Source organism: Chromobacterium vaccinii (assembly GCF_000971335.1).
Lineage (GTDB): Bacteria > Pseudomonadota > Gammaproteobacteria > Burkholderiales > Chromobacteriaceae > Chromobacterium > Chromobacterium vaccinii.
Map to the genome: position 1 here is coordinate 1 of NZ_JZJL01000017.1, position 92,601 is coordinate 92,601.

Here is a 92,601-nt window from a genome sequence, read left to right on the forward strand (position 1 = left end):
GTTGGCGTTGCCGCGGCCCAGATGGATGTCGGCGCCGGAGTGGCCGCCCTTCAATCCCTTGATGGTCAGGCTGGCCACTTGGTAGCCGGCCGGAACCGGCTCGACCGCGTATTCGCGGGTGACGTTGACGTCGACGCCGCCGGCGCAGCCCATGTAGAACTCGCCCCACTCTTCGGTATCGATATTGATCAGGTATTGGCCATTCAGCAGGCCGGTTTCCAGACCCAGCGCGCCGCCCATGCCGGCCTCTTCGTCCAGCGTCAGCAGCACTTCCACCGGGCCGTGGGCGACGTCGTCGCCGGACAGCACCGCCATGCCCAGCGCCACGCCGATGCCGTTGTCGGCGCCCAGCGTGGTGTTTTCGGCGATCAGCCAGCCGTCCTTCAGCACCGGGCGGATCGGGTCCTTGAAAAAGTCGTGCTCGGTGCCGCTATTGGCCTGGCAAACCATGTCCAGGTGGCCCTGCAGCACCACGCCGGCCCGGTCCTCATAGCCCGGCGTGGCCGGCTTGCGGATGATCAGATTGCCCACCTGGTCGACCACGGTTTCCAGGCCGCGCAGCTCCGCCCAGCCTTTCATGTAGTCGCGCACCTGCTCCTCATGCTTGGACGGGCGCGGAATGTCGCACAGGGTTTGGAAATGTTCCCAGACGGCGGTCGGTTCGAGCTTGGCGATATCAGTCACAACGCATTCCTTGATTCGGTGTCGCGGCGCGGCTCACGTTTGGCCGCGCCGCCGGATACAACATCCGCCATCCGGCGAAGGCTGGAAATATAGATGCCACATCGACATGCCGCGCCCGGCGCTCAGCGTTTTGCCGGCCATGTCTGGTGGTTCGCGATGGGATCATTCTACACCATGCGCGATGAAGAGAAAGCATGCCATCCGCGCATGCTCTCTTGCGGTTTTTCTTGGCGAAACATAGCGGACATTGAGCATATTGCATGACCGCGCCGCCATGCCAAACGCATCAACCATGTAAAAACCGCATACGTTACGCCCGCGCGAGCAGCCGGAGCAAGGCAAGTCAGCCTTGCCCCGGCAACTGCGGCTACAAACTGAAGCGCAATGACTTGACCAGCGCGCCAGGCAACAGCTTGCTCTGGGTCGCGCGGCCGCCATAGCTGCCGGCGTCCACCAGCAGCTCGCGCTCCGCGGTCAAGGCTTCCAGCTGCTCGCCCAGCAGGCTGTACAGGCTATCGTCGAAACGCATCACGCCCAAGGGGGCGGCTATTTTTCCATTCTCCACCCAGAAGCAGGCGAAGCGCGTCATGCCGGTGATGCGGCAGGCGGCGCGGTCGGAGAAATTCAAGTACCACAGATTGGACAGATAGACGCCGGTGCCCAACGCCTTCAAGGCTTCGTCGCGCGGCAACTCGCCCGGGGCCAGCTGCATGGACTCCGCGTACTCGTCGGCTCCGGCATTCGGCTCCAGGCCGAACTCCCGCGCGCTGCGCGGGCCGATCAGGCTGTTTTGGTGCGCGCCGCCGGCAATCAGCTCCACCCGCTCCGGCCGGATGAACCCCTCCGCCTGAAACAGCGGCGACAGCCCTTCCCCGGCCGCCTCAGCCAGGCTGACCCGCGGCGACAGCTTCGCCTCGCCGTCGACCAGCCTCAGCAAAGGGCTGCGCTTGGCCCGCGCCTCTTTTTCCGACAAGCCGCCCCAGTTCAGCATGGACAGCAGGCCGCCCAAAGCGGTGGGGGTGAAATAGGCGCGGTACTCGCCCGGCTCCAGCGTTTTGGCCGGCAGCTTCAGCAAGGCCAGTTGCTCGGCGGCCTCGGCGATGCCGCTCCGGATCGCGCCGGCATCCCAGACGCTACCGGCCTGGCTGCGCTTCACCGCCTTGTCGCCATGCGAATACAGGCTCCAGTCGAAGTTCCAGCTCTCGCCCTGCTGCCAGTTGAACTGGCCCAGATGGTTGGCGAAGCCGAAGCTCATCTCGCCGCTGGCCAGGATGCCCACCAGATCCAGCCCTTCCGCTGCGGCGAGAATGTCGGCCACCATTGCTTCCGCCGGCGGCAACGCGCCGGGAGCGATCCTTTCGGTGCAGCTGGGCTGCTCGCTCAACAGCAGGAAGGGATCGTCCTCCACCTGCTCCAGCGCCTCGCGCAGCGCCGGCAGCGAGGCCTCCAGCAAGGCCAGGTCGTCATCGCCACCGCACAGCGACAGCTGTTGCGTGGCCTGGCGCTTGCCGCGGATCAGCCTCAGATCCAGGTAGGCCTGCTCCACCCCGCCGGCCTGGCGCACCTTGCCATGGTTGAAACGGACGAAATCGGTGCGCTCCGCCTCCAGCCACAACGTGAATCCCTCTTCCTCGCGCAGCAGCCCGCTCAGCGCCGCCGCCAGTCTTTGCAAATGCGCGCGCATCATGCCGCTCCTCCGAATACGTCCACCTCGCCGAATACGCAGGCCGGCGAGGCATGCCCCACCCGCACCACCTGATTGGGTTCGCCCTTGCCGCAATACGGCGTGCCCATCACCGTGAAGGTGCCGGCATCGCCCACCGCCTTCAGCGAGCGCCAGAAACCGGCGGAAACGCCGCGGTAGTTGGGATTGCGCACCACGCCCTTCAGCTCGCCGTTTTCGATCAACTGCCCCCATTCGCAGCCGAACTGGAATTTGTTGCGCGAATCGTCGATGGACCAGCTGACGTTGGTCTGCATCAACACGCCGCGCTCGATGCCGGCCACCAGTTGCGCAAATGTTTTGTCGCCGGGCTCGACATTGAGATTGGCCATGCGGTCTATCGGCGCACGGTTCCAGTTGCACGCGCGGCTGTTGGCCACGCAGTCCAGCGCAAACCCGTTCAATCTGGCGCGGGCGGACGAGATGTCGCCGCCCAGCGGGCGCTCCAGGACGCCGTTACGGATCAGCCACGCCTTCTCCGCCGGCTTGCCGTCGTCGTCCCAGCCGTAGCTGGCCAGCTCATTGCGTTGCAGCGGGTCGAAAGTGACATTGAGCAGCTCGGAGCCGTAGCGATAGCTGCCGAACATGTCCGGCGTGACGAAGCTGGTGCCGGCGTAGTTGCGCTCGTCGCCCAGGATGCGGTCCAGCTCCAGCGGGTGGCCTATGCTTTCGTGGATCTGCAGCATCATCTGCTCGGGCATCAGCAGCAAGTCCATCTTGCCGCTCGGACAGTTGGGCGCGGCCAGCAGCTGCAGGGCTTCGTCGGCGACGCGGCGGCCCGCGCCGCGCAAGCCGGCCTCGGCGATCAGCTCCAGCCCGCCCTGGCGGCCCAGGCCGCCGTACTGACCGCCCAGGCTGCGGGTTTGCACCCGCCCCTTGTCGAATGCCGTCACCGCCAGCGAAGGCGTCAACGCGCGCATGCGCTGCTCGGCTTCGCCGCCTCCGGACGTCAGATACAGCTGGCGGATATCCTGCCGCCACAAACTGGCCGACCAATCCACCACCCGGTCGTCGCAGCCTTTGGCCGCCGCCGACTCGCTGAGCAGCAGATCCAGCAGCGCGGCGCGCGGCCACTCCGTCTCGCCGTCGCATTCCGGACCCTGGTAACGGCCCTGCGGGCTGGGCAGCTGGATCTGCCGATAATCGAACACGCCCCGCTCCGCAGTGGCGCGCGCCCAGTTCCGGGCGCGCTCGAAAGCCGCGCGCAGCCCGGCTTCGCTCAAATCGGCGGTGGCCGCATAGCCGTTGCCGCCGCCATCGAGCACCGTGATCATCGCGCCGCGGTCGTGTCGGCGCACGAGCGGCTGCTGCCGCCCCTGGCGCACGCTCAGGCGCTCGTTGTCTTCCTCCACGTAGCGCAGCGAACAGAAGTCCGCCTGCGGCTGCAGCGCCAGAAAACGCTGTCGGATGGTTTCAAGCATGGTCAAGTCTCCGGAAGAGGCCGCAATGTCAACAGCATCGATACTAAGCAGCCAGGCCGCATCCTGTCCATGCCGCGCGCGAAAGTCGCAACGCGCAAGATGCTGCGCCCGGCCGTCCGGCTTGCATGCCGCTCTTACAAACCCAGCTCGCCAAGACCGGGATGATCGTCCGGCCGCCGGCCCAGCGTCCAGAAGAACTTGCGTTCCGCCTCCCGGATCGGCATGTCGTTGATGCTGGCGTGCCTGTCGGTCATCAGGCCGTCGGCGCCGAATTCCCAGTTCTCGTTGCCGTAGCTGCGATACCACTGGCCTGCGTCGTCACGCCACTCATAAGCGAAGCGCACGGCGATGCGATTGCCGTCAAACGCCCAAAGTTCCTTGATCAGCCGGTAATCCAGCTCTCGCTTCCACTTGCGCTCCAGCATCGCCTGCGCCTCGGCCCGGCCGCGCGGGAAATCGACGCGGTTGCGCCAACGGGTGTCCAGGCTGTAGGCCAGCGCCACGCGCGCCGGATCGCGGCTGTTCCAGCCGTCTTCGGCCAAGCGGATTTTTTCGATCGCGGTTTCACGGGTGAACGGCGGCAGCGGAGGACGGGTTTCCATATCGGTTTCCTTTTCAAATTAAGTAGACAGATCTGTCTACATGCAAACCAGTCTAGACCAAAGTAGACAAGTCTGTCTACAATCACTTCATGAAATCGATTCCGCCCACCGACATCGCCGCGCGGCCCGCCCGCGACCGCATCCTCGCCACCGCCCACCGGCTGTTCTATCAGGAAGGCCTGCGCGCCACCGGCATAGACCGGCTCATCGCCGAGTCCGGCGTCACCAAGGTCACCTTCTACCGCCACTTCCCCAGCAAGAACGACCTGATCCTGGCCTATCTGGCGCAACGCCACAGTCTCTGGATGGGTTGGTTTCGCGCCGCGCTAGCGCGCCGAGACGGCCCCGCCGCGCTAGCGGACGCCATGCGCGAGTGGTTCGCCTCGGACGACTTCCGCGGCTGCGCCTTCATCAACGGGGCGGGAGAAATGCCGGCCGAGCCGGCGGTGATGGACGCCGCGCGGCGGCACAAGGCAGAGATGCGGCAAGCGATAACCGAGCGGCTGCCGGAAGGCCCAGGCAAGGCCGAGATGGCGGAAATGCTGTCCCTGGCCGCAGACGGCGCCATCGTGCGCGCTCAGCTGGACGGCCAGGCGGATGCCGCGCTGGCGGCGCTGGAAAACTTGATCGGAAAACTGGCGGGGTGACGCGCCGACATCGGCCGTGATAGTTTCGAAGGGAACGAAAACGCCGGAGACGCCCGCATGGAACACGCCCTGTACCGCTTGCTGGACGAGCAGCGGATCCCCTACCAACGCTTCGAGCACCCGCCGGTCTACACCTGCGAGGAGGCCGCCCGGCTGATCCCGGACCTGCCGGGCGCGGAGTGCAAGAACCTGTTTTTGTGCGACGCCAAGGGCCGCCGCCACTTCCTGGTGGCGGTGCCGGCCAATGCCGGCGTGGATATCAAGGCCTTGGGCGAAACGCTGGAGGTCAAGGGCCTGCGCTTCGCGTCGCCGGAGCGGCTGAAGAAATATCTGGGGCTGGAGCCGGGATCGGTGACGCTGCTGGCCGCTGTCAACGACCGCGATCATCAGGTGGAAGTGGTGGTGGACAATGCCTTGTGGGCGCGGGAGGCGATACTCTGCCACCCGCTGGTCAACACCGCCACCCTGAGCGTGCCGGTGGAAGGGTTGGCGCGGCTGCTGGCGCACACCGGCCACGCGCCGCGCGTGATCGCGGTGCCCCGCCGCGGCTAGCGCGGCCTGACGGCCGCCGAGTCAGCGGCCAGCCATTGCCGCTCAAGCGGGCGAAGCGCCTCCGCCCAAAGTCTTGTACAGATACGCCAGGTTCTTCAGCCGCTCCAGATTCAAATCCAACAGCTTCTCCCGCGCCTGGCGCTCACCGCGCGCGGCCTCCAGCCAGGATTGGATATCGGTTTCTCCGGCAAGGTAGCGGCTCTGGGCCAGCTGGGCGTTTCGCCCCGCCAAGCGCAGCGCCTCGCTTTGCAGAGCGGCACTGGCGGCCAGGCGGCGTCGTCCATCCAGGCCCTCTTCCACCTCGCGATAGGCGCCGTACAGCGTCTTGCGGAACTCCACCTCCGCCAGTTGGTAGTCGGCCTCGCTCGATTTCAGCTTCAAATCCAGCCGCCGCCAGTCGAGAAAAGGCAGGGACAGCGTCGCGCCCAGGCCTAGCTGCGCGCCGGGGACGGCGCTGCCTCGGCCAAGGTCTCCGTTCAGGCTGAAACGCGGAAAGAAATCCGCCCGGCGCTGGTCCGCATCGGCCAGCTTGCCTCGCAGCCGCGCTTCGGCCGCCTGCAAATCCGGCCGGCGGCGCAATAAGTCTCCCGGCAGGCCCGCGGCGATGCCGGGCAGCGACGGCTGCTCTGCCAGCGGCGGGATCTCCGGCAACGACAAACCCGGCGGCTCGTCCAGCAGCAGCGCCAGCGCGTTTTCCTTCTTGCGCAGCTCTTCCCGCTGGCTCAGCAGGCTTGCGCGCTGCGCCAGCGCCTCGCTGTCCGCCTGGGTCGCATCCTGTTCGGCCAGCGCGCCCGCCTTCCGCCGGGAATGCGCCAGCGCCTGCATGCGGACCGCGTCGGCCAGCGCCGCCTCGGCCAGGGCGAGCCTGGCCTTCTGCGCGGCGATGTCCCAATACAAGCTGGCGGCGGCGCTGTCGGACAGCAAGTCGGCGCTGATCTGGTCGTAGCGGCTGGCGACGAAGGCCTCTCCCGCAGAACGCTGCGCGGCGTCCAGCCGCCCCCACAGGTCGACCTCGTAATCCACTTTCAGGCCGGCGCTGCGGCTATTCGACCAATCGCCGCCATCCAATGGACGGCTGCGGCTGCCCGACAGCGAGCCGCTCAGCGTCGGCCGCGCTTCGCTGTCGGCCAGGCCGGCCTCCAGTTGCGCCTTGCGCAATTTCAGCAGCGCGATCTCCAAATCGGGATTGCGGCTGCGCGCATGGCTCAGTACCCGCAGCAGCGCCGGATCGGCGAAACCGCCCCACCACGCCTCGCGGCCCATGTCCTGCTCCGCCGTGTTCGGCTGCGCCCACTGCGCCGGCGTCCGCAAGGGCTGCCGCTGATACGGCGTGGCCTGGCAGCCGGCCAGCAAGGCGGCCAGCGCCAGCCATGTCCATTTCTTGCGCTTGTCCATTTTCACTCCCGCGCCAGCGCGTCTATCGGGTTCAGCCTGGCGGCGCTGCGCGCCGGCAAAAAGCCGAACAGCACGCCGATCAGCGACGAGCACGCCACCGCCAGCAGGATGGCCGTCGGCGACAGCGACATCTTCCACGAGCTGACGAATAGCGCGAACACGAAGCTGATGCCATAGGACAGCATCACGCCGATGGCGCCGCCGACCAGGCAAACCAGCACCGCCTCGGTCAGGAACTGCTGCAGCACATCCCCCTGGCGGGCGCCCACCGCCATGCGGATGCCGATCTCGCGGGTGCGCTCGGTCACCGAGACCAGCATGATGTTCATCACGCCGATGCCGCCCACCACCAGCGAGATCACCGCGATCAGCGTCAACAGCAAGGCCAGCGTGCGGCTGGTGCTCTCCACCGTTTTCAGCACGTCTTCCATATTGTGGGTAAAGAAATCCTTGCCGCCATGGCGCTGAGTCAACAGCGTGGTGATGGCTTTTTCCGCCAGCTTGGTCGGCTGGCCGTCTTTCACCCGGATCACGAAACGGTCGAAATGCTGCTGGCCGAACAAGCGGCTGGCGGTGGTGGAATACGGCATCCACAGCTGCAGCGAATTGCCGCCGAAGCCGCGGTCGCGCTGCGCCACCACGCCGATCACCGTCGCCGGCACCGTGCCCACCAGAATCACCCGCCCCACCGCCTCGCCGTCGCCGAACAACTTGCGGCGGGCGTTCTTGTCCAACAGCGCCACCTGCCGCTGCTGGCGGATGTCGTCGCGGCTGAAGCCCTGGCCCTCGGCCAGCTTCATGCCCTGCACGCGGAAAAAATCCCGCCCCACGCCGCTGACCGAGCCGTTGACGTCGACATTGCGGTAGCGGATGCGCTGCGGCTGCGTGGTTTCCGGCGTCACGCTGTCCACGTAGCCCTCCTCCGCCAGCGCGGCGATGTCGCCCGGCAGGAAGGTGCGGATGCCTTCGGCCTTGTCGTCGCCCCAGTCCTTGCCGCGGAACACGGTGATGGTCTGGGTGCCCATCGCGCGGATGTCGTTGAGCACGTAGTCGCGCGCGCCCTCGCCGATGGCGATGATGGACACCACCGAGGTGATGCCGATGACGATGCCCAGCATGGTCAGCGCGGTGCGCAGGCGGTTGGACAACATAGCCAGCATCGCCATCTTGAACGCCTCGGCCATTCGCTCTCGCGGGGACGGGCCGCCATCGGCCCGAGCTTCCTCGCCTCCGGCTTCGGCAACAGGCTTCACCGCGCCGCTGTCGCGCAGGATTTCGCCGTCGCGGATTTCGATCACGCGGTCGGTCTGCGCGGCGATGGCCGGATCGTGGGTGACAATGATCACGGTATGGCCGGAAGTGTTCAGCTCCTTCAGGATCCGCATCACCTCTTCGCCGCTGCGGCTGTCCAGCGCGCCGGTCGGCTCGTCGGCCAGAATGATGCGGCCGCCGTTCATCAGCGCGCGGGCGATGGATACCCGCTGTTGCTGGCCGCCGGACAGCTGCCCGGGCCTATGATGCTCCTTGCCCGCCAAACCCAGCCGCGCCAGCAGCGCCTGCGCCCGCTCGCGCCGCTCATGCAGCGCCATGCCGGCGTAGACGGCGGGCATGGCGACATTGTCCAAGGCCGACAGATGCGGCAGCAGGTGGTAGCGCTGGAAGATGAAGCCGAAATGCTCGCGCCTGAGCGCGGCCAGCTGGTCGCCGTCCAGGCTGCCGGCATCGCGCCCGGCCACCCGGTAGCGCCCGGCCGACGGCTGGTCCAGGCAACCCAGAATGTTCATCAGCGTGGACTTGCCGGAGCCGGACGCGCCGACGATGGCCACCATCTCTCCCGGCGCGATGCTCAGCGACACATCCTTCAGCACCGCCACCTCGTCCTCGCCGGACGGAAAGCGCCGCCAGACGCCATCCAGCTGAAGGCCGGCCCCGCTCATGCGCTCACCATCACGGCGCCGCCCTCTTCGGGCTTGTCGGGCTGCTCCCCGGTCACCACCAGCTCTCCCGCCTTCAGCCCGTCCAGTACCTGGGCGCGGGTGGAGGTTTTCATGCCGATGCGCACCTGGCGCTCCTCCAGCCTGCCGTCCTTGCCCTTGACCTTCACCGCGTGGCGGCCGTCCCTGCCCGCAGCGCCCAATGCGGACAAGGGAATGCTCAAGGCCGTGTCGACGCGGGACAACACGATGCTGACCTGGGTGGTCATGTCCACCCGCAGCTTGCCATCGGGATTGGGCACGTCGAACAGCGCCTTGTAGAACATGGCGTTGTTGATTTTCTCCGGCATCGGCAGGATGGCGCGCAGCTTGCCCCAGTGACGCTGGTCCGGCGCGCCCAGCACGGTGAAGTACACCGGCAGGCCGGCCTTCACCCGGATCACATCGGCCTCGGCCACATAGGCCCGCACTGTCACCTTGCTCAGATCGGCCAGCTTGAGGATTACCGGCACCGTCTGGGTGGCGATCACGGTCTGGCCCTGCTGGGTGACGATCTCCAGCACCTCGCCGTCCATCGGCGCCTGGATGCGGGTGTAGCCCAGCTTGGTGCGCTTGCTGTCCAGTTGCGACTGGTCCTGGCGGATCTGCGCCTGCAGCTCCGCCAATCCAGCCTTCAAAGTCTGGTAATTGGTATCGGCGGCCAGCAGGTCCTTATCCGAGGTAGAGCCCTCGGCATGCATGCGGCGCTGGCGCGCCAGCTCCTGCTCGGCCTGCCGAAGCGCGGCCTGCTTGGCCTGGCGCTGCGCGACGCGCGCGTCCAGCGAGGCTTCGGCGGCGCGCAAATCGTTGAGGCTGTCTTCCGGATCGATTTCGGCCAGCAGCTCGCCCTGCTTCACCTTGTCGCCCGCCTCCACCTTCAGCGATTTCAGCTGGCCGTTGGCCTGGGCGCCGACATCCACCTGCCGCAACGCCTGGATCACGCCGCTGGCCAGCACCAGATCCTCCAGCTCGCCGCGTTCCACTTTGGCGGTCAGCACCGGCGGCGGCGGGTCCTCCGCCAGCCAGCGGTGCGCGCCCCAGCCGGCCAGAGCCAGAACCGCCAACAAGGCCGCGGCGTTGCGCCACGGCCGCTTGCCTAAGCCCCAACCCCGGAAGCGCCGCCACAAGGCGGCCAACCCGCGCGCGGGGAGCAACAAAATGCCAAACCATTGCCTGAACCGCATCATCACCAACAATTCGTTAACAAAAGCAAACTTTGTCAGGCAATTTAGTTACAAAGTAGTTCCATTCCCATCTATTTAAGCACATTCACATAAAGCCGCTATTCCAACCGCAAACGCTCGCGCAGCAGCGCGGATGCCCACTCGACAAACACCTGCACCCGCCGCGACAGATGCCTGCGGTGCGGATACAGCACCGATACCGGCATCGCCGGCGGCGGCCAATCGGCCAGCACTTCCACCAGTCGTCCGGCGGCGACATGCGGCTCGGCGTCGTAGCGCGGCAACTGGATCATGCCTAGCCCGGCTAGCGCGCAGGCGATATAGCTTTCCACCTGGTTGACGCTGACCTGGGACTTCAACGCCAGCTCGCGCCGTTCGCCTTCTTGCAGATACTCCCAGGCAAACACCTTGCCGGTGGACGGCGACGCGTAGTTGACCGCGCGATGGCCAACCAGCTCGTCTGGCGAGGCCGGCGCGCCGAAAGCGGCCAGATAATCCGGGCTGGCGTAATTGCCCTGCGGCAACAGGCCGATCCGGCGCGCCACCAGGCGCGACTCGGCCAGCGCGCCGACGCGGATCACGCAGTCGACGCCCTCCTGGATCAAGTCCACCGGCCTGTCGGTCACCCCCAGCTCCAGCTCGATATCGGGATACTGCGCAAAGAACGCCGGCAACGCCGGCGCCAGCACCTGCCGCCCTATCGGCCCCGGCACATCTATCCGCAACTTGCCGCGCGGGCTGGCGCCCTGCTGGCTGAACAAGGACTCCAGCTCGTCGAAATCCGCCAATAGCTGCTGGCAACGCTCGTAGAAAGTGCCGCCGTCCAGCGTCAGCTGCACCCGCCGCGTGGTCCGGTGCAGCAGCCGCGCGCCCAATTGCGCCTCCAGTTGCTGCACCGCGCTGGACACCGTGGCCCGCGGCAGCTGCAACTGCTGCGCCGCCCGGGTGAAGCCGCCGCAATCGACGACGGCGGCGAAAACCCGCATCGCCATGACCCTATCCATAGCCGCTCCAATTGGTACGATTTTCTGGATAGTTTAAACAATAAAGCGCCGTTTATCCGGATCAAACCCGGCAATACACTGCAAAGCGTCAACAGCAAGCCGCGCCAGCGGCGAACCCAACGGAGAACTGACATGAGCCAAGCCAACTTTGCAGGACAAGTCGCACTGATCATCGGCGCATCGCGCAATATGGGCCGCGCCTTCGCCGAAGCGCTGGCCGCCGACGGCGCCGCCGTCGCCATCCACTACCACAGCGCAGGCTCCCGCGCCGGGGCGGAAGAAGCCGCCGCCGCGATTCAAGCCGCCGGCGGCCAGGCCTTCGCGGTACAGGCCGACGTCACCAAGGTGGCGGAAGTCCGCCGCCTGTTCGACGCGGTGGAAGACCGCTTCGGCCACGTCGACATCCTGATCAACACCGCCGGCATGATGGTGAAGAAAGCGATCACCGAGGTCAGCGAGGAAGAGTTCGACGCCATCTTCGCGCTGAACGCCAAGGCCGCGTTCTTCGCGCTGCAGGAAGCCGGCCGCCGCCTCCGCGACAACGGCCGCATCGTCAGCGTCGGCACCTCGCTGCTGGCCGCCACCACCGGCCACTACGGCGCTTACGCCGGCAGCAAGGCGCCGCTGGAGGACTTCACCCGCGCGCTGGCCAAGGAAATCGGCCACCGCGGCGTCACCGTCAACGTGGTCGCCCCCGGCCCGATGGACACCGAGTTCTTCTACGCCGCGGAAACGCCGGAAGCGGTCGCTTACCTGAAGCGCGCCAGCATCAACGGCCAGTTGGGCCAAGTGGCCGACCTGGTGCCGCTGGTCAAGCACCTGGTTTCGCCGGAAAACCGCTGGACCACCGCCCAGACCCTGTTCATCAACGGCGGCTTCGTCTCCCGCTAAGCTCCCTCTGCTCAGAAAAGCCGCCGCCAGGCGGCTTTCTCACTCATGCGGCCTGGGCAAGGGGCCCGCTCCCGCATCGCGCCTTCCTGCGCCAGGCGCCTGAAAAAACCTGTCGGCTGTCAAATATCGCGCTTTGCTAATAATTCGCGGGATGAGTTAGCATCCACCATCGCCACACCGCTTCCGAAAGCCCCGCCATGTCCCAGATCGACATCATCCAGCACCTGCGCCACCAACCCTTGTTCCAGCGCTTGTCGGACAGGCAACTGGCCACGCTGGAGCCTCACGTTCACGCCAAGCGCGGCGATCGGGGACTGCTGCTGTTTCAGCGCGGCGACGAATGCGACGGCATGTATGTGGTGGTGTACGGCAAGGTAAAGCTGGCGATCCCCTCGCCGCAAGGCGTGGAGAAGGTGGTGGAGATCATCCACCCCGGCCAGAGCTTCGCCGAGGCGGTGATGTTCCTGGGCAAGCCCTATCCGGTGCTGGCCCAACTGCTGGAAGACAGCCTGCTGCTGCACATCGGCGCGGCCGGCGTGTTCCAGGCGTTGGCCGAGGACCCGGGCTTCGCGCGCAATATGCTGGCCGGCATGTCGCTGCGCCTGCACGGCATGGTGCGGGACGTGGAGCGCTACTCGGTGGAAACCGCGCTGCAGCGCGTGATCGGCTACCTGCTGCAGCAAATGGACGACGCGCCCGCCGGCGAGAAAGTCGTGCTGACGCTGGAAGCCAACAAGAACCTGATCGCTTCCCGCCTGAACCTGACACCGGAAACCTTCTCCCGCGTGCTGCAGCAATTGAGCAAGGCCGGCCTGGTGGAGGTCGATGGCAAGGACGTCGCCCTGCTCGACCCCGCCGCGCTGGCCGACTACGGCATGACGCCGGCCTCCTGAGCCTCTCTCCAGTTTCGCGCGCAGGCGCGGTGGCGCCATACCGCCCTGCCCGCGTCCCAAGCCACTAGCGCGGCCAGCGCGCATGTTCCGACGCCTGCCGCCGCTCCAGGCAGCACCCCCAAGGCCAGTGCGCAACCCATCGCCAGGCAGGCTGAAAACACAAATAGGCATCGACGCTGCGCCGATTCCGGCAACAGCGCCAGCGTGGCCGGCGGCCTCGCTCCGGGCGGCGCCTTGCGCTGCAGGTCCAGCCACAGCAGGAAGGGCAATATCTTGTAGAACATGCCCAGCACCGCGCCTGCGCCCAGTCCGAACAGCAGCAGCCAGCCGCTCAACGCCGCCCAGCCGGCGGCCAGCAGCCCAAGCGCCAATGCCGCCATCGCCATCTGCCAGAAGCGCCGCCCGCAGTCTCCGGGACGCCGGCTTCGCCGCTGCAAGCTCCAGGTCATGGCGGCAAAGGCCAGCGCCGCCATCCATGCCGGCAGCCAGGCCAGCCAACTCGCCGTCAACTGCCATCCCAAACCGGACGCCAGCAACGACGCCGGCCAAATCATCGCGGCATGCCGCATCCAGCGCCCCGGATACGCCGGCGTGATCTGGAACATCGGCACCACCGTGGCCGCCACCGCCATGACCAGGCCCAGCAGCCATCCGCCCAGCGCCCACAGCGCATGCCAATCCAGCAAGGTTTTCCAAGGCAGCGGCCAGGCCGCGCCCAGGGTGCCCGCCAGGGCGATGCCCAAACCGGCGGCGACCAACAGCGCGGCCAGCGCCGACGCCATGCCGCGGGTGGTCGCGTCGCGCGCCGGACTCTTGGCGATGCCATGAAGGCCGAAGCCGGCGAAAACCAGCAAGGCCCAGCCCAACAGCGCGGCGGCCGGCAGCAACAGCGCCGGCAGGAAGCCATTCAGAAAAGCCGCCGCCAGCAGGCCGCAGCCAAGCTGCAACGGCCAGAACAGCGCATGCAGCAGCAAACGGGGGCGGGAAAACGATACTCCGGCCACCACCGCCAGGATCTGCAGCGCCGCGCCGAACATCGCGTTGCCCAGCGCGCCCAGCGCCAACAGGTGCGCGGCGGCCAGCGCCGCCGGGTCGAAGCGGTCCAGCGGACCGGGCCCCGCCAACATCAGGCACAATCCGGCAATGAACAACCAGCACGGCGACGCCAGCAGAAAAGGCAGGGGAAGGCTCAGCGGCGGCGCCCGGTCATAGGACGGCCACCCCTGCATCAACTGCGCTCCATGATCAGCAGCACGCCGCCGTCGCCCGATAATTCGAAGCGGTAAGCCAGGCCGGCCATCCTGTCCAGCAAAGGCAGCAAGGGGGTCGGAAAATGCGGCAGCACGAAGCTGGCGGACTGGCCAGGCGACAACCGCTCCGCCTCGCCCAGCACGATGTCCATCGGCTCCGGCGGCGGCAGATCGCGAAGGTCAAGCGGCATGGCCGGCCTCCTCCAGCAAGCGCCCCAGATCCGGCAGGCATTGCTCGCACATCGGATACAGGATGTTCTCCTCCTTCATATTGTGCTGCTGGGTCAGGATCAACAGCGTGTCGGCCTCGGCCAGGAAGCCGCCGCCATCGCGCGCGGCCAGCGCCTGGGCCATGCCGTCCAGCAATTGCCGCATCTGCGCATGCTCGGCGCGCATCACCACGGTGGGGCCGGCTCGCATGCCGCTGGCCTGTTCGAAGGCGGGGAACAACCTCTCTTCTTCCAGCCGGAAGTGGCCCTCCATCTCGCCGCGCATCGCGGCGAAAGCGGATTCGGCAGCGGGCCAGTCCTGAGCGCGCGCGGCTTGCTCGGCGTCGGCAAAACGGGCGTCGCAATCCCGGTGCTGGCCGGTCAACAGTTCGGATGGGGTCATGATGGTCTCCAGTTTGAAATTTGTAAGCCGATCAACCCTCTTTGCCGTCGGCGCGCGGACGCAGGTAAACCGGCAGGAAGCGGCTGCCCCACAGCAGCAGGGTCAGCAGCCATCCCGCCGCGGCCAGGCCGTACATGCCGGCGCGCCAGCCGGCCGGCAGCAGATCCGCAACCACGCGGGCCAGCGCCAGCCACTGAGCGGCCAGATACAGCCCCCACAAGGCCTTGCCGGCCTCCAGCGGCTGCCCGGAATGGCCCAGCGATACCCGCGACACGAACGCGATCATCATGGTCAGGAAGAAGCCGACCGAGATCGCGTGCAGCGGCGCCCAGGCCAGGCCGCCCAGCGCGCCCTGCCAGGCGTACAACGCGAAGCCGGCAGCCAGCCAGGCGAAAGACAGATGCAGCATGGCCAGCAGCTTCACCCGCAGCGAGGCCAGCAGCCCCCAGCGCCAGCTGGTATAGCCAAACAAGACGGCCAACGCCAGATCCAGGCTCCAGGACGGCCAGCCGGCGATGGACAACAGACCGTGCCCCAGAGAGCCTCCCAGCATCGCCGCCAACAGCCACCACGGCCGCCAGGGCTGATACGGCGCCAGCACGCTGGAGGAGAAAAACGGCAGCATGCGGTGGCACACGGTCAGGAATACCGGCAGCAAAAAGCCCCACAAGGCCAGGTCCCGCATCCACAGCCAACCGCGGACATCGCCGCTCAACAGCCAATAGCCGGCCGCGCCAAGCGCCAGGACGCCGATGCCGAAAGCCGACAGCACCGCCCAGGCATGGCGCCGATCCGGCGCCGGGCTGGCCAGCAACAAGCGCGCGAAGCCTCCGGCCAGGCCGAGAAAACCCAGGCTGTACACCAGATGGCCGGCCAGCAGCCAAACGCCTCCGACTGCCGCGCCGGCCAGCCACAGCAGCAGGCCGGCGGCCAGCAACGCCGGCGTCAGCAGATAGGCCCCGCGTCCGGGCGGCGGCACATTCAGCCAGCGCGGTCCGGCGGTGAACAGAAAGCCGGTCATGAACAAGGGAAAGAAACCGAACAGCATCAGGAAACCGTGGGCCAGCATCGCCGGCAGCGCCAAGGGCAGGCCAAGGCCAAACAGGCGCGCGGCCAGTTCGGCGCTCCAGCCCGCCAGCAGCAGGATGGCCAGCAGCATGCCGGGCAGGAACGCCGCCCGGTGCGGGGCGGAAAAGAAAGGATGAGCGCGCGCCATGGCGAAACTCCGACGGGTGGGGGTGCCCGCAGTATCCGGCCCGGCCAAGAGAACGAGAATGATTTGAATCAAGCATCCGAAACGATGTCCGTCCCGCCGGGCTTGCCATCCCGCCTGATGTTCTGCATGATTGCCCATTCGTTGTTGTCAACATAGAAGCCAGCATGTCCGACATTCTCAACACCATCATCGCCACCAAACATCAGGAAATCGCCGCCGCGCAGGCCAGCCGGCCGCTGTCCTCGGTACGGGCCGACGCCGAAGCGCGCGGCGACCGCCGCGATTTCGTCGCCGCCCTGCGCGCCAAACACGCGCTGGGCAAGGCGGCCGTCATCGCCGAGATCAAGAAAGCCAGCCCCAGCAAAGGCGTGATCCGCGAGGACTTCCAGCCTGCCGCCATCGCCGAGGGCTATGCCGCCCACGGAGCGGCCTGCCTGTCGGTGCTGACCGACCGCCAGTATTTCCAGGGCGACGCGAGCTACCTGGAGGCGGCGCGCGCCGCCTGCCACCTGCCCGTGCTGCGCAAGGATTTCATCGTCGACGACTACCAGGTGTACGAAGCCCGCGCGATGGGCGCCGACTGCATCCTGTTGATCGCCGCCGCTCTCGAACTGCCCAAGATGAAGGCGCTGGAGGCATTGGCGAACGAGCTGGGCATGGCGGTGCTGGTGGAGGTCCACAACGAAGAAGAGCTGGATGCCGCGCTGCAGCTGAAAACCGAGCTGGTCGGCGTCAACAACCGCAACCTGCGCACTTTCGAGGTGAGCCTGGCCACCACGCTGAAGCTGCTGCCGCGCATCACCGACGGCCGCATCGCCATCACCGAGAGCGGCATCGCCACTATCGAAGACGTGCGGCTGATGCAGGCCAGCGGCGTGCACACCTTTCTGGTCGGCGAGGCCTTCATGCGCGAGGCCGAGCCGGGCGAGGCGCTGCGCCGTCTGTTCTTCACCCACGCCTGAGCGAAGCCGCTCCACGAAAAACAGGCACCCTTGGGCGCCTGTTTCGTCTCCCGCATCGGTCAGTTGGGCAAATACGCCGGCAGGCGCAGCGCCTCCTGCGGCGAAAACCGCTGAGACTGCAGTTGGGCGACCGCTTGCTGCCGCTGCCGCGCGCTCAGTCCGCCGTTGGAGAGAATGGCCGTCCGCTCGCTCTTGAAGTCGTCCAGCCGCTTCTGCCAGCCGGCCTGCTCCCGATCCAGCTCCCCCAGCCTGTCCGCCGCCGCCTGTCCCACCATCCCGGCGCGCAATTGGTAAAGCTGCTGTTCGCCGCCTCCGCCCTGCTTCAACCGGGCTTCCGCGTCGGCTAGCGCCAAGTGCTTGACCGGCTCCTCGCGCGCGGCGCGCAGCGCGGACGGCAGCCGGCTCTCCAACTGCGCGACCATCCGCTGCTTGTCGGCCGCGCTCAGCGCCGGATTGGCCTCGATCGCCAACCGCCTGGCGGTAAAGTCGTCATAGCGGTCTTCGTCGCCGAACAAGCCGTCCAGTTCAAGCTGGCTGAAATACTGCCGCCTGGCCGCCTGCACCAACTCCAGCCGGCGCGGCAGATTCGCGGCCGCCGCCTCCTTGCCGGCGAGCGAACGCTTGTAGGCGACATAACGGTCGAACAACCCCATCGCCTGCGTCAGCGTCCCGCCTCCCAGCGCTCGCTTGAGCTGGCTCCGCAACTCGGTACGGATGGCGGCCAGATCGCGCTCGCCCAGCGTGGCCAGGTAGTAGTCGAACAGCTGGCGCAACTGCTGATCGACCACCAGCTTCCCTCCGGTTTCGGCGGCGGCGCCGTCCGGCCGAGTGCCGACCAGCGACGCCGCGAAGCCGCCGCGCGCCGCCTGGCGGGCCGCGGCCGCTTCCGGCTGCGCGCCATCCGGCCAGACCCACCAGGCCAGCAAGGCGGCGCAGGCCGCCGCCAGCGTCAAGCCGAGGCGGCGCATCTCACAGCCCCGCGTTTTTCAGCCGGTTGGCCTGCTGGCGGTACAGCGAGACCGGGCTCACCTCGAACAGGCTGACCAGGCCGAAGCTCTGATTGATCTCGTTGACGTGGTTCATCTTGTAATCGTCGCGGATCACCTGGCCCAGGTGGGCCGAGCATACGCTGACCAAGCCATCCGACGGCGTGGAGCCGAAAGCCAGGCCCAGCGCGCCCATCGGCACGGTCAGCGGGTCCAGGACATTGGTGGTGGTGGCGGCGCCGGTCCACGAGTAGTAACGCACTCCCTTGGCCTCGTAATCGCCCTCGCCGCAAGCCGAAGTCGGCACGCCGCCCGGGAACTTGGCGCTGAACGCCAGCGAACCGGCCGTGGTCAGGGAATTCAGCGCATCGATAGGCTGCTGCGGCAGATCGCTGGTGCCCGAGAAGAAGGCCAGCACCTTGACGAACGCCCCGGTCACCGCGGCGGCCACGGCTTCGCTGACCGATCCCGGAGGCGCCACGCCGCGAACGATATCGGCCACGACCGAACCCTTGTTGACGCCGCCGACGGTGGTGACCGAGGCCACCAGGTCCGGCCGCACGCCCGCCACGTAGCGCGCGGTGGGCGCGCCCTGGCTATGGCCGATCAGGTTGACCTTCTGCGCGCCGGTGATGGCCAGGATGCGCTGCACCTGCTGCAACAGCTGCTCGCCGCGCGCCTCATTGCTGCCGGTGGCCGACACTTCGGCTACGAACACCTGCGCGCCATCCTCCTTCAGGGCGGCCGGCACGCGGTAGAAGTAATCGACGCCCAGCACCTGGCCGAAGCCGAACAGGCCGTGCACCAACACGATGGGGTAGCGGGTCTGGGTATAGCCGGAGGATGCGTGGGCCGAAGCGAACGGCAGCAGCAACAAGGCAAGCAAGAAGGCAGTGCGTGACAACAGCTGTTTCATTATCTCTCCCGTTATATCGTGATTGCGGGCCACCGGGATGGCGGCCCTTAACCGGGATAGATCATGACATTGGCAAAATCCAGGATTAATTCAAACGTTTGTCTCAGACGTCGGGCGATCCCATACCTAAGGACAGGCCATCCGCGCGACATCAGCCGCGCGGATGGTCCGGATCAATAGTCTACGCCGAGATAAATGTAGCCGGTCAGCCTGCCCCCCTGCGCGCTGCCCATGCCGACGAAGAACGGCCCGAGAATAGTATCCGCGCCCAGAAAAACCGAACCGGCCGGAATCCAGCGGTGCGCAAGCTTGCTAGTAGCGAAGTCATTGCCCCAAAGCTTGCCAGCCTCAAGCGACACGCCCGCATATACTCCAGACCCCAGCACAGCTGGCAACGATGCCGCGCGCCAGTACACCATCAGCCTGGCCAGCGCCACCTGGCTGGCCAGGAGTTCGCCATTCTGATAGCCCGTCAGGTTCAGGAAGCCGCCCAGGGTTTCCGGGATGAATTCGTCGTCCGATTTGGTATCGACATAGCCTTTGGCCTTGGCAGTGAAGCGCGCGGTGAAATCTCCGTAGGTATGCGCCACTTCGCCGGTGAAATCATAAAGCTTCTGGTTGACCTCGCTACCCAGCCCCGGCAAGCCGGCCGCCAGCTTGCCGCTGAAGTAATAGCCGGAACGCGGCCAGCGCGGGTTATCGAACTGGTCCACCACCAGGCGAGTCTGCACGCCGACATCGCGGAAACGGAAATTGTTAGCGTAGTCAGGAATGCCTTGCGACAAGGTGAAATCGTTATCCTGCCGATAAAGGCCTAATCGCCACTCGCCATACTTGCCCAGCGCCACGCCCGCATTCACCTGCGTTTCGACTATGCTGTTGTTGAATGTGGCAAACACCGTGTGGTCATCATTGAACAGCTTGAACGGACTCTGCTGATACCCTAGCGAAGCGGCGACGAACATCGGGCTGCCGCGCCACAACGGCTGGTACAGTTCGGTCTTGAAGGCCTTGTCGTCGCCAATGGCCACATCGTTGCGCCAGGAGCCTCCCGCAGCGTTCAGCGATGTCCACTCATGCGCGGCGCGCAGCGTGAAGCGGCTGTCGCCCGGCGTGTCGCTGCTAAGATTTAGACCGAAATGCAGGGTGTTCTGGCCTATGCTGCGCTCCACCGGCATCACCATCATCACGTTGCGCCCGGAAACGCTGTCCACGCGATAACCCAGCTTGTCGTACTCGCCCCCGGTGAAGATCTCCGCCAAGCGATTGCGCGCTTCGCCCACCGGTATCCTGTTCGATGAAAAATCCAGCGACTCCTGCAACGACGACATCTTGGTGAAGTCGCCGTCCTTGCCGTCCACCTTGACGTCATCCAGCACCGGGTAGCGGGGCCGGCTCAGCTTGCTCTTCCAGGCCTGGTACTCCGCCTCCGAAACCGAATAGGTAGACAATTGCCGCGCCATTTTGCGGGCCGCCTCGGCGCCGCGCTCGACAATGGCCTTGTGGTCGCCGAAAGACGCCACGGTATAGCCGCTCAGATCCGGCCGGATCACGATGTCGCGCTTGTCCAACCGCTTCATTTGCTCCTGCTGATTGCGCATCACCGCCAAGTTGGAGCTTTGATCGACTACGTCGAACAGCGTGTGTATCTCGTCCGCCTTCAACAGCGGCGTGCTCACATCCACCACGATCACGTGCTCGGCGCAGCGGCCCTTCACCTCCTGCACCGGGATATTGCGGGCGATGGCGCCATCCACCAGCAGCTTGCCGTCGTCCTCCACCAGGTCGAACACGCCGGGAACCGCCATGCTGGCGCGCAAGGCGCGCGACAGAGAGCCCCGGTCGAACACCACCGCGTCGCCGGTCAGCAAATCCGCCGCCACCGCGCGGAATGGAATGGGCAGCTTGTCGAAGCTGTCGATGTCCCGGTCCCGCGTCATTTTATGGATGTAGAGTTCGATGCCCTGGGAGTTGATCGCGCTGCGCGGAACCCGCAGCGCGCCGCCCTTGAGCCCGAAGCTGACATCCAGATAGTTCTGGTAGTCGTTGCGCTTTCGATCGTATGGGATGTCGGTGCGCGCCGGCTTGCCGGACAGCATCTGGTCCCAGTCGGCGGCATTGAACTCGCGCTCCATCTCATCCAGCGGCAGGCCGTTGGCGTAAATGCCACCGATCAGCGCCCCTGCGCTAGTCCCGGAGATGCAGGCCACGGGTATCCGCAGGCGCTCCAGCTCCTTCAAAACGCCCAGGTGGGCGAAGCCGCGCGCGCCGCCGCCGCCGAGCACAACGCCAACACCCTCAGGCACTTGCGTCGCATCCGCGGCGTCCACAGCTGTCGAAATGAACAGTCCGGCCGCGCACAAGGCGAGAATCAGACGACGATAGGGGAAAAACTTGCTTTTTGGCATGCCCGATAAATTTGCGATTATGGTTTCACCAGCATCAATGCGTGACGTAAGATAGAGTGACATATAAGTGAGAACATAAATCCCATATCCAGAAGCCCGGTTCAATGTTTGACTTCAAATCTCTAGTCAGCTCACTTCTCAGCAAGAACACGCCCGCCTCAGGCGTGGCGCAATCTGCCACCCTGCTGGTGCGCGATCTGCCGCAGGCTGAATACTTTACCGCCCTGGTGGAAATCATCAAGGCCGTATCCAAAATCAACGCAGATAGCGAGATGTCGTTGAAGGAACGCATCAAGACGCTGCTCTACGTCGACGACAAGGCTGCCGGCATACACCACCAGCTATGCCAGGATTATCTTCATTCCAGAGGCGGCAGCAAAGGCTATCTGCCCACCATTCTCGCCTATTGGCACGAATTGGCCAGCGCCTACCAGATCTGCCTGCGCCTGCACCGCGGCTCCTCCAGCCAGGCTGGCGACGCGGAGCTGCAGCTGGTCACCACCCGCGGCCTGCATCACCAGATGCGGCTGCTGGCCTGGAACGCGCTGCGTTATCTGAAACCAGAAGGCAACGCCTGGCAGCAAGGCTTCCGTTTCTACACCTACGCGGAGGAAGCGGGCTTCGCCCGTTCGCCCATCCTGCTGTATCCGGACGCCAAGCAGGAAATCAGCTGCGAGCACCTGCTGGTTCAGGCCGGCATGCTGCACCTGGCTCAGACCGAGAACATGCTGCACAAGGAAATCGTCGCGGTGGACCAGCTGTTGATGCTGATTTGCCAGAACATCCCGCTGGACAAGCAGCCGCCGACCGAAATGCCGGTCTTCGTCTACAACCTGTCCCTGCCGGAACCTCCGCAGCCGATGCTGCGCGGCATGGCCGGCAAGTGGCACCGTTACTGGTCCTCCTACGAGATCACCACCCGCCTGGCCGATCTGATGTTCGACCTCGATGTCCGCATCCCCTCGCAAATCGCCGCGCTGGATTGCGAGCTGGAGCGCGAGGAGTGGTCGGTGTTGTGCGAAAAGCTGGCGGTCCGCTGGTCCAGCGATGGCGGCAAGTCGCTGCGCAAATCGGAACGCTCGCTGCACTCCTCCAGCGCTCAGGTATCGATAGGTTTCGACCGCGTGGCCTTCCACATCAAGGTTCAGGATGTAGGCGGGCTGGAAGCCGACCGCATCGATGAATGGCGCATCAACGACATCAGCAGCACCGGCATGGGACTCACCTTCATCGGCAAGACCATAGACCAGTTGGCGATAGGCCGGCTGATCCTGGTCAAAACCGAGACCCACCCGCTGCTGCTGGGCGTAATCCGGCGCATTCTACGCCAGAATAACGGCACCAAGGTGGGCATCGAAATATTGGGACAAACGCCGGTCGGGGTCTCGCTGCAAGATCCGTCGCAACCTGACAGCGCGCCTTTCTCGGCCATTTACATCACGCAACCGAACTCGCGCAAGGGCCAGCGCTGGTTCCTGATGCCCAAGACCCTGCTGGACGATGACAAGCAGCTGGTGCTCAGCGCTCAAGGCAAATCCTATCAGATCAAGCTGAAAGACCCGCAACAGGAATTCGAAGACTGCAGCCACAGCAACTTCGACACGCTGTCCAAAATGGATTGACCCCGCGCCGCCGGCCCGACATGGGCCGGCGCTTCTTGCTTTTCTTCTTGCCGCTTTCCCCAGCTCTCCCTTCTTTGCCCATTCGCGCGAGAACCGCAAATTCTTGCCGCCGAACTTAATATGACAAAAAGATATTTGTGCAATAAAAATTAACAAATATGATCTTCTGGCGACCACAATCGCAAAACAACAAAGGCAAATAGAGGATCTCAATCATGCACGTTCGCATCACCAGCAGCGCAGTCATGCTGGCGCTGGCCTCCCTGGCTAGTCATGCCGCCCCTTCCGCGCCGGATCGCAGCGTTCCATTGCTGCCGGGCGACCCTCTGGTCAACCAGCAATGGCATCTGAAAAACACCGGTCAGAACGCCTTCTCCAAGCGCGGCGGCGTCAAGGGCGTCGACCTCAATCTCGCCTTCACCCACTTGCGCGGCATCCGCGGCATCGGCACCACCATCGCCGTCATCGACGACGGTCTGGAAATCAAACACCCCGACCTGGCCGCCAACATCGTGCCCGGCTCCAAGAACCTGGTGAACGGCAGCAACGACCCAACGCCCGAATCAGGCGGCAACGGCCACGGCACCGCAGTGGCCGGCATCGCCGCGGCGGTAGCCTTCAACGGCATAGGCGGCCGCGGCATCGCGCCTTCGGCCGGCCTCAAGGGCTTCAACTGGCTACTGGCTCAAACCCTGGACGGCTGGCTGCTGGCGCACGGCAAAAAACCGAATGGCGGTCCGCTGGAAGCCTTCACCGACGCCCGCGTATTCAACCAGAGCTACGGCTCCTCCACCCTCACCTCCGTCCCCGGCAACCCGGATCAGGACATCGAGCTGAAAACCGAGGAAGAAACCTACGAAGACGTCAGCCGCAACAGCCACTGGGGCCGCGGCGCGGTATTCGTCAAGTCGGCCGGCAACGCCTACAACTCCTTCCGCCTGAGCAGCACCGAGGTGATATTGGGTTACCAAGGGAACAACGGCTTGCCGGTGCAGGACGCCAACCTGTCCACCGACAACAACAACTACTGGAACGTGGTGGTGTCGGCGCTGAACGCCGACGGCGTGCGCTCCTCCTACTCGTCGGTCGGCGCCAATGTGCTGCTCACCGCTCCCGGCGGCGAGTACGGCACCGATTCGCCGGCGATGGTCACCACCGACCTGTCGGGCTGCGCCCGCGGCTACAACGTCACCGGCAACACCGCCAACGGCCTGCACGGCGGCACCGCGCTGGATCCCAACTGCGACTACAACGGCATCATGAACGGCACTTCGTCCGCCGCGCCGTCCACCTCCGGCTCATTCGCGCTGGTGATGTCCGCCAATCCGGCGCTCAGCGCCCGCGACGTGCGCCACATCCTGATCACCACCGCCCGCCAGGTGGACGCCGCCCAACCGGGCGTGACGCTGGCGTTCAAGGACAAGAACGGCGGCCCGCACAGCTACCAGGCCATTTCCGGCTGGCAGAAGAACGCCGCCGGCCTGCCCTTCCACCAGTTCTACGGTTTCGGCCTGATCAACATCGACAAGGCGGTGGAAAAGGCGCTGTTCTACAGCAAGCCGCTGCCGCCGCTGCAGAAAACCCGCTGGCAGACTGTCTCGGCCCAGGCCGCCATCCCGGATGCCGACGAACGCGGCGTGGAAAGCGCGTACAACCAACCCGACGACCTGACTGTCGAGGCGGTGCAGGTCCTGGTGGACGCCGAGCACGGCCGCGCCAACGATCTGGCGGTGGAACTGATCTCGCCGTCCGGCACCCGCTCGGTGCTGCTGTCTCCGCGCACCGCTCTGGTGGCTGAAACCTACGGCCTCAACCAGCAACGCCTGCTGTCCAATCAATTCTACGGCGAACAAGCCAAGGGCCAGTGGCGGCTGCGCGTGATCGACACCAATGGCGCCGAATACCAGTACGTCTATCGCGCCAATGGCCAAAACAACGTCTACTCGCTTCCCAACGCGGAAGGCAAACTGAAATCGTGGTCGATCCGCTTCTTCGGCCACCGGAGCGCAGCATGAAACAGATCATCCGACTCATTCCCCTCGCCCTGCTGACCCTGGCCGCCAACAGCCAGGCCGCCGAGCCGCCCTTCCTGGCCCAACCCGCCGGCCAGGCGGTCGTGATCAACGGCAAGACCTACTATAAGCAGGCTCCGCAATCCAAGATCCCCAATGGCGTTTCCGCCCGCAGCACCGGCACCCCGGCGCCGTCGCTGAAGCGCGGCGATGTGGTGCAGGCCGCCAAGCAACGCGTGCCGGCCACCGTCAGCGGCACCGTGCTGGTGCAACTGGCATCGCCCAACGACGAAGCCGCCGTCGCCCGCGATCACGGCCTGACCGTGCGCTACCGCACCGCCAGCATCGTCATCTTCAACACGCCGGCCCAGGCCGATCTGCTGGCGCTGCAGCAAAAGCTGTCCGCCGACAAGCGTGTGAAAAAGGCCCAGCTGGAGTTGGCCAGCAACGACAAACAGGCTGAATAAGCCCCGGCTCGCCGCTCGGCACACGGCCCCGGTCATCGATCGGGGCTTTTCTCCGCCTTGCGCACACGACCGCCGAGAGCCCTCGCCCTCACGTCGCGCAAACTGAAATAAAAAACGCCACAGCGCAAGGCTGTGGCGTTTCCATAAACCATCAGTTCAATGAGCTTGGCTTACAGCACCTCAATGATGCCGGCGGCGCCCATGCCGGTGCCGATGCACATCGTCACCATGCCATGGCCCTTCAGGCCTGCGTCGCGCATGCCGTGCACCAGCGTGGCGGTGCGGATCGCGCCGGTCGCGCCCAACGGGTGGCCCAGGGCGATCGCGCCGCCGTGCGGGTTCACTTTGGACATGTCGAGCTCCAGATCGCGCGCGACGGCCAGCGCCTGGGCGGCGAAGGCTTCGTTCAGTTCGATCCACTTCAGGTCGTCCTGCTTCAGGCCGGCCTGGGCCAGCGCGGCCGGAATGGCTTCCTTCGGACCGATGCCCATGATTTCCGGCGGCACGCCCTTGACCGAGAAGGTCACGTAACGAGCCAGCGGCACCAGGTTGAATTCCTTCAGCACGCGCTCGGACACCAGGATCACCGCGCCGGCGCCGTCGGACATCTGCGAAGAGTTGCCGGCGGTGACAGAACCCTTGGCGTCGAAGACGGTTTTCAGCTTGGCCAGGCCTTCCAGCGTAGTCTCGCGGCGCGGGCCTTCGTCGGTGTCCAGCACGCGGGTCTTGGCGATGACTTCGCCGGTTTCCAGGTTAGGCGTGCGGTAGGTCACTTCCAGCGGAGTGATCTCGCTCTTGAACTTGCCGCCGTCGATCGCGGCCAGCGCGCGGCGGTGGGATTCCACCGCGAACGCGTCCTGGTCTTCGCGCGACACGCCCCATTGCTGGGCCACTTTTTCAGCGGTCAGACCCATGCCGTAGGCGATGCCGTAATTCTCGTCCTTGGCGAAGATTTGCGGGTTCAGCGACACCTTGTTGCCCATCATCGGCACAAGGGACATCGATTCGGAACCGGCAGCGATCACCACGTCGGCTTCGCCGAGGCGGATGCGGTCGGCCGCCATCTGCACGGCGTTGATGCCGGACGAGCAATAGCGGTTGATGGTGATGCCGCCCACTGTGTTGGGCAGACCTGCCAGCAACACGCCGATGCGCGCCATGTTCAGGCCCTGCTCCGCTTCCGGGAAGGCGCAGCCGACCACGCAGTCGGAAATCAGCTTCGGATCCAGGTTCGGCACTTGCGCCAGCGCGCCGGTGATCACATGCGCCAGCATGTCGTCCGGACGCACATTGCGCATCATGCCGCGCGGCGCCTTGCCCACCGGAGTGCGGGTGGCGGCGACAATGTAAGCTTCTTGTACTTGTTTGCTCATTTTCGATTCTCCTGTCGGTCGCCCGATCTGCTCTGCGGCGATCAAGCGACCTTTCATCTGGCTATTGGCCGTGTCTGCGGGAGGATTCATCGCGAGCGGGCCGAGATCGAAGCGAGAAGCGCAGCCGTACATGTGGTACGGCGAGCATCGCAGCATTCGATATCGGTCCGCGCAGCAGAATCATCCCCAAACACTTAGTTGCGCAGCGGCTTGCCGGTCGTCAGCATATTGGCGATGCGGTCCTGGGTCTTGGAGTTCTTCAGCAAGGTCATGAAGGCCTTGCGCTCCAGTTCCAGAATCCATTGCTCGTTGACCAGGGTGCCGGCCTCCAAGTCGCCGCCGGTCATCACGTCGGCGATCTGCGAGGCGATGAAGAAGTCGTGCTGGCTGATGAAATTGCCTTCCAGCATGTTCACCAGCTGGCCCTTGATCGACGCCGCGCCGGAACGGCCGGCAACCGGGAAGCCCTTCACCTTCAGCGGCGGACGGTAGCCGGATTCGGCCAGCGCCAGCGCCTGCTTCTTGGCGACGTACAGCAGCTCGTAAGCGTTGAACACCACCGGATCGCCCTTGCGGAAGAAGCCCAGCTCCTGCGCTTCCACGCCGCTGGTGGCGACCTTGGCGGTGGCGATGTTCATGAAGTAATCCTTCAGCGCGGCCAGCAGATCGCCCTTGGACTCCTGCGAAGCGCGCAGCGCGAACTCCTTGCAGCCGCCGCCGCCCGGCAGCAGGCCGACGCCCACTTCCACCAGGCCGACATAGGATTCCAGCGCGGCCACGGTCTTGTCGCAGTGCATCGCGAACTCGCAGCCGCCGCCGAACACATAACCCTGGGTGGCGGCCACGGTCGGAACCTGGCTGTAGCGCAGGCGCAGCGCGGTGGACTGGAAGCGGCCGATCATCGCGTCGATCGCGTCCCAGTCGCCCATCATGAAAGCCGGCATCATCGACTGCAGGTCGGCGCCGACAGAGAACGGCTCTTCGGTCTGCCAGATCACCAGACCCTTGAAGCGGTCCTCGGCGATGTCCAGCGCGGTGTTCAAACCATCCAGCACGGCCGGGCCGATGGCGTGGGCCTTGGACTTGAACGACACCACCAGCACTTCGTCGCCGGTGGTGAAGGCGCGCACGCCCTCGTTCTCGAACACGGTCTCGCCCAGCAGCTCGGACTTCTCGCCCAATACCTTGGCCGGAGCCAGCTGGCGCTGGTAAACGTCCAGGGTGGAGCGGCCCACCAGCTTCTTGTCGGCGGCATTGTAGGAGCCGTCGGCGAAATGCACGCCGGCGCGGTCGCCTTCCAGCACCCAGGCCGGCAGCTCGGCCTTGGCCAGGGTCTTGCCGGCGGCGATGTCTTCCTTCAGCCACTTGGCCACTTGCTGCCAGCCCGCGGATTGCCAGGTCTCGAACGGACCGGCGGACCAGCCGAAGCCCCAGCGGATGGCGAAGTCCACGTCGCGCGCGCAGTTGGCGATGTCGCCCAGATGGAAGGAAATGTAGTGGAACACGTCGCGGAAGCAGGCCCACAGGAATTGCGCCTGCGGATGCTCGCTGTCGCGCAGCTTCTGGAATTTCTCGGCCGGATCGGAGATCTTCAGGATGTCCTTGACCGCGTCGTCGCCCTTTTCGCCGGAGCCTACGTACTCGCCCTTGGCCGGGTCGAGCACCAGCATGCGCTTGCCGTCTTTCTTGTAGATGCCGGCGCGGGTCTTGGCGCCCAGCGCGCCGTTGGCGATCAGCTGCTGCATCCAGTCCGGCGTGGCGAACAGGCTGTGCCACGGGTCTTGCGGCAGCGTGTCCTGCATGGTCTTCACCACGTGGGCGAAGGTATCCAGGCCTACAACATCGGCGGTGCGGAAGGTGGCGGACTTCGGGCGGCCCAGGCGCGGGCCGGTCAGGTCGTCCACCACATCGAAGCGGATGCCGTACTTGGCGGCATTGGCGATGGTGGCCAGCATCGAGAATACGCCGATGCGGTTGGCGACGAAGTTCGGGGTATCCTTGGCGCGCACCACGCCCTTGCCCAGCGAGGACACCAGGAAGCGTTCCAGGTTGTCCAGGATGTGGGCGTCGGAGGTCACGCAGGGGATGATCTCAACCAGGTGCATGTAGCGCGGCGGGTTGAAGAAGTGCACGCCGCAGAAGCGCGGGCGCACCGAATCCGGGCAGCCTTCGGCCAGCTTGTTGATCGACAGGCCGGAAGTGTTGGTGGCGAAGATGGTGTGCTCGCCCAGATGCGGCGCCACCTTGTGGTACAGGTCCACCTTCCAGTCCATGCGCTCGGCGATGGCTTCGATCACCAGATCGCAGTCCTTCAGCAGGTGCAGGTGGTCGTCGTAATTGGCGGGCTGGATGTGGGCGACCACATCGCTGCCGGCCAGCGGAGAGGGTTTCAGCTTCTTCAGACCGTCGATGGCCTTCAGCGCGATGCCGTTCTTGTCGCCTTCCTTGGCCGGAAGGTCGAACAGAATGGTCGGTACCTTGGCGTTAACCAGGTGGGCGGCGATCTGCGCCCCCATAACGCCAGCGCCGAGCACGGCAACCTTGCGTACATTGAATTTGGTTTGAGACATGGTTTCCTCGTTTTGTTGAAACACACATGAGACAGGCCCCTCTCAACCTGTCCTGCTTGCTTCAAGGACGGGCGTTGAAATCGTCCTTGCCCATTGCCCTGCGCCGGCAGGGGCTGACGCGGCGCGGGCGGGTACTGCTTGATAGAAACGACCGGGGATAATCGCTATTGTTCCGGTCTGGACCGCAATCGGCTCTCCTCGAGCGCAAACAACGGCCATATCGCGGGCATAGATAAAATATCAAACACTCGCTTTTATGCTGGATTAGTCTAACCCATTTTGGGCAAAATCAAAGCAGGTTTTGTAAAAAAATCGCATGCGGCGCTGGCGCGAGCGCAACAACGCCGCCGGGCTGCCCAAAGCAAGCGGGGCGAACGCTTGCGCGCCCGCCCCGAACCGGTTTTATGACGGCGCGCAGCCGCTTAGAAACGGTAGTTGTATTGCACGCCGATCAGCTGCAGATAAGTCTTGTAGCTGCCTTTGACCGTGCCGCCGTTGCCGGTACATGCCGCACCGGTAGTCGGGCTCACGCCAGCCGGGGAGCAGCTGTCAGTATAGTTGACGTTGGCGTTCTTGAAGTCGATGAAGCTGTAGGCCAGATCAAGCGAGCTCTGCTTGTTGATCTTGTAATTGGCACCGAACGACAGCCAGATGCGGTCGCTGTCCGGAATGGCCGGGTGGCGCTGGTCGTCGGACTGCAGCGGCGCCTGCTCCCAAGCCACGCCGCCGCGCAGCATCCAGGAATCGTTCAGCTGGTAGTTGGAGCCGAACGACACGCGCCAGGTATCCTTCCAGTTCTGGTGCAGCACCAGATCGCCCTGGGCAGGCGTGCTGTATTGTTTGATGTCGATCTGCTGCATGCGCGAGTTACGCACCCAGGTCACATCGCCCATCAACGCCACTTTCGGGTTCAACTGATGGAAAAAGTTGGCGGACGCGGTTTCCGGGGTGGTCACGTCAACAGAAGCGGATGCATTTGGGTGGGCAAGTTTGGCAACGCCGCCCAAAGAGTTAGCCCCGATAGTGCCAAAACCGGGGAGAGTGAGCTGATTATTAGTGACATTATTGAATGTCCAAGTAGACGAGCCATTAAGGGTCTGCTTGATGCTGGAGCGGTACGCCAAGCCAAACCGCGTATTTTCATCCAGCTGGAACATATAGCCAATATTCCAACCGAAGCCCCAATCATTACCTTCCACATGGGCTAGACCGTCACCCTTGACTCCCAGCGCCTGAATAGCGGCAGCAGGCAAACCTTGCTTAGCGAGCTTTCCATTAATGCCAGAAGTCGCATCCGCCATCTGCTCCAACGTCGCGTCCATATACTGGGCGGACACGCCGAAACCAAAGGAATGGCGCTCATCCAGTTTGAACGAGATGGACGGGTTGATGTTCAGCGACTGCAGGTTGATGCTCTTCAGCGCATAGCGGCCGGCCCAGTCGAAGCCATAGTCCAGCTTGGCGCCGTAAGGCACGTACATGCCGATGCCGGCGGTGATCTTGTCGTTGATCTTGTGCGACAGGTAGAAGGTCGGCGCGGCCACGGCCTTGGGCGCGAACGTGCCGCCATTGCCGCCGCCGGTGGGCTGGCCCAATATGTTCTTGGAACCGTTATCGGTATATTCGGAGTGTGGAACCACCAGGGTGCCGCCGATGACGAGCTGGGTGCCGTCCAGCCGGGACAGGCCGGCCGGGTTGGTGAAGATGGTGGAAGGATCGTTGGCCTCTGCTCCGTTGGCGTGGGCGGTGCCCTGGCCGGAGACGCTCTGCGAGCCGAACTGATAACCCGAGGCCGCAGCCTGAGTCGATGCCAGACCGAGCGCGGTGCCCATGATCATCACGGACAGGCTGAGATGCTTGAGCTTCATGCTTCCCTCTCTATTGTAGCTTGGATATTTTCATTAACGATGACTCGGTCATTGACCGCAGCATCATCGATGCTACCAGAGAATTAGAGCAATCCAACCAGATATCAGAGCTTTTGTTCCAAACGTTCGTTTAATGCAACATTTCCACAACAATTTGTTTCCGCCACCACATTTAGGCTAGGAATCGCCCAGCAATCTGGACTTTCCATCAGGGTCGACCGCGACGAAAGTGGCGATCACCTCGGTGATGCGGATGTGCGAGCCGTCCATGCGCTCGGCCTCGACGGAGATCTTCAGCGTGATGGATTTCTGGCCGATGCGCAGGCGCTCCACATATAGATCCACCACATCGCCCAACAGGATGGGCGCGGCGAACTGGAAGGCGTTGACAGCCACCGTGGTCACCGGGCCGCGGGACAAGCGCTCGGCGTCCAGACTGCCCGCCATGTCGATCTGGCTCATCAGCCAGCCCGCCTGGACCCGGCCATAGGCATTAGTGCTGGTGGGCAAGGCGCGCACCCGCAATACCGGCGTCCGGTGTTCCTGCTGTTCCATCCCCTACCCCCTTGAAAGCGAAGCGCTGAGAAAAACGGCCGCAACAGACGCGGCCGCTTTGCTCAACACCGGATGCATGCGGCATCCGGCGCATGGTACCACGTTGCCGGATTTAGAAAATCAGGCGCTGCAGCAATTGCTCGTCATGCTGATCCAGCTTCTTGTCGAAGTCATCCACCATGATCACGTCGCGCTTCAGCTTGCGGGCGCGAGTGACCGCGTCGAACTCTTCCTGATTGATCAGGCCGGTTTGCAGCGCCTCAGCCAAGCGCTCGCGCGCGGTGATGGTCTTGAACTTGCCGTCACGCGCCAACTTGCGCAGCTTCTGTTCCACCGGCTCGGTAGCCAGGATAGCGTGCAGCGCGTGCTCCAGCACGCCCACCGGATCGGTCTCGGACTTCGGCACATACATGCCGTGGGTCAGGCGGTCGCGGGTGGCGCCCGGCTCCATCATCGCGCGGGCCACCTTGGTGCCGATGCGGTCGGAGGCCGGCTTCAGGGTCAGGCCCCACGGGAAGATCACGCGACGCAACACCCAGGCCAGACCGCGGCTAGGCAGGTTGGCCAGGAAGCCGTCCATCGCCACCTGAACATCGTACAGCGCGTTTTCCACCGCCCAGCTCATCACCGCGATGTCTTCCTTCGGCGCACCTTCACGCTCGAAACGCTTCAGGCTGGCCGTAGCGATATAGAGGCCGGACAGCATGTCGCCCAGACGCGCGGACAGCTTCTCGCGGAACTTCAGCGAGCCGCCCAGGCTGAACATCGCCATGTCGGACAGCAGCGCGAAGGCGCTGGAAAGACGGGTGACGCGCTTGTAGTACGCTGCGGTGGCGCCGCCCTTCGGGCTCTTCGCGAAGCGGGCGCAGGTCAGGCCCAGCCACAGCGAACGGACGAAGTTGCTGATCACGAAATTGATGTGGCCGGTGATGGCCTTGTCGAACTCTGCGCCGTCGTTGGCCATCGCCGACTTCATCTCGCGCAGCACGAACGGATGGCAACGGATCGCGCCCTGGCCGTAGATGATCATCGAACGGGTCAGGATGTTGGCGCCTTCCACGGTGATGCCGATCGGCACCGCCTGATAGCCGCGCGCCAGGTAGTTGCGCGGCCCCAGCACTACGGTCTTGCCGCCGTGCACGTCCATCGCGTCATTCAGCGTTTTGCGCATGCGCTCGGTGTTATGGTACTTCAGGATGGCGGACAGCACCGACGGCTTTTCGCCGTTGTCGAGCGCGGTCAGCGCCAGGTCCTGCGACGCTTCCATCTGGTAGGTGAAGCCGCCGATGCGGGCCATCGCCTCGTCCACGCCCTCGAACTTGCCGATGGGCAGGCCGAACTGATCGCGGATGCGGGCGAAGGCGCCGGTGGTGTAGGTGGTCAGCTTGCCGCAGGCGACGGACATCGCCGGCAGCGAGATGCAGCGACCGACCGACAGGCACTCGACCAGCATGCGCCAGCCCTGGCCGGCGTATTCGCGTCCGCCGATGATCCAGTCCAGCGGAATGAATACGTCCTTGCCCCAGGTCGGGCCGTTCATGAAGGCCGAGCCCCCCGGGAAATGGCGACGGCCGATTTCAACGCCCTCGTGCTCGGTCGGCACCAGCGCGCAGGTGATGCCGATGTCTTCCTTGTCGCCCAGCAGACGCTCGGGGTCGTACATCTTGAACGCCAGGCCCAGGATGGTGGCGACCGGCGCCAGCGTGATCCAGCGCTTTTCCCAGCTGACGCGCACGCCCAGCACGTTCTCGAAACGCTCGCCGGTGCGCGGGTGAGTGTAGGAGCCGCGGCAAACCACGCCGTAATCCGGAATGGCGCCGGCGTCGGAGCCGGCGTACGGGCTGGTCAGCGCGAAACATGGCACTTCCACGCCCTTGGCCAGACGCGGCAGGTAGTAGTCTTTCTGCGCCTCGGTGCCGTAGTGCTGCAGCAATTCGCCCGGTCCGAGCGAGTTGGGCACCATCACCGTCACCGCGGCGGTGCCGCCTCGGGTGGCGATCTTGGTCACGACTTTAGCGTGGGCGTAGTTGGAGAATTCCAGGCCGCCGTATTTCTTTTTGACGATCATGCCCAGGAAGCCATGATCCTTGATGAACTGCCACACTTCCGGGGGCAGATCCTTCAGCTCGTGAGTGATCTTCCAGTCGTCGATCATGCCGCACAGCTGTTCGGTCGGTCCGTCGATGAAGGCCTGCTCTTCCGGCGTCAGCTTCGGATCCGGGAAGGACAGCAGGCGGTTGTAATCCGGCTTGCCGGAGAACAGGTCGCGATCCCACCAGACGGTGCCGGCGTTGATGGCCTCCTGCTCGGTCTGCGACATCGCCGGCGTGATTTTCTTGAACACGCCGAACACCGGACCGGTGAAAACGGCGCGGCGCAGCGGCACGATGTTGAGCGCCGCGGCGACCACGGCGAACACCGCCCAAGCGGCGACAGGCACCGGACAGTGGAATACGAACTGGAGCGCGGCGAGCCAGGCGGCGACACCAACGGTCCAGACCAGCACCGGCGCGGCGAAATACGCCAGCGCGCCGAGCAGCACGACCAGAAGAACGGCAGCAATCATTGTGTTTACCCTCGTGTTGACCCCTCAGTTCCGCATGCGCCGCCGTGATCTTGTAATGGACTGGCGATGCGGAATCAGCCTTCGATGGGCGCGACCAGACCGGCAATCACAAAAGGCACCAGATACTTGACGATCATGTCCGGATCCCGGGCGGTAACGATCTGGCTGCGCGTGAAGATTTTCAGCACATCGTTGCCGGCGAAGGCGTTGAACATGACGCTGAAGGCGAGGTGCATCCGCCAGGCGAGCTGCTCCGGCTCCAGGTGCGGCAGCGCCCGTTGGAAGGCGCTGGTATAGCGTTGCACGAACACGCTGTACTGCTGCGAGATGGTCTCGCGCAGCAGGCGGTGGTTCTCCACCAGGGTCCGCGACAGCAAGCGCACGAACATGGCGCCGCCGCGCGACGGATCCTTGGACAGAGCCAGACAGGGCCGTATGAAAGACAGCACCAGCTGCTCCAGCGGCAAGTCTCCTTCCCGCGCCTCCAGCGTATCCAGTTCCGCCAGGCACCCTTCCAGCAAGGGCGCCAGCCTGCGCAGAAACACGGATTCGAACAACGCATCCTTGGAGCCGAAGTGATAATTCACCGCGGCCAGATTCACCTCGGCCTGCTGGGTGATCATTCGCAGAGAAGTCGCCTCGAAGCCGTGCTCCACGAACAGACGCTCCGCGACGTCCAGGATGCGGGTTGCGGTATCGGGACGGTTGCCCTCCATGATCTCCAGAGCCTTTATTGTGTTTTGTGATTTGGTCTTGCTCATCTCAGCTTTCGAACAAGCGTTTCAAACTTACGTTTTAACTTGATCGATGTCAAGGCATGTCCCACTTGCCTCGCCACCCATCCCTCAGGGCAAACAAAAACGGCAATCTAATTTTAGACTGCCGTTTGAATGAAACACGCGTTAAAAGCGCTTAGTCAAGGCCTCGCAACAGATCTTGTTGAAGGTCACGCACATTTTCCAGGCCGACGCTGACGCGCAACAGCCCCTCGACGATGCCGGCGCGCTCCCGCGCCTCCGGCGTCACGCGGGCGTGCGTGGTGCTGGAGGGGTGGGTGATGGTGGTTTTCACATCGCCCAGATTGGCGGTGCGGGAAATCACCTGAACGCCGTCCACCACCCGCCACGCGGCCTCTCTGCCGCCCTTGACCACGAAAGACACCACCGCGCCGCCGCTCTTCTGCTGGCGTCGCGCGATCTCATGCTGCGGATGGCTCTCCAGGCCCGGATAATAGACGCGCTCCACATTGGGCTGAGCCTCCAGCCAGCGCGCCAGCTCCAGCGCGTTGGCGCTGTGCTTCTCCATCCGCAGGTGCAGCGTCTCCATGCCGGACAACAGCGTCCAGGCATTGAACGGCGCCAGCGACGGGCCCGCCGCGCGCACGTGCAGATAGATCTGCTCGATCAGCTTGTCGCTGCCCACCACCGCGCCGCCCATCACCCGGCCATGGCCGTCCAGGAACTTGGTGGCGGAGTGCATGACCAGATCGGCACCCAGTTTCAGCGGCTGTTGCAGTGCCGGGGAACAGAAGCTGTTGTCCACCACCAACAACGCGCCATGCGCGTGGGCGATATCGGCGATGGCAGCGATGTCGGCCACCTCGGTCAAGGGATTGGACGGCGTTTCCAGGAACAGCAGCTTGGTATTGGGCCGCAGCGCCTCGCGCCACAGCGACAGGTCGCGCGCGTCGACGAAAGTGGTGGCCACGCCAAACTTGGACAGCTGATTGGCGAACAGATTGGTGGTGGAGCCGAACAGGCTTTGCGACGACACGATGTGGTCGCCGGCCTGCAGCAAAGTCATCATGATGGCCTGGATCGCGGCCATGCCGGTGGCGGTGGCGATGGCGCGCTCCCCCTCTTCCATCTCCGCCAGCCGCTGCTGGAACGCCGCCACGGTGGGATTGGTGAACCGGGTGTAGGTGTAGCCGTCGATCTCGCCGAGAAACATCGCGGCGGCCTGGGCGGCCGAATCGTAAGTGAAGCTGGAAGTGAGGTACAAGCCCTGGCTGTGCTCGTTGAACTGGCTGATCTCCCGGCCCGCGCGGATGGCCAGGGTTTCGGGATGCAGCGGAAGTTGCGGCGCGTCGGATGCCATGATGATTCTCTCTTTCTTTCTTGTCCGCCCGTCGGCGGACCGCATCCCGACATCTTGCCTGAAAACGGCGAGTTTACTAAATGCCATCAAGCCATATGCAACACGGCTCCGCGCTATTTGCCTAGCCCAGCTCCTCCGGCAGTTGCAATTGGCGCTTGGTCTGCAGCAACAAGTCCAGCGACAGGTAGCCGCCATCCTCCTGCAAGGCGATCAGCTCGTCCCGATGCGCGCCGGCCAGCCTGGCCACCAGCTCTTCGCCCTTGGGCTGCAGGTGCACCTCCACGCAGCGCCTGTCCTCGCGCCCAGGCTGGCGCCGCACCAGTTGCTGCCCCTCGCAGCGGCTGACCAGCCCCACCACGCTGTGATGATGGGACTGCAGCCGCTCCGCCAGCTCAGCCACCGTGGCCCAGCTGCGGCCCGGGTAGCCCTTCAGTTGCAGCAGCAGCAGATACTGCAGCGGCGTGATGCCGCTATCCTGGGCCAGATCCTCGCTGAACCGCAGAAAACGGCGCAGCCGGTAACGAAAATCCGCCAGACGTTCGAAATCTTCCTTGCTCAAGCTCATGCCATGACTTCAATGACAGTGGATCATGCGCGGCAGTCTAGCGCATCCCCGGCCGCCGATGCGATCCTGCTCACGCCTCCGCCATTTCACCCTGGCGCTCGCGGTAGCGCTGCTGCAAAAAGGCCTTCAGCGCCATCACCGGGCTATGCTCGTCCGGCTCGCCGCTATGCAGCAACGCCAGCTCGCCCTGCTCCATCGCTTTCAACAAGGGCAGCCAGCGCGCGGGATTGTTGCCCATGTCCGCCCAGTAGATGTCGCAGAAGGTCGCCCAACGCAGCGGCTGGAAACGCATCCAGGCCACCAATTCGTCGGTCGGCATCACCCTGGGTAGCCAGTGCCCGGCTGCCAGCGCGGAACGCGGCAACCCTCGCGGCCACTTGCTGTCCACCAGAAACGCGCCAGCCGGCGGATTCCGGCACCCCTCCACTCTTTCCAAACGTATTTCGATTCCCATGATCGTTACCTCCTGTCTTGCTTTCGCATGCGCAAACCAGCTCCTCCAGCCCTAGCCGCCTACTTTAGCTTTTAATTAAACTATCGTAATACGATATATATCGGCAAAAAATTTTCCTCTGCGGAGCGGCCGATCTCACGCATCGGCCGCTCCGCCCTGTCATCGGCTACATCGCCGCGCGGAAAATCGAGCAGACATCCTGATGGCTGCCCTTGCGCGGATTGGTCAACCCGCAGGCATCCTTCAGAGCATTCTCAGCCAGCGTCGGGATATCCGCCTCCTTCACGCCCAGCGCGGCCAAGCCCGCCGGGATGCCGACATCGGCGGCCAAGCGCTTGATCGCGGCGATGGCGGCCTCGGCGCTGCGCGCTTTCTCTCCCAGCGCGATGGCCACATCGCCCAGCCGCTCGCCGGCGACGGCGGCATTGAAAACCTGGACATGCGGCAGCAGCACCGCGTTGCACACGCCATGCGGCAGATCGTAGAAGCCGCCCAGCTGATGCGCCATCGCGTGCACATAGCCCAAGGAGGCGTTGTTGAAAGCCATGCCGGCCAGGAATTGCGCGTAAGCCATCTGCTCGCGCGCTTCCATGTCCTGGCCGTCCTTCACCGCGCGGCGCAGAAAGCCGGCGATCAGCTCCACCGCCTTCAAGGCGCAGGCGTCGGTGATGGGAGTGGCGATGGTGGACACATAGGCCTCCACCGCATGGGTCAGCGCGTCCATGCCGGTGGCCGCCGTCAACGCGGCAGGCATGCCGGCCATGGTTTCCGGATCGTTGACCGACAGAATGGGGGTGGTGTGCTTGTCGACGATGGCCATTTTGATGTGGCGCGACTCGTCGGTGATGATGCAGAAGCGGGTCATTTCGGACGCCGTGCCGGCGGTGGTGTTGATCGCCACCAGCGGCAGTTGCGGCTTGGCCGACTTGTCCACGCCTTCGTAATCCTGGATCTTGCCGCCGTTCACCGCCACCAGCGCGATGCCCTTGGCGCAATCGTGCGGCGAGCCGCCGCCCAGCGACACCACCACGTCGCACTGTTTTTCCCGCAGCAGCGCGAGGCCGGCGTTTACGTTGGCGCAGCTGGGGTTGGGATGGACGCCGTCGAAGATCACCGGCTCGATATCGACCGCGCCCAGCATTTCGGCGACTTTACCCGCCAAACCTGCTTTGACCAGGCCCTGGTCGGTGACGATCAGCGCGCGGCGGAAGCCGTGGCCGCGCATGGCGTCGACCGCCTGTCGCAGACAGCCCGCGCCCATCAGGTTCAGCGAGGGGATGAAGAAAGCGCTTGTGCTCATGTCCGTCTCCAGTCAGTGGATTGCCATTGAACACAGTCTGCCGCCTTCTCCCTTCGTCAACCTTGCCTCAAGTCAATAAATGCCGGCCCGGCGGCACGCGGATGGAATGCCGATCAATGCAGCATCGCGGCGTTGTCTCGCAGCCACTGGCTGGCCAGCTCGCCGAAGCCGTCCCACATGATCTGCACGCCCAGGCACAGCAGGATGAAGGCGGACAAGCGCAGGAACACCACCGAGCCGGTCTGGCCCAGGTAGCGCAACAGTTTGTCGGCATTGGCGTAGCACAGGTAGACCAGCGTGCTGCACACCAGCACCGCCGTGAGACCGGCCACCGGGCTGATCACGAAGCGCACCAGGCCCTTGCCGCTGCCGGTCAGCGTGGCGCCGATGGTGATGGCCACCGACACCGAGCCCGGCCCCACGGTCAGCGGAAAGGTCAGCGGATAGAAGGCGCGTTGCTTGAGCTCGGCCTGGCTGTCCACCCTGGCCTGCTCGGTGGACGGCTGGCTGGATTCGGCCGGCGTGTCGTTCAGCATGCGCCACGCGGCGAAGGTGATCAGCAAGCCGCCTGACATCTGCACCACCGGCAGCGACACGCCGAAGAAGGACAGCACGTAGCCGCCGACGAACATGCTGCCGATCAACAGCAGCGCGCAATAAACGGCGATTCGCCGCGCCAGGTAGCGCCGCTGCTGCGGCGTGTTGCGCGCCGTCATCGAGATGAAGATGGGCACCAGGCCGGGCGGGTTCATGATGGGCAGCAGCGCCGCCATCACGAATAGAAACTTGGTAATGAAGGTGGACAGCAACTGCATACGGCACCCCGCCTGGAAGGTTTAAAATGTTGTCAGGATAGCGGATGAAACCATAAAAAAAGCCCGCTTGCCAGCGGGCTTTTTCAAGCATTTTTCCAGGCCGATCACGCCTGCGCGGAAACCGGTTTGCCGCCGCGGGTTTCTTCCCGCAGCATCAAGGCGTTGCGATGCGCTTCGGCCAGCTCCACCTTATCCAGCGGCACCATGCGGGTGTTGTGCTTGACGCGGTATCCCCACCACAGCGCCACAAACAGCGGGATGCCAAGATAAGTGGCGATGACGCCGTTCCAGTCCACCTTGGCCGCGGTGAAGGCGGTGTAGTTCTGGCCCAGCATGATCAACAGGCACAAGACGAAGGCGAACACCGGACCCAGCGGGAACCACTTGGCCTTGTACGGCAGATCATCCAGGCTGTAACCCTGCCTCACATAGGCGCGGCGGAAGCGGTAGTGGCTGATGGCCACGCCCAGCCAGGCGATGAAGCCGGTCATGCCGGACGAGTTCAGCAGCCACATATAGACCGCGTTGCTCTGGAACAGCGAGGTCAGGAAGCACAGGCAGGCCACCAGCGTGGTGGCGTACAGCGCGTTGCGCGGCACGCCGTTATCGGTCAGCTTGCCGAAGACCTTGGGCGCCATGCCGTTCTTGGCCATCGCGTACAGCATGCGGGTTGACGCGTACATGCCGGAATTGCCGGCCGACAGGATGGCGGACAGGATCACTGCGTTCATCAGGCTGGCGGCGAAGGCCAGGCCCGCGCGGTTGAACACCAGCGTGAACGGGCTGGCGCCGACGTCCTTCATGTCGTTCTTCAGCAGCGACGGATCGTTGTGCGGCAGGATCAGGCCGATGATCAGGATGGACAGCATGTAGAACATCAGGATGCGCCAGAAAATCTGGCGCACGGCGCGCGGAATGGTGCGGCCCGGATTGGCCGATTCGCCGGCGGCGACGCCGATCAGTTCGGTGCCCTGGAAGGAAAAGCCGACCACCATGGCAACACCGACGAAGGCGGCCAGGCCGCCGACGAAGGCGCCGTCGCCCTGCATCATCACATTCAGGCCCGGCGCGATGCGGTTCGGGTTCGGCTCGGTCATGATGCCCAGAATCATCAGGAAGCCGATGACGATGAAGGCGATGATGGTGGCCACCTTCAGCATCGAGCACCAGAACTCGGCCTCGCCGAAGCCCTTCACCGAGAAGTAGTTGAGCGCGAAGATGATGGCCAGGAAGCCGCCGCTCCACACCACGCCCGGTATGCCGGGATACCAGTAGTTCATGATGATGGCGGCCGCGGCCAGCTCCACCGCGACGGTGATCGCCCAGTTGTACCAGTAGTTCCAGCCCTGGGCGAAGCCGAAGGCCGGGTCGACGAAGCGCGAGCCGTAAGCCTGGAAGGAGCCGGACACCGGCATGAAGGCGGCCATTTCGCCCAGACTGGTCATCAGGAAGTAAACCATCAGGCCCACCAGCGCGTAAGCCAGCAGCGCGCCGCCGGCGCCCGCGCTCGAGATGGTGGCGCCGGACGCCAGGAACAGGCCGGTGCCGATGGAGCCGCCGATGGCGATCATCGACAGGTGGCGCGCCTGCAGCGTGCGCCGCAGCTCGGGCGCGTCTTGTTTCTTGCTCATATCCAACTCACTCTGTTGTTCTGCCGCGCGGACCGGAACCGGCGTCGCCCAGGCTCTGCGCCGGGCGGATGACAATCAAAGCGGCAAAGAATGACATCGATCGCCGGCATTGCCTAGCCCGGATTAGGCGATTTACGCAAAAAACGAAGATGTCATGTTCGGAAATGAACGCAGAACCCAGAGCAGGCAAGGCGAAGCCGGCGTCGCGGCGCGCCCTGCCGGGTCGGAAATTTCATGAGGCCGACACGCTACAATTCGATGCGCGCGCCCAGCTCCACCACCCGGTTGGGCGGCAGGCCGAAGTACAGCGTGGCGCTGCGTTCATTCTGCCTGAGGAAGGCGAAGACGCCGACCAGCCATCGCTTGAAGCCGCCGCTGCCCGGCGCGGCCACCAGCGTCTGCCTGCCCAGATAGTAGCTGGTGCGCAACGGTTCCAGCGGCGGCAGGCGCAGCAGCTCCGCCGCGCGCGCCATCGCCTCCGGCACGTCCGGCTCCTCCATATAGCCGTAGCTCGCCACCACCCTGGCCACGCCCTGCCCCAGCCACTGCACCGACACGCGCTCGCCGGCCGCCCGCGGCACGTCCAGCATCTGCAAAGTCAGCAGGACCGCGGTTTCATGCAGCGCCTGATTGTGTTTCAGATGGTGCAGCAGCACCGGCGGCGCGCCATCCGCGCTTTCGGACAGAAATACCCCTACGCCCGGAATCCGCATCAACGGATTCGCCTCCAGGCTGGAGAGCAAGGCCTCCACCGGCAACTGGCGGCCGCGGCTTTCATGCCGCTGCAGCCTCCGTCCGCCGAACCAGCACCCCATCATCGCGAAGACCGCCAGGCCCAGCAGCAGCGGCAGCCAGCCGCCATCCAAAAACTTGAGCACATTAGCCAGCCAGAAAGCCAGGTCGATCGCGAACAATCCTCCCGTCACCAGCGCCACCGCCCACCACGGCCAATGCCAGCGCCGGCGCGCCAGCACCGCGAACAGCACGGTGGTGATGGCCATGGTGGTGGAGACGGCCAGGCCGAAGGCCGCGGCCAGCTTGCCCGATTCGCGGAATCCCAACACCACCGCGATCGTGGCCAGCATCAAAATCCAATTCAGCAAGGGCAGGTAAATCTGGCCCTTTTGGCTGCCCGAGGTGTGCAGCACCTTCACCCTGGGGAAAAAGCCCAGCTGCACCGACTGGTGGGTCAGCGAGAACACCGCGGTGATCAGCGCCTGCGAGGCGACGATGGTGGCCAGGGTGGACAGCGCCACCATCGGGTACAGCCCCCACTCGGGCACCATGGAATAGAAGGGCCTGCCGGACAGCTGCGGGTGCGCGAGCAGCAGCGCGCCCTGCCCCAGATAGTTCAGGATCAGCGACGGCAGCGCCAGGCCATACCAGGCCAACCGGATCGGCCGCGCGCCGAAATGGCCCATGTCGGCGTACAGCGCTTCCGCGCCGGTCAGGCACAGCACCACCGCGCCCAGCGAAACGAAGCCGGCAAAGCCGTTGCGCTGGAAATACGCGATGCCGTGCCAAGGGTTGGCCGCCTGCAGAATGACCGGGTTCTGCCACAGCTGGGCCAGCCCCAGCGCGGCGATGGCCGCGAACCACGCCGCCAGTATCGGGCCGAAGGCCACCCCCACCCGGCCGGAGCCCAAAGGCTGCACCATGAACAGCAAAGCCAGGATGGCGACGGTGGCGGGCACCACATAGGCGGCCAGGGCCGGCGTCGCCACCTGCAGCCCTTCCATCGCGCTCAACACCGACACCGCCGGCGTGATCACCCCATCGCCGTACAGCATCGCCGCGCCGGCCAGGCCCAGCAACACCCAGCCCCAGGCGGCGCGCCCCTTGCCATCCGTCCGTCCGCCGGTGATCTGGGCCAACAGCGCCAGGATGCCGCCCTCGCCCCGGTTGTCGGCTCTCATCAGCACCAACACGTACTTGATGCTGACCATCAGGATCAGCGACCACAAAAATAGCGACACCACCCCTATCACATTGTCGGGCGTCGGCCGCACACCGTGATCGCCATTGAACGCCTCCTGCAAAGCGTACAACGGGCTGGTGCCCAAATCGCCGAACACCACGCCCAGCGCCGCCAGCGCCAGCATGGCCATGGGCGGGTTCCGGCGCTTTCGGTCGGCCGCCGAAATGGCCATGCTTCTGAATGCAGCCAACATGTTTGCTCCTTGCAACGCTATCGTCCAGGTAATTGACACTTCATTCAGCATGCTAGGGCCGCCAAAATAAAAGCCAGGTAGAGATTCCACCCGGCGCATGTAAACAAATGGTAAAAACACCGCCCCCGCCATTCCATGGCCGGCAACTTCAGAATGTCATAGCAGCCAAAGCCTTAGCCTATCGAGCTTTTACCCTAAATTCATATTAAAAAGCGGATGCTCGTTTTCCATTAACAATTCACAACACAAAGCCATTTCCCACTCAAACCAGGCTAATACAATGCGCTCACTCTTATACATGCATATTCAGCACTAAATCGCTGTTTTCACACGCAAGCGCAGCACAAAGCATGTAAAAATGTCATGCTTTGCCTACAACAACACTCAACGTCCGCCCGGAGCTTTCCGCATGTCCACCGCCGCGCCAGCCCAATCCAAACGCCTGCCCCTGATCCTCATCCTGCTCGCCGCGCTGGGCGGCGGCTGGTGGTGGCACCAGCACAATCAAAGCGTCAAGGAAGCCGCCGCCCGCAACAAGGGCGCCGCGCCGATGGCGGTGGGCGTGGCCGACGTGCGGACGATGGACGCGCCCCTGCAGTTGAATGCGCTGGGCACTGTCTCTTCCACCAATACCGTGACCGTGCGCAGCCGCGTCGACGGCCAGCTGGACAAGATCCACTTCACCGAAGGCCAGCAGGTCAAGCAGGGACAGCTGTTGGCCGAGCTGGACGCCCGCCCCTACCAGGCGGCGCTGACCCAGGCCGAGGGCCAGTTGCTGCGCGACCAGGCGCTGCTGGAAAACGCCCGCCTGGATCTGGCGCGCTACAAGCAACTGGCCGGCCAGAACTCCATCTCCAAGCAGCAGGTAGACACCCAGCAGGCGCTGGTGCGACAGTACGAAGGCACGGTCAAGGTCGATCAGGGATCGGTGGCCGCCGCGCGCATCAATGTCGACTACACCCGCGTTGTCGCGCCGATCAGCGGCCGCGTCGGCCTGCGCCAGGTAGACCCGGGCAATATCGTCCACGCCAGCGACGCCAACGGCTTGGTCACCATCACCCAGACTCAACCGATCAACGCGGTGTTCGCCGTTCCCGAAACCAGCCTGGCTTCGGTGCTGCAGGCCGCCCGCGCCGACAAGGCGCTGAAGGTCGAAGCCTGGGACCGAGACAACCGCCACAAGCTGGCTGACGGCAAATTGCTGGCGCTGGACAATCAGCTGAACACCAGTACCGGCACCATCAACATCAAGGCCTCTTTCGCCAACGAACAGCAGCAACTGTTCCCCAACCAGTTCGTCAACATCAACCTGCAGTTGGGCGTGCGCAAGGACGCGGTGGTGGTCCCCACCGTCGCGGTGCAGCTGGGCAAGGTGGGCAGCTACGTCTACACCGTCGGCGGCGACTCCACCGTCAGCATCGCCAAGGTCAGGACCGGTCCGGTGTCCGGCAGCGACACCATCATCGAGAACGGCCTGAAACCCGGCCAGCGCGTGGTGATAGACGGCGTGGACAAGCTACGCAACGGCGCCCAGGTCAAGGTGATAGACCGCGCCGCACAGGCGCGCGAAGCCGCCTCGGCCGCCTCCGGCGAGGCCAAGGGACAGAAAAAGCACGGCGCGGGCGCCTGGGGCAAGAAACACGCCTCAGCGGCCAACTAAACGGGAGGACTGCGCATGAACCCCTCCCGTCCGTTCATTACGCGGCCGGTGGCCACCACTCTGATGATGGTGGCCATCCTGCTGACCGGCCTGGTCGCCTGGAGAATGTTGCCGGTATCGGCGCTGCCGGAAGTCGACTATCCGACCATCCAGGTGGTGACGCTCTACCCCGGCGCGAGCCCCGACGTGATGACCTCGTCGGTCACCGCGCCGCTGGAACGCCAGTTTGGCCAGATGCCGGGCCTGTCGCAGATGTCCTCGTCCAGCTCCGGCGGCGCCTCGGTGATCACGCTGCAGTTCAGCCTGGACCTGACGCTGGACGTGGCCGAGCAGGAAGTCCAGGCGGCGATCAACGCCGCCGGCAACCTGCTGCCGTCCGACCTGCCCAGCCCGCCGGTCTACAACAAGGTCAATCCGGCCGACACGCCCATCCTTACCGTCGCCATCAGCTCGCCTACCCTGCCACTGACCAAGCTGGAGGACATGGTCGACACCCGCCTGGCGCAGAAGCTGTCGCAGGTGCCGGGCGTGGGCCTGGTCAGCATCAGCGGCGGCCAGCGGCCGGCCGTGCGCATCCAGAGCAACCCCAAGGCGCTGGCCGCGCGCGGGCTGACGCTGGAAGACATCCGCACCGCCGTCGCCGCCGCCAACGTCAACCAGGCCAAGGGCAGCTTCGACGGTCCGACCCAGGCCTCCACCGTGGACGGCAACGACCAGCTGCAATCGGCAGACGAGTACAGGAACGTCATCGTCGCCTACCAGAACGGCGCGCCGGTCTACGTCAGGGACGTGGCCAAGGTGGTGGAATCGGCCGAAAACACCCGGCTAGCCGCCTGGTCCGGCACCACGCCGGCCATCATCCTCAACGTGCAGCGCCAGCCGGGCGCCAACGTGATCCAGGTGACCGACCGCATCAAGTCGCTGCTGCCGCAATTGCAGGGCACCCTGCCCGGCTCGGTGGACGTGCACGTGCTGAGCGACCGCACCGTGACCATCCGCGCCTCGGTGGAGGACGTGGAGTTCGAGCTGATGCTGGCCATCGCGCTGGTGGTGATGGTGATCTTCGTCTTCCTGCGCAACGTGCCGGCCACCATCATTCCGGCGGTGGCGGTGCCGCTGTCGCTGGTGGGCACCTTCGGCGTGATGTACCTGACCGGCTTCTCCATCAACAACCTGACGCTGATGGCGCTGACCATCGCCACCGGCTTCGTCGTCGACGACGCCATCGTGATGATCGAGAACATCGCCCGCTACATCGAGGAAGGCGAGAAGCCGCTGGAGGCGGCGCTGAAGGGCTCCAAACAGATCGGCTTCACCATCATCTCGCTGACCATCTCGCTGATCGCGGTGCTGATTCCGCTGCTGTTCATGGGCGACGTGGTGGGCCGGCTGTTCCGCGAGTTCGCGGTCACGCTGGCGGTGTCCATCCTGATTTCCGCCTTCATCTCGCTGACGCTGACGCCGATGATGTGCGCGCGGCTGCTCAAGCACGTGCCGGAAGAAAAACAGGGCCGCTTCTACCACGCCAGCGGCAAGTTCTTCGACGACGTCATCGCCCGCTACGGCAAGATGCTGACCTGGGTACTGGACCGCCAGAAAACCACGCTGCTGGTTGCCGTCGGCACCGTGGCGCTGACCGCGGCGCTGTACATCTGGGTGCCCAAAGGCTTCTTCCCGCTGCAGGACACCGGCGCCATCCAGGGCATCAGCGAAGCTTCGCAGTCCATTTCCTTCACCGCGATGGCCGACCGCCAGGAAAAACTGGCCGAGCAACTGCTGAAAGACCCGGCGGTGGACAGCCTGTCGTCCTTCATCGGCGTGGACGGCACCAACGCCACGCTGAACAGCGGCCGCCTGCTGATCAACCTGAAACCCAAGGGCGAGCGCGACGACATCCGCACCGTGCTCGCGCGGCTGCAGCAGCGCGCCGACGACGTGCCGGGCATGTCGCTGTACCTGCAGGCGGTGCAGGATCTGACCATCGACGCCCGCGTCAGCCGCACCCAGTACCAGTTCACCTTGCAGGCCACCAGCCAGGACGATCTGTCCACCTGGGTGCCCAAGCTGGTTCACCGGCTACAGCAGGAGCCGGCGCTGGCCGACGTGGCCAGCGATCTGCAAGACAAGGGGCTGCAGGCTTACGTCAACATCAACCGCGATGTCGCCTCACGCCTGGGCGTCACCACCGCGGCGGTCGACAACGCCTTGTACGACGCCTTCGGCCAGCGGCTGATCTCCACCATCTTCACCCAGACCAACCAGTACCGCGTGGTGCTGGAGGTGGACAAGGAGCACCAGCGCGATCCGCTGTCGCTGAAGGGCATCTACGTGCCCACCGCCAGTGGCGGGCCGGTGCCCCTGGACGCGGTGGCCACCATCGAGGAGCGTCCGGCCTCGCTGGCCATCAACCATCTGGGCCAGTTCCCCACCGCCACCATCTCCTTCAACCTGAAGCAGGGCGCATCGCTGGGCGAGGCGGTGGACGCCATACGCCAGGCCGAGTCCGAGCTGGGCCTGCCCGCCAGCATGGACACCAAGTTCCAGGGCGCGGCGATGGCCTTCCAGGCGTCGCTGTCCAACACCCTGTGGCTGATCCTGGCCGCCATCGTCACCATGTACATCGTGCTGGGCGTGCTGTACGAGAGCTATATCCATCCGATCACGATTCTCTCCACCCTGCCCTCGGCCGGCATCGGCGCGCTCTTGGCGCTGATGGTGTCCGGCACCGACCTGTCGGTGATCGCCATCATCGGCATCATCCTGCTGATCGGCATCGTGAAGAAGAACGCGATCATGATGATCGACTTCGCGCTGGAGGCCGAGCGCGAACAGGGCATGGCCCCGCGCGAAGCGATCTACCAGGCCTGCCTGCTGCGCTTCCGCCCCATCCTGATGACCACGATGGCGGCGCTGCTGGGCGCGCTGCCGCTGATGATGGGCGGCGGCATGGGCTCAGAGCTGCGCCAGCCGCTGGGCATCACCATGGTGGGCGGCCTGATGGTCAGCCAGGTGCTGACGCTGTTCACCACCCCGGTGATCTACCTGGCCTTCGACCGGCTGGCGCGGCGCTTCCGCCGCAAGGACAAGCCTGAGCTGGCGGAAGAGGTGGACGCATGATTCCGTCCGCCCCCTTCATCCGCAGGCCGGTGGCGACCACGCTGTTGACGCTGGCCATCCTGCTGGCCGGCGCCATCGCCTTCAAGCTGCTGCCGGTGTCGCCGCTGCCGCAGGTGGACTTCCCCACCATTTCGGTATCGGCCAAACTGCCCGGCGCCAGCCCGGAGACGATGGCCGCCACCGTGGCCACGCCGCTGGAGCGCGCGCTGGGCCGGATCGCCGGCATCACCGAGATGACGTCGACCAGCTCGCTGGGCTCCAGCAACATCACGCTGCAGTTCGACCTGGACCGCGACATCAACGGCGCCGCGCGCGACGTGCAGGCGGCGATCAACGCCGCCCGCTCGCTGCTGCCGACTGGCATGCCGTCCAACCCGACCTACCGCAAGGTGAACCCTGCAGACGCGCCCATCATGATCATGGCGCTGACCTCGGACAGCCTGACCCGCGGCCAGATGTACGACGCGGCGGACTCCATCCTGGGCCAGAAGCTGTCGCAGGTGGACGGCATCGGCAACGTGATCATCGGCGGCGGCGCCCAGCCGGCGGTGCGGGTGGAAATGAACCCGATGCAGCTGAACCACTACGGCATCGGCATGGAAACGGTGCGTTCCGCCATCACCAGCACCAACGCCAACCGGCCCAAGGGCTTTCTGGAGAACGAAGACAAGCACTGGCAAGTGCAGGCCAACGACCAGGCCGGCAAGGCCAGCGACTACCTGCCGCTGATCGTCAGCTACAAGAACGGCAGCGCGGTGCGCATCTCCGACGTGGCCGAGGTCAAGGATTCGGTGGTGGACCTGCGCAACGCCGGCATGCTGGGCAAACAGCCGGCGGTGATGCTGATCCTGTTCCGCCAGCCGGGCGCCAACATCATCGAAACGGTGGACCGGGTGAAGGCGATGCTGCCGCAGTTGCAGGCCTCCATCCCGTCTGCGATCAAGATCAACCAGGTGATGGACCGCACCCCCACCATCCGCGCCTCGCTGTCGGAAGTGGAGCGTTCGCTGGCGATCTCCATCGCGCTGGTGATCCTGGTGGTGTTCATGTTCCTGCGCAACGGCCGCGCCACCGCGATTCCGGCCATCACCGTGCCGGTGTCGCTGGTGGGCACTTTCGCCGTGATGTATATGGCCGGCTTTTCCTTGAACAACCTCAGTCTGATGGCGCTGACCATCGCCACCGGCTTCGTCGTCGACGACACCATCGTGGTGCTGGAAAACATCTCGCGCCACATCGAGGACGGCATGAAACCGTTCCAGGCGGCGCTGCAAGGCGCGCGCGAGGTGGGCTTCACCGTGCTGTCGATGAGCATTTCGCTGATCGCGGTATTCATCCCCATCCTGCTGATGGGCGGCATCATCGGCCGCCTGTTCCGCGAGTTCGCCGTCACGCTGTCGGTGGCGATCATGGTGTCGCTGGTGGTGTCGCTGACCACCACGCCGATGCTGTGCGCGCGCTGGCTCAAAGCGCATGACGCGCACAAGGAGCCGGGCAAGCTGTTCCGATGGAGCGAGCGCATGTTCGACGCGATGCTGGACGGCTACCGCCGCTCGCTGTCCTGGGCGCTGCGCCACAGCCGGCTGATGATGGCCATCCTGGGCGCCACCATCGCGCTCAATGTGTTCCTGTACGTGGTGATCGCCAAGGGCTTCTTCCCGCAGCAGGACACCGGCCGCCTGACCGGCATGATACGCGCCGACCAGAGCATTTCCTTCCAGGCGATGCAGGTGAAACTCCAGCGCTTCATCAACGTGGTCGGCGCCGATCCGGCTGTGGACAAGGTGGTGGGTTTCACCGGCGGCGGCCAGCGCAACGGCGCCAATATGTTCGTCAGTCTGAAACCGCTGTCCGAGCGCAAGGAAAACGCCGACCAGGTGATCGCTCGGCTGCGCAAGAAGCTGGCCGCGGAACCCGGCGCCCAACTGTTCCTGCAGTCGGTGCAGGACATCCGCATCGGCGGCCGCTCCAGCAACGCGCAATACCAGTACACGCTGCAGGGCGACGATCTGAACGAGCTGCGCGAATGGACGCCCAAGGTGCAGCAGGCGATGAGCAAGATCCCCTTCCTGGCCGACCTCAACAACGACCAGGAAGTGAAAGGCCTGCAAACCACGCTCAACTTCGACCGCGCGGCGATGGCGCGGCTGGGCCTGACCCAGGCGCAGGTGGATTCGGTATTGAACGACGCCTTCGGCCAGCGCCAGGTCTCCACCATCTACAACGCGCTCAACCAGTATCATGTGGTGCTGGAAGTGGCGCCTCAGTACTGGCAGAGCCCGGAGAGCCTGCGCGACATCTACCTGCAGACGCCGGGCGGGTCGCCTACGCCGCTGTCGGCCTTCGCCAGCTGGAAGCCGACCAATACTTCGCTGTCGGTCAACCACCAGAGCCAGTTCGCCGCCACCACCATCTCCTTCAACCTGCCGCCGGGCTACTCGCTGTCCGACGCCACGCTGGCCATAGACGCCGCCATCGCCGACATCGGCCTGCCCAGCAGCATCCACGCCAGCTTCCAGGGCACGGCCAAGTCGTTCCAGGCCTCGCTGGACAGCCAGCCTTATTTGATCCTGGCGGCGCTGGTGGCGGTCTACATCGTGCTGGGCATGCTGTACGAGAGCGTGGTGCACCCGATCACCATCATCTCCACCCTGCCCTCCGCCGGCGTCGGCGCGCTCTTGGCGCTGATGGCAACCGGCGGCGAGTTCAACATCATCTCGCTGATAGGCGTTCTGCTGCTGATCGGCATCGTCAAGAAGAACGCGATCATGATGATAGACTTCGCGCTCACCGCCGAGCGCGAGCAGAAACTGCCGCCGCAAGAGGCCATCCTGCAGGCCTGCCTGCTGCGCTTCCGCCCCATCATGATGACCACGATGGCGGCGCTTTTCGGCGCGCTGCCGCTGGCGCTGGGCCACGGCGACGGCGCCGAGATGCGCACTCCGCTGGGCATCTCCATCGTCGGCGGCCTGCTGCTCAGCCAGCTGCTGACGCTGTACACCACCCCCATTGTCTACCTGTATCTCGACCGCTTCCGCCTGTGGTGCCTGAAATGGCGCGGCAGCCGCGGCCACGCGCTGGCCGGCGGCAAAGAGGAATGATTGCCATGAATAGAACAACAACGCCGCTGAAACACGGCCTGAGCGCCATCGTCATCGCCGCCGCGCTGGCCGGCTGCGCCGTCGGCCCCGACTACGTCAAGCCCAAGCTGGACATCCCGGCCAGCTTCAAGGAAGACGGCCGCTGGAAAACCGCCGAACCGCAGGACGCGATGCCGCGCGGCGACTGGTGGACAACATTCCAGGACCCGACGCTGAACGGCCTGATGGACACGCTGAATAAACAAAGCCCCACCATCGCCCAGGCCGAGGCGCAGTACCGCGAGGCCCAGGCTCAGCTGCGCCAGGCCCAGGCCGGGCTGTTCCCGTCGCTGTCGGCCAACGCTTCGCAGAGCCGCGGCGTTTCCTCTCCAGGCGCCGGCACAACCAATGCCTACAATCTGGGCTTGTCCGCCAGCTGGGAAGTGGATCTGTGGGGCGGCGTGCGCCGCGAGGTGGAGGCCGGCAAGGCCAAGCAGCAGGCGTCCGAGGCCCAACTGGCCGCCATCCGCCTGAGCAGCCAGGCCCAGCTGGCCACCGCCTACCTGCAGCTGGTGGTGGCCGACCGGCAGTTGGCCAATCTGCGCGACAGCGAGAAGGCGCTGGCCGAAGCGCTGAAGCTGACGCGCAACCAGTTCGCCGCCGGCATCGTCGGCGACGACGCGGTGGCCTCGGCCGAAAGCCAATGGCACAACGCGCAGGCCGCGGTGGTGGACAAGCGGCTGACCCGCGCCCAGCTAGAGCACGCGATCGCCGCCCAATTGGGCCAGGCGCCGGCCAGCTTCGGGCTGCCCCCAGCCACGGAAACGCCCCACCTGCCGCAGATTCCGGCCGGCCTGCCGTCGGCGCTGCTGGAGCGCCGGCCCGACGTGGCCGCAGCCGAGCGCAATATGGCCGCCGCCAACGCCCAGATCGGCATCGCCAAGGCCGCCTTCTTCCCAACGCTGACGCTGGGCGCCAGCGGCGGCTACCGCGGCTCCACCTTCGCCGACTGGGTGACGCTGCCGAACCGCATCTGGTCCATCGGCCCGTCGCTGGCGCTGACGCTGTTCGACGCCGGCCTGCGCAGCGCGCAGACCGACCAGGCGATCGCCAGCTACGACGCCAGCGTGGCCAGCTACCGCCAGACCGTGCTCGCCGCGCTGCAAGGCGTGGAGGACAATCTGTCGGCGCAGAGCCTGCTGAAGGAGGAGTCGGGCATGCAGACCGCGTCGCTGGCCGCGGCCAAGCGGGCGGAAACCATCGCGATGAACCAGTACCAGGCCGGCACCGTCGCCTACCTGAACGTGCTGTCGGCGCAAAACGCCCGCATCGCGGCGGAGAACAACCTCTGGACCGTGGTCAACCGCCAGTACACCGGCAGCGTGGCGCTGATCGCCGCGCTGGGCGGACGCTGGTGACGCCGCGCCCCGCTATGGCAAAAACCGGGCTCGAGGCCCGGTTTTTCTTTGCCGCTCCATCCCTCAGACTACGGCTGCGATAAGCCCTGCTTCAACGCGGCCCAGAAAGCGGCATCCTCCATCCCCAGCGCGTAAGCCGAGGTGCCGCCCAGGCCGTAGGCGTTCACCAGGCTGGCCTTCAGCGCCACGCTGCGGGCGTTTTCCGTCCAGACGGTATGCACGCCGCTGCCGTCCTTCGCCGCATAGGTGAAATTGACGGAGTGAGTGCCGACATCGTAGCGCGGCTTGACGCCATACTGGCTGATCAAGGCCTGTGTCTTGCTCCAGAACAGTTGCTTGCCGCTGTTGTCGGACTTCCAGTCATAGCCATAGGCTGGAATGCCGTTCAATATCTTGCTCGCCGGCACAAGCGATACCGCGTAATCCAGATCGTTCTCCATCCAGTCCGAACCCGCCACCGGCCCAGGGCCCCAGGTGGGGATCGTTTCGTCATAGGTCATGATTTGCAGATAATCGGCCGCCGCGCCCAGCGCGCGCAGATCGTAGCCATAATTGGCCTCGTGGTTTTCATCCTTGGTGGAGAAAGCCGGCACGCTGACGATCAGCTTCAGCCCCTTGGCGTGCAATGCCCAGCCCAAAACCTGGATGAAGTTGCTGAAGTTGTTGCGGTCGCCCTGCGCCACCGCCTCGAAATCAATATTGATGCCGACAAAGCCATTGGCCTGGGCGAACTTCACCAGATTGGCCACCGACTGGTTCAGCGCGACAGTCGACACCGCATGGGCGATATCCGCGCTCCAGTCGCTATCGATATTGGAAATGCAGCCATAAGCGGCGATCTTCCTCGTCCGCAGGAAGGACAGCGCGTTGGCCGGCGCCGCCGCGCCATTGCCGGTGATCGAGCCATCGCGGGTGATATTGTAGAAATCGACGGAAACCGCGTTGAAATTGGAGTAGTGCTTGGTCAATGCCTCATAGTTGCCCTGATAGTCCGAGTAGTACGTCAGCACCATCGGGGCCGCCATTGCGGTTGCGGAAGAAAAAGCCAGGCCGGCCAGCAAGACAGCAATCTTTCGTTTCATGCACGCACCTTGTAGTGTTTTGCCTGCTGCATGCACGGCCTGTGCAGCGATAGGCTGATTTGATATGAAAACCCGTATCCTAGCGCTGTAATTTTAAATTTTTCCGCCAAGACAGAAGCAATAAACTAAGTACTTATCAAAGTGGGGACGATACCTCGTTTTCGTTTCTGGCGCAAATCATCAGCCTTAGGAAAACCTGTCGCGAACACACTTGTTCCTGCGGTTGTCCAACGATTAGGTCAATCGCAAGACGGTTAGGGGCACTCGCGAGATGCGGCGCAGGCGGATCGGGCCGATAGAGTCGATGCGACAAAAGAATGGCCGTTGCATGGTGCCGTCTCCGCCCGGATATCGCATCCCCCTGGCCAGGAGCCCACATCCAGACGAAAATGCACGGCGACCACTGGCTGATGTTCGATCGTTTTGGTCGGGCCTCGACTGTTAGCATCAACCGCTGCGACGCCGGCAGGCCAACCATTGCCTGAGCCCTCGCCTCATAAAAATAAGGAAAGAACGATGAACAAAAACCTTGCCCTGCTTTGCCTGGCGCTGGCCGCGCCATTCGCCTCTGCGGCCGGTTCGCCGCAGACCATGCTGGAAAACTATCTGGCCAAGGATGCCGCCGGCATGCGGCTGCAGGAGTACCCGGCCACTCGCTACTTCGCCAACTACCAGGACGAGCCGGGCTGGGACATGGTGACGCTGATCACCGGCTACGGCGTGCAACCACAGCAATGCGGCCCGCGCCGCTGCGAATTCTTGGTCCGCTACCAGCTGGATCCGACCCGCCCATCCGACGAACAGGCCAAGCCCCACCCCAAGGGCGGCGAGGAAAAGGCCCGCTACGTGGTGGTCAAGCAGGGCGGCGGCTGGAAGATCGACAGCGGCAGCATGCGCGAGCCGCACGTGAAGCGCGGCGCGCTGCGCTGACGCCGCCGGAAGCGGGCCTTGCCTTGGACGCCGGTCCTTCCGGCGTCACTCAGCGCCGCTAACAAAACCTGGTGAAACATCTGAGGCAAGGCGCGTCGACGCACACAGTACACGCAGTACGGCAAGTCTACGCAACGCAGCATCAGGGGTTGGGTTGGCGGCTGTCAGGGTAGGAAAGCGTGACGACCTTCGAACTGGCGCTGGCCTTGGTCCGTTTTTCGTCCGGCCCGGAGTAACGAACGGTAGTCACCGCTAGCTGAGGCTGGCCGCCCGGCCCCGCCAGCGGATTCAGAAACACCTGGCTGCCCTGGCAAGGCTTGCCCTCGTCGCCGCAATCGCCGAAATTATTCCCCTCCTCCGCCTTGAACAGCGTCCGCGGCTTCCAGCCATCGAACAGCACCACGCTATACGTGGCGTCGAAATTGCCCTGGCCGGAGCTCGAACTGCCCAGAATCACCATATAGCCTTTGCTGCCATCATGGGACAGCATCGTCACATCGGCGGATAGCCCGCTAAAACCATCGAGCACGATGGCCTTGCCCAGCGCCGGACGGGCCAACACATAGCCTTGCATGAAGTTGCGCCCCTGATCGGGAAACTCCGCCGACGCAAGATAGGCCTTCTCGCCGCCCTTCAGCGCCAGCGGATGGACCTCTCCCAACGCCACCTTGCCGACATCGCCCAGCCAACGGACGATCTGGGCTTTGGATGGCTCAGCAGCCTGCACGGCGGCGCAGCAGAATGCGGCCAGCGCCGCGAGGTATCGGAATTTCATCGCCGCTCCTTTCCCTTCCGCCTCAATCCCGCGCCGGAATAGCCAGGCCGCGCGCCACCGCCGGCCGCTCGGCGAATGCCTGCGCCACGCGCTGGACGTTGGGAAAATCGTCGAAGCCCACCAGCTCGCCTGCGCCGTAGAAACCCACCAGATTGCGCACCCACGGCCAGATGGCGATGTCGGCGATGGTGTATTCGTCGCCCATGATCCAGGCGCGGCCGGCCATCCTGCCCTCCAGTACTTGCAACAGGCGGCGGGACTCGGCGACGTAGCGGTCGCGCGGGCGCTTGTCCTCGTAGTCCTTGCCGGCGAACTTATGGAAGAAGCCGAGCTGGCCGAACATCGGCCCCACGCCGCCCATCTGGAACATCAGCCACTGGATGGCTTCGTAGCGCGCGGCCGGATGCTTGGGCAGCAGCGACCCAGTCTTGTCGGCGAGATAGATCAAAATGGCGCCCGATTCGAACAGGGCCAGCGGCTTGCCTTCCGGGCCATCCGGGTCCAGGATCGCCGGGATCTTGTTGTTCGGGTTCAACGACAGGAATTCCGGCGACAGCTGATCGTTGCGCTCGAAGCTGACCAGATGCGCCTCGTACGGCAGGCCGGTTTCCTCCAGCATGATGGAAACCTTGACGCCGTTGGGCGTCGGCAGCGAATACAGCTGCAGGCGATCGGGATGCTTGGCCGGCCATTTGCCGGTGATCGGGAAAGCGGACAGGTCTGCCATGGCGTTATCCTTGGTAAAACGGCGAAACGCCCACTATACCCGCCCGGCATTGCGGCGTCTCCCGCCGCGATAAACCGCCCATGCTACGATCCCGCCCTCGATCATCCGCCCCCCGCCGGGAAACACACCATGCGCCGCCTTCTCTCCTTCCTCGCCCTGGCATCGGCCAGCCTGCCAGCCCTCGCCGCCTGTCCCGCCAACGCGCCGGGCGAGCCGCTGCACTGGGCCATCGCCATCTGCCAGCAGCGCTATGAAACCGACGAGATCGAAAGCCCCAAGATGCAGTCCTGCATTTTTTCAACCGCGAAAGCGCATCAGGTCGATCCGGCCAAGCCCTCCGCCAATACCTGCGCGATCAATCTGCAGTTGAAAAAGAAATGGTGCGCAGGCCTGAAAAAAACCGGCGCGGCCGACTCGGCGGACGCCTGCGTCCGCTCGCGCGACGCGGTCCCCGAAGCGGTGGCGCAAGGCGGCGCCTGAGCGCCAGGATGGCCCGCGCCGCGCCGCGGGTATATCATGTCGCTTTGCCCAATCGGCCGCGCCTTGCCTGCGGCCGCGCACGAACACAGGAAGAATCCCTTGATCAACGTCACTCTTTCCCCATCCGTCACCGTAGGCAACGAAGCGCCGTTCACGCTGTTCGGCGGCGTCAATGTGCTGGAATCCCGCGACCTGGCGCTGCGCGCCGCCGAGGAATACGTCCGCGTCACGCAGAAGCTGGGCATTCCCTACGTGTTCAAGGGCAGCTTCGACAAGGCCAACCGCTCGTCCATCCACTCCTACCGCGGCCCGGGCCTGGAGGAAGGCATGAAGATCCTGCAAGCGGTGAAAGACACCTTCGGCGTGCCGGTGATCACCGACGTGCATGAGCCGTGGCAGGCTGCCCCGGTGGCCGAAGTGGCCGATGTGGTGCAGCTGCCGGCCTTCCTCGCCCGCCAGACCGACCTGGTGGAAGCGCTGGCCAAGACCGGCCGCGCCGTCAACATCAAGAAGCCGCAGTTCATGAGCCCGGCGCAGATCCAGAACGTGGTGGAGAAGTTCGCCGAAGCCGGCAACGAGCAACTGATCCTGTGCGACCGCGGCACCTGCCTCGGCTACGACAACCTGGTGGTGGACATGCTGGGCTTCGGCGTGATGAAGAAAGTCAGCGGCAACCGCCCGGTGATCTTCGACGTCACCCACTCGCTGCAACAGCGCGAGTCCGGCGCCGCCGCGTCCGGCGGCCGCCGCGCCCAGGTGGCGGAACTGGCCCGCGCCGGCATGGCGGTCGGCATCGCCGGCCTGTTCCTGGAGGCCCATCCGAATCCGGCCGAAGCCAAGTGCGACGGCCCCAGCGCGCTGCCGCTGGCGCAACTGGAGCCCTTCCTGGCCCAGGTCAAGGCCATCGACGATCTGGTCAAGTCCTTTCCGCCGCTGCAGATCGGCTAAATAGCCTTACAGCCGGGCGCAGCGATACGCCTCGGTGCGGTAAGGGAAGGCCACCCCGCCCCTGCCGCTCAAGTCGGGATGGGTGGCGATCAGACGGCGCAACGCTTCGGCGAAGCGCCGTTTTTCGTCGTCCGGCAACGCCGCGATGAAGCTGACCGACAAGAAACGGTCGATGATCACGCGCTCCGGCGGGCCGACATGACTGTGCGGCAGCATGGTCAAGGCCGGCGCGGCGAAATAGCTGGTCGTTTCAAACGGCAGGCGCCACGCGCCGGAGTGGAAGCGCGGCGTGTCGCCCTCGTACGGCGCCAGCAGATCGCTGATTCGCGCCACCCAATCGCAGGACTCGTCGCGCACATTCCAGATCAGCCCCAGGCTGCCGCCCGGCTTCAGCACCCGGTGGATTTCCCGCAGCGCATCCTCATTGGCGAACCAATGGAACGCCTGCGCGCACACCACAACGTCCATCGACGCGTCAGGCAGCGGAATCTCCTCCGCGGCGCCCTTCAACGCCAGCAGCCCCGGCAGGCGCGCCTGCAACTGCGCCCGCATCTCATCCACCGGCTCCACCGCCGCCGCCTCGCCAGCCACCATCGCCAGCAGGCGGGTGAACTTGCCGGTGCCCGCGCCCAGATCCAGCGCGGCCGAATCCGGCCTCAAACCCAATTCGCGCCTCAGCCAGTCGGCCAGTTCCGGCGCGTATTCGGGCCGGCCTCGCTCGTAGGCCTGCGCCTCCCGGGCGAATCCCGTCTTGGCTTGTCCATGCAATGTATCCATATTCCTCCGACGCTTTACAGCGCTCCGCGAAATTATTTCAACAGAAACAGTATTGGTGCGCATTTTTAAGCCGGCCCTTACTAGCTAATATGGACCAGGGCGGCCCCATACCCTGCCGACGACACTCGCCTGGCTCGCATCCACATCGTCCATCCGGCGATCCGAAGACTCATCCCGGCCGCCCCCACCTCCCCAAACATCCCCGGAGGGCATATGACCACTGCCACCGAAACCCAGGCCGCCATCGCGGAAGCGACAGCAACCAAAAGCTACGCCTGGACGCTGACCGCGTTCCAACAACACGGCAACCTCTGGCTCAGATGGAGCAGCACCGCGCCGTTCCGCGCGCAACAGGGCCAGATCCATGTTTACGATGGAACCAGCTTCCCGTCCAACCCGCAGGACAAGACCAAGAAATGGACTTGGGACGACGCCCAGAACACGCCATGGGACAGCGGCCTGCCCTGGGGCTCCAACTGGTATTGCGCCTACATCGCGGAACGCCCGCCCAACGGCCCTTACGCCTATGTGGTGCAGGTCATCACGCCGCAGGAAAAGTAAGCTGGCCATAAACGACAAGCGGAAGCTCAAGGCTTCCGCTTTTTCACGCCGTCGTCGCGGCCTGCAATTCCCGTAAATAGGGTTTGACCTTGGCGGCGGTCACTTTCTGCAGCTTGCACAGCAAGGCATGATCGATGTCCGCCAGGTGGAACTGCTGCCGCAGCGTATCGCTCAGCAGCGCCATCAAGTGGGCCGCCATTTCAGCATCCGCCATCGCGCGGTGGGCGCGGCCGGTGTCCGGCAGGCTGGCCCAGCGCGCCAGCGTGCCCAGCTTGTGGTCCGGCGCCTGCGGCAGCAAGCGGCGCGACAGCATCAAGGTGCAGGCGAAATCCTGGCGGCGAGCCAGTCCGAGCAAACCCAGCTCGTAGTCCCAGAACTTGCGGTCGAAGCTGGCGTTGTGCGCCGCCAGCGGCGCATCGCCGACAAAACGGGCCGCGTCGCGCATCACCTGATCCGCCGGCGGCGCGGTTTTCAGCATCGCGTTGCTGATGCCGGTCAGCCGCTCTATCATCGGCGGCACCCAGACGCCCGCGTTCATCAGGCTCTGGAAGCGGTCGACCACGCGGCCATCCTCCACCATCGCCACGCCGATCTCGGTGGCGCGGCAGTCGCGGCCCGGCGACGCGCCGTTGGTTTCGAAGTCGATGACGGCGACGCGCTGCCTCATGCCAGGGCGGCCTTGGCCGCCTCTTCCGGCGTCAGACCGTCGAAGAACTGGTCGGTATACCATTCGGCCTGCTCTTCGATGTGTTCCTGAGCCTCGGCCTCCGTCGCGCCGGCGGCGACCAGATGAGTCTCCACTTCCGCGCACCAGGCCAGCAACGCCAGCGTTTCCTCGTCCAGTTTTTCCTGCGGCTTCTTCGACATCGGGATTTCCTTGCGATTCAATATATTATCGAGCCGGGCATTGTACCCGGCTTACGGCGGCGCGCAAGCGCGCGAGGCTCGGCTTACGCTAATCGTCGACCCGGCCGCGCAGGGATTTGATCGCCGCGCGCTGCGACTTGCCGGCCAGCCGGCGCTGCTTCGAGCCATACGTCGGCTTAGTGGCGCGGCGCGCCTTCGGCGTGTGGCCGGCGCCGTCTATCAAGGCCTGCAGCCTCTGCAACGCGTCGGCGCGGTTCTGCTCCTGGGTGCGATACTGCTGCGCCTTGATCACCAGCACGCCATCCTTGCTCAGCCGCTGGTCGTTCAGGCCCAACAGCCTTTCGCGCAGCCATTCCGGCAGCGAGGAAGCGGCGATGTCGAAACGCAGGTGAACGGCGGACGAGACCTTGTTGACGTTCTGGCCGCCGGCGCCTTGGGCGCGCATCGCGGTGAACGTCACCTCGTCCTCTTTGACCAGATACAGGGATGGCGGCATGGCGGAAACAATCATTGCTAAACATGCATTATAAACCGCGCGGACCCTATAGCCCGCGCGGTTTGTTTGCTCCAGTACCTGTTTACGATCTCGCGAGCCACAGCGAGGAAGCGGAATGCGCAAATGGCGCATGAGCATCCTGAAGCCATACTCACCGTGCCGCACCTCGCAACGCGCAGCAGATCATAAACAGGCTCTTACGCGCCGAGCCGGATGCCGCCGTCGCAGATCAGCGTCTGCCCTGTCATGAAGCCATTGCCGATCAGGAACGCCACCGCATCGGCGATGTCCTCGGCCCTGCCGATGCGGCCGACCGGCGTGGCTGCGGCGAAACCGGCGAACAGGTCCGCCCTGCTCTCGGCCGGCAGGAAATTCCACCACTCGGTATCCACTACCCCGGGCGACACCGCGTTCACCCGCAGCGGCCGCAATTCGGACGCCAGCACCGGCGCCAGCGCGGCGACGGCGGCGTTGGCCGCGGCCAGGCCCGCGGTGCCGCGCAAGGCGGCCTGCGCCGACACGGCGGACAGAAAGGTGATGCTGCCGTTTTTCGCCAGATGCGGCAGCGCGGCCTGGGCGCAGGCGAAATGCGGGTAGACCTTCTCCTCGAACCCTGACTTCACTTGGTTCAGATCAGCCTCAGCGAACGCGCCGCCGCCCTTGTTGCTGCCCATCGCCAGCACCAGATGGTCGATCGGCCCGCAGCGGCGGAAAGCGTCCGGCAGCGCCGAAACGTCCGACGCGTCCATGGCCAGCGCGGCGACCAGGCCATCCAGCCGCGCCCTGGCCGCCTCCAGCCGGCCGGCGTCGCGCCCGGCGATGGTCACCCGATAATCCCTATCCAACAACAGCTTGGCGCTGGCCAGCCCTATGCCGGCCGAGCCTCCTATAATCAGAACATGTTGCGTCATGACGAGCTCCTTGGCGATGAACCGGGCGAACGGCTGTCCGCCTTGGGTTTCGAACTCATCATCGGCCATACGACAAATGACAAACAGTTGCGGGATTATCCTGGTATCGTCACTACCATGAACCGCGCCGACCACACCGAAACCATACGCCTGGCAGAACTGGGCGCCTTTCTGCGCTCGCGCCGCGAAAGCCTGAGCCCTGCCGCGGCCGGCCTGCCGCCAGGCATGCGCCGCCGAACGCCGGGACTGCGCCGCGAAGAGGTGGCGATGCTGGCCGACATCGGCACCGCCTGGTACACCTGGCTGGAACAGGGGCGCGACGTGCAAGCCTCCAGCGGCGTGCTGTCGGCGCTGGCCGGGGCCTTGCGCCTGGACGGAGCCGAGCGGCGCCACCTGTTCGCGCTGGCCGGCCGGCAAGCACCGGACGCCGTCGCGCCGGGCAACCATATCGAAGCCTCGCTGCTGCGCATGCTGGACAATCTGCGCGATCAGCCGGCCTACATCACCGGCCGGCGCTGGGACATCCTAGCGTGGAACCGCGCCGCGGCGGCGCTGTTCGGAGACTATGCCCTGCTGCCGCACGAGAACAGGAATCTGCTGCGCATGGTGTTCGCCAATCCGGCGCACCGGGCTTTGCTGGCGGAATGGGACGATCTGGCGCGCGCCGCGCTGGCGATGTTCCGCTCCGACTACGGCCGCCATGCCGGCGATCCGGCTTTCGAACAGCTGCTCGCATCATTGCACCGGGACAGCGAAGACTTCCGCGCCTGGTGGCCCCGGCGCGAAGTGCTGGAGCCGCTGTCCGGGATCAAGCTGCTGAATCATCCGCGGCAAGGCCGCATGAGCTTCGAATACAGCAGCTTCGCGCTGCAGGATGGTTCGGAGCGGCGGCTCACTCTCTACACCCCGCTGGCGGATGACGACAGCGCCGCCAAACTGGCCGCGCTGCTGTCCGGCTGAAAAGAAAAACCCGCCGCGCCGGACAGGCGGGCGGGTTTCGAGCAGGCGGAACCGCTAGGACTTCAGATTTTTCACCAGCCCGTCGCACACCGGCTTCTGCGCGTCGTCGGCCGGCAGTTTCCCGCACACGCCGTCCAGCTGGCCCGCCAGGCGGCCGACGGCCTCCGCGTGCTTGCCATCCTGATTCCAGGCTTTGAGCTTCCCGGCCACCTTCTCCAGCGAGCGGCGGCTGCGTTCATAGAAAGCGCTGCCCGACTTGCCGGCATCGGTGAACACCTCGCTCGCCGCGGCCTCGATCCGGCCCGCGTCCTGCGGCTCCAGCTCCACCGCGTTGCTGACATAGCTTGCGCCCCATTGCAGCCGGGTGGCCTGCCCTTCCGACGCCTGATAGGCCTTCTGGTACCAATCCAGCGCCGCCGCCTTGTCGCCGCGCTCCTTGGCGTTGGAAGCCAGAATCAGCATGTGGTAGTACGGCGCATGCGAGGTTTTCAGCTCTCCCTTCAGCAGCTTGTCCGACTCGTCCAACAGGCCGGCGTCCGCCAGCAACTCGCCGGCGGCGGTGATCACTGCCTGGCGCTGATAGGGGTTAGGGCTGGCTTTGTCCGCTTCCGCCGCCCTGGCTCTCACGTCGGCCACCCGCTCGGCCGGCAGCGGCTGCTTGGGGTGCTGCTGCTTGTACAACGCCAGCAAGGTCGATGCCGCGCCCAGACGATCGCCCCAGTACAGCGTGCCGTCCGCTTCCAGCTTCTTCAACTGCGCGTCGAAGGCCTCGCGCAGCGTCGCGTCGTCGCCCAGCAGCTTCAGCGCGTCGCCGGCGGAATAGATGACGATGTCGGCGTTCGCGCGACTCAGCCTGTCATCGCCCAGAACCTGCAGCAGGCGGCCGCGCGCCTGGTTTCGGTCGAAGGCCGGAGGCTCTTTTTCTCCGGCCAACGCGGCCAATGCTTTCAACTGCAGCCGGGTCGCGACCGCGGCCGGTTCGGCCGGCACCCGCTCAGCCAGCTTCTCCAGCGTGGCGGGAACATCTTTCTCCGGCAGCAACTGGCCGCGGTCCACATCCCAGGCGTAATCGGCCAGCAGCTGCCAGTCAGCCGCCGCCAGCTTGTTGCCGGCCAAAGCGTCGGACAGCAGCGTCTTCACCGGTTTCACCGTCGTCAGGCCCAGTTGCAGCGTGCGCAGGTAGCGCTCCGGATCCACCTCGCCCGGCAGACGGGTGATCTCCGCGCCGTCCGGGCGGAACAGGATCATGGTCGGGTAGCCGCGCACCTTGAATTTCTCGCCCAGCTGCTGCGCGTTCTCGCTGTCGCCGTCCAGGTACACCGGCACGAACTGGCGGGTGGCGGCGATGAAGTCCGGACGGTTGAAGATGGTGGACTTCACCTGGTTGCACGGCGGGCACCACACCGCGCCCCAATACAGGAACACCGGCTTGTTCTCCGCCTGCGCGCGCGCGAACGCCGCCGGCACGTCGCCCTGCTGCCAGCTGATGCCAGGCGGCAAGGCATGGCCGTCGCTGACATCGGCATGCGCGACCGGCATCAAACCGGCCAGCGCCAGCGCCATCACCAACAAGGTTCGCTTCATGTCTCTGCCTCTTTCTGTCTTTGTATGCGTGGCACCATGCTACACCCAATATTCACAAGGCATAAAGACGGACTGGCGATTTGCTTAGCAGCGGCGCGGCAAAAGCCCACCCCCAATACCAATGGCATTGCCGACATAACTCGCCTATCATCGATGGCCATGAGCCGCCTGATCCTGCCCCCGCCGCTATCGCTGAGCGGCATCGTCCGCTACTTCCACATCGAGCATGCCGACGGCGGCGTGCTCCGGATGCCCGCCATGCCCTTCCCCTACCTCGGCGTCTTGCTGAGCGGCGACAGCTGCGCGGAGCGCGGCGGCGAACGCATGGCGTCCCCGCGCAGCTTCGCCGTCGGCGCGCTGTCGCGTCCGATCAGCCTGCGCATTTCCGCCGGCGCCGTTTTCGCCAGCGCGCCGCTGCGGCTCGGCCAGCTGCAAACGCTGTTCGGCATCGCCAGCCATGAATTGACCGACCATATCTGGCCGCTGGACGCGCTCATCGACCGCGCGGAGGAAGAGGCGCTGTTCGACAGCCTGCGTCCCGGCGACGGGGCCGGGCAATGGGTGGAGGCGCTGTCCGCCTGGATCATGCGCAGGCTGGCGCGGCGGGAGTCGCCGGGAGGATTCGACCACTGGCGGCTGCCCGCCGCCTCCTTGTTTCTCGACTCTCGAACGCTGGCGGAGCAATCCAGTCTGAGCACGCGCCAATTCGAGCGCCGCTTCCTCGCCCGCTACGGCCAGCCATTGCGCGACATGCGCCGCATGGCGCGCTTCATGCGGGCGATGGGCGGGATGATCCTGGGCCAGGCCGGCTCTCTGGCCGATCTGGCGCTGGACTGCGGCTATTTCGATCAGGCCCATTTGAGCCGCGACTTCAAACTGCTGTCAGGCTTCTCCCCGCGCGAATTCGCGCAGGGCCTCCATGGCCAAAGCAACCGCGAACTGGACCTGTTGCGCTACGACGCGCGCGAAAAACAGCTGGTGATGGACAGCGTGGACGCCGATCTGCGGGAAATGCGGGCCGACGAAGCGACGGATGTCGCCTCGGTACAAGACGCCTTCTGAGGGAGAGGCGCAGCATGGAGGCCTTGCGCAACGGAGATCCCGGATGGACCATCCCTCGCTGGAAAAAGACGGTTTTCTGCTCACCACCATAGACGGCCTGTTCGGCCGCGCCCAGAGCGGCAGCTTGTGGTATCTGTCGTTTGGCCTGGCCTGCTGCGCGGTGGAGATGATGCACGCGGCAGCGGCGCGCTACGACATGGACCGCTTCGGCTGGATACCGCGCGCCACGCCGCGCCAGGCCGACCTGATGATCGTGGCCGGCACGCTGACCAACAAGATGGCGCCGGCGATGCGCAAGGTCTACGACCAGATGTCGGAGCCGCGCTACGTGCTGTCTATGGGTTCCTGCGCCAACGGCGGCGGCTATTACCATTACAGCTATTCCGTGGTGCGCGGCTGCGACCGCATCGTGCCGGTGGACATCTACGTGCCCGGCTGCCCGCCCACCGCCGAGGCGCTGCTGTACGGCCTGATGCAGCTGCAGGCCAAGATACGCCGCAACGACACCGCCAGCCGGCGCGATCTGCTGGACCGTTCGACAAGCAGGCAGCCTGGCTGAATCAATCCTCGCGCAGCTCGAAATCGTGGGTGATGTCGGCGGTTTTGGCCAGCATGATGGACGCGGAGCAATATTTCTCCGCCGACAGCTTGATCGCCCGCTCCACCGCGTCCGGCTTCAAGTCGCGCCCAAGCACCACGAAGTGGAAATGGATGCGGGTGAACACCTTGGGATCGACATCGGCGCGATCGGCCTCAATCTCCACCCAGCAGTCGCGCACGTCCTGGCGGGATTTTTTCAAGATGGTGATCACGTCGTAGCTGGTGCAGCCGGCGGTACCCAGCAGCACCAGCTCCATCGGCCGCGGCCCCAGGTTGCGGCCGCCGCCCTCCGGCGCGCCATCCATCACCACCGCGTGGCCGCTGCCGGTCTCGCCCATGAAACACACGCCGTCCACCCATTTCAGCCTCGCCTGCATCGTCCCGCTCCCCTATTTGATCAAAAATGTTCATCAGACTAACACTGCCGATTTGGGCGGACAAAGATTCACCGGTAGAATAGAAAGATTGTCCCGTTATATTCCGAGCTGCACCCATGCTGGTACTTGGCATTGAATCCTCCTGCGACGAAACCGGAGTCGCGCTGTACGACACCCGACAAGGCCTGTTGGCCCATCAGCTGCACACTCAGATGGCGATGCACGCCGAGTACGGCGGCGTGGTGCCCGAGCTGGCCAGCCGCGACCACATCCGCCGCGCCATCCCGCTGACCGAAGCCTGCCTGGCCGACGCCGGCAAGACGCTGGCCGATCTGGACGCCGTCGCCTACACCCAGGGCCCCGGCCTGGGCGGCGCGCTGATGGTGGGCGCCAGCATGGCCAACGCGCTGGCCTTCGGCCTGAACATCCCGGTGATCCCAGTCCACCATCTGGAAGGCCACCTGCTGTCTCCGCTGCTGGCAGATCCGAAGCCCGAGTTCCCCTTCCTGGCGCTGCTGGTTTCCGGCGGCCACACCCAGTTGATGGCGGTGCGCGGCGTCGGCGACTACGAAATCCTCGGCGAAACGGTGGATGATGCCGCCGGCGAAGCCTTCGACAAGACCGCCAAACTGCTCGGCCTGCCCTATCCCGGCGGCCCGCTGCTGTCCAGACTGGCGGAATCCGGCAGTCCGGACCGCTTCACCCTGCCGCGGCCGATGCTGCACTCCGGCAACCTTGACATGAGCTTCTCCGGCCTGAAGACCGCGGTGCTGACGCTGGTGCGACAGCAAGAGTCCGCGCAGGGCGAACTGGACGAACAGACGCGGATGGACATCTGCCGCGCCTTCCAGGAAGCCATCGTCGAAGTGCTGGTTAGGAAATCGCTGGCCGCGATGAAGCAAGCCGGCATGAAGCGGCTGGTGGTGGCCGGCGGCGTCGGCGCCAACAAGCAGCTGCGCGCCGCGCTGGACGAAGCGGCCGCGCGCAAGCGTTTCGAGGTGTTCTACCCGCCCTTGGCGCTGTGCACCGACAACGGCGCGATGATCGCCTTCGCCGGCGCCATGCGCCTCAAATTCGCCGAGCCGGCCGGCGGCTTCACCATCAAGCCGCGCTGGGACCTGTCCAGCCTGCCGGCGGTTTAAACCGAACTCATACGCCGCCCGCACAAGCGGGCGGCCAGAAGAATATGATCCAACTGAAGAACCTCAGCTTGCGCCGCGGCCTGAAAGAGCTGCTGATCGGCGCCAACCTGACGCTGAACCCCGGCTACAAGGCCGGCCTGACCGGCGCCAACGGCGTGGGCAAGTCCAGCCTGTTCGCGATGCTGCTGGGCGAATTGCACGCCGATGGCGGCGACATGCTGTTGCCGCCCAACTGGACCATCGCCCACGTGGCGCAGGAAACGCCGGCGCTGGAGCGCAGCGCGCTCGACTACGTGCTGGACGGCGACAAGGAGCTGCGCGCGCTGGAAGCCCAGCTGGCCATCGCGGAAGACAAGCACGACGGCAACGCCATCGGCCATCTGCACGGCGAGCTGGCCCATATCGACGCCTACTCCGCCCCGTCCCGCGCCGGCAAGCTGCTGACCGGCCTGGGCTTCGACGAAGCAGGCCAGCAGCGCCCGGTGGCCAGCTTCTCCGGCGGCTGGCGCATGCGGCTGAACCTGGCCCAGGCGCTGATGTGCCGCTCCGACCTGCTGCTGCTGGACGAGCCGACCAACCACCTGGACCTGGAAACGGTGCTGTGGCTGGAAGACTGGCTGAAGGCCTACCCGGGAACGCTGCTGGTGATCTCGCACGACCGCGATTTCCTTGACGCCATCTGCAGCCACACGGTGGAAGTGGCCAACCAGACGCTGACGCTGTACACCGGCAACTACAGCCAGTTCGAAGTGATGCGCGCCGAGAAACTGGCGCGCCAGCAGGGCGAGTACGAAAAGCAGCAGCGCCAGATCGCCCACCTGGAATCGTTCATCACCCGCTTCAAGGCCAAGGCCAGCAAGGCGCGCCAGGCGCAAAGCCGCGTCAAGGCGCTGGAAAAACTGGAGCGGATCGCGCCGGCCCACTCCGCTTCGCCGTTCGATTTCCATTTCGACAGCCCCGAGCACCTGCCCAACCCGCTCTTGAAGCTAGACAAGGCCAGCGCCGGCTACGGCGACAAGACCATACTGTCCGGCATCAGCCTGTCGGTGGAGGCCGGCGCGCGCATCGGCCTCTTGGGCGTCAACGGCGCCGGCAAATCGACGCTGGTGAAGCTGCTGTCCAGCGACCTGGCGCCGCAGACCGGCGAGCGCATCAACGCGCAGATGCTGAAGATAGGCTACTTCGCCCAGCACACGCTGGAAACGCTGCGGCCGGACGAATCTCCGCTGCAGCACATGCAGCGCCTGGCGCCGACCACCCGCGAGCTGGAGCTGCGCAGCTTCCTCGGCGGCTTCAACTTCCGCGGCGACGCGGCCACCGACCCCGTCGGCCCGATGTCCGGCGGCGAGAAAGCGCGCCTGGCGCTGGCGATGATAGTCTGGCAAAAGCCCAACCTGCTGCTGCTGGACGAACCGACCAACCATCTGGATCTGGAGATGCGCCACGCGCTGACGCTGGCGCTGCAGGACTTCACCGGCGCGCTGATCGTGGTATCCCACGACCGCAGCCTGCTGGAGTCCACCACCGACGTGTTCTGGCTGGTGAGCGGCGGCAAGGTGCAGCCGTTCGACGGCGATCTGGAAGACTACCGCCAGTGGCGCCTCGCCCAACTGGCGGAAAACGGCAAGCCATCGGACGGCGACGCGCAAACAGTCAACCGCAAGGAGCAGAAACGGCAAGAGGCCGAGGCGCGCCAACAGCTGGCCAAGCAGCGCAAACCCTTGCAGAGCCGCCTGTCCAAGCTGGAGCAAGAAATGGACAAGCTGTCGCGGGAAAAGAGCCAGCTGGAAACCTTCCTGTCGTCCAGTGACGCCTATGACGACGCCAACAAGCAGAAACTGGCCGACAGCGTGCGGCGCCAGGGCGAAGTCGCGGGGCGGCTGGAAGTCGTCGAAGAGGAATGGATGGACGTGCAGGAACAACTGGAAGCGCTGGCCCAGGCCGACTAGCGCCGCTTGCGACGAATCATGGCGGCGAGAGAAATTACTTGTAATCTCCGCCGCCGTCTTCTTACGCTAAGAAGAAGCGGGACCTCCCGCGAACCGGAACGCGCCATGCCGCATGCGCTCACGCACAAGCTTCTGCTGGCCAGCCTGCTGCTGGCCGCGCCCTGCGTTTTTCCGGCAGAGCCCATCCGCCTCGCCACCCATCTGCAGCCTCCCCTCTCTTTCACTCGCGACAACGGCCAGGCGGACGGCCTGGCGGTGCAGGTCGTCGATTGCGCGCTGAAAAAGATGCAGCGCCCCTACACCCTGGACTTCCTGCCCTGGCCCCGCGCGCAATGGCAGGTCCAGCATCTGCAATCCGATGGTTTCTTCGCCGCCACGCAATCCGAAGAGCGGGACCGTTACGCGACACTCTCCGGCCCCCTGATCCCCTATGAGCGGCGCTGGTATCTGCTGAAAGCCAACCCGCTGTCGCCTTCCAGCCCCGAATTCAAACGCCAGGCGCGCATCGCCGCCTTCAGCGGCTCCAATATGGATATCTGGCTGCGCGATCACGGCTATCGCCTGAGCGCCACCCCGGGCAATAGCGAACAACTGCTGCGCATGCTGCAATCCCGCAGGGTGGACGCCGTGCTGGGCAACAGCTACGCGGTGGACGCGCTGATCGCCCGCCTGGGGCTGCAGACAGAGCTGCGCAGCGAGTTGGCCGAAGCGCTGCCGATGGGCCTCTACTTCGGCAAAGCCTTCCTCGACCGCGAAGGCCCGCAATTCCTGCCCAAGTTCAACAACGCGCTGCAAGGCTGCCGCCCAAAATGAAAATGCCGCCCGAAGGCGGCATTGGATAGATTAGGCGCGAGCCGCTCAAACAGCGGCAGGCTCCTTCATCAGCAGCGTGATCATCCCGGCGATCTTGCGCTTCAGCTCGCGGCGATCCACCACCATGTCCACCGCGCCCTTGTCCAGCAGGAATTCTGCGCGCTGGAAGCCTTCCGGCAGCGTTTCGCGCACGGTCTGCTCGATCACTCGGGCGCCGGCGAAGCCGATGCGGGCCTTGGGTTCGGCCATCACCACATCGCCCAGGAAGGCGAAGGATGCGGACACGCCGCCCATGGTCGGATCGGTCAGCACCGAAATGAAGGGCAGCTTGTGCTCGGTCAGCAGTTGCAGCGCGGCGCTGGTCTTGGCCATCTGCATCAGCGAATTCAGGCCCTCCTGCATCCGCGCGCCGCCGGAGGCCGACACGCAGATGAACGGCGCCTTGGCTTCCACCGCGGCCTGCACGCCGCGCACGAAGCGTTCGCCGACCACCGAGCCCATCGAACCGCCGATGAACTTGAATTCGAACGCGGCCACGACCGCCGGCAGCGAATGGATGCTGCCCTGCATCACCACCAGCGCGTCATCCTCGCCGGTGTCGCTCTTGGCGGCGGTGAGGCGGTCCGGGTACTTCTTGCTGTCCTTGAACTTCAGGATGTCCACCGGCCGCACTTCTTCGCCGATTTCGCGCCGTCCCTCTTCGTCCAACAGCAAGTTCAGGCGCTGGCGCGCCGACAACGGGTGGTGGTGGCTGCACTTCGGGCAGACCTGGAGGTTGTTTTCCAGATCGGTGTAATACAGTACCGCTTCACATTCCGGGCATTTGCTCCAAAGCCCCTCCGGTACCGCCGAAGGCTTGTCGGCGCGGTTTTCGCGCTTGATCTTCGGCGGGAGGAGCTTGTTCAACCAGCTCATGCTGACTCCTTGAATCTGGGTGTCCGGATATCTCCGGCCACATTGCGACGGGGGCGATGCGCCCCCGTCTGTGTTCTAGCGGATGGCAGCCTTCAATTCGGCTACCAGACGAGTTAGCTGCTCTCTGGCAGTTTCGGGTGTCGCCGCCTCAATTTCCTGCACCAGCCTGCTGCCCACCACCACCGCGTCGGCGGCGGCCGCGATGGCCTTGGCAGTCGCGGCGTCGCGAATCCCGAAGCCCACGCCTATCGGCAGCGGCAATTGTTGTCTGAGGGCAGCAATTTTACGCGCTACATCCTCAATGTCCAGATGTCCGGCGCCGGTCACGCCTTTAAGCGACACATAATAGACGTATCCGCGCGCCAGTTTGGCGATTTCCGCCACCCGCGACGGCGGCGTGGTCGGCGCCACCAGGAACACCGTGTCCAGACCCTGGGCATCCAGCGCGGATTGAAGCTCGGCGGCCTCTTCCGGCGGACAATCCACCGTCAGCGCGCCATCCACGCCGGCCGCCTTGGCCCGGGCGGCAAATTCGGTATAGCCCATCGCGCACAGCGGATTCAGATAGCCCATCAGCACCACTGGCGTCGTTGCGTTGTCGCGACGGAATTCGGCCACCATCTCCAGCACATGGCGCAAACCCACCTTGTGCTTGAGCGCGCGCTCGGACGCGCGCTGGATCACCGGGCCGTCGGCCATCGGGTCGGAAAACGGCACGCCCAGCTCGATGATGTCGGCGCCGCCTTCCACCAGTCCGTGCATCAGCGACACGGTCAGGCCGGGATGGGGATCGCCCGCGGTGATGAACGGAATCAGGGCTTTCTTGCCCGCGAGCTCGGCAAAACAGTTGGCAATGCGTGACATTCTCGCCCCCTTCACAGCGTGATGCCGGCCAGGCCGGCAACGGTATTGATGTCCTTGTCGCCGCGGCCGGACAGATTGACCAGAATCACCTGGTCCTTGCCCATGGTCGGCGCGACCTTGGCGGCCCAGGCCAGCGCGTGGCTGGATTCCAGCGCCGGGATGATGCCTTCCAGATGACAGCAGTCGTGGAAGGCGCGCAGCGCCTCGTCGTCGTCGATCGACACGTATTCGGCGCGGCCGATGTCTTTCAGGTGGCAATGCTCCGGCCCCACGCCGGGATAATCCAACCCGGCCGATACCGAATGGGTCTCGATGACCTGGCCGTCCGCGTCCTGCATCAGATAGCTCTTGGAGCCGTGCAGCACGCCCACCGGCGCGCCGGAGGAGATCGGCGCCGCGTGCTTGCCGCTGGAAACGCCGTGGCCGCCCGCCTCCACGCCCACCATGCGCACGCCCGGCACGTCGATATAGGGATGGAACATGCCGATCGCGTTGGATCCGCCGCCCACGCAAGCCACCACCACATCGGGCTGGCGGCCTATCACCTCCGGCATCTGGATCTTGGATTCCGCGCCGATCACCGATACGAAATCGCGAACCAGCATCGGATACGGATGCGGGCCGGCCGCGGTGCCGAGAATGTAGAAAGTGGAATCGACATTCGTCACCCAGTCGCGCATAGCTTCGTTCAGCGCATCCTTCAGCGTCTTGGAGCCGGACTCCACCGGCACCACGGTGGCGCCCAGCAGCTTCATCCGGAACACATTGGGCGACTGGCGCTTGACGTCCTCCGCGCCCATGTACACCACGCACTCCATGCCGTAGCGGGCGGCGACGGTGGCGGTGGCCACGCCGTGCTGGCCGGCGCCGGTTTCGGCGATCACGCGCTTCTTGCCCATGCGGCGGGCCAGCAGCGCCTGGCCGATGGCGTTGTTGATCTTGTGGGCGCCGGTGTGGTTCAGGTCTTCGCGCTTGAACCAGATCTGCGCGCCGCCCAACTGCTCGGACCAGCGCTTGGCATGGTAGACCGGGCTGGGGCGGCCGACATAATGCTTGAGTTCATGATGGAACTCCTGCCAGAACGTCGGATCGGCCTTCACGCGGGCGTATTCTTCTTTCAGCTGATCCAGCGCCACCATCAAGGTTTCGGCGACGTAGACGCCGCCGTAAGGGCCGAAATGGCCCTGCGCATCCGGAAAATCATACCGATCCATGTCTTGCTCCTGATATGAAGGCCGCCATTCTGGCGGCGGATTTGATTCCCTTGGACGCCTCCACTCCGCTGGAGACGTCCACCGCGGCCGGCTTCACCCGGCGCACGGCTTCGATAATGTTCTGTTCGTCCAGCCCCCCGGACAGGATCAGCGGCAAGGGCAGATCGTCCGGCAACAGGGTCCAGTCGAAAGTGGCGCCGGTGCCGCCGTGCGCGCCTTCGACGAAAGCGTCGGTCAGCAGGCCCCGCGCATCGGGATAACGGCCCGCCCACTCCAGCAGGTCCACGCCCGGCTTCACCCTCACCGCCTTCAGGTAAGGCCGATGGAAAGCGCGGCAGAACTCAGCGCTCTCCTCGCCGTGGAACTGCAGCACGTTGATCGCGCAGCCGGCCAACACCCGCTCCACCCACTCGCGCTCGGGATTGACGAACAAGGCCACCACGCTGATGAAGGGCGGCAGCGCGGCGATCACCGCGCGCGCCTGTTCAATCGACACATTGCGCGGGCTCTTGTCGTAAAACACCAGTCCGACGGCGTCCGCCCCCAGGCGGGCCGCCTCGGCGCCGTCCTCCGGCCGGGTGATGCCGCAAATCTTGATTCTGACCACGATGTCCTGTGCCCCGCTCGATAAGGGTTGTACTTCAGCGCAGCCTGAGCCGCGCCGCCTCGCAGCGGGACGGCAGCGCGAACTCATCCGGATAACCCACGCCGGTCAGATACAAGCCATCCGGCATGAAGGTGGGCGGCGCGCTGGTGCGGTCGCGCGCCGCCAGCAAGGCCTGCATGTCGTCAGGGCTCAACGCCCCTTTGCCTACGTACAGCAGCGCGCCGACGATGTTGCGCACCATGTGGTGCAGAAAGGCGTCGGCGTTCAAATCGAAACGCAGCAGTCCGTCGGACTCGACGATATCCAGTTGCTGCAGATCCTTGACCGGCGACTTCGCCTGGCACTCCGACGCGCGGAAACTGGAAAAATCATGCCGCCCCAGCAGCCTGGCCGCCGCCTCGCGCATCGCCGCCACATCCAGCGCCTGGTGATACCAGCCCACCTTGCCCGCCAGCAGGCAGGAGCGGACCGGATGGGTCAGCAGGAAATAGCTGTAGCTGCGGGAAAACGCGGAGAACCTGGCATGGAATTCGTCGCCGACTTCGCGCGCCCACACCACTGCCACCTCGGGCGGCAGCAAAGCGTTGACGCCTCTTACCCAGGCATTGAGCGGACGCGTCGCATCGGTATCGAAATGGACCACCTGCATCGCGGCATGCACGCCGGCATCGGTGCGGCCGGCAGCGTGGGTGGCCACTTCGCGGTTGCCGGCGATCTGCCCCAATGCCTGATTCAGCCTGTCCTGTACCGTGTTGCCGTGCGGCTGGGTCTGCCAGCCGGCGAACGCCCGACCGTCATACTCGATGCCGAGCGCGATTCTCATACCCACTCATCCATTCATTGCCACGCACCGGCCGGGCAAAGCCTCGCCCAGAGCGATAAAGCACCCACTTTATCCTATCCGGCCCGGTTTGCGCCACACGCGTCGCCTCAATACAAAAACAAATGGCACCGGCCGAAACCGGTGCCATTGGCCACTCCCGCCCACGCGCTTAGCGGCCGTGCTGGGCCTCACGCATCAACAGCTCGGCGGTTTCCTTGTCGCCCATTTCCATATAGAGCTTGGCCAGCTCCATTTTCTCGACATCCTCGGTCCCCTCGATCGGCGCCTCCATTGCCGGCGGCGGAGCGGGAGGCGCTTTCGCGGCGACAGGCGCGGCCGCCGGAACCTCGGGCGGAGGAACCGCTATCGCGGGGCGCGGCTCGGGCGCCGCGGCCTTGGGCGCGGCGATTTGCGGCTCCGCGCCGGACGCCCTGGCGAACATGGGATGATCGGGCAATTGGGCGCGGCCCAGCTCGCTGACCCGCTGCCACAGGGTGCTGTCCTGGCTGAACATGCCCTGGGTGGCGACAGCCTCCTCGATGAACGCCTCCTTGTCAGGCTGGGCCGCCAGCACTTCCAGCAATTTGTAGCGCAGATCCTGCCTCAAGGGCTCTTTCGCCAGGCCCTCGCGCAGAATCAGCAAAGCCTGGTCGTCCCGCCCATAAGCCAGATAGACCTCAGCCTCGGCCATCACGTCGACGGCGCCCAGGTCTATGCCCTCATCGCTCTTCAACGAACTCATCAGCGAGGTCAGCGGCTTCAACTGCATCTTGGCGGATTCGGCGTCATTGCCTGCGCCGCCGCCAGCGTCCTGGCCAGCGGCGGCGGCGCGGCGACGGCGGATCAGCAGCAGCGCCACCAATCCCAGCGCGGCGGCCGCGCCGCCCAGCTTGATTTGCACATCCCGGTCGCTCAACGCCGCCATCGGGCCGGCGGCCGTCGCGCCGCGCGCTGGCGCAGACGGAGGCGCCGCCTCACGCGGCATGACCGGCTCGTGCCTGCTCTCGGGAGACTGAAGCAGTTCCGGCGGCCCATGCAAAGCTGGAACCTCCGGCTTGACTGCCGGCGTCTCCGGCGGCTCTTCCTTCCGAGCGGCCTGCGCCTCGGGCTTTTCGGCTGCGGGCTTGGGCGCGGCTGGCGCCGGCTTGACGCCCTCCTGCTTGCCGGCTGCCGCCACGCCCGCGGACGGCGCGGATGCGGCAGAGGGTTTGCTCTTGGCTTGCTGGAGCGAGCGAATCTTCTCCTCCAGCGCCCTGGCTCTTTGCTCGGTCTGCTTCAGCGCCTGCTCCTGCTTCATCAGCATGTCGCGCATGCGGCGCTCGGCCGCCAGCGCCTGCGGCGATGATGCCGTCTGGGCGGCAGGCTTCGACTCCGGAACGGGCTTCGCCGCCGGCTTGGTTTCAGGCTGGGCCGCCGCCTTGGCCGGGTGGGACTTCGCCAGATCGGCCTGATGCCCTTCCGCCAGCAGTTTGGCCATGCTGCCCGACTTGGCGGCGTCCTTCGCCTCCTCCTGCTTGCCCGCGCCCTTCGCCGCTTCCGGCATCGTCCAGCCGCTCGGATAATGCAGCTCCGCGCCCGCCAGCAGGCGATTGGCGTCGCCGTCGACGAAGGCCTCGGGGTTGTCCCGCAACAGCCGCCCGGCCACATCCTCGCCGCGCGCCTGGCCGCTCATCTTCATGGCGATTCCCGACAGGGTATCGCCTCTTTTCACCTGGTAGGTCTTGCCGCTAGACGCCGCCTCAGAGCCGGCAGGCCTCGCCCCCGGCTTGGCGACGGATCTGGCCGCATCCGCGCCGCTCTTGGCCGCTGTGCCGTCCAGCGTCAGGCTATAAGTCTTTTGCGCCCTGACATTCCCGGCAACCACCTCGATCCGGAACGACAACCTCGGCTGGGTGATCGGCATCGACGACGACAGCCGCAACACGCGGTGCCCGCTGGCCGAACGATCCAGTTGATGCGAAATGGACGCGACTTGCGACAGCTGCTCCTTCATCGCCACGCCTTGCGCGGCATCCGGCAGAATCGCCACCCGCAGTTGCTCCGACTTGTCGAAAGCGCCGCCCAGCAAAGGCAGCTCGGCGATCAGCGACTCTCCCAGACGGGAGCTGACGCGGATATCGCCCAAACCCGCGCCGTCCAGCCTGGAACCCTGGTCCGGCGTCGCGGCATGGCGCTTGTCGTCGTCCCCGTCGGCGGGAGCCGGCGCCTTGCGCCGCGGCCCATCGCGCTTGTAATCCACCTCGAACTCGCGAACCAGGCTGCCCGCAGGCCAGCGCACCTCCACCGCGAAGCGCAACAAGGGTTCGCCGAAGCTCGCCGGGCCTTTGACCTGCACCTTGCTGATGCGGCCATCGCTGCTGCGCACCAGATTGAAATGCAAAACCGGCGCGGAACCGCTGTAAGGGGAAAGCAGCGGATAACTGTTGCGATCAGCCAGATTCACCTGGGCAAGGTCTTCGATATCCTCGTTGACGACCGGTATTTCAGCGGCGAACGATTCTCCGTCCGCCGAAAGCACGCGTATCGGCCCCAATCCCGCATGCGCCGCGTAAATGCTTCCCATGCCCGCCAGCAGCAGCGCCAAGCCTGTCTTGCGAAAGTTTGCAGCCATCGTTGATGTTCCCAATCTTCTTGCATGCATGATACAACCCGGCCCGGCGGAAAAATACCCACCTTTTGCTCCGAAGGCCCTTATCCATCAAGGCGGCCGGCGTTTTGCAAAAACGCATAATTAAACCTTATAGCACTTTCGCCTGACAATCCCATGCGAAATGCAATACCGGACTCCGGGCGTTCCAAACGCCCGCCGCAGCGCCGCCGGCAAACCATCCGCCAACGCATCCGCTCGCCGCGCATGCAAATCCCCCGGCATCCAAAGAACAGAATTTCCCTTCCCATCTTTTTACGCTTTTTGCCTAGGCGCGGCTGACGCATTCGATGCCTTCACGGCAAGCAAACGCGTGGCATTTCCAATTCAGCCAAAATGAAAAACCAATTGCCCGCGTCATGAAACCAGGCTCCCGCTCTCGCGATTCGCCATCCGCCGCGTAAAAATCCGAGCATGAAAAAACCGCCTGAGCGCATGGCTGCAGACGGTTTTTGCCTCGCGGCGGGCAATTCATCAGGCGCTGATCTTATCGAGCAATGCCTGGGCCTCCTCCTTGAGCTGCCCCTGAGCCTCGCCCAGCAAGTCCTGCAAAACCTCGCGCGCGCCCTCGCGATCGCCCATGTCCAGGTAAACCTTGGCCAGATCCAGCTTGGTGGCCAAGGGGTCGTCCATCACCGACACGCCTTCCGCTTTCGCTTCGTTCGGGGCGGAGTCGGCAGGCTGCGCGCCCCCTGCCGCCGAAGGCTCTTCCGCCAGCATGTCCTCGTACAAGGACTCCAGCCCGGTTGCGCCTGGGGCCTCCGCCGGCTTGGCCTCCACCGCCGGCGCGGCATCCAGATTGAAATCGAAGTCCAGCATATTGGCCTCCGGCTCCGGCGCCTTGGTCTCGCCCGCCTCGGGCTCCGCCGTCAACATGGCGTCCAGATCGAAATCCAGCGCATTGGCTTCCGGCTCCGGCACCGCATCGCCGCCAGGCGGCGCATCGAACAACGCCGCCAGCGGATCCGCCTCCTCCGCGACCGGCGATGCCGGCGCCGGCGCGGCCTCGATGGCCGCGGGCGCTTCGTCGCCGAACAACTCCTGATCCAGATCTATCACCTCGCCGCCCGCTGTCGCAGGCGCGGACTCCGGCTCGCCGGCATCCGCCTGATACAGGGCGTTGCCCGGATCGATGGCTCGGCCCAGGGCCGCCGCCTTGGCCCACAGCGCGCCCTTGCCGTCGAAGGCGGCATGCATCTCCTTGGCCAGCCGCTCGAAGTTTGCGACATCCGGCCTGGCCGCATACACCTCCATCAGCTTCATTCTGACCTCATGGCGCGACGGATCCTTCTGCAGCGCGTCCTTGAGGATTTCCTCGGCCTGCTGATCGCGGCCATAGGCGATGTACACCTCGGCCTCCGCCACGGGGTCGACTTCCGCCGCGTCGATGGCGCCGGCGGCCTGGGTGAAGTTGCTCATGAAGGAATTGCTGCCGCTCGCGGCATTGACGTCATGCCCAGCCACCGTGCTGCGGCCTAGCGCGGCGCTGCCGGCATTCTCGTCAGCCCCCTTGCGCCGCCTGGCGATCATGACGCCAAGCAACCCCAGCAAGCCTACGCCGGCGACGCCGCCTCCGATCAGCGGCAGATACCCCAGCACCCTGCTCATCAGCGATGGCGGCGGCGGCGGCGCGGGGTGCGCGGCCGGCGGCTTGGGATGGGGTTTTTCCACTGGTTTGGGCGCGCTGGCCGCGACAGCCTCATGCGGAGCGCTCGCCGCCATCAAGGCGCTGGGCGGCGCCGACGCGGCAGCGGGCGGAATGGACTCCAGCTTGGCGCCCGGCATTTGCAGGCTGCTCTGCAACGCTTTCAATTGCTGCTCCAGCGCCGCGATGCGGGTGGTGGCGTCCTGCAGAGCCTTTTCCCGGGCCGTGATCTGCTGCTGCAGGTCGTTGAGCTTGGCGTTGTCCGAGCCGTCTCCCGGCGCCAGCTTGAGCACATCGCCGCCCTTGCCCGCAGGCGCGCTGGCCTGGCTGGCCGCAGACGAAGCCTGCGCCACCGGTGCGGGTTCGCCCAGAATGCCGGCCACCTGGCTGGCCGACAGCGCGCGCATCTTGCGCGCGGATGGCACTTGCAGCGTCGAGCCTGGCTTGGGATGGCTGACGTCGCCATCGGCGAAAGCATCTGGATTGGCCTGAACCAAGGCGGCCATGACCTGCCGCAACGACGCGCCCTTGGGCTTGACCTTGGCCGCCAAGGAGCGCAGCGTGGCGCCCTGGCGCACCGTCAGCTCGTGCGGCGCGGCAGGCGCCGTCTTGGCTGGAGCAGCCTGGCGATAGCGGCTGGCCTGGTCGCTGTCGGCATAGCTGGGCACGTCCTGGATGATGTTTTGCGCCGTATAGTTGGCGGGGTCAAGCAGCACCGTATATTCGCGGACCGAGCGGCCGGACGGCGCCTTGGCCTCGACCACGAAACGCAGATAGGGATCGTTGATGGGCTGAGTGGAGCTGACGCGTATCATCGCGCCGCGCGTATTGGGGCTCAGCGCGAAGCGCAAGGAAGACAAGGAACTGGCGTAATCGACATTCAAGGCCTGGAAGGTTTCGATGCCCGCCAGCCCCACCCTGACGGCGTCAAGCTCCGTCGGCTGCACGCCGGTCATCTCGATGTCGGCCTTCAATAGTTCGCCCAGATTGGAGCGAACATGTATTTTCCCCAAACCAGACCAGGCGCACGCAGAGTACGCCAGGCCGATCAATAGCACGCCAAGCTTGATTTTTCCCTGATTTCTCACTGTCTACCTTCCGGCACGGTCGCATTATCATATGTTATCGGCGCCCATCCCTTCGGGATGAGTGTGCAACTGTTGCAATCTTAGGCCCTTGCACGTCGTTTAGCTAGATTTCACAACCAATGCCGGCTAGGCATGCCGTGCGCGTCAATTACATCAAGGCGCTTTGCCCAGCAAGGATTTCAGCGATGCGCACGCAGTGCAGCGCCGCGCCGGCCTTGACGTTGTCGGCCGATACCCACAGGCTCAGCGTCTTGCCCTGCTTGCGCAGTCGGCTGATCCACACCATCTCGTTGCCGGTGGCCTCCATCGGCGTCACGTAGCCGCCATGCTGCTCGCTGCCGACCACCTGCAATCCTGCCGCCTTGAGGCGTGTCCGCGCTTGTTCGAGGTCAAACTCTTCATGCAATTCGACTTGAATCGCCCAGGAATGGCCAAAGAACACCGGCACGCGGGCGCAGGTGACTTCCAGTTGTTCAGGCTTCAGCTTCAGCAGGCGGGCGGTCTCGTCGCGGACCGAGCGTTCCTCTTCCGAATCGCCGTTATCGTCCACGTCGCCGATCTGCGGCAGCACGTTGAAGGCGATGCGCTTGGCGTAGACGCTGACTTCCGCGTCGCGGTGCGAGAACAGCGCGGTGGTCTGCTCCGCCATCTCTTCCATCGCCTTCTGGCCGCTGCCGGATACCGCCTGGTAGGTGGCCACGGTCACGCGGGCGATGCCCAGCGGCGCGAGCGGCGCCAAAGCCAACGCCAGCGGCGTGACCGTGCAATTGGGCACGGCCACCAGCGGCGCGCGGCCCAGGTCTTCCAGTTCGAGGGCGTTGATGGCCGGCGCCACCAGCGGCACGCCCGCGTCGCCGCGGAAGGCGGAGCTGAAGTCCACCACCGCGGCGCCGGCGTCGCGCGCCTGCGGAACATACTGACGCGAGATGTCGCCGCCGGCGGCGAAAATGGCCAGGCCGACATTCTCGAAGTTGAATTCGTCCACCATGTGCACGTCCAGCTCCAGATTGCCCAGCGATACGGTGCTGCCGTCCTGCTCGACGGTGTCCACGGCGAACACGCGGGCGGCCGGGAAGCTGCGCGCGGCCAGGAGTTCCAGCACGGCTTGGCCCACCAGGCTGGTGGCGCCCACAACGGCGATCTGCAAAGAAGTCGACATAACTTGTTCCTATCGTTACCGCCGGCGGCGTCTTCCGCGCCGGCATTGCAATGCGAAAAGGGCACCGAAGTGCCCTTGAATGCTGTGAAGGCCGGCAAAGCCGGCCCAGGCTCGCGCCTATTCTACCCGTCAGCGCTCGATCAGGATACGCAGCATGCGGCGCAGCGGCTCGGCCGCGCCCCACAGCAGCTGGTCGCCGATCACGAAGGCAGACAGATACTCGCCGCCCATATTCATCTTGCGCACGCGGCCGACGCCCACTTCCAGCCCGCCGGTGATGGCGGCCGGCGTCAGCTCCTTGACCGAAATCTCGCGATCGTTCGGCACCCATTTCACCCAGTCGTTGCCGGACTTGATGATGGATTCGATCTCGGACAGCGGCAGATCCTTCTTCAGCTTCACGGTCAGCGCCAAGCTGTGGCAACGCATCGCGCCGATCCGCACGCACAGGCCGTCCACCGGCACCACGCTGGAGGTGCCGAGAATCTTGTTGACCTCGGCCTGGCCCTTCCACTCTTCCTTGGACTGGCCGTTATCCAGCTGCTTGTCGATCCACGGAATCAAGCCGCCGGCCAGCGGCGCGCCGAAGTATTCGGTCGGCACGTCCTCGCGGATGGCCTTGGCCACCTTGCGGTCGATTTCCAGAATGGCGGACGACGGCGTGGCCAGCTCGTCGGCCACGGTGGAGTGGATCGCGCCCATGCCCTTGAGCAATTCGCGCATGTGGTTGGCGCCGCCGCCGGAAGCCGCCTGGTAGGTCATCGAGGACACCCAGTCGACCAAGCCTTCGCGGAACAGGCCGTTCATGCCCATCAGCATGATGGAGTTGGTGCAGTTGCCGCCGATGTAATCCTTGACGCCGTTGGCCACGCCCTGGTCGATCAGCGCGCGGTTGACCGGGTCCAGCACGATGATGGAGTCTTCCTGCATCCGCAGCGTGGAGGCGGCGTCGATCCAGTAGCCCTTCCAGCCGGCGGCGCGCAGCTTGCCGTACACCTCGGTGGTGTAATCGCCGCCCTGGCAGGTGACGATCACGTCCATCGCCTTCAGCTCATCGATGTCGCCGGCGTCTTTCAGCGGCGGCACGTCGCGGCCGATGTCCGGCGCCTTGCCGCCGACGTTGGAGGTGGTGAAGAACACCGGCTCCGCGATCACCGCGAAATCGTTTTCCTCGCGCATGCGCTGCATCAGCACGGAACCCACCATGCCGCGCCAGCCTACAAAGCCTACTCTCACTGGAAATCTCCCGAGTCTGTCCTAAGTCCGAATCGTTGCCGCCGCGCGGCTGACGCCGGCGCGGCGGTTAAATTTTTGTTACCCCATTGTGCAGCGCGCCAAGACGGCAGGCAATGGGGTAAATCGTTTTTATTGTGAAGTTCCGCAGAACAAATGATTAAGCTGTAATGAACAGCGTGCCAGCAGGCATTCGGCCTTGGCCCGGGGTGTCTAGACAGTTGGGGGACATCGCCATCGACCTGTCGATCAAGGTTGGGACCACTCGAAAACCCCGCCTGAGTGCTGAGGAAATCACGCGGAATGTCTGGCTCAAGCTTCGCCTAGCTAGAGAGGGAACCATGCGGCAAGAATACGCGGCATCACGACAAACCGTCTGCCAAGCTTAGGCCCGTCAACCAAACCCGGCGAAACGCCTGAGACAAGGCGAGCCGACGCAGGCAGTACCAGCAGTGCCGCCAAGGCAGCACAAGCCAGTATCAAGCGTTTGTTAGCTGCGCCTAACGGTAAAACCTGCGCTTGCGGGCAAAGCAGGCCGCCAACCCTTGCCACATCAAATAGCCGGCGGCGACAACGGCGCTGGCGACGATCAGCAAGCTGCCGCCGGCAATCAGCGCAAAGGGTTCGCGCAGCACACCGTTCGCGTCAACATGGGAACCCATCAGACCGGCGGCGCCCAGACAGGCCAATCCGGCAGCCGCCAACAGCGCAACAATGATCAGCAAGGATTTCAAGGAGCGGGACATAATTCCAGACCTAGGTAGCGGATAAACCTTCAGTCCCGATTTCCCGCTCCGAGTTCCATGCTTTAGTCCATACCGCCCCCCATCAATCCTCATGATCCAGCTCGGCTTGGCAGGGCAGACCGGTTCTTGGGCCTTGGCCGCGCTGCCAGAACCGGAGTTTGGGCTGAATGAAATGAAGCCCAACGCTTACCAAGAAAATTCATGGCCCCATAAATATTGATCGCCATATATCGCGGTGAAAGTTGGGCTTCGCAAGCTCAGCCCAACCTACGGGCCTGGAAATCTCCCGAGTCTGTCCTAAGTCCGAATCGTGACCGCCGCGCGGCTGACGCCAACGCGGCGGTTAAATTTTTGTTACCCCATTGTGCAGCGCGCCACGATGGCAGGCAATGGGGTAAATCGTTTTTATTGTGAAGTTCCGCAGAACAAATGATTAAGCCGCGATGAACGGCTTGCCAGCAGGCATTCGGCCTCGGTCCGGGTGGTGTCTAGACAGCTTGGAGGACATCGCCATCGACCTGTCAATCAAGCTTGAGACAGCTCGAAAGCCGCGCCTGGGCGCAGGGAAATCACGCGGGATGTCTGGCTCAAGCCTCGCCCAAGCAGGCAACGAGTCATACGACAAGGATGCGAGCATCACGACCAACGCTCTGCCGCGCTTAGCTTAGCCAACCAAGCCCAGAGCAGGGCCTGAGGCAAAACACGCCGATACAGACAGCACTTGCGCACGACAAGTCATCGCAACGCGGCATCAGGCATTTTGTCAGCAGCTCTTAGCGGTAAAGCCTGCGCTTGCGGGCAAAGCAAGCCGTCACCCCTTGCCACAACAAATAGCCGGCGGCGACAACGGCGCTGGCGACGATCAGCAAGCTGCCGCCGGCAATCAGCGCAAAGGGTTCGCGCAGCACGCCGCTTGCGTCGACATGGGAGCCAATCAAACCAGCCGCGCCCAGGCAGGCCAACCCGGCAGCAGCCAACAGCGTGACCACGACCAACAGGGATTTCAAGGAGCGGGACATAGTTTCCAGACCTAGGTAGCGGATAAGTCTCAGTCCCACTTTCCCGCTCCGAGTTCCATGCTGGAGTCCATACCGGGGTAACGTCGGAGCCTTCACGATCCGACTCAGCTTGGCAGGCCAGACAGGCTCTTGGGCTTTGACCGCGCGACCAGAACCGTAGTTTGGGCCGAATGAAATGAAGCCCAACGCTTACCAAGAAAATTCATGGCCCCATAAATATTGATCGCCATATATCGCGGTGAAAGTTGGGCTTCGCAAGCTCAGCCCAACCTACGGCCCTGATAGCCGCGTGTCGCGCCCTACGATTGCACCGTGCAGCCCTAGAGCAACATAGCCTTACCAACTTCCGTAATTTTATAAACCGGATGAGGGTACCTCTGATCCGCCAGAGATTGCAGCATCCCCTTTTCCACCAGAGACTCAGCCACTTTGGCCACATCAACATCACCACCTTTTCCTAAACGACTAATTGCCCTTTCTAGTTGATACCACGTCCAATTGGCATCATTTTTCAAAACAAGCTCAAGAATCAATTTCTCGGCTTCGATGATCATTGCGGAGCCTCCGGGTGATACAGCTGTCCATCTCTCAAACGATACTCCTCAAGAGTTGCCGAGTGGGTATTATTCCATAAATCACGCGCAGCCATTGGATCACTCGGCTGACCAACTTCCCATCCAAGCCTTCTGTATCTCGTATATTCTCGCAATTCGTGGCTGTAATAATTTAAGTCATATTGCGTCGCTTCAACTCTGCCCCCAGCGATTTTTCGCAAACGATCAATCATGAAACCATTACCCTCATCAGGACCAAATCGAGAAGTATGTTTCTCAACAATCTCAATACCCCGAGCAGTTACCTTGATGTTGTCGGTTGTCAGATCCCGAAGTGGGCCGCCAGCTTCACTAGGTTCAAATGGGCGACCGCTGTATGGCCCACGTGCGCCGAATATTCCCTGATTTACAGTACTGTTTGGAACATCCCCCACAACACGTTCCACCCCAGGCGCTAACAGGACATCAGGCATAATGCTAGCTGGCCTCGTCATTGGCAGATACTTCCAAGCCATCCGACCCACTGTCGGGCTCGTCGCCTCAAGACTATCCGCCACCAGCATTCTACCACCCACACTGGCCGACAAGGCTCCGGCCCGGCCCAGGCGCAGCTCAGGCACGATGATGGAAGCAACATCGACCACTGCCCTGCCCCAACCATATGCACTTTGCTCGCCCGGATGCGCTCCATAGTACATCACATCATTGAATTGAGATGCCAACTGCCCCGGAACGTTTGGCAAATTCTCAATGAACGCCCGATTACGGGCAAGCGCTCCTCTATCATCCATCCTGCCAAGCGTCAAAGCATAACCAGTTGCATATATCTGGTCAGTCGCAAAAGACTGAATGCCATGAGCAAGCTCCCCTGCTCGTTCCCCTGCTCCCTGCAGGAGATTTCCAAGCGACTCGGCAGCAGACTTTGTCCAATTCCAGAACTGACGCCCCCACCATGGTCGCGTACCCGTAACGATGACCATTTCACCCTGGCCCGGCCCTACAATTGTCCCATTTAGCAACAATTCGTTCGGCTGAACACCAGTATCTTGCCTTGCTCCATCTACAGGCGTGAGCAATCCTCCTCTACTCATATTCCGTGCATAGACACTTGGCTTAGCACTGTTTGCCCCATAGCTGCTCGCATCACCCACAACGCCATCATTGAGAACACTGGCAAGACTCGGCTCTTCGGAAGAAGTAAAACCATCCTGCTGCAATTTCTGCCGCTGCGCCGACCCATCCGCCATCAAGACGCTACCCACCGCATTGCCAAACGAACTGGCCGCCAGACTCCCCCAATTCGGACGATGATCCTCGCCCAACACTGACTGAATCGTCCCACCCGCTATTCCTGCCAACGTGCCATAGCTCATTTGCGAGGCAGGGTCCGCTCCCCCCAGGCTTCCGATCCTGCCGCCAGCCCACGCCGCAGCGCCGGAAGCCGCCACCGATGTCCAGCTGAACGACTTTTGCATCCCGGTGGCCATCGCCACGCCCTGTGTCGCCGCGCTGATCGCCATGCCGCGCTCGACCATGGCCAAAGCACCCGTACCGAAAGCGCCGCTGGCGGCAAACCCGCCCCCCATGCCGGATGCCACGGCGGACAGGCCCACCTGCCCCCAATTGATGCCTTTTTGCATCCCCAGCGCCATCGCCAAGCCCTGGCTAGCCAAGGACCCTATCGCCCCAGCCACCGCATAGCCGGCGGCATAGCCCACCAATGCGCCGCCGCTGAGTGTGCCCGCGGCAGCCGCAGCGCCCACTTGCGCAGCAGTCATCCCGACCGCCGCCGTTCCCGTTGCGGCCCCTGTTCCAGCTGCGGCAACCGTGGTCCCTGCCGTCGAGAAAGCGCTACCCAACGCCTGCCCGATGATCGGCCCCAAATACACCACCGCCACGACGGCGACGATGGCGATCAGGATCATCCCGAAGCCGCCGCAACCACCGCCTCCCGGCGGCGGCGGGGGCGGCGGCGGTTCCGGCAGCGTCGGCGTCACGTCGCCTATCGCCTCGCCTGGGTTGTAGACGCGATAGGTGCCGCTGTTGTTGTGGAGGTTGGTGACCTTGTTCGGCACCCGCAACACTTGGCCGGCTTTCAGCGTTTCCGTGCCAGTCAGGCCGTTGGCGTCGGCCAACAGGTACCACAGCGATTTGTCGCCCCACAGATTGGCAGCAATCACCTGGAGCGTGTCACCATCCCGCGCCGTCACCGTGCCGGGCGCTTGCGCCGGGTAATTGGGGCCGATCGGTTCGTAGTTCTGGTCGAAATCGGCGCTGCTGACCGGTGCGCCATTGCGGTAGCTGTCCTTGCGATTGCCCAGATCACCCTGCGCCAGCGACTTGGCGTAGTCGACCCGACTGGGACCATCGTTGCCCACCGCGCCCACCTGCTTGCCGTCCAGGTAGTAGTAGTCCTGTTTTTTGTAAGTGGTGCTGCGATCGACTTCTTCCCGCTTCAGCACCAGGCCTTGGGCATTGTTGACATAGCGCAGGCTGCGTTGGCCTTGTTCGTCTATCGCCTCCTTCAGGTGGCCGTTGACGTCATAAGTGAGATGGGAATAGCCCTGCTTCCAGCCCGGCGCGTTCGGATTGTATGGCTGGGCGGTGATGGTGGATTGCTTGGCTTCGTCCCACCACTCATAGCCGTAATAGGTCGTGGTGGTGGTATCGCCGCTGCGCTGCACCGTGTTGACCAGCGTGCCGTCGGCCATCAGGTTGAAAGTGGTGGCGCTGCCATCCGCTTGCTGGCTGACGAGCTTGCTGTCGGCGTCATATACCGAGCTGACGCTGCTCTTCTGTCCGCCGTCGCCGTCCCAGCGGTAAGTGGCATAGCCAATGGCTCGCCCCAGCAAATCGTTGCTGCGCCGCGTGGCCAGCTTGCCGTTGATGGTGGTGTCGGTGAGGAAGCCGCTGTCGGTGTACTGATATTGCTCCACCGTTCCGTCTTTGGCATTGGTGACCTGTTTGCGCTGGCCAGCCTGGTCGTACAGCACTTCCACCCCATCGCCGCCAGCCGGTCCGCGGGTGATCTTGCCGTTGTCCAGCTTGCCCATGCTGACGGTGAAGCGGTTCATCGCGTCGTAGGCGTACCAGTTGTCCTGCGTCTGTGCGCTGCCGTCCACGCCGTCGCGATATTCGGCGTAGACGCGGCGACGATTTCCCACCGCGTCGTACTCGTAACGGGTGAGGAACTTGGGATCGTGGATCTGAGTGACCCGGCCCAAGGCGTCGTACTGGATGTCGGCGTACTGATATACCTGCTGACTTTGCTGGCTCAGCGTGGTGTAGCCTTCGAAAGTCTTGCGGCCATCCTTATCATACTCGTACAGCGTGTAGCTGTTGGTGGCGCTGTCCTCCAGGCTCTTCTGGTAGCCGTTGCCGTAGTAGGTGTAATGAATGTTTTGCCCGCTGCTGCCAGTCTGCAGGTAAAGCTGGCCGGCATTACTGTAGGCATAGGTGAAAGTGTGGTTGCCCAAGTCGACATGGCGCAGCTTGAGGCCGAACAGGCTAGCGTCATCCACCATGGTCCGGCCATTGGCATCAGTGGTGCTGGTTCGCCAGCCGCCCACCACCGTGCCGCCCGCCCCCTTGAACGTGGCGTCCCACAGATAGCTGTAGCTGGTGGCGCGCTGCGCCGCGCTGACAGTCGCCAACACCCGGCCCAGGCTGTCGTAGCGGGTGGTATCGGCCAACACCGTCTTGCCGTCGGCAGTGGTGCGATGGGCAACGCGCTGGCCGGCGCTGTCGTAGTCGTACTCGTCGTAGCTGCCGCCGGCGCGGTCTATCCGCTTGAGCCGTCCCAGCTTGTCGTAACTGTAGGTAGTGGAGCGGTTGACCTCATCGATGCTGGATCGCAGATTGCCCTGCGCGTCATAGCGCATGGACTTGCCGCCGCCATCGGCATGCCATTCGTTCAGCACCTTGCCCTGGCCGTTCTGGCTGCCGGCCAGCCAGCTTTGCCGGTTGATGTGGCCGTTGGCGTCGATAGTGGCTACGGCATTGCCCATGGCGTCGTAGCGGTACTGGGTCAAGGGGGTGATGTCCACCGCCTTGCCGTCCTCGCCGGTGGCGCTAACTTTTGGATCTTGTTTGGCCAGCAGCTTGCCGGCGGTGCTGTAGCGGTACTGGGTGACATCGCCCATGCCGTCGGTTTCGCTATCCACCTCGCCGAAGGCGTTGTAATGCTGGCCACGGGTCACAGTAGCGTCATGATTGGATACGCCCAGCAACACCCAGTTGAGCACGCCGGCTGTCGTCGAGTCGTTCGGGCCGCCGCGATGCAGATAGCCCGCCACATCGATGGCGCTGCCATCGGCGTTATTGAGCAAGGCTCCGCTGGCGTCGCGCAGCTGGTAGCGGTATTCGTAATCACCGGCAGCCAGGCTGTCGACATTGAACTGGAAGCCGCCCTGCGGATTACGGCTCAGCGCCGCGCTCTGCCAAGCGCCGTTGCTGCCCTTGATTCGGTAGGACAGATTCAGAGTGGCGGCATTGGGCTGCGGCGGCGTGAAGGTTACCGACAGCGGCAAGGCCAGGCCCTGCAGATCGCCCGGGTTCAACGTGACCCCGCCGCCGCCCAAGGTGATCTTGCCGGCTGCTCGGTTCAGCATCAGGCCGTTGCTGTCGAAGACCTGATACTCGAATTCGTAGGCAGTGGGGCCCGCCAAACTGTTGGCCAGGTCCTCGCAGTGCCAGTCGAAGGCGCCATCCGGATTGCGCGCCAGCGCCATCTCGCTGTATACGCCGTTGCTGCCCGCCACCCGGTAGCGCACCTTGCCGCTGACGGCGGCAAGATTCTGATTGCGGATGTGAACGACTTGCGGCTGGTCCTGCCAGGGAACCGGCTGAGCCAGCGATCCGGGCTCCCCGGGACGGAAGCTGCCGATAACCTTCTTGACCTGCTGGTTGTTGGCATCGAAGCTGGTCAGATCGTATTCATAAGTCGTGCCGGGCTTCAGGCCAAAATTGGCGGGATCGAACTGGAACCAGCCATTGAGCGGGCCATTGGATGTGGCAGGATTCAAGTTGAATAGCGCGCTCCACGCGCCGCCCGGCACGCTGCGGAAGCGGATGGAAGCGTGAGTAGCCGTCTCGCCTTGACCTGTGACATTGATCCAGCCATTGCCCCAGCCGCCGTTGTCGGCGAACATAAAGGCCTTATCGACCGCAGCCCCGCTTTGGCTGATGGATGGGCTTCCATCATTCAGTACCATATTGCCTTGCTGGGCATTCCATACTTTGCCATTGCCATCCAAGGCGAAATAGCGGAACTCGTAATTACCGCGCGCCATGCCGGACCAATCGAGGGTAAACCAGTTTTGCGCCATCGCCGGAACATTCTGGATACGCCAGCCGGCATTGCCCCCTGCAGGTCGAGTCAGCAGCAGCAAACGTGTGCTTTGTTGAGGCTGGTTCTTGAAGTGAATCTGCCTATTATTAAATGAAGTCGCAATAGAGGCCGATGGCCCGCTCGCATCTTCCGTCGTGGAATAGGTCAAGCTGCCTGCAGGCAGTACCCCCCCACCTCCAAACAGCTTTACCCTCTGCCCCGTGCCAATATATTTATAGATACTCACAGAGAATGAAGTCGACTGAATGTCAGCAGGTGGATTCTTCCCCTTCAGCATAAACGCGCCTGTCCCTACATTTACAACCTTCACCCCCCCGCCACTGTCATATGGGTATCTTACACTATTACTATGCGCAACATTCCCATTGCTGACCGACACCTCAACCTCATATTCTCCCGCATCATACCCTCTCATATACGGGAGATTTAAATTAACCGTAACCCCATTAAAAAAAGCATTATACCTATTACCAACACTCGAATAATCCAGCCAATACACACTAACATTAGGCGTTAACGTAATACTGCCATTAAATGGCAAGGTCCAATCCACGCTGCCTCCTTGCAATGGATTGGTCTCGACTCCGCCTTTCTGCGCAATCGGCCCCACCGTCACCACATCACCCATCCCGGTTTGCGGCTTAGTGCTGATCCACGGTTCCACCTGCACCTGGGACGTCTGCCGCGCGTTCACCATTGTCGGTTGGTAAGTGGCGATATGCTGGTTGCGCGCATCGTAGTCGCTCACCGTCAAACGCAGATTGTCCATCGGCGCTTTCGAGTCGGTCCGCTTGGCCACCAGTGCCATCGCCTGATCCAGGCTCATGCCGCGCAGCTCGTCGCCGCTTTCGCCTCCGGATTCGATCGTCAGCGTTGCATTGCCGTTGGCGTCGTAGCTATACAGCTTGGTCACCCCGCCGGCGTTGCCGCGGGTCAGTCGGCCAGCGCCGTCGTATTCGCTGAACTCCTGCCAGTCGCCCTGGCGGTTGAGGCTGGTGCGCTTGTTGGTCACCTGGCCCCAGGCGTTGTAGCGGGTTTCGCTGATCAGGCCGCTGCCGGCGTCCTGCTTGACGCTCTGCTGCTTGGCGGCGGTGTAGGCGTATAGCGTCACGTCCTGGCCGCCGGCCGCTTCCTTGCGGTCGCGACGGGTGCGGCTGACATTGCCGACGGCGTCGTAGTCGTACCAGGTGACATTGCCTTCGGCGTCCTTCGTCCAGTCGGCGCGGCCGCCGGCGCCGTAGTGGGTTTCGCTGAACACGCCATTGACGCCGGCCTTGCGCACCTGCGTCGCCTGGCCCAGGCCGTTGTAGCCGGTGTCGGTGGCCGGCCGCACCATCTGGCCGGCTTGATTGGCGAAGGCGGCTTCTTCGCGATGAGTCTCGCGGCCCAGCTTGTCGTAGCCGATGTCGGTGACGCCGTTCTTGGCGTCGGTCTTCTGGTCGACCAGGCCCATCTGGTTGTAGTGGTACTGGGTGCGCACCGTGCCGCGGGCGTCGCTGACGCCATCGTCGGCGGACAGCTGCGCATTCAGCCGGCGCTCTTCCGCCACTCGGCCCATGCGGTCATAGTCGAATTCGCTGATGCGGTCATCACCGGCATTCGGCTTCAACTTAGCTCGAACCATGTCCAACGTGTCGCTATCAGCGGGTACACCAACAGCGGCGGCGTAATGAGTCTCTCGGATCGGCTTGCCGGCGCTGTTATAGTCCCAGGCCACCGCATAACCGGCGGCGTCCACTTCCAGCAGCTTGCGGCCGGCACGGTCAAACCAGCGGCATACGCTGTTGCCGCGAGCATCAGTCTCCTTCACCACGTTGCCGTTAGCGTCGTAGCCGTGGCTGGTGACCAAGTCTCTCACCCTGATGTCGTAGTTTCCGGTATCGGCATTGCGCAATCCAACCGTCTGATTGGGCACGATGGTGCGCTTGAGCCGGTTGTTGTTGTCGTACTCGAACTTGGTGATCCGGCAGTTGCCGTCCGCAGGTTGCGGCGCGCTGCCGTCGGCCGGCAGGCCCACCGCGGTGGCGTACACCCGCTGCTCGGTGACATTGCCGGCGCCGTCGTAGGCCCAGGTGGTGACGTAGCCGTCGCCGTTGCGCTCCCTCACCTTGCGGTTCTGGCTGTCGTAGGCGGTGCGGGTGACGTTGCCATTGGCGTCGACGAATTCCACCAGGTTGCCGGCCGCGTCGTAACGGCGGGTTTCGGTGGGGGCGACATCCGCCTCAAGCGGTTTGAGATCTGCGCCGGTCAGGGTGTAGGTATGCGCGACATCGCCGCGCTGGCTGATCAGGCGGTTCAGGCTGTCGTAGCCGTAGCGGGTGGTGCGCTGTTCCAGCTGCCCTTCCGCCTCCACTTGCAGCGTGCGGTTGCCGAAGGCGTCGTATTCGAAGCGCTTGACGCTGAGCACGGTCGCGCCGTCGCGACCGGTTTCCTTCAGCACTCGGCCGGCGGCGTCGTAGTCGTAGCTGAACACCGCCCCCAGCTGGTTGGTGTACGTCGCCTTGTTGCCGAAGGCGTCGTAGGTCATGCTTTCGACGCCGCCTTCAGCGTCGGTGATCCGGATCTGCCGGCCCAGCGCGTCGTAGTCGATCCGGCTGACGGCGTCGCGCTTGGCGTCGGCGGTCACGGTCGGCAGGACGCCGATCTGCAAGGTGGCCGGATCGATGGCGTTGGCGTAGCGGGTGACGGCGCTGGCGTTGCCGAAGGCGTCATAGTCGGTGCGGGTGGCGCCGCCTTCCGGGTCCACCTGCAGGATGCGGCGGCCCAGCGCGTCGAAGTAGAAATAGCCGGCGTTGCCGCGCGGGTCGGTGATCTTGACCACGTTGCCGAAGGCGTCGTAGTCGGTGACGGTGGCGTCGCCCTCGCCGTGGGTTTCCTTATGCACCCGGCCCAGCGCGTCGAACTCGCGGCTGGTGAGGTGGTTGTTGCCGTCCCACTCTTTCACCCGGTTGCCGTAGGCGTCCAGTTCGTAGCGGACGGTCTGGATGCCGTTCTTGGATACGGCGGTCAGACGGCCGGCGCTGTCGTAATCATTGC

The 92,601-nt window shown here is 64.5% G+C and carries 74 protein-coding genes; 23 read left to right on the forward strand and 51 right to left on the reverse strand.

From position 1 onward, the window contains the following. On the reverse strand, positions 1-684 hold a 684-nt coding region (locus tag VL52_RS10240; protein WP_046156946.1), incomplete at its 3' end, for a zinc-binding metallopeptidase family protein. A gap of 93 nt (positions 685-777) precedes the next feature. Between VL52_RS10240 and VL52_RS25000 the strand changes: the two genes are divergently transcribed. Continuing rightward, entirely contained in the window at positions 778-948 is a 171-nt protein-coding gene (locus VL52_RS25000; protein WP_160298933.1) for a hypothetical protein, read from the forward strand. 103 nt (positions 949-1,051) lie between these two features. Here the strand turns inward: VL52_RS25000 and VL52_RS10245 are convergent, their stop codons facing one another. From VL52_RS10245 to VL52_RS10255, 3 genes are all read right to left on the reverse strand, one after another. After that, entirely contained in the window at positions 1,052-2,371 is a 1,320-nt protein-coding gene (locus VL52_RS10245; RefSeq protein WP_046156947.1) for a TldD/PmbA family protein, read from the reverse strand. Continuing rightward, positions 2,368-3,828, reverse strand: a complete 1,461-nt coding sequence (locus VL52_RS10250) for a TldD/PmbA family protein (protein WP_046156948.1) — start codon at positions 3,826-3,828, stop codon at positions 2,368-2,370. Before VL52_RS10250 ends, VL52_RS10245 begins: the two co-directional genes overlap by 4 nt. A gap of 134 nt (positions 3,829-3,962) precedes the next feature. Continuing rightward, positions 3,963-4,430 (reverse strand): nuclear transport factor 2 family protein, encoded by a 468-nt coding sequence (locus tag VL52_RS10255; RefSeq protein WP_046156949.1) that lies wholly within the window; start codon positions 4,428-4,430, stop codon positions 3,963-3,965. An 89-nt stretch (positions 4,431-4,519) separates the two neighbouring features. Here VL52_RS10255 and VL52_RS10260 point away from each other — a divergent pair, with 89 nt between their 5' ends. Both VL52_RS10260 and VL52_RS10265 read left to right on the forward strand, forming a co-directional pair. Next, the gene (locus VL52_RS10260) at positions 4,520-5,077 is read left to right on the forward strand and encodes a TetR/AcrR family transcriptional regulator (RefSeq protein ID WP_046156950.1); all 558 of its coding nucleotides are present in this window, start codon (positions 4,520-4,522) and stop codon (positions 5,075-5,077) included. Between the two features lie 57 nt (positions 5,078-5,134). After that, entirely contained in the window at positions 5,135-5,629 is a 495-nt protein-coding gene (locus VL52_RS10265) for a prolyl-tRNA synthetase associated domain-containing protein (RefSeq protein WP_046156951.1), read from the forward strand. Positions 5,630-5,671: 42 nt separating this feature from the next. On the opposite strand, the gene VL52_RS10270 is transcribed toward VL52_RS10265, so the two are convergent. The 4 genes from VL52_RS10270 to VL52_RS10285 form a co-directional block, all read right to left on the reverse strand. Continuing rightward, positions 5,672-7,024: an efflux transporter outer membrane subunit gene (locus VL52_RS10270; RefSeq protein ID WP_046156952.1), complete on the reverse strand. Its 1,353-nt coding sequence runs from the start codon at positions 7,022-7,024 to the stop codon at positions 5,672-5,674. A 2-nt stretch (positions 7,025-7,026) separates the two neighbouring features. Continuing rightward, on the reverse strand, positions 7,027-8,961 hold the full coding sequence (locus tag VL52_RS10275) for a MacB family efflux pump subunit (RefSeq protein ID WP_046156953.1): 1,935 nt from the start codon (positions 8,959-8,961) through the stop codon (positions 7,027-7,029). Continuing rightward, positions 8,958-10,151, reverse strand: coding sequence for a macrolide transporter subunit MacA (gene macA, locus VL52_RS10280; protein ID WP_235429273.1), 1,194 nt, complete (start codon positions 10,149-10,151; stop codon positions 8,958-8,960). Before macA ends, VL52_RS10275 begins: the two co-directional genes overlap by 4 nt. A gap of 128 nt (positions 10,152-10,279) precedes the next feature. Further along, a complete protein-coding gene (locus VL52_RS10285) occupies positions 10,280-11,173 on the reverse strand; it encodes a LysR family transcriptional regulator (protein ID WP_235429274.1) in 894 nt (297 codons plus the stop codon). Between the two features lie 144 nt (positions 11,174-11,317). On the opposite strand from VL52_RS10285, the gene VL52_RS10290 reads away from it, so the two are divergent. Continuing rightward, entirely contained in the window at positions 11,318-12,076 is a 759-nt protein-coding gene (locus VL52_RS10290; RefSeq protein WP_046156955.1) for an SDR family oxidoreductase, read from the forward strand. A gap of 197 nt (positions 12,077-12,273) precedes the next feature. Next, positions 12,274-12,969, forward strand: coding sequence for a Crp/Fnr family transcriptional regulator (locus VL52_RS10295; protein WP_046156956.1), 696 nt, complete (start codon positions 12,274-12,276; stop codon positions 12,967-12,969). Here VL52_RS10295 and VL52_RS10300 read toward each other — a convergent pair. Genes VL52_RS10300 through VL52_RS10315 form a run of 4 tightly spaced genes read right to left on the reverse strand, consistent with a single transcriptional unit; the run spans position 12,945 to position 16,047 of the window. Continuing rightward, positions 12,945-14,198 (reverse strand): hypothetical protein, encoded by a 1,254-nt coding sequence (locus tag VL52_RS10300; protein ID WP_046156957.1) that lies wholly within the window; start codon positions 14,196-14,198, stop codon positions 12,945-12,947. The two genes, VL52_RS10295 and VL52_RS10300, sit on opposite strands and share 25 nt — an antisense overlap. Beyond that, a complete protein-coding gene (locus VL52_RS10305; protein WP_046156958.1) occupies positions 14,198-14,410 on the reverse strand; it encodes a DUF2249 domain-containing protein in 213 nt (70 codons plus the stop codon). The genes VL52_RS10300 and VL52_RS10305 overlap by 1 nt, the downstream gene beginning before the upstream one ends. Further along, positions 14,400-14,831 (reverse strand): hemerythrin domain-containing protein, encoded by a 432-nt coding sequence (locus tag VL52_RS10310; RefSeq protein ID WP_186009487.1) that lies wholly within the window; start codon positions 14,829-14,831, stop codon positions 14,400-14,402. Before VL52_RS10310 ends, VL52_RS10305 begins: the two co-directional genes overlap by 11 nt. Before the next feature lie 31 nt (positions 14,832-14,862). After that, entirely contained in the window at positions 14,863-16,047 is a 1,185-nt protein-coding gene (locus VL52_RS10315) for an NnrS family protein (RefSeq protein ID WP_046156960.1), read from the reverse strand. Positions 16,048-16,211: 164 nt separating this feature from the next. On the opposite strand from VL52_RS10315, the gene trpC reads away from it, so the two are divergent. Then, positions 16,212-17,009 (forward strand): indole-3-glycerol phosphate synthase TrpC, encoded by a 798-nt coding sequence (trpC, locus tag VL52_RS10320; RefSeq protein WP_046156961.1) that lies wholly within the window; start codon positions 16,212-16,214, stop codon positions 17,007-17,009. Positions 17,010-17,068: 59 nt separating this feature from the next. Here the strand turns inward: trpC and VL52_RS10325 are convergent, their stop codons facing one another. The 3 genes from VL52_RS10325 to VL52_RS10335 all read right to left on the reverse strand — a co-directional run bounded on the left by VL52_RS10325 (position 17,069) and on the right by VL52_RS10335 (position 21,319). Continuing rightward, a complete protein-coding gene (locus VL52_RS10325) occupies positions 17,069-17,977 on the reverse strand; it encodes a lipase secretion chaperone (RefSeq protein ID WP_052729248.1) in 909 nt (302 codons plus the stop codon). A 1-nt stretch (position 17,978) separates the two neighbouring features. Next, positions 17,979-18,911: an esterase/lipase family protein gene (locus VL52_RS10330; RefSeq protein WP_144408713.1), complete on the reverse strand. Its 933-nt coding sequence runs from the start codon at positions 18,909-18,911 to the stop codon at positions 17,979-17,981. 173 nt (positions 18,912-19,084) lie between these two features. Then, a complete protein-coding gene (locus VL52_RS10335) occupies positions 19,085-21,319 on the reverse strand; it encodes a patatin-like phospholipase family protein (RefSeq protein WP_160298934.1) in 2,235 nt (744 codons plus the stop codon). A gap of 104 nt (positions 21,320-21,423) precedes the next feature. On the opposite strand from VL52_RS10335, the gene VL52_RS10340 reads away from it, so the two are divergent. The 3 genes from VL52_RS10340 to VL52_RS10350 all read left to right on the forward strand — a co-directional run bounded on the left by VL52_RS10340 (position 21,424) and on the right by VL52_RS10350 (position 25,420). Next, positions 21,424-22,941: a cyclic-di-GMP receptor FimW-related protein gene (locus tag VL52_RS10340; RefSeq protein WP_046156963.1), complete on the forward strand. Its 1,518-nt coding sequence runs from the start codon at positions 21,424-21,426 to the stop codon at positions 22,939-22,941. A gap of 215 nt (positions 22,942-23,156) precedes the next feature. Beyond that, entirely contained in the window at positions 23,157-24,956 is a 1,800-nt protein-coding gene (locus VL52_RS10345; RefSeq protein WP_046156964.1) for a S8 family serine peptidase, read from the forward strand. Beyond that, positions 24,953-25,420, forward strand: coding sequence for a serine protease external chaperone (locus VL52_RS10350; protein WP_046156965.1), 468 nt, complete (start codon positions 24,953-24,955; stop codon positions 25,418-25,420). Before VL52_RS10345 ends, VL52_RS10350 begins: the two co-directional genes overlap by 4 nt. Before the next feature lie 170 nt (positions 25,421-25,590). Here VL52_RS10350 and VL52_RS10355 read toward each other — a convergent pair whose 3' ends face one another. The 13 genes from VL52_RS10355 to VL52_RS10415 all read right to left on the reverse strand — a co-directional run bounded on the left by VL52_RS10355 (position 25,591) and on the right by VL52_RS10415 (position 43,322). After that, positions 25,591-26,793 (reverse strand): acetyl-CoA C-acyltransferase, encoded by a 1,203-nt coding sequence (locus tag VL52_RS10355; protein WP_046156966.1) that lies wholly within the window; start codon positions 26,791-26,793, stop codon positions 25,591-25,593. A 194-nt stretch (positions 26,794-26,987) separates the two neighbouring features. Continuing rightward, positions 26,988-29,363 carry a 3-hydroxyacyl-CoA dehydrogenase/enoyl-CoA hydratase family protein gene (locus tag VL52_RS10360; RefSeq protein WP_046156967.1) on the reverse strand — a complete coding sequence of 792 codons (2,376 nt, stop codon included), beginning with the start codon at positions 29,361-29,363 and terminating at the stop codon, positions 26,988-26,990. Positions 29,364-29,785: 422 nt separating this feature from the next. Continuing rightward, complete coding sequence (locus VL52_RS10365) at positions 29,786-31,231, reverse strand: OmpP1/FadL family transporter (protein ID WP_046156968.1); 1,446 nt, start codon at positions 31,229-31,231, stop codon at positions 29,786-29,788. A gap of 177 nt (positions 31,232-31,408) precedes the next feature. Continuing rightward, the gene (locus VL52_RS10370; RefSeq protein ID WP_021476037.1) at positions 31,409-31,786 is read right to left on the reverse strand and encodes an acyl-CoA thioesterase; all 378 of its coding nucleotides are present in this window, start codon (positions 31,784-31,786) and stop codon (positions 31,409-31,411) included. A gap of 112 nt (positions 31,787-31,898) precedes the next feature. Beyond that, entirely contained in the window at positions 31,899-34,352 is a 2,454-nt protein-coding gene (locus tag VL52_RS10375) for an acyl-CoA dehydrogenase (RefSeq protein ID WP_046156969.1), read from the reverse strand. Between the two features lie 74 nt (positions 34,353-34,426). Next, entirely contained in the window at positions 34,427-35,068 is a 642-nt protein-coding gene (locus tag VL52_RS10380) for a TetR/AcrR family transcriptional regulator (RefSeq protein WP_046157005.1), read from the reverse strand. Positions 35,069-35,264: 196 nt separating this feature from the next. After that, entirely contained in the window at positions 35,265-36,449 is a 1,185-nt protein-coding gene (locus VL52_RS10385) for an O-succinylhomoserine sulfhydrylase (protein ID WP_046156970.1), read from the reverse strand. 121 nt (positions 36,450-36,570) lie between these two features. Beyond that, positions 36,571-37,014: a MarR family transcriptional regulator gene (locus VL52_RS10390; protein WP_021476033.1), complete on the reverse strand. Its 444-nt coding sequence runs from the start codon at positions 37,012-37,014 to the stop codon at positions 36,571-36,573. Between the two features lie 70 nt (positions 37,015-37,084). Beyond that, complete coding sequence (locus tag VL52_RS23955) at positions 37,085-37,468, reverse strand: DUF488 domain-containing protein (protein WP_046156971.1); 384 nt, start codon at positions 37,466-37,468, stop codon at positions 37,085-37,087. A 166-nt stretch (positions 37,469-37,634) separates the two neighbouring features. Further along, on the reverse strand, positions 37,635-38,768 hold the full coding sequence (gene yiaY, locus VL52_RS10400) for an L-threonine dehydrogenase (RefSeq protein ID WP_046156972.1): 1,134 nt from the start codon (positions 38,766-38,768) through the stop codon (positions 37,635-37,637). 113 nt (positions 38,769-38,881) lie between these two features. Continuing rightward, the gene (locus tag VL52_RS10405; protein WP_021476030.1) at positions 38,882-39,583 is read right to left on the reverse strand and encodes a MarC family protein; all 702 of its coding nucleotides are present in this window, start codon (positions 39,581-39,583) and stop codon (positions 38,882-38,884) included. A gap of 104 nt (positions 39,584-39,687) precedes the next feature. After that, on the reverse strand, positions 39,688-41,214 hold the full coding sequence (locus VL52_RS10410) for an amino acid permease (RefSeq protein ID WP_046156973.1): 1,527 nt from the start codon (positions 41,212-41,214) through the stop codon (positions 39,688-39,690). Positions 41,215-41,462: 248 nt separating this feature from the next. Beyond that, positions 41,463-43,322 (reverse strand): potassium transporter Kup, encoded by a 1,860-nt coding sequence (locus tag VL52_RS10415; RefSeq protein WP_235429275.1) that lies wholly within the window; start codon positions 43,320-43,322, stop codon positions 41,463-41,465. 472 nt (positions 43,323-43,794) lie between these two features. On the opposite strand from VL52_RS10415, the gene VL52_RS10420 reads away from it, so the two are divergent. From VL52_RS10420 to VL52_RS10435, 4 genes are read left to right on the forward strand one after another with little or no spacing between them, the layout of a single operon-like run. Next, positions 43,795-45,045 carry an MdtA/MuxA family multidrug efflux RND transporter periplasmic adaptor subunit gene (locus VL52_RS10420; RefSeq protein WP_046156975.1) on the forward strand — a complete coding sequence of 417 codons (1,251 nt, stop codon included), beginning with the start codon at positions 43,795-43,797 and terminating at the stop codon, positions 45,043-45,045. A gap of 15 nt (positions 45,046-45,060) precedes the next feature. Beyond that, positions 45,061-48,162 carry an MdtB/MuxB family multidrug efflux RND transporter permease subunit gene (locus VL52_RS10425; protein ID WP_046156976.1) on the forward strand — a complete coding sequence of 1,034 codons (3,102 nt, stop codon included), beginning with the start codon at positions 45,061-45,063 and terminating at the stop codon, positions 48,160-48,162. Continuing rightward, positions 48,159-51,263 carry a multidrug efflux RND transporter permease subunit gene (locus VL52_RS10430; protein WP_046156977.1) on the forward strand — a complete coding sequence of 1,035 codons (3,105 nt, stop codon included), beginning with the start codon at positions 48,159-48,161 and terminating at the stop codon, positions 51,261-51,263. Before VL52_RS10425 ends, VL52_RS10430 begins: the two co-directional genes overlap by 4 nt. A 5-nt stretch (positions 51,264-51,268) precedes the next feature. Beyond that, positions 51,269-52,660 carry an efflux transporter outer membrane subunit gene (locus VL52_RS10435; RefSeq protein WP_046156978.1) on the forward strand — a complete coding sequence of 464 codons (1,392 nt, stop codon included), beginning with the start codon at positions 51,269-51,271 and terminating at the stop codon, positions 52,658-52,660. A 68-nt stretch (positions 52,661-52,728) separates the two neighbouring features. Here VL52_RS10435 and VL52_RS10440 read toward each other — a convergent pair whose 3' ends face one another. Beyond that, positions 52,729-53,742 carry a glycosyl hydrolase family 18 protein gene (locus VL52_RS10440; RefSeq protein ID WP_235429276.1) on the reverse strand — a complete coding sequence of 338 codons (1,014 nt, stop codon included), beginning with the start codon at positions 53,740-53,742 and terminating at the stop codon, positions 52,729-52,731. 516 nt (positions 53,743-54,258) lie between these two features. On the opposite strand from VL52_RS10440, the gene VL52_RS10445 reads away from it, so the two are divergent. Then, the gene (locus VL52_RS10445; RefSeq protein ID WP_046156979.1) at positions 54,259-54,672 is read left to right on the forward strand and encodes a hypothetical protein; all 414 of its coding nucleotides are present in this window, start codon (positions 54,259-54,261) and stop codon (positions 54,670-54,672) included. Positions 54,673-54,814: 142 nt separating this feature from the next. On the opposite strand, the gene VL52_RS23270 is transcribed toward VL52_RS10445, so the two are convergent. Both VL52_RS23270 and VL52_RS10455 read right to left on the reverse strand, forming a co-directional pair. Beyond that, positions 54,815-55,447, reverse strand: a complete 633-nt coding sequence (locus VL52_RS23270) for a hypothetical protein (protein WP_052729251.1) — start codon at positions 55,445-55,447, stop codon at positions 54,815-54,817. Positions 55,448-55,469: 22 nt separating this feature from the next. Then, the gene (locus VL52_RS10455) at positions 55,470-56,174 is read right to left on the reverse strand and encodes a glutathione S-transferase N-terminal domain-containing protein (RefSeq protein ID WP_046156980.1); all 705 of its coding nucleotides are present in this window, start codon (positions 56,172-56,174) and stop codon (positions 55,470-55,472) included. A gap of 129 nt (positions 56,175-56,303) precedes the next feature. On the opposite strand from VL52_RS10455, the gene VL52_RS10460 reads away from it, so the two are divergent. After that, positions 56,304-56,654 carry a hypothetical protein gene (locus VL52_RS10460; RefSeq protein WP_046156981.1) on the forward strand — a complete coding sequence of 117 codons (351 nt, stop codon included), beginning with the start codon at positions 56,304-56,306 and terminating at the stop codon, positions 56,652-56,654. Positions 56,655-56,753: 99 nt separating this feature from the next. Further along, positions 56,754-57,602 carry a 3-deoxy-8-phosphooctulonate synthase gene (kdsA, locus tag VL52_RS10465; RefSeq protein WP_046156982.1) on the forward strand — a complete coding sequence of 283 codons (849 nt, stop codon included), beginning with the start codon at positions 56,754-56,756 and terminating at the stop codon, positions 57,600-57,602. A gap of 6 nt (positions 57,603-57,608) precedes the next feature. On the opposite strand, the gene VL52_RS10470 is transcribed toward kdsA, so the two are convergent. Then, the gene (locus VL52_RS10470) at positions 57,609-58,379 is read right to left on the reverse strand and encodes a class I SAM-dependent methyltransferase (protein WP_046156983.1); all 771 of its coding nucleotides are present in this window, start codon (positions 58,377-58,379) and stop codon (positions 57,609-57,611) included. Between the two features lie 213 nt (positions 58,380-58,592). Here VL52_RS10470 and VL52_RS10475 point away from each other — a divergent pair, with 213 nt between their 5' ends. Continuing rightward, positions 58,593-58,940, forward strand: coding sequence for a hypothetical protein (locus VL52_RS10475; RefSeq protein WP_046156984.1), 348 nt, complete (start codon positions 58,593-58,595; stop codon positions 58,938-58,940). A 43-nt stretch (positions 58,941-58,983) separates the two neighbouring features. Here VL52_RS10475 and VL52_RS10480 read toward each other — a convergent pair whose 3' ends face one another. The 4 genes from VL52_RS10480 to VL52_RS10495 form a co-directional block, all read right to left on the reverse strand. Continuing rightward, on the reverse strand, positions 58,984-59,607 hold the full coding sequence (locus VL52_RS10480; RefSeq protein ID WP_046156985.1) for a 3'-5' exonuclease: 624 nt from the start codon (positions 59,605-59,607) through the stop codon (positions 58,984-58,986). Next, complete coding sequence (locus VL52_RS10485; RefSeq protein ID WP_021476013.1) at positions 59,604-59,807, reverse strand: hypothetical protein; 204 nt, start codon at positions 59,805-59,807, stop codon at positions 59,604-59,606. The genes VL52_RS10480 and VL52_RS10485 overlap by 4 nt, the downstream gene beginning before the upstream one ends. 88 nt (positions 59,808-59,895) lie before the next feature. Continuing rightward, positions 59,896-60,303, reverse strand: a complete 408-nt coding sequence (gene arfB, locus VL52_RS10490; protein WP_046157008.1) for an alternative ribosome rescue aminoacyl-tRNA hydrolase ArfB — start codon at positions 60,301-60,303, stop codon at positions 59,896-59,898. Between the two features lie 197 nt (positions 60,304-60,500). Next, on the reverse strand, positions 60,501-61,214 hold the full coding sequence (locus VL52_RS10495) for an SDR family oxidoreductase (protein ID WP_046157009.1): 714 nt from the start codon (positions 61,212-61,214) through the stop codon (positions 60,501-60,503). Between VL52_RS10495 and VL52_RS10500 the strand changes: the two genes are divergently transcribed. Continuing rightward, positions 61,203-62,174, forward strand: coding sequence for a helix-turn-helix transcriptional regulator (locus VL52_RS10500; RefSeq protein ID WP_200895987.1), 972 nt, complete (start codon positions 61,203-61,205; stop codon positions 62,172-62,174). The two genes, VL52_RS10495 and VL52_RS10500, sit on opposite strands and share 12 nt — an antisense overlap. A 54-nt stretch (positions 62,175-62,228) precedes the next feature. Here VL52_RS10500 and VL52_RS10505 read toward each other — a convergent pair whose 3' ends face one another. Next, positions 62,229-63,758 carry a thioredoxin family protein gene (locus VL52_RS10505; RefSeq protein ID WP_046156986.1) on the reverse strand — a complete coding sequence of 510 codons (1,530 nt, stop codon included), beginning with the start codon at positions 63,756-63,758 and terminating at the stop codon, positions 62,229-62,231. Between the two features lie 159 nt (positions 63,759-63,917). On the opposite strand from VL52_RS10505, the gene VL52_RS10510 reads away from it, so the two are divergent. Both VL52_RS10510 and VL52_RS10515 read left to right on the forward strand, forming a co-directional pair. Beyond that, a complete protein-coding gene (locus tag VL52_RS10510) occupies positions 63,918-64,820 on the forward strand; it encodes a helix-turn-helix domain-containing protein (protein ID WP_160298935.1) in 903 nt (300 codons plus the stop codon). A 43-nt stretch (positions 64,821-64,863) separates the two neighbouring features. Next, on the forward strand, positions 64,864-65,379 hold the full coding sequence (locus VL52_RS10515; RefSeq protein WP_046156988.1) for a NuoB/complex I 20 kDa subunit family protein: 516 nt from the start codon (positions 64,864-64,866) through the stop codon (positions 65,377-65,379). Between the two features lies 1 nt (position 65,380). Here VL52_RS10515 and VL52_RS10520 read toward each other — a convergent pair whose 3' ends face one another. Further along, positions 65,381-65,797 carry an OsmC family protein gene (locus tag VL52_RS10520; RefSeq protein ID WP_046156989.1) on the reverse strand — a complete coding sequence of 139 codons (417 nt, stop codon included), beginning with the start codon at positions 65,795-65,797 and terminating at the stop codon, positions 65,381-65,383. A 116-nt stretch (positions 65,798-65,913) separates the two neighbouring features. Between VL52_RS10520 and tsaD the strand changes: the two genes are divergently transcribed. From tsaD to VL52_RS10535, 3 genes are all read left to right on the forward strand, one after another. Continuing rightward, a complete protein-coding gene (tsaD, locus tag VL52_RS10525) occupies positions 65,914-66,939 on the forward strand; it encodes a tRNA (adenosine(37)-N6)-threonylcarbamoyltransferase complex transferase subunit TsaD (protein WP_046156990.1) in 1,026 nt (341 codons plus the stop codon). Between the two features lie 44 nt (positions 66,940-66,983). Further along, a complete protein-coding gene (locus VL52_RS10530; RefSeq protein WP_046156991.1) occupies positions 66,984-68,888 on the forward strand; it encodes an ATP-binding cassette domain-containing protein in 1,905 nt (634 codons plus the stop codon). A 105-nt stretch (positions 68,889-68,993) separates the two neighbouring features. Further along, positions 68,994-69,701, forward strand: a complete 708-nt coding sequence (locus VL52_RS10535) for a substrate-binding periplasmic protein (protein ID WP_046156992.1) — start codon at positions 68,994-68,996, stop codon at positions 69,699-69,701. 45 nt (positions 69,702-69,746) lie between these two features. On the opposite strand, the gene accD is transcribed toward VL52_RS10535, so the two are convergent. From accD to VL52_RS10600, 13 genes are all read right to left on the reverse strand, one after another. Further along, positions 69,747-70,616 (reverse strand): acetyl-CoA carboxylase, carboxyltransferase subunit beta, encoded by an 870-nt coding sequence (gene accD / locus VL52_RS10540; RefSeq protein ID WP_021476004.1) that lies wholly within the window; start codon positions 70,614-70,616, stop codon positions 69,747-69,749. Positions 70,617-70,691: 75 nt separating this feature from the next. Then, positions 70,692-71,480, reverse strand: coding sequence for a tryptophan synthase subunit alpha (gene trpA / locus VL52_RS10545; RefSeq protein ID WP_021476003.1), 789 nt, complete (start codon positions 71,478-71,480; stop codon positions 70,692-70,694). 11 nt (positions 71,481-71,491) lie between these two features. Then, positions 71,492-72,694, reverse strand: coding sequence for a tryptophan synthase subunit beta (gene trpB / locus VL52_RS10550; protein ID WP_046156993.1), 1,203 nt, complete (start codon positions 72,692-72,694; stop codon positions 71,492-71,494). Then, positions 72,681-73,304 (reverse strand): phosphoribosylanthranilate isomerase, encoded by a 624-nt coding sequence (locus tag VL52_RS10555; RefSeq protein ID WP_046157011.1) that lies wholly within the window; start codon positions 73,302-73,304, stop codon positions 72,681-72,683. Before VL52_RS10555 ends, trpB begins: the two co-directional genes overlap by 14 nt. A gap of 31 nt (positions 73,305-73,335) precedes the next feature. After that, positions 73,336-74,124: a tRNA pseudouridine(38-40) synthase TruA gene (gene truA, locus VL52_RS10560; RefSeq protein ID WP_046156994.1), complete on the reverse strand. Its 789-nt coding sequence runs from the start codon at positions 74,122-74,124 to the stop codon at positions 73,336-73,338. 169 nt (positions 74,125-74,293) lie between these two features. After that, positions 74,294-76,735, reverse strand: coding sequence for a type IV pilus assembly protein FimV (locus VL52_RS10565; RefSeq protein ID WP_046156995.1), 2,442 nt, complete (start codon positions 76,733-76,735; stop codon positions 74,294-74,296). A gap of 510 nt (positions 76,736-77,245) precedes the next feature. Further along, on the reverse strand, positions 77,246-79,504 hold the full coding sequence (locus VL52_RS10570) for a motility hub landmark protein FimV (protein ID WP_499679384.1): 2,259 nt from the start codon (positions 79,502-79,504) through the stop codon (positions 77,246-77,248). A gap of 148 nt (positions 79,505-79,652) precedes the next feature. Further along, positions 79,653-80,663, reverse strand: coding sequence for an aspartate-semialdehyde dehydrogenase (locus VL52_RS10575; protein WP_046156996.1), 1,011 nt, complete (start codon positions 80,661-80,663; stop codon positions 79,653-79,655). Positions 80,664-80,792: 129 nt separating this feature from the next. Next, entirely contained in the window at positions 80,793-81,899 is a 1,107-nt protein-coding gene (gene asd / locus VL52_RS10580; RefSeq protein ID WP_082113706.1) for an aspartate-semialdehyde dehydrogenase, read from the reverse strand. Between the two features lie 497 nt (positions 81,900-82,396). Further along, positions 82,397-82,630 carry a DUF3955 domain-containing protein gene (locus VL52_RS10585; protein WP_235429277.1) on the reverse strand — a complete coding sequence of 78 codons (234 nt, stop codon included), beginning with the start codon at positions 82,628-82,630 and terminating at the stop codon, positions 82,397-82,399. Between the two features lie 785 nt (positions 82,631-83,415). Beyond that, positions 83,416-83,631 carry a DUF3955 domain-containing protein gene (locus tag VL52_RS10590; protein ID WP_235429279.1) on the reverse strand — a complete coding sequence of 72 codons (216 nt, stop codon included), beginning with the start codon at positions 83,629-83,631 and terminating at the stop codon, positions 83,416-83,418. A 350-nt stretch (positions 83,632-83,981) separates the two neighbouring features. Further along, complete coding sequence (locus tag VL52_RS10595; RefSeq protein WP_046157000.1) at positions 83,982-84,215, reverse strand: hypothetical protein; 234 nt, start codon at positions 84,213-84,215, stop codon at positions 83,982-83,984. Continuing rightward, positions 84,212-92,509: a LysM peptidoglycan-binding domain-containing protein gene (locus tag VL52_RS10600; protein ID WP_235429278.1), complete on the reverse strand. Its 8,298-nt coding sequence runs from the start codon at positions 92,507-92,509 to the stop codon at positions 84,212-84,214. The genes VL52_RS10595 and VL52_RS10600 overlap by 4 nt, the downstream gene beginning before the upstream one ends. Positions 92,510-92,601 lie beyond the last annotated feature (92 nt).

What these genes read in the sequence shown, in the direction of transcription:
- trpA (WP_021476003.1), bottom strand. Translation starts at nt 71,480, where the DNA reads ATGTCACGCATTGCCAACTGTTTTGCCGAGCTCGCGGGCAAGAAAGCC.
- VL52_RS10300 (WP_046156957.1), bottom strand. Translation starts at nt 14,198, where the DNA reads ATGCAGGGGTGGCCGTCCTATGACCGGGCGCCGCCGCTGAGCCTTCCC.
- VL52_RS10275 (WP_046156953.1), bottom strand. Translation starts at nt 8,961, where the DNA reads ATGAGCGGGGCCGGCCTTCAGCTGGATGGCGTCTGGCGGCGCTTTCCG.
- VL52_RS10310 (WP_186009487.1), bottom strand. Translation starts at nt 14,831, where the DNA reads ATGACCCCATCCGAACTGTTGACCGGCCAGCACCGGGATTGCGACGCC.
- VL52_RS10595 (WP_046157000.1), bottom strand. Translation starts at nt 84,215, where the DNA reads ATGATCATCGAAGCCGAGAAATTGATTCTTGAGCTTGTTTTGAAAAAT.
- VL52_RS10290 (WP_046156955.1), top strand. Translation starts at nt 11,318, where the DNA reads ATGAGCCAAGCCAACTTTGCAGGACAAGTCGCACTGATCATCGGCGCA.
- VL52_RS10295 (WP_046156956.1), top strand. Translation starts at nt 12,274, where the DNA reads ATGTCCCAGATCGACATCATCCAGCACCTGCGCCACCAACCCTTGTTC.
- VL52_RS10385 (WP_046156970.1), bottom strand. Translation starts at nt 36,449, where the DNA reads ATGGCATCCGACGCGCCGCAACTTCCGCTGCATCCCGAAACCCTGGCC.
- VL52_RS10480 (WP_046156985.1), bottom strand. Translation starts at nt 59,607, where the DNA reads ATGAGGCAGCGCGTCGCCGTCATCGACTTCGAAACCAACGGCGCGTCG.
- VL52_RS10470 (WP_046156983.1), bottom strand. Translation starts at nt 58,379, where the DNA reads ATGGATACATTGCATGGACAAGCCAAGACGGGATTCGCCCGGGAGGCG.
- VL52_RS10330 (WP_144408713.1), bottom strand. Translation starts at nt 18,911, where the DNA reads ATGAAACAGCTGTTGTCACGCACTGCCTTCTTGCTTGCCTTGTTGCTG.
- VL52_RS10345 (WP_046156964.1), top strand. Translation starts at nt 23,157, where the DNA reads ATGCACGTTCGCATCACCAGCAGCGCAGTCATGCTGGCGCTGGCCTCC.
- VL52_RS10285 (WP_235429274.1), bottom strand. Translation starts at nt 11,173, where the DNA reads ATGGCGATGCGGGTTTTCGCCGCCGTCGTCGATTGCGGCGGCTTCACC.
- yiaY (WP_046156972.1), bottom strand. Translation starts at nt 38,768, where the DNA reads ATGAGCACAAGCGCTTTCTTCATCCCCTCGCTGAACCTGATGGGCGCG.
- arfB (WP_046157008.1), bottom strand. Translation starts at nt 60,303, where the DNA reads ATGCCGCCATCCCTGTATCTGGTCAAAGAGGACGAGGTGACGTTCACC.
- trpB (WP_046156993.1), bottom strand. Translation starts at nt 72,694, where the DNA reads ATGGATCGGTATGATTTTCCGGATGCGCAGGGCCATTTCGGCCCTTAC.
- VL52_RS10505 (WP_046156986.1), bottom strand. Translation starts at nt 63,758, where the DNA reads ATGAAGCGAACCTTGTTGGTGATGGCGCTGGCGCTGGCCGGTTTGATG.
- VL52_RS10365 (WP_046156968.1), bottom strand. Translation starts at nt 31,231, where the DNA reads ATGAAGCTCAAGCATCTCAGCCTGTCCGTGATGATCATGGGCACCGCG.
- VL52_RS10445 (WP_046156979.1), top strand. Translation starts at nt 54,259, where the DNA reads ATGAACAAAAACCTTGCCCTGCTTTGCCTGGCGCTGGCCGCGCCATTC.
- VL52_RS10245 (WP_046156947.1), bottom strand. Translation starts at nt 2,371, where the DNA reads ATGATGCGCGCGCATTTGCAAAGACTGGCGGCGGCGCTGAGCGGGCTG.
- VL52_RS10340 (WP_046156963.1), top strand. Translation starts at nt 21,424, where the DNA reads ATGTTTGACTTCAAATCTCTAGTCAGCTCACTTCTCAGCAAGAACACG.
- VL52_RS10535 (WP_046156992.1), top strand. Translation starts at nt 68,994, where the DNA reads ATGCCGCATGCGCTCACGCACAAGCTTCTGCTGGCCAGCCTGCTGCTG.
- VL52_RS10410 (WP_046156973.1), bottom strand. Translation starts at nt 41,214, where the DNA reads ATGAGCAAGAAACAAGACGCGCCCGAGCTGCGGCGCACGCTGCAGGCG.
- VL52_RS10425 (WP_046156976.1), top strand. Translation starts at nt 45,061, where the DNA reads ATGAACCCCTCCCGTCCGTTCATTACGCGGCCGGTGGCCACCACTCTG.
- VL52_RS10360 (WP_046156967.1), bottom strand. Translation starts at nt 29,363, where the DNA reads ATGTCTCAAACCAAATTCAATGTACGCAAGGTTGCCGTGCTCGGCGCT.
- VL52_RS10325 (WP_052729248.1), bottom strand. Translation starts at nt 17,977, where the DNA reads ATGCGCCGCCTCGGCTTGACGCTGGCGGCGGCCTGCGCCGCCTTGCTG.
- trpC (WP_046156961.1), top strand. Translation starts at nt 16,212, where the DNA reads ATGTCCGACATTCTCAACACCATCATCGCCACCAAACATCAGGAAATC.
- VL52_RS10565 (WP_046156995.1), bottom strand. Translation starts at nt 76,735, where the DNA reads ATGGCTGCAAACTTTCGCAAGACAGGCTTGGCGCTGCTGCTGGCGGGC.
- VL52_RS10420 (WP_046156975.1), top strand. Translation starts at nt 43,795, where the DNA reads ATGTCCACCGCCGCGCCAGCCCAATCCAAACGCCTGCCCCTGATCCTC.
- truA (WP_046156994.1), bottom strand. Translation starts at nt 74,124, where the DNA reads ATGAGAATCGCGCTCGGCATCGAGTATGACGGTCGGGCGTTCGCCGGC.
- VL52_RS10430 (WP_046156977.1), top strand. Translation starts at nt 48,159, where the DNA reads ATGATTCCGTCCGCCCCCTTCATCCGCAGGCCGGTGGCGACCACGCTG.
- VL52_RS10475 (WP_046156984.1), top strand. Translation starts at nt 58,593, where the DNA reads ATGACCACTGCCACCGAAACCCAGGCCGCCATCGCGGAAGCGACAGCA.
- accD (WP_021476004.1), bottom strand. Translation starts at nt 70,616, where the DNA reads ATGAGCTGGTTGAACAAGCTCCTCCCGCCGAAGATCAAGCGCGAAAAC.
- VL52_RS10575 (WP_046156996.1), bottom strand. Translation starts at nt 80,663, where the DNA reads ATGTCGACTTCTTTGCAGATCGCCGTTGTGGGCGCCACCAGCCTGGTG.
- VL52_RS10415 (WP_235429275.1), bottom strand. Translation starts at nt 43,322, where the DNA reads ATGGCCATGCTGGCGCTGGCGGCGCTGGGCGTGGTGTTCGGCGATTTG.
- VL52_RS10405 (WP_021476030.1), bottom strand. Translation starts at nt 39,583, where the DNA reads ATGCAGTTGCTGTCCACCTTCATTACCAAGTTTCTATTCGTGATGGCG.
- VL52_RS10260 (WP_046156950.1), top strand. Translation starts at nt 4,520, where the DNA reads ATGAAATCGATTCCGCCCACCGACATCGCCGCGCGGCCCGCCCGCGAC.
- VL52_RS10460 (WP_046156981.1), top strand. Translation starts at nt 56,304, where the DNA reads ATGCGCCGCCTTCTCTCCTTCCTCGCCCTGGCATCGGCCAGCCTGCCA.
- VL52_RS10380 (WP_046157005.1), bottom strand. Translation starts at nt 35,068, where the DNA reads ATGGAGGGCAACCGTCCCGATACCGCAACCCGCATCCTGGACGTCGCG.
- tsaD (WP_046156990.1), top strand. Translation starts at nt 65,914, where the DNA reads ATGCTGGTACTTGGCATTGAATCCTCCTGCGACGAAACCGGAGTCGCG.
- VL52_RS10515 (WP_046156988.1), top strand. Translation starts at nt 64,864, where the DNA reads ATGGACCATCCCTCGCTGGAAAAAGACGGTTTTCTGCTCACCACCATA.
- VL52_RS10485 (WP_021476013.1), bottom strand. Translation starts at nt 59,807, where the DNA reads ATGTCGAAGAAGCCGCAGGAAAAACTGGACGAGGAAACGCTGGCGTTG.
- VL52_RS10305 (WP_046156958.1), bottom strand. Translation starts at nt 14,410, where the DNA reads ATGCCGCTTGACCTTCGCGATCTGCCGCCGCCGGAGCCGATGGACATC.
- VL52_RS23270 (WP_052729251.1), bottom strand. Translation starts at nt 55,447, where the DNA reads ATGAAATTCCGATACCTCGCGGCGCTGGCCGCATTCTGCTGCGCCGCC.
- VL52_RS10350 (WP_046156965.1), top strand. Translation starts at nt 24,953, where the DNA reads ATGAAACAGATCATCCGACTCATTCCCCTCGCCCTGCTGACCCTGGCC.
- VL52_RS10440 (WP_235429276.1), bottom strand. Translation starts at nt 53,742, where the DNA reads ATGAAACGAAAGATTGCTGTCTTGCTGGCCGGCCTGGCTTTTTCTTCC.
- VL52_RS10500 (WP_200895987.1), top strand. Translation starts at nt 61,203, where the DNA reads ATGTTGCGTCATGACGAGCTCCTTGGCGATGAACCGGGCGAACGGCTG.
- VL52_RS10335 (WP_160298934.1), bottom strand. Translation starts at nt 21,319, where the DNA reads ATGCCAAAAAGCAAGTTTTTCCCCTATCGTCGTCTGATTCTCGCCTTG.
- VL52_RS10520 (WP_046156989.1), bottom strand. Translation starts at nt 65,797, where the DNA reads ATGCAGGCGAGGCTGAAATGGGTGGACGGCGTGTGTTTCATGGGCGAG.
- VL52_RS10315 (WP_046156960.1), bottom strand. Translation starts at nt 16,047, where the DNA reads ATGGCGCGCGCTCATCCTTTCTTTTCCGCCCCGCACCGGGCGGCGTTC.
- VL52_RS10495 (WP_046157009.1), bottom strand. Translation starts at nt 61,214, where the DNA reads ATGACGCAACATGTTCTGATTATAGGAGGCTCGGCCGGCATAGGGCTG.
- VL52_RS10270 (WP_046156952.1), bottom strand. Translation starts at nt 7,024, where the DNA reads ATGGACAAGCGCAAGAAATGGACATGGCTGGCGCTGGCCGCCTTGCTG.
- VL52_RS10455 (WP_046156980.1), bottom strand. Translation starts at nt 56,174, where the DNA reads ATGGCAGACCTGTCCGCTTTCCCGATCACCGGCAAATGGCCGGCCAAG.
- VL52_RS10255 (WP_046156949.1), bottom strand. Translation starts at nt 4,430, where the DNA reads ATGGAAACCCGTCCTCCGCTGCCGCCGTTCACCCGTGAAACCGCGATC.
- VL52_RS10370 (WP_021476037.1), bottom strand. Translation starts at nt 31,786, where the DNA reads ATGGAACAGCAGGAACACCGGACGCCGGTATTGCGGGTGCGCGCCTTG.
- VL52_RS25000 (WP_160298933.1), top strand. Translation starts at nt 778, where the DNA reads ATGCCACATCGACATGCCGCGCCCGGCGCTCAGCGTTTTGCCGGCCAT.
- VL52_RS10435 (WP_046156978.1), top strand. Translation starts at nt 51,269, where the DNA reads ATGAATAGAACAACAACGCCGCTGAAACACGGCCTGAGCGCCATCGTC.
- VL52_RS23955 (WP_046156971.1), bottom strand. Translation starts at nt 37,468, where the DNA reads ATGGGAATCGAAATACGTTTGGAAAGAGTGGAGGGGTGCCGGAATCCG.
- VL52_RS10265 (WP_046156951.1), top strand. Translation starts at nt 5,135, where the DNA reads ATGGAACACGCCCTGTACCGCTTGCTGGACGAGCAGCGGATCCCCTAC.
- VL52_RS10390 (WP_021476033.1), bottom strand. Translation starts at nt 37,014, where the DNA reads ATGAGCTTGAGCAAGGAAGATTTCGAACGTCTGGCGGATTTTCGTTAC.
- VL52_RS10355 (WP_046156966.1), bottom strand. Translation starts at nt 26,793, where the DNA reads ATGAGCAAACAAGTACAAGAAGCTTACATTGTCGCCGCCACCCGCACT.
- VL52_RS10530 (WP_046156991.1), top strand. Translation starts at nt 66,984, where the DNA reads ATGATCCAACTGAAGAACCTCAGCTTGCGCCGCGGCCTGAAAGAGCTG.
- VL52_RS10375 (WP_046156969.1), bottom strand. Translation starts at nt 34,352, where the DNA reads ATGATTGCTGCCGTTCTTCTGGTCGTGCTGCTCGGCGCGCTGGCGTAT.
- VL52_RS10510 (WP_160298935.1), top strand. Translation starts at nt 63,918, where the DNA reads ATGAGCCGCCTGATCCTGCCCCCGCCGCTATCGCTGAGCGGCATCGTC.
- VL52_RS10250 (WP_046156948.1), bottom strand. Translation starts at nt 3,828, where the DNA reads ATGCTTGAAACCATCCGACAGCGTTTTCTGGCGCTGCAGCCGCAGGCG.